Below are 115,343 nucleotides of genomic sequence, written 5' to 3'. Positions count from 1 at the left end.
TGCTCACCTATGCCGGCAACAGGCTGAATCTGGCCGATCTTGAGGAAAACGAATCTCGCTACACCTTTGTTCAGGGAGACATCCGGGACCGGGAACTGGTTCTGGACCTGCTGGACTCCAGCGTGGATGCCGTGGTCAATTTTGCGGCCGAGTCCCATGTGGACCGCTCCATCAACGACCCGTCCCCGTTTGTGGACACCAACGTGGGCGGCGCACAGAACATGATGGAATGCGCCCGGCAGCGCAGGATCGGCCGCTTTGTCCACGTTTCCACCGACGAGGTGTACGGTACGCTGGGCCGAGACGGAAAATTCACGGAACGAACGCCTCTGGCCCCAAACAGCCCCTATTCCGCAAGCAAGGCCGGAGCCGACCTCATGGCCCGCGCCTATTTCGAAACCTATGGTTTCCCCGTGGTCGTGACCCGGTGTTCCAACAACTACGGCCCGTACCAGTTCCCGGAAAAACTGATCCCCCTCATGTTTCTCAATGCCTGCGCGGACAAGCCGCTGCCCGTGTACGGCAACGGCATGAACGTTCGCGACTGGATTTACGTGGATGACCACTGCACGGGCGTGGAACTTGCCCTGACAAAGGGACTGGAAGGCGACGTGTACAACTTCGGCGGCGATGCGGAAAAGACCAATCTGGAAGTGGTCAAAACCGTGCTCGCCCAGTTGGGCAAACCCGAATCCCTGATTTCCTTTGTCAAGGATCGACCCGGCCACGATCTGCGCTATGCCATGGACTTTTCCCATGCGCGCCGCGAACTCGGCTTTGCTCCCTCTCTGGACTTCACCCATGGAATGCAGAGAACCATCCAGTGGTATCAGGACAATCCAGAATGGCTGAAAAAAGTGCAAAGCGGCGAATACCGCACCTTCATGACATCCTGGTACGAGGAACGCTGATGGAACCGGCAGGCAAAACCATCCTGATCTTCGGTGGCAGGACCGGACTGCTCGGACAGGCGCTGACCAAGACCTTTGCCAAGGCAGGAGCCAACGTGATCGCCCTGTCCAGCAAGGATGGGGACGTGATCGACCAGATACAGGTGCAGAAACTGCTGGTCGAGCATTCTCCGGACGTCGTGATCAATGCCACGGCCTATACGCAAGTTGATCTGGCCGAGGATCAGGAAGAACTCGCATTTACACTCAATGCCACGGTGCCGCCACTGCTGGCTGCACAAGCCGCGAGAATCGGCGCCCTGTTCATCCATTACTCCACGGATTTCGTCTTCCGGGGAGACAAGACCGAGCCCTATACGGAAAATGACGCCCCCGGCGCGATGTCCGTCTACGGAATCAGCAAAAACGACGGCGAACAGGGACTCCTCAAGCTTGGATACCCCGACACCCTGATCATCCGCATCTCGTGGCTGTTCGGCCCGGGCAAAATCAATTTCGTGGAAAAAATCCTGTCGCTGGCCGCTGAACGCGACAGACTCACCGTAGTGAACGACCAGACCGGGTCACCGTCATATGCGCCGGACGTGGCCGACGGCACGTTGGAACTGATTCGCAACGATGCCCGAGGCCTTTTCCATCTCAGCAATTCCGGTCAGACAACATGGCACGGTCTGGCCTCGGCTGCCGTTGAACTGGCCGGACTGAATTGCGAGGTGGCCCCTGTTCCCACATCGGCCTATCCCACCAAGGCAATACGCCCCAAATACTCGGTTCTCGACCTGTCCCGATATCGGACCGCCACAAACGCGAACCCCCGGCCGTGGGAGGAAGCGCTTCGGGAATATGTGCAAAATGAACTGGGCTACAACGCCTCGAACTGAAAGAACAAACGCCAAATGCAAGCGGGCCGGATCAGTCTCTGATCCGGCCCGCTTTTTTTTCAGACAACTAGACCATGAGGTCGCGTATCTTGATGTTGGCGGCTCCCAGCCGCTCGGAAAGCATGTTGACCAGAAAACGGTTGATGCTGGTAACCAGCACGGGTGCACGCTTTTCCACGGCATCAAGCTTTTCCCGCGTCATCTTGTACACGACGCATTTTTCCGCGGCGCGAATCGTGGCCGACCTCGGCGCATCCGTGTAAATGCCCATCTCTCCGAACACGGCTCCGGGACCGACCTTCTTGATGCGCAGAATCTTTCCGCCCTCAAGTTCAAGCTCCACATCCAGCCTGCCGGACTCCACGAAATACATGGCATCGGACGCGTCGCCCTGACGAAAGACCACATCGCCCTTTTTCACGTATTCCTTCCTGAGCAGCTTCATGAGCACCGGAATGTATCTGGGTTCGGGAAAAACCGGCTCCAACAGCTTGGTCAGGGACAAATGCTGCATGTCCCGCAGGTTTTCCCGGTCCAGCACTTCGTTTTCGCACCATTCCATGGCGAAATCCAGATTGTGAAAGACCTTGAAGCCCCCCTCATCACCGGTGTAGCCGCTCTTTTCCAGATGTTCCTCCAGCTCCAGCGGAGCGCTGGTGATGATCACCTCGAAGCCGAAGGTTTCGGCAAGCGTCCTGAGCTTGGCAAACCCGATGCCCGCAGCCGAAGCCAATCCCGTGACCAGCCGGAAATCCAGAATCAGATATTCCACGGGAAGCAGATTTCGGTTCTCCAACCGACTTCCGATGTCCTGAAGCAGACGCTGCATGGACCCCAGAAACAGAAACCCCTGCAAGCGCAGGATGAAGATATGATCCCCGTATTCCGCAAGAATGCGCTGCTGCGCCGGAGCCCTGTCCACATTGCTGTGATGATTCACGCCGGAAAGCACGTTCCGGACAACCCCGCCCCTGCTGTAGCGACGAACCGTGGCGAGCATAGCCAGAGCGATTCCGAACCCAATGCCTTCGAGAATTCCGAAAAACACGGTAAACAGAAAAGTGATCCACAGCATGGCCGTATCGTCACTTCGGGTAAACGCGCTCCTCGTCTGGAACAACCAGTTGCGCAGAATCTCCAGGCCGATGTATACGATGAATCCTTCAGGTACGAATCGTGGCAGATACAACAGGATGTCGTCGGCAAACCAGAACAGTGCACCGCAGACAAATGCCGCCACCAATCCGGAAACCGCGCCGCGCGCCCCCACGAGGTAGTTGCCCGCGCTCTGGCTGTAAAGCAGGGAAACAGGACCGCCGCCAGTCAATCCGGAAAACAGATTGGCAAGTCCCAGCGACGAATACTCGCGACTCAGGTCGATTTCCCTTTCCTGAAGCATTTCCAGCTTGGTGATGCGATACATGGTCGTGAGCACGGCAAGGATGGATATGGCGCCGAGATACGGGCTGTTCGACTTGAGCACTCCCCACTGGATGCTGTCCAGAAAATTGGCATCCACGCCGAGCAGCACGCTACGGACCGACGCGCCCTCGGGCAATGGCAGCACTGCAGCCAGAGATCGGACGTCCTCGGTTTCCCCCCATATGCCTGCGGAAAAGCCGGCAGCGGCCCCCGCGACAATGAGCAGCAGGACCAGCAGGGAATTTCCAGACCTGCCCAGACAAAGGAATACCAACAGGCCGAACACGACTCCGGGCCCCATGCTGAACAGGAAATAGCTCAGCTTGAGATGCATCATGCTGTTCACAAACGCGCTGACGGGACTCGTCCAGTCGATGTCCAGCCCGCTCATGGAATCAAGCGCACCGAGCAGCACGAAAATGCCGACCCCGCCGATGACCCCGCCGATGATCTGCACGGGAATGTACCGCACCATTTCTCCGACGCGGAAACGCCCCATCAGGTACAGTGCCAATCCGGCGCACAAGGCGGCAACGGTCAGTCCGGCCACCATCGTTGCGAACAGATGGCCTTCGGGATACAGCCCCTCCATGCTGCGCTGGATCGAACCAAGAAACAGGAACAGGACAGCGGAAATCACGGCCTCGGGACCGGCAAGGGCAAACGGAATCCCGGCACGGGAGGCATACACGAACCCGCCAACCACCGAGGCGGTCAGCGCCATTGCCAGCACCTGCGGCAGGAATTCCCGAACCCCGGGCTGGGATGTGGCGAGCAGGGCAAAGGCCAAGGCCACCACAAAACAGACAAGTCCGGACACGACCCCGGAATAGATGTTGAGAATCAGACTGCCCTGAAAAAATCTGCCGTTCTGCCCTACCGGCCTGTCGACGCCCGGAGACGCAACGGCATCGCCCCCCTGAAACGCGGCATCCCAGACAGGATTTTCCGCATCCTCGGCCAGATCGCTCAGGTCCAAGTCCTCTTCGGATGGTTCGGGAATCTCCTCGGCAGGCAGCACCGGCCTGCCGCAATTCGGACATGTGTCCACACCGTCGCCCATCACATGGCCGCACTCGCTGCAAACCGAATCCTCGCCGGACTCCTCCGGTTCTTCCGCCTCGACAGCATCGGCAGCCTCCACAATTTCCACAGCCACGCCGCATTCCGGGCACTTGGCCTTTCTACCGGCAAGCTTGTCGGGAACTTTGCGTTCGTATCCACATTGTCCGCATTTGAAAATCGCCACGGTTCACCACCAGAGGTCACAAAATATCCGTTTCCGGGCCATGAAATACAACCATCCCGACAGTACACGTCTTTTTACGAAACATACGTGAAGGATGCAGCCTGTGCAAGCCGGGACCTGAGCCGGCGCGCAAGAAAAAAATCCAATGCCCTAAAGAATTCGATTAATCCGCCGATAAAACGACTACGAAGGGCCGGAATAGTGCACACGGATCGTGCCATCCCCCCTTTTCACGAGACCGAATCCCAAGGAAGGGCTGCACATGAACCGCAACACGTTGCTATCGGTCATATTCGCTATGACGGAAAACACGGCCGGACCGCCCAGACTGCTCGCCTCCCTGGCAAGACAATCCGAAGGGCGAAGCCGGACCGAAGTGGTTGCGGTATCCTCGACAGCATTCCCGCGATTCACGTCTTCCCTGTGGCAGGAGATTTCCGGCTGTCGAAACGTCACTCTGGTGGAAACCGAGCAAACGGCTTCGGTCTCGGAACAACTGAATCTGGGCGGTATGCAGGCGTCCAGCCAATACCTTCTTTTTCTTGCTCCCGAGACCCGTCTCGACCCCAAGTTTCTGACATCGATTCTGCCGGTTTTCGATGAGAATCCGGAAATTGATGCTGTATATTCCGACTATATCCGCCTTGTTCGTGATGCATCGTCAGCGGAATCGGGATTCGTGCAGCTGCCGGGTTTCTCGGTGTCGGCATTGCAATCCCGCAACATTCTCGGCCCGGCAGTCTGCTATCGCCGAACGGTATGGGAGCAGGACATCCGATTTCGCGCCAACACCACATACCGCGAATGGGACTACCACGTGCAGGTGACACTGACCGGAGCCTCCTTTTTCCACATCCCCTATCCTCTTGTCACCGCCGAACAGGGCAAGCCGTCGTTCAAGGCTCGGGCCGAAGACGGACGAAACAAGGCACTGCTCGTCATCAACAACCAGAGCTTCTTTCACCCCCACACCGTGCGCTGGGCCCTGTGCCACCTTCGTGGCGAAACCTGGGCAACACCGCATGCGCTGGGGGTGATCCCCGGGCCCCTGGATGTGACCAGACAGTTCAACGACCACATTCTTCACAGAATCGGGGCACACCGCACAACGCAAAATGCCATTCGGCAGTTCGAATCCTCCGTCGCGCACCTCTGAACGAAAAAAGCCGCCTCGAATGAGGCGGCCCAAAAGAGTCTGCGCCAAAAGAACGCACTACAAGGGCAGCCCGTTCTCCTCCAGATCCCTGATCAACAATTCGCGGATGCGTTTGGCCACCGGGCCGGGACGCACATCGTGAATGGGAATTCCGTTGAAGCGGACAACCGAAATGGCGTCACCGCTGGTTCCCACGAGAATCACTTCCTTTGCATCCAGAATTTCATCCTCGGAAATGCCGCGGAAAATGATGGGAATCTCGTGCTTGATCAGGTCCACGGCCCGCATGAGCGTGGTCCCGGCAAGGGCATTGGTGAATTCCGGGATATGGAGCTTGTCGTCCTGATCCACGATGCACACATTCTCGGTTGCGCCTTCGGCCAGCAGACCGTGCTTGTCAAAGCAGAACGGAAAATCGTGTCCCTTTTCCACGGCCTCGCGCTTCATGAGCACGTTGGGCAGGTAGTCGATGGACTTGATGGTCGCAAGATACGCCTGCTTGGCCGGAATGGACGTCTTGAATGCGCTTGCGCCCTCGGTGTAAAAACGCTCGGGCTTGGGATGGAAGTTGTAGGCGACCACATAAAGACTCGCTTCCGGGCATTCCCGGGCATCGATGCCGAAACTGCCGGGACCGCGTCCCATGAGCACGCGCACCAGTCCGTCCTTCTGCCCACCGGCCCGACACACGTCCTGAATGACTTCCCGGATATGATCCCAGGAACACGGCGGCTTGAGGTAGATGGCCTCACTGGAACGCTGGAGGCGTTCCATGTGCGGCTCGAGCTGATACAGCTTGCCGCCGATGAATTTCATGGTTTCGAACACGCCGTCCCCGCGATGCACGAGGTGGTCGTCCCAGGGCATGAGCATCATTCCGGGGTCGGTGCAGATCAAGCCCACACGGTGTTCGTAAAATGCCTGAATCTCCGAGATGCCGGGCCGTTTGGCCTCAAGCATGGCCTTGAGGTAAGCCTCGCCGTCCGCTGTCTTCACCATGTTCTTTCCTTGTGTTTCGGCAATCGGGCTGTATTGGATAAAAAAATCCGGCAGGGGCCGAGCCGCCTGCCGGACACAATTGCTTCCGTGCCTAGGGAACCCGCAGCAGGTCGCGTTCCATCAATGTCTCGGCGATCTGCACGGTGTTCAGGGCCGCTCCCTTGCGGATGTTGTCGGACACCACCCACAGATTCAGGCCATTTTCAATGGTTTCATCCTCGCGGATGCGGCCGACAAAGGTGTCGTCCAGACCGGCCGCGTCCACAGGCATGGGATAGGCCAGCTTTTCCGGGTAATCCACCACGGTAATGCCGGGGGACCTCGCCAGCAGGGCGCGGCAGTCGTCACCAGTGAGCTTGAGTTCGGTCTCGATGTTCACGGACTCGGAATGGCCGTAGAACACGGGCACACGCACGCAGGTGGCCGTGACCTTGATGGACTCGTCGCCCATGATCTTGATGGTTTCGTTGACCATCTTCATTTCTTCCTTGGTGTAACCGTTCTCCTCGAACACATCGATATGCGGCAGGCAGTTGAACGCGATCTGATGCGGATACACGTCCGCGACCACGGGCTGACCGCTCATGAGACGACGCACCTGATTTTCCAGCTCCACGATGGCCTTCTGCCCGGTGCCGGACACGGCCTGATAGGTGGAAACCACCACGCGCTTGATCCGGGCCTCGTCATGAATGGGCTTGAGAGCCACCATCATCTGGATGGTGGAACAGTTGGGGTTGGCGATGATGCCCTTGTGCCAGTCCAGATCATGCGGATTCACTTCCGGCACGACCAGCGGACACTCGGGGTCCATGCGCCATGCGCTGGAATTGTCCACCACAACGCAGCCAGCCTTGGCAGCGAACGGAGCAAAATGCCGGGAAGTGCCACCGCCAGCGGAAAAAAGTGCCAGATCGATTCCCTCGAAGGAATCCTCCTTCATCTCGACAACGGTCAGTTCCTGATCCCGAAACGGAACCCTGGTTCCGGCGGACCGGCTGGAGGCCATGGGGATGACCTCGCTGCACGGGAAATCGCGCTGTTCGAGGACCTTCAACATCTCGCGGCCCACGGCGCCGGTTGCGCCGCACACAGCCACTCTGGGATTCTTCTTGCTCATGTTATCTTCCCCCAAACGATCTAGATCTTGAGTTTGCCGCCGATTTCCAGGCAGGCTTCGGCCCGGTTCAGCGTATAGAGGTGCACGCCCGGAGCGCCACCGTCGACAAGTTCCTGTGCCTGCCTCACGGCATAGTCCATGCCGAGTTCGTAGACGGCATCGTCCCCACCCTTCTCATGCGCCTTTTCCAGTGCGCTGAGGAATTTGCCGGGAATCGCGGCCCCGCACAGGGACAGAATGAATTTCGCGGATTTCAGGCTCATGATGGGAAGCACGCCCGGAATCACCGGCACGTCGCTGCCCATGGCCTTGAGCCGAGCCACATAGTCGAAATAGAGCCTGTTGTCGAAAAAGAGCTGGGTCACGAGAAACTCGGCTCCTTCCCTGACCTTGAGCCCCACCATGTCCAGATCGGCCTGAATGGAGGGGGATTCGGGATGCGGCTCGGGATAGGCGGCTCCGCCCACGCACATGTCCGGAAAACGTTTTCTGATGAAGGAAATCAGATCCGTGGCATGCTGGAATTCCTGGGAGCCGAAATCGAAATTGTCGCAACCGCGAGGCGGATCGCCACGCAGGGCGAGCACGTTTTCAATCTCCGCATCCTGAAGGCTGGACAGAAAATTCTCCAGTTTTTCCGAGGAGGCTCCCACGCTGGTGAGATGCGTCAACGGTTCCAGACCGTGGTCGCGCTTGATGCGCGTGGCGATTTCCAATGTATTATCCTGCGTGCCGCCGCCAGCTCCGTAGGTCACGGAAGCGAACAGGGGGTCGAGCGACTTGAGCTTGTCCACGACGTCAAAAAACGCAGGCCACGCCTCCTGTTCCTTGGGAGGAAAGAATTCCAAGGAAATAAAGGGGGATTTGCTCCTGATCAGTTCACTGATGCGCAATGACTCTCTCCTTTCTCTCTACATTCGCGCCCGCCCCCGCAAAACGGGCAAGTTCCAACATATACTCCGTATCTCCGCGTCCTTCAATCCCGAATTTCCCTGAACGTCCGCGCCAGTCAGCGTCAGCCAAGGGTCCGCAGATCATCGACGATACGAATGTCCGCGGGCAGAAATTTCACGCCCTCGGGATGCGCCGGGTCCACCCAGACCATGTCCTGCCCTTCGCACGCAGTCAGCGTGCCGGTAAAATCCCGGACATGATAAAAACGCAGACGGACAAAAAAGTCTTCATATTCATGGACAAGCTCACGCCAGAACTCGCAGTCCACGGCCGTCACACCCAACTCTTCCTGAAGTTCCCGCACCACGGCCTGCTCCGGGGTTTCTCCGGGATCGACCTTGCCACCGGGAAACTCCCACCAGCCGGCCATGCGCATGCCCTCGGGCCGCTCCACGGCCAGATACCAGCCGTTGCGCCAGATGATGCCCGCCACTACGTCCAGAGTTGGTTTCATTCGTCCTCCCCAAGCAGTTCGGACTTGCGCCTGTTCACGGCTTCGATGGACTCCTCCAATTCGGCCATGCGTTCCATGAGATGCTCGGCCCACTCCGAGACCTCGCGATAGGCGTTGTTCAGCTTCAGGGCCTGATCCGGCTTTTCATACAGGGTCGGGTCATTGAGCTGTTCCTCAAGGGAACTCTGTTCCTCAAGGGATTTTTCCAGATCAACCTCGAGCTTGTCATATTCCTTTTTCAGGGGACGAAGTTCCTTGTACAGCTCGTTGCGAATCTCGGCCTGCCGCCGCTTTTCCTCCCGGGTCAACTTGCGCTTCTGAGGCACGACTTCGGCAGGGCGCTCGGCCTCGAGCGCGGCCTGCTTCTCCTTGGCATGGTACTCCTTGAACCCGCCCATGTACTGGGACAGGCCGTTCTCGTTCAGGGTCCACACCTCTTCGGCGACCTCGTTGAGCAGGTAGCGGTCATGCGCCACGAAGAACAGCGTACCTTCGTAATCCTTGAGCGCACTGACCAGCCCTTCCCGTGTCTCGATGTCCAGATGGTTGGTAGGTTCGTCGAGAATGAGGAAGTTGGCCCGCGCCAGAAAAAGCGTGGCAAGCAGCAGACGGCTCTTTTCACCGCCGGAAAGCCCCTTGACCCTGCGCTCGAAGAACGGTTCGCCCAACAGGAACAGACCGAGCACGCTCATGAGCTGTTCCTCGGTCAGATTGGGATCGGACAGCCTGCGGATTTCACCGATGACCGAGCCTTCGAGATTCAGAATTTCGGCCTGATGCTGGCTGAAATAGCCAATCCGAGTATTGGTGCCCACGGAGACATGCCCGTGCGAAGGCGCAAGCTGACCCACAATCAGCTTGAGCAAGGTGGTCTTGCCTGCACCATTGGGCGCGGCCAGAGCAATCTTCTTGCCGCGAAACACCTGAAAATTCAGCCGAGGCCACACGGACTTTCCGTTGTAGGCAAACTCCAGATCAACAGCGGACAGCGCGACCTTGTCCCCGCGATGCGGCTCGGGCAGGCTGAAGCTCAGGCTCCGCCCCCGCCGGGTGGTCATTTGCGACTGTTTGAGGCGGGAAAGCTCGGTTTCCAGCTTTTCCACCTTCCTCAGCTTGCTCTGCGCCTGAGCCGCCTTGCGTGCCTTGACGCGAAACCGACGGATATAGCTGTATTCATTTTCTATTTTAGCAGAGAGCTTGGCTGCTTCCTTTTCTCGGAGCCGGGCATTTTCCGCGTCCCAATCCAGAAATTCGTCAAAGGTTCCCTTGCGAAGAACAGGCTTGCCCCCGCCCAGAAACAGCACATGCGTACCCACGCGATTCAGAAAGATGCGATCATGCGCCACGAATGCAAGCGCACCCTTGTAGTTAAGCAGGTAGTCTTCAAGCCATTCCACGGCCTCAAGATCGAGATGGTTGGTGGGTTCGTCCAGAAGCAGCACGTCCGCGCCCTGAAAAAGCACGCGCGCCAGCTTGGCCCTTTCCCGCCAGCCGCCGGAAAGGCCGGAGAGGTTCTTGTGGAAATCCTCCTCGGAAAATCCGAGACCGGAAAGAATGGCACGGGCCTTGTGATCAGGGTTGTATCCGAACTTCTGCTCGAATTCGGCCTGTCTGTGCGAAAGCCGCTCGATCCGGGCCTGATCCCGATCGGCAACGGCCTTTTCCCACTCCTCCCAGAACTCGTTCCATGAAGGCAGGGCCGAAAGCACCCATGCCAGAAGCTGGGTCTCCAAATCCCGATCCCCGAATTCCTGTGCCACATAACCGACCTGCGCCCCTCTGGTCACGCTGACCTGTCCGGCATCGGGTTCGGTGACTTCGGCCAGAATCTTGAGCAGCGTACTCTTGCCGCAACCGTTCGGCCCGGTAAAGGCCAGACGCATGCCCGGACCGATTTCAAAGGAGAGGTCGGTGAACACGGCGTCACCGCCATAGGATTTTTCCAGTGATTGAACAGTTATTCTCGACATATCATGTATCTGCTTGACCTGACGGCCGAAATCCGGCCACAAGTAGTTTTTTTTCGATGGACAGCCAAGGGTGATATATGCGGAAAGCTCGAAACGCAAGGAAAGAGGCCGATTTCAACCCCGGAGACCACAAATCGTGACCCCCAAAAAGGACTGGTATGTCTACCTGCTCCGCTGCGCGGACGAAACGCTCTACTGCGGCGTGACAGTCGACCCGGACCGCAGGCTCTCCCAGCACAACGCCGGAACCGCATCCAAATACACACGCTCCAGACGCCCCGTCGTCATGGCCGCATGCGCCCGAGTGGCCGACAAAAGCACGGCCCTTCGCATGGAGGCAGCCATCAAGAAGCTCCCGCGCCGGGAAAAGCTGGCCCGGCTTGCAATGCTGGCAGACACGAACGGTTGAATCGGGAACGGCATCCGCATCCCTTGCCAAGGCGCACTTCCCAAGGTAGACTTGCGGGGTTCCGTATTTCGGCACCCTCAACCCACGGCAAACCATGGATACAAGCACACTCTATCTGCTTCTCGCCATGCTCAGCTTCGTGCTGGTGGCAGTTCTGCTCATCCATCACTACAACTGCAGCGAGGAAGTCAAACGCAGACAACGTCAGGTTGCAGGCAAGGAAGCTCTCCTGAACAAGAAGAACGACGTACTTGAACAGGAAAATGCAGCCCTTGAGGTCAAGCTGGACGAAATCGATGCGGAAATAGAGTCATACAGGAACTGATCCATGTGGTTGCCGCTCACGCTCATACTCATACTCTTCATCGCATTCTGCCTGCTTTACCGTGTCGTGTCCCAAAGCCGGAATATCGAGCTGTCGACTCTGGATAAACGCGAAAGGAACATAGAGGAAAAGTACCGTTTCCTCGCATCGCGAAAACGCAGTCTGGGAGCGGAAATCAGGGAAAAGGAAAACAGACTCCAAACCCTGCAGAACAGTCAGGAAGGCATCAGAACCATCTCGGCCGGGGATTTGGGCGCCACCGACGACGAGGAAGACGCCAACGACAAGATAAGCCGCTATCTCATCCAGCAGGGGAAGATCACGCTGGAACAGCATCAGAAGGTGCTGGACAAGATGTCTGTCCTGCAAATGGACTACATCGGCGTTTCCCTGACCCTGGGCTTCATCGACCTGAAAACAGCCAAGCAGACACTCAAGGCCAACAAGGTCGCCCAGCATTCCCTGTCCGTCTCGAAATAGTTTTCAGCACCGAAGGAAGGCCGCGGATTTTTTGCATCCCGCGGCCTTCCTTTCGTTGAGTCCGACTAGATATTGTCCAGCACGGCCTGCCCCATGGCCCTGCAACCGACCAGACGGGCTCCCCCCTGCATGATGTCCCCGGTGCGGAATCCCTGCTCCAGAGTGGCCGCGACCGCCCTGTCGATGCAATCTGCCTCCTCTGTCATGTCGAAGGAGTGGCGCAGCATCATGGAAATGGAGAGAATCGTTGCCAGCGGATTGGCCTTGTCCTGTCCAGCAATATCCGGAGCTGAGCCGTGAATGGGCTCGTACAGTCCGGGATTGCCTTCCCCGAGGGACGCGGACGGCAGCATGCCGATCGATCCCGTGATTGCCGCTGCCTCGTCCGAAAGAATGTCGCCGAACAGGTTGCCGGTCACGATCACATCGAACTGGGACGGATCACGCACAAGCTGCATGGCTGCATTGTCCACGTACAGATGTGTCAGCTCGACATCGGAATAGCCGGATTGATGCTCGTCGATCACGATCTCGCGCCAGACGCGGGACACGTCGAGCACGTTGGCCTTGTCCACGGAACAGACCCGGCCGGAACGCTTGCGCGCGGCCTCGAACGCAACCCGGGCAATGCGCCGGATTTCATGCTCGTAATAGACCATGGTATTGAAGCCGTAGCGCTCACCATTGCTTTCCCCGTCTTCGCGCGGCTCGCCGAAATAGATGCCGCCGGTCAGTTCCCGCACCACCATGACATCCAGCCCTCCGGCCACGATGTCCGGCCGCAGATAGCAGGAATGGGCAAGCTGGGGAAACAGGGTTGCGGGCCGCACATTGGCGAACAGGCCCAAGGCCTTGCGAATGCCGAGCAGCCCCTTTTCCGGACGAATGGCCGGATCGATGGTATCCCATTTGGGCCCGCCCACGGCACCAAGCAGCACCGCGTCCGAAGCCTTGCATTTCTCCACGGTTTCCTCGGGCAGGGGAACGCCGTCCGTATCAATGGCAATGCCGCCGATACGTGCTTCAACCGTGTCGAACTTCCTGCCGAACCGGTCGCCCACGGCCTCCAGCACCCGAAGAGCCTGTTCCACGATTTCGGTACCGATCCCGTCGCCGGGAATGACACATATTTTCATACTCTCTCCGATCAAGAATTCGTTATTCCATGAAGTTGCAGCCAGTCCCGGTCAATCAGGCAAGTTTGCGCTTGGCGTATTCGACCAGACCGCCCGCATCCAGAATCTCCTGCATGAACGGCGGGACTGGCGCACATTGCATCCTGTCCCCGGTGGTCCTGTTGACGATCAGGCCGGAAGCGGTATCCACCTCCAACTCGTCACCGTCATGAATCTTTTCGATATCATCGCCCACTTCCATGAGCACCAGCCCCATGTTGTAGCTGTTGCGATAGAAGATGCGAGCAAAACTCCGGGCAATGACAACAGGAATTCCCGCACCGAGAATGGAAATGGGGGCATGCTCGCGGGAAGACCCGCAGCCGAAGTTCTCCCCGGCAACCATGATGTCGTTCGGCTTGACACGCCTGATCCATCCGGCTTCCAATCCTTCCATGCAGTTGGCCCCCAACTCGGCCGGGTCCGTGGTCACCAGAAAACGGGCCGGAATGATGGCATCGGTGTCTATGTGATCACCCACTTTGTGGGAGGTTCCGGTCACTTTCATGTCGAACTCCTTGAAAATTACGGTTCTTCCGGACTACAGGTCCGCCGGATGCACGATTTCCCCGGCAATGGCACTGGCTGCGGCAACAGCCGGATTGGACAGGTAGACTTCACTTTCCAGACTGCCCATGCGGCCCTTGAAATTGCGGTTGGTCGTGGCAATGGCCCGTTCCCCGCCGGCAAGAATGCCCATGTGCCCGCCCAGACACGGCCCGCAGGTCGGCGGTCCAACGATGCAGCCCGCATCCATGAACACTTCCATGAGCCCTTCGGCAAGCGCCTGTTTCCAGATGGACGGCGTGGCAGGCAGCACGATGCAGCGCACCCGGGAATCAACCTTGCGCCCCCTGAGCACGGCAGCGGCCTCACGCATGTCCTCGATGCGGCCATTGGTGCAGGAACCGATCACGGCCTGATGCACCTGAAGTCCGGCCACCTCGTTCACGGGCTTCACGTTGTCCGGCAGATGCGGGCATGCGATCTGCGGAGCCATGCCGGTCACGTCGATGGTCACGACGCGCTCGTATTCCGCTCCCAGATCCGGCTCCATCCGGGCATCTCCGCTTCGCCCGGCGGCAGCAGTGTACGTCAGGGTCTTTTCGTCCACCGCAAACAGGCCGACCTTGCCCCCGGCCTCGATTGCCATGTTCGCCATGGTCATGCGGCCTTCCACGCTCAGCGCGTCCACTGCCGAACCACCGAATTCCAAGGCCTTGTACAAGGCTCCGGCCACGCCGATCCTGCCGATGAGGTTGAGCATGTAGTCCTTGGCTCCGACATGCGCCTCGGGCGTACCCGATATATCCACCCGAATGGTGGGCGGCACCTTGAACCATGTTTCGCCAAGGGCCATGGCCGCGCCCACGTCCGTGGACCCCATGCCCGTGGCAAATGCGCCAAGTCCGCCGTAGGTGCAGGTATGGCTGTCCGCGCCGATGACCACATCCCCGGGACCGACCAGCCCCCTTTCCGGCAGCAGCGCGTGTTCCACGCCGACCTCGCCCCCTTCGTAGTAATGGGTCACCCCCATTTCTCGGGCAAAATCCCGGACCACCTTGACCTGCTCCGCAGAATCGATGTCCTTGTTCGGGGTGAAATGATCGCACACAAGGGCAACCCGATCCCGATCAAAGACCTTTTCCGCGCCCATGGCCCGAAACGACTTGATGGCAAGAGGCGCAGTGATGTCGTTCGCCAGCACCAGGGATACCCGGCACTGCACGATCTGTCCGGGACCGGCAACCTCCTGGTCCGTGTGCCTCTGCAAGATTTTCTCAGCTAAGGTCTGGGCCATGCGTCATTTCTCCTCTCTGGTTTTTTCCAAACGGTTCAGGGCATTGATCATGGCAAGCGCGCTGGCCCGAACCACGTCGGCATCGGTTGCGCGGCCCACGGCCTTGATCCCTTCATGCTCGATGCGAACGGCGACACTGCCCAAAGCGTCCGATCCCTGAGTCACGGCGTTGACCGAGTATCTTTCCAGTTTGGCGGGAACGCCGACCAGCCCGTAAATGGCCTTGAACACGGCATCGATGGACCCTTCCCCAAAGGAACTGATCCGACGAATGTCCACTTCCCCGCCCAGACTGCCGAATTCCATGACCACGGCGGCATGCGGCGGCACGTCGCCGGTTCCGGAAAACACGCTCATGTCCACCAGCCGGAACTTGTCGCGGCGACGGTAGACCTTTTCCAGAATCATGGCTTCCACGTCCTCATCGTAAATCTGTTCCTTCTTGTCGGCCAGTTCCTTGACCGCACTGAACAGCATTGCCAGATGTTCATCATCCAGCTCGTACCCGAGTTCCTCGGCCTTCTTCTTCACGGCATGGCTGCCGGAATGCTTGCCGATGACAATGTCGGTACCGGTCCTGCCAATGGAAGCCGGAGTCATGATCTCGTAGGTCAACCGATTCTTGATCACGCCGTCCTGATGCACGCCGGATTCATGGGCGAATGCATTCGTGCCCACGATGGCCTTGTACGGCGGAATGGGCTGACCAATGATCTGGGACAACCTGCGGCAGGACGGATAAATCTGCTCGGTGTCGATCCGGGTCTCCACGTTGTACAATTCCTTGCGCGTATTGATGGCCATGACCACTTCTTCCAAAGCGGCATTGCCTGCACGCTCGCCAATGCCGGAGACCGTGCATTCCACCTGCCTTGCCCCGGCCTGAATCGCAGCCAGACTGTTGGCCACGGCCAGCCCCAGATCATTATGGCAATGCACGCTGAAGATGGCTTTCCCGGCATTGGGTATGTTCCCCAGCAGGTACTGAATCATTTCGTAATATTCAAAAGGCTGGGTATAGCCCACGGTATCCGGCACATTGCAGGTGGTGGCTCCGGCCGCAATGGCGGTCTCGAAGACCTTGACCAGAAAATCCCAGTCGGAACGGGACGCATCCTCTGCGGAGAACTCCACATTGGACGTGTATTGCGCAGCATGGCTCACGGCCTTGGCCGCCATGTCCAGCACCTGTTCCGGACTTTTGTTCAGCTTGTACTTCATGTGGATGTCGCTGGTGGCGACAAAGGTGTGAATCCGCGGATTGCGCGCTTCCTTCACGGCCTGCCAGCATCGATCGATGTCCTTGATCACGGTCCGGCACAGCCCGGCGACCTGCACATCGCCCACGGCCTTGCAAATCGCCTGCACGGCCTCGAAATCGCCCTGACTGGCAATGGGGAATCCGGCCTCGATAATGTCCACGCCAAGCGTTTCCAGTTGCCGGGCCATACGGATTTTTTCATCCAGATTCATGGTGGCGCCGGGGGACTGTTCTCCGTCACGCAGGGTGGTGTCGAAAACAAATACGCGGTCAGACATGGTTTCCTCCAAGGAGTCCTTGAGTCTTGTGTATACGGTAATACTATACAACGAAGCAACCGGACGCATTTGCGTTCGGCTGCAGGCCAGGGACGGTCGCTCGACTCTGAGCGGGATGAGATGTGTCGGGGGGAGGAGCTAGCTTAGCTCTTCTTTATTCTTATCCCTTAGCAGTCGGCTTCCTCGACGGGATAGAATAAATAGGGTGTAGATCGGGCCGGAAATCAGGTAGCCCAGAAAAAAGACGAAACCAAGGAGCTTGGGCCGGGAGGCCACCAGCACGAACACAAGAATGACGGTCACCATGGAGCTGAAGGGATGCGCCTTGAACGTGCTGAATTCCTTGAAGGAGTAGAAACGAATGGTGCTGACCAGGAAAAAGGACAGCACATAGACCAGTACCAGAGTCGCCACAGGCAACAGCGACTCCATGGACTGGGGAATATACTCGTGGAACAGAACCAGTGTGGCAAGGGTGCACGCACCCGCAGGAATCGGCAAGCCCACGAAATGCTTCTTGGAGCTGGAGGCCGCCTGCACATTGAACCGGGCGAGCCGAAGCGCACCGCAGGCAATGAACAGGAACGCGGCCATCATGCCGAGCCTGCCGAAGCTTTCGAGCTGCCAGAGATAGACCATGGTGGCGGGCACCACGCCGAAAGCCACGAGATCGGCCAGCGAGTCGAGTTGCACCCCGAACTCGCTGGTGGTCCGGGTAAGCCGGGCCACCTTGCCGTCCAAACCATCGAAAACGCAGCTGACCAGAATGCACAGGGCGCAGGTGACGAAATCGCCTCCAATAGCCGACAGCAAGCCCACGAAGCCCGTGAACAGGCTTGCGGTGGTAAGCAGATTCGGCAGTATGTATACGCTCTTGTGCGGGGGCAGCTTTTTTTCCATGACCTGATATCTTCTTTGTTTTCGAATGCGTTACTTGCGCTTCACGGCAAGTGTGGTCTCACCGGCCACGACTTCCTGGCCCATGAAGACGTTCGGAGCATATCCATCCGGCAGGTAAAGGTCAACTCGCGAGCCGAACTTAATAAGACCAAACCGGTCGGCCCTCTTGAGCTTGTCGCCGGGCTCGGCCCAGCACACGATGCGACGAGCGATGAGCCCCGCAATCTGCACCACGGTGAACCGCTGGTTGCCCTTGCCCACGATTTCCAGCAGGCAACGCTCGTTGTCCTTGCTGGCCTTGTCCAGGGAAGCATTGAAGAATTTGCCCGGAATGTAACGGATACGTTCGACCTTGCCGGAAACCGGCATCCGGTTCACATGCACGTTGAACACGTTCATGAACACGCACACGACCTGACGGGTTTCGCCGGTCAGGGGGTCCTCCTCGCGGGCGATCTTGCAAATCTTGCCATCGGCCGGGGAAACCACGGCTTCGGCATCCTCGGGAGCCACGCGCTCGGGATCACGAAAGAAATGACCGATGAACGCTGTGGCACACAGGCCGACAAGGGCCATGAACCAGCAGTCAAGCACAGCGAAAATCAGGGTGGTGAACGCAGCAATGACGATATAAGGCAGGCCCTCAAGAGACACGCCGACGGACGGAGTACGCATGTTCCGAATCTCCTTCTTTTTTAATGGTCTGTACCCGGACACAGGCCAAACCGCAAGTTTTGTTTTTACATTTACCATTGATGATCGTATACGGAATATCATGGACCCTGTCACACATCTCGCTTCCGGAATACTTGGTGCACAGGCGGCCCGTCGATGGTTTTCACGGGAACCGCTGTTGTATGCATTCTGCATTGCGGCAGCTCTGCTTCCAGATGCGGACGTACTGTTCACCAATTCGAACCCGGAACACAATCTGCTCTACCACCGGGGCGTATCCACATCGCTTTTCGGATGGCCCATCATGGCCATGATACTGTCCGCCCTGTACAAGCCGTTCACCCGCAGCGCATCCTACGGCAAAATACTGGTTCTGGCCCTGTTCGTCATCCTGCTGCACATCTGGCTGGACCTGATCACTTCATACGGCACCCAGCTTCTCGCGCCGTTTTCCACCCAGCGCTTCACTCTGGACGGCGTATTCATCATTGACCCCTTTTATACGGGAGTCATGCTGCTCTGCATCATTGTCGGAGCATTCTGGCAGACGAACCGGAAGATTCTGGGCATGCTCGGCCTGATCTGGATCGTGGCCTATCCGCTCTGGAACATGGCCACGGCGGAACGCATCCACAAACGACTGAGTCGGGAACTGGCATGGCACGGCGAAACCTATGACAGGTTGCATGTACTGCCGGATGCACTTTCCCCGATCTACTGGAAGATCATCCGGGAAAACGGTGACGGCTACAGCCTCACCACCCTGAACCTGCTGGACGAGGATCGCGAATATCCGGACATGCATTTCAACCGGGCATCCAGCGAGGAACTTGAACATCTCGGCAAGCAGGAATCCATGTTCAACACATTTGCCTGGTTTGCCCGCTGGCCTTTTCGCGACCAGCAGCCCCGGAACGAGAACACGCTTGTCACTTTCGGGGACGTCCGCTTCATCAGCACGAACCCCGTGCTGGCCCGGCTCATGGAAAACCGGAAGCCCCCCTTCACTCTGGAGGCCGTCATCGCGCCGGACGGCACCCTGCTCGAATGGCACTTTCATCGTTCGCGCAGCACGTTCAGCCGCAGGATCGGCGACCTGCCGTGAACTGGTTCCTGCTTTCCCTGTACACGGCTTTCGCACTGGCAACGGAAGCCGCCCTGCTCAAACGCTGGTTCTCGGACCTCGGTCCCTGGGACATGTGTGCCATTCCCTTTTTCTATTCCCTGCCCTTTTACGCCATCGGCCTTGCTTTCGTGGAAATCCCGGTGCTTCAGCCCGGCTACTGGCCCATCTTCGCATGGGTTTTACCGCTCACCATGATTGCCGTGGTCTTTCATTTCCGGGCCATCTACAGCTCCCCTCTGTCCCTGACCATGCCGTTTCTCGCATTCACCCCGGTCTTCGTGATCATCACCGGGCATGTGCTTCTCGGAGAAACCCTCGGCATTCAGGGCATCGGCGGCATTCTGCTGGTCATGGCCGGCGGCTACGTGCTCAATCTGGACAGCACTTCAAGTGGCTGGCTCGCCCCGATAAAGGCCATCGGCAACGAACCCGGCTCCCTGTACATGCTCGTTGCCGCCAGCCTGTACGGCCTGTGCGCCGTGGGCGGGAAAATGCTGATTCTCCGCTCCTCGCCCTGGTTTGCGGGCATCTTCTTTTTCCTGATCTTCGACATTGCGCTTGTCGGCATGCTCCTCCTGACACGCAGAACAACCTTGAAACAACTCTGCCGCAAACCGGCCAAGGGCATTGTCGCCGGAGTCGTGGTGGTCACGGAAATCATCGCGCATCATCTGGCGATCTCCCTTGTCCATGCCGCCTACATGGTTGCCATCAAGCGGCTGGCCGGCATCTTCGCGGTAGGCTATGGCTGGCTCTGGTTCCGGGAGGCAAACATCCGCTGCCGCCTGCTCGGCACGGCAATCATGACGGCCGGGGCAATGTGCATTGCTGCCTTCGGATAACCCGATCATCCTACCCTTTTGCGGAAATTTGACGTACCGTTCCAAAAACGAGGATTCCCCAATGAAAGAATATGACGTGGTTGTGATCGGCGCAGGCCCGGCGGGCGGCGCGGTAGCCAGTCCTCTGGCCGAAGCCGGGAAAAAAGTCGCCATGATCGAAGCAGACGGGTTCGGGGGCGTATGTCCGCTCCGAGGATGCAACCCCAAGAAAGTACTGCTTGCGGCGGCCGAAACCGTGGCCAGGGCAAGGCACATGGTCGGCAACGGCGTGACCGGAATTCCCGACATCGACTGGTCGGCACTGGCCGCATTCCGGGACGGTTTTGTCCTTCCGGTTCCCGAACGCGCGGAACAGGCATACCGATCCGAAGGCATTGACACGTATCACGGCTTTGCCCGTTTCACTTCTCCGGATACGGTTGAAGCCGGCGGCGAAACATTCACGGCCGAACACTTCTGCATTTGCGTGGGACAGACCCCCCATCCCCTGCAGATTCCGGGCGCGGAACTGCTGTCCACCAGTGACGATTTCCTTGCGCTCGACACCCTGCCGAACCGCATCGCCTTCATAGGCGGCGGCTACATCGCTCTGGAACTGGCGCACATTGCGGTGCGAGCCGGTACGGACGTGACCCTGCTCAACAGATCGGAACGCGTGCTCCGCTCGTTCGATCCGGTCCTGACCGGCATGCTTGTCGACGCGACCCGCGAGGCCGGAATCGACGTTCGACTGAACACTTCACCGCAATCCGTGGAACGAATTCATGAGGGGCTGCGCCTGCATCTGTCCTCGGGCAGATCACTCGACGCCGACATGGTGGTGAACTGCACAGGCAGAAAGCCCGCGCTGGAAGGGTTGGGGTTGTCCCGGGCCGAAGTGGACCACACACCGAGAGGAATCACGGTCAACCATCAGATGCAGTCCGTAACCAACCCCAAAGTCTATGCCATCGGAGACGTGGCGGAAACGCCCTATCCGCTCACGCCCACGGCCAGCCATGAAGGTGCGGTCGCCGCAGCCAACATTCTTTCCCCGCGCAGCGCCCATGCGAACTACACGGGCATCCCCAGAGTGGCGTTTACCATCCCGCCGATTGCCGCAGTGGGACTCGGCATTGAAGAGGCCGAGGAAAAAGGAATTCCCTTCACTCTCAAGGAATATGATCTGGACAAGGGATTTCCGTGGAAACGACTGGGAGAAAAATTCGGATACAGCCGCGTCCTGCTGAACGAAAAGGAAGACCGTGTGCTGGGCGCGCACATCCTTGGGCACCATGCCGAGGAAATCGCCAACCAGTTTGCCCTGATCATCCGGCAGATCGTGCCGCTTTCCGCAGTGCGGGACACTCTTTGGGCCTATCCCACCAGCGGCTACTATCTGAAATTCATGGTACAGGGAGAATAAAGGCGAACCGTCCGGCAGATTACTGCAGACGTTCCTCGACCTCGGGGTCAAGCACGGCCAGCACGGTCCCGGCCACCTTGTCCACGGCAACCTGTCCGTGATCATAACCCTTGACCTTGCGTACGTCCTTGACCAGGGCGAACATGATTTCGGCCTTGCCGTCGTCGCGGCGAAAACTCTTGAGCCCGCACAAGGTTGCAGCCTCGCGCAAGGTCTGCTCCGGCACATCCTGCCCCGGATGGTCGCGCTTGAGAATCACATGCGAGCTCGGCCCGTCCGAAACGTGAAACCAGTAGTCGAACGGACTGGCCGCCTTGCTGAGCATCTCGTGATTGGCCTTTTTGCTCCTGCCCCGAATGATGGTGAAACCGTCGGATGACCGAAACAGGGAAACCGCAAGCCCCTTGTAGCGTTTGGGCATGACCGGACCTGCTGGCGAAAAAGCCGGAGAATGCTCCTCATATCCGGACAATTCGCCGTTTTCAACGCGTTCGAGACGCTCCCGCATTTCCTCGCGTCGGCGTTCGATATGCGGCCTGCCGCGCTCTGCCTTGTCAGCCAGCTTGAAATACTTTTCCATGTTTTCCGTCATGGAAAGCAGCGGATTCAAGGGCACGGTCATCAGATCGCCATTCGGATGTTCCACGTCCACGGTTTCCAGACCATCCAATTTCTTCAATCGGTACAGATTGGCCTGAAGCGCCTCGGCAAGCATCTTGTTGGCGGAGAACCTGTCCAGCCGTTCCTCTTCCTGATCAAGCCGCTGCAAATTGCGAAGTATCTTCCTGCGCTCGCGCTTTCGCTGAATCTGCTCGGGACGTTCCTCCTCCATCTCCAGCAAAGGGAAGAGAGTCCGTTCGCCATAGGCATTGGCTGCGTCCACGGCAGAAGAGAAGACTTCCCCGGGGTTGTGCCCCAAAGGCCATGCCAACGGTGGCTTCCACGCATTCCCGGCACACGCGAGGTAAAACGCGTCGGCCATGCCCCCGACCACATTCAGATACAGGGAATGCGAGTCTTTCCCGGGAAGCGAAGCAAGCGCCTTTCGCAACGGCGGAGATATGTGCGGATACTCGCGCCACACCTCGGGATCATGCACGGCGTCTTCAAACGCGGGCCATTCCACGCTGGCCAAAAACTCCGGTTCAAGCTCATCGCAAAGGAACAGGCCGTTGCGAACGTCGAACACGAGATACGCACCGCTGTCCTTGGGATCGGAGCGGGGAGAAAGTTCAAAGGCCAGCCGAAGATTCGGCCAATCCACGAAATGACGGAAAAGGAGTCGCCCCTGAAGCCGCTTGCGAAACCACATGGCGCGGGCCGGGGCATTGGCGGGGTTGGCAGGCTTGGCTGCGGACAAAAAAAGATGGCCCGCCGACTTGGCGGGCCTGAACAACACATGCAACGGCGCGCCCGTGTTCCGGACCTTCAAGGTCCAGACATCGGGTGCCGGACTGAAGACCTTGTCCACCCGGCGGCCGGAAAGGAACTCTCCCAATTCCGAGGCCAGGAAGCGAAAGAAATTGGCTTCCATTGCTTGAAGACCTCGACGCTAGTCGCCGCGAACGGCTTCGTCCTCTTCCTGCTTGCTCTTGCACTCGATGCAGAGCGTGGTCATGGGACGGGCCTTGAGTCGAGCCACGCCGATCTCTTCGCCACAATCCTGGCAAAGACCGAAATCGCCATCCTCGATGCGCGTGATGGCATTCTGAATCTTCTTGATGAGCTTGCGCTCCCTGTCGCGAAGCCGCAGCGTGAACGCACGGTCGGATTCGGCGGTCGCTCTGTCCGCAGGATCGGCATACACCTCTCCCGATTCGGTCATGTCCTCGATGGTCTCATCGCTCTTCTGCAGGACATCATCAAGCATCCCGTTGAGAAGTTCCCGAAAGTACTGAAGATCCTTTGCTTCCATATGGTGCCTCCACGATGGGTAAGGTGTCGTTGTGGAAGTTGTGACCGGATTCGCATGTCCAAAACCAGAACGCGTTGATATACCAAAACCCCACGAAAAGTAAACCCTCACCCATTGCTTATAGATTACAACAGGTTCAAAATCGCCGCAACGGGCATTTTTTTCATACTTTCTGCTTGACACCTTCAGGGCACCCGGCTAAACAGTTTCTCGCCTTGAGGGCAGGAAATCTGTCCGTCCGCACCTTCGGAATGGAAACGCGGCGACAAAATTGAATCTCGACGAATTTTCGGGGTTTACATCTCTCCTCAAGCGGGTTAGATACATATTTCGTTTTCGAGCGGGAATAACTCAGTGGTAGAGTGCAACCTTGCCAAGGTTGAAGTCGCGGGTTCAAATCCCGTTTCCCGCTCCAAGACACGGCGACATAGCCAAGTGGTAAGGCAGAGGTCTGCAAAACCTCCATTCCCCGGTTCAAATCCGGGTGTCGCCTCCACGCGGGAATAACTCAGTGGTAGAGTGCAACCTTGCCAAGGTTGAAGTCGCGGGTTCAAATCCCGTTTCCCGCTCCAGAGAGCATCGGCCGACCTTCGGGTCGGCCATTTACATAGCCCCATATATTGCGGGAATAACTCAGTGGTAGAGTGCAACCTTGCCAAGGTTGAAGTCGCGGGTTCAAATCCCGTTTCCCGCTCCATACGGAAATAAAGCCGGTCCGAAAGGATCGGCTTCTTTTTTTGTCTTTTTTCCTCTGCATCCCCTCTTCCCGGAACAGTCCGTGCAATAAGCTTGCGAACGGCAATGATTTCCCAACCCATGCCGTCCCGAACATCATGAAAAAACACATGCAGTTTTCTCCACCTTCGGACACGGGCATCCCGCCGCATCCCGCAAGTCACTGGTCGGCCATCGCCTCGGCAGGCATGCAGGCCCGAAACTTTGCGGGCGGGTATGTCGCCAGAACAGCGGCGATCGCTCCGGATTTCTATTCGCAGACCAGCCTGATCAAGGACATTGCCAGACTCTGCGACCCGGACGAACCCATTTCCGACCAGACATTGCTCAACGTGGCCGTAAAGTACTTTTTTGCCTATGTTCATGACGGCGCTCAGGCGGATGAAATCCCCTTCCCGGAAATTTCCGCCCTGTTCGAGCTCTTTGGCAGGCACCAGAGTCTGAACGAGCCGGACGACGACATCGAAACAATGCACCGCCTCAGGCAATGGTCGCCGGTTCTCCGCATTCTGGCTGACGCGCCCCGGGCAGCGCACGTCATGCGCGCGGTAATCAACCAGAAGGCCATCCGCCCTTGCCTCGATGATCCCTACATGGGAGTGGACATCGGAGCCGGAACCGGAATCATGCTTCTGGCCCAGCAGATACAGGCCAGACGGCTCGGCTATGAAGACGTGTTCACATGGGGGTATCAGGATGATCCCGTGTGCGGGGAACGCACGCACGATCTGGTGCGGGCTCTCGGCGCGGGCAGCGTACTTCTGGCCGATCCCGGCCGGGCTTCCGCGTCCAACCTTCTTCAGGGACGCAAGCTGACCTATGTTGCCAACGAAGTGGTTGCCGGAATTCAGCAATCCTACGGGGCAATCAATTTCTTCCGGAAATACGAAACCTTTTTCGAAGTGGCAGGACCGGGGCTCGCCAGAACCGCCTTTTTCCCGGACGGACTCATCGTGTACAGCCGCGATGTGGGCGTTTCCCTGATTCTTTCGCGGGAAAACCGCTTTCAACCGCCGCCCGAATACTGGGACGCAACATTCACCCCGCAAGGCCTCATCCTCGAAGGCCGCGTCACGCCCATGCACAAGCTCGGAGCGGATTTCTACCAGTATATCGAGTAGGAAAAACTTCCGGCGATCCCTTCGGAAGAACCAGAGTGCAGCCCTAACACTGCCAAAGGAACGATGTCTTCCGGGAGGCTGCGGAAACCGTTCCTGTTCTACACGAGCCGGTTCACGGACGTATCGCGGAACATGGCAAGTGCAAGGTTCTGTTCCCGGTCAAGACGATTGGCTACCGCATTGCGCACACGCTCGGTAGAGGAACCGAACTGTCCCTTGCGGGTCTGGTACACGCCCTTGATCAGGTCCTCGCTGAATTCGGCTTTCTGCTCGCCGCCCAGAAAGGTATCCACGACCTTGTTGAAAATCCGGGCCGCGCCTGTCGGGCCGTGCTGCACCGATGTGCTCCACAGCACCTCGCGCAGAGCCGGGGGCGCATTCTCGAAATCGAGACCGGTCTGTTCAAGAATCATGTCGCGGGCTGGCAGATAGTTTTCCTTGCGAACAAAGGCATGCTGCAATTCCTCGAACCGCTCGGGATTTTCCGAAGCGATCTTCTTCCAGACCTCGGGCATGGCCCCCTGCTTCGATCCGGTGTCGGCAGGTCCGGCATTGCGAAGCCGCCCTGCCCATGCCGGGGCCTTTTCATCGAGAAAATCGAGAAAACGGTCCATGGTGCCAACATTGGACGCGATCTGATAGGTGCCGTAGGAGGTTCCGCCCACGCGGTCGTACCCGATGGCAGACGTGCCGCTCCGGCCGGATTCGAACTGAGCGGACAAGGCGCCCACGGCCTGATAGGCCTTGGCAGCGGCTGCGGCTGCGGCTTTCGGGGATGCCATGGCAGGGACATTGGCGGATTGCCGAGACATGGGAGCACGAGGCAGACCGGCTTCGGACCGCATGAGCCGATTGATGGTGGACAAGGCATCCATCATCAGGGCGTCGGTCATGAGCGATGAATCAAACCCGCCGAGCTTGCCCTTTTGCCCGGGATCGCTGTTCCCGCCAAGTACGGATCGGGCCATGCGCATCTGAACGTCAAAAACCTTGCGAAGCTGCTCGGCCCGGGCCGGGTCAGCCTTGCCCGATTCCTTGGCCTGCAAGACCAGACCGGCATTCAATTCCGAAAGTTTGTCCAACGACATGACGCACTGCTCCCGTGTCAGATTTTTGGCCAATACAGGCCTCCGTCACGGAACAAGCAAATGGCGGACCAACCACGACAACAGTCTGAAATACAGACGAATCAGCTTTTCGAAAGCCAGTCCTGAAACCGCATGTCCCGGCGCAGCAGGTCCATGATCCTGCGATGACCGGAAGGAAAGGCGTATCCGCCAAATTCAGAGGGAGGCACGAATTTGCCATCCACTGCGGCACGAAAATCCGGTGCAGGTTCCCCGTCATGAACAGGCAGACAGAAATATCCGTGCATGGTAACGCGATATTTGGTGTATCCGTACCGAACCACACCAATCTTCTCCACGGGCCGGACTTCCAGCCCGGTTTCCTCGCGATATTCACGGACAACCGCCAGTTCCGGGGTTTCCCCGTCTTCCAGCACACCACCCGGGAACTCCCAAAGACCGGGCCAGACATCATCGGGCCGTCGCTTCTGAATCAGGATTCGCCCGCCATGCATAAGCAGACCGGTGGCCATCTCGATTCGAATGTATTCCCTGGGGGCGGCAGGAAGCGGCCGTTGCGCAACGGTTCCGGCAGCAAGCGAAACGCAATGCCCGCGCACAGGGCATGCATCGCAATCCGGCTTGCGGGAACAGACCAATGCGCCGAACTCCATGAGTGCCTGATTGAAATCTCCGGGAGACCCCACGGGGATCAACGACAGGACCTTGTCGTACACCGTCTTTTTGACGTCCTGAAGCGTTACCGGCCTGTCGAGGTTCAAAAGCCGTGCGAACACGCGCAACACATTGGCGTCCACAGCCGGGACAGCCTGTCCGAAGGCAATGCTGGCAATGGCTCCGGCCGTATAAGGGCCGATGCCGGGAAGTGACCGGATGGCATCGGGATCGGACGGAAAAACACCGTTCATTTCCCCGAGCACCAGTGCAGCGGCCTTGCGCAGGTTGCGGGCGCGGGTGTAGTAGCCCAGCCCTTCCCATGCCTTGAGCACCTGTTCCTCGGGCGCCCGGGCAAGGGATTCAATGTCCGGAAACGCCTGCATCCAGCGCTCGAAATACGGCACCACACGATCCATCTGGGTCTGCTGGGCCATGATCTCGGAAATCCAGACCTTGTACGGAGCCGGGTCGCTTCGCCACGGCAAATCACGCTGACTGGACCGATACCAGGCAAGCAGTTCGTCAACAAATGCCTTGTCATTCATGAGGCAGGGATTACCCGCCCTTGGCCTGATTGGCAACAGCCCGAGCCGCCTTGGCCACGGCCTCGGGATCACCCAGATAGTAATGCCGAATCGGAGCAAGCTCCCTGTCCAGTTCGTACACAAGGGGCACGCCTGTCGGGATATTGAGCCTGGTAATCTCGTCCTCGGTCATGCCGTCCAGATGCTTGACCAGACCGCGCAGGGAGTTGCCGTGAGCCACGATGAGCACACGCCTGCCTTCCCGAATCTGCGGAGCAATGGTCTCGAACCAGTATGGAAGGGTTCTCCCGATGGTATCCTTGAGACTCTCGCACAGAGGCAGCTCCTCGGCGGAAAGATCGGCATATCGCGAATCAAGTCCGGGAAAACGGGAGTCCCCCTTTTCAAGAGCGGGAGGCGGGGTGTCGAAACTGCGCCGCCAGATGAACACCTGCTCGTCGCCGTATTTCCCGGCGGTCTCGGCCTTGTTCAATCCCTGAAGCGCACCGTAATGCCGCTCGTTGAGCCGCCATGTCTTCATGACCGGCAGCCAGAGCATGTCCATGTGATCCTGAACGATCCACAGTGTCCGAATGGCGCGCTTGAGCACCGAGGTATGGGCAAGATCGAAGGTGAAGCCCTCTTCCCGCAGCAGACGCGCACCTTCCAGAGCTTCCTCCGCGCCCTGCCTGGTCAGGTCCACATCGGTCCACCCCGTGAATCGGTTCTCCAGATTCCAGACGCTCTGGCCGTGACGGATAAGTACCAGCTTGTGCATTCCAACCTCCGAAATGAATCAAAATCATCAAGGGTCGGAATCAGGGTACAGCAGAACCCTCAAAAAGGAAAAGACGCAAAAGGGACTTATAACCTAGTAGCGCCGAGGAGCCACGGAACGCATTTCCTCGTCCAGCTGTTCAAAGAGTTCACGCTTTCGCTTCTCGAATCCCAATCCGCTCTTGATGGCGGCTCCGGCAAGGCAAAGCACGCTCAGGATGATGACCAGCCCCTTTGTGAACTCCCATTGCTGACTTCGGATGGATTCCACGATCCAATGCCCCTGCACGTCCCGGGTGAAGTAAATGAATGCGGGCAGGCCGACCAGAGCCAATCCCAGACCGATCAGTTCGAACCAGATGAAATTGCGACCGAGCATGAGTACGAACAACGTGCTGTCACGGACAATCCGCAAGGTCACGAGCCGACCTTGCAGGGTATCGATATGTTCTTCGATTTCATCGAGAAAACGCATGGACTTGCGAAAGATGTCCGCCTGACGCAAGGGTTGGGTCTTGATCCAGTTGATCTTGTCCACGCAAAAATTGAAGTCCTTGTTGAACTCGAGAAGCAGCTTGGGAAACGGAAACCATGCCGCCTCACGCTGAATCTCCCTGATCCTGTCGGACAGATATTCAACGTTGGCGTTGATGCGCTTGACCTCTCTGGCAACCTCGTTGTCCAGTCGGGAGGAAAACTTGTCCTTGCCGCGAAGCAGCATGCGAAACGAGACATAGTTGTCCACTTCGCCGTATCGTCGCAGACGCTCGAGTTCTTCGTTGGCAACTTCGAAAAAATGATGGTTTTCATCGAACCGCTCGGTGATGTCGCCAAACAGCTTCTTCACGTCCTCGCGCACCTGCTTGACACGGTCTTCGGCATCCGCCCACCATTCCCACATGGCACTCATGATCTGCACGCGGCCCCGGTCCAGCTCCGGGTCCACCAGTATCCGATTGAACATGTCCGGATCACGTGAAACCAGATCGCGGAAGACATCCAGAGCCTGGCCCGTGAATCCCATCTTCACCATGCACACGCCCTGACGATAGACCGGCTCCAGCCATGTCGGGGAAAAGGAATTGGCCCGCTTGTAATTGGTCACGGCCTCCTTGAGGCTGCCCTCCACCTCCATGAGCCGTCCCTGCAGAAAGGAAAAATACCCCTGCTGCATGGGCGTATAGCTCATGCGCTCGGCCTCCTGCCAATGAAACAGGGCCTGATTCGGGTCCCCGCGATCCAGAAACAGGAAACCACTCAGGGAATGCGGCTGGTAACTGCGCTGATATTTGAGCGTTGCCTGCTTGATGAGCTCCTCGGCCTCGTCATAGGAGCGTTCCTGAAGCTTGTGCAGTGCATCCCAGATGTATTCGCCCTCGGGCGGCGCCAGGGACTTCATGGCATCGGCCCATTCCTTTGCCCGACTGCGCCACATGATGTTCAAGGTGCGAAGCTGGCAAGGCACATTGATCTCGAAAATCGCACGGGCAAGAACGCCTTCGATGTTCTTCTTGTCGGCCACAAGGTCAAGCATGTCCTCGAAATTCTCCACGCTGACCTTGCTGTCGATGTTGTTCATGCCCTTGCCGATTTCCTCCAGATTATACTGGGCCAACTGTTTCCAGACATTGGAATACAGCTTGCTGATCCGCTTGGTCGGACAATCGCCCGGCGCATGATTCTTCTGCCCGCAGTAGAAGCATTCGGCACCTTCCATGTCCACGAGCACATTGGGCAAAGCCACCTGAATCGTGCCGTGCCTGTCTTGCTCCCCGCCGTCCTTCAGACTGATGTTGACCCAACTGTCGAGGGAAATCTGTTCCGTACCGTATCGCGCTTCATTGATATGAAAGGAATCCGAAAGCAGGAAGCCGTCCGCAATGCGCACATGGGGAAAATCCGGAGCAAGACGGTTCCAGTCCAGCCCCACCTTTTTCGGCATTTCCTCGGAAAAGGGAAGACGGCCCTGCGGCACGGCGGCCATGACGATCGGCCAGTACTGCCTCTCCTCATCATCCTTCACGTCGCGAATGAGGCTCAGGATTTCGCTGCAAAACGTCTTGAGCAGCCGAAAGCTGTCCAGGGGGAAGAACAGAAAGCCTTCATTGACGTCGGATATGTACTTGAGGCCGAGACGCTTGATGAGCTCGGTAATTTCCCCGGAAAAATCCCGCCAGCCGACAATGCTCTCCTTGTCCGTCATCCTGCCCAGCGGCTTGATGATGAAATACCAGCGCAAGGTGGACTCGTAGTCCAGGGACTGGTCCACATTCAGGGCAAGCCAATCCACGGGAGCCAGCCCTTCGAGCTGCCCCCATTCCCGGGTGCTGAGCCCAGGCACTCCGGCCACTGCATCCTTGAGCTTGGGATGAATCCATACCTCGAACTCCGAAGGCGTCTTGGCTGTCTGGCGATCCAGTTCCGCAGCCAGCGACATGGAAAACTCCATGCTGTATCCCACCAGCATGGTCATGGGGAATATCTGGCAGAACACCTTGAGATTGTTGACCTTGGCCCAGATCTGAAGCCGGGCCACGGCCCGAAACACCTCGACGGTATTGCAGAACCAGAGGGCCTGATCCTCCTCGCGCACAACCTCGATAACCCCGTATTCCCGAAGGGTGCCGCCAATGGCGGCATTCATCTTGCCGGACCAGACCATCCATACGCCGTAGCCCGAGGCAACAAGCCGTGATTGCGTGATTTCAGGAAGTTGATCAGCGAGCTTGGCAATGGTCGGCATGGCAATCCTTTCCCGCGGCCTTTCCTTCGTCATCGGCCCGGAGATGCTGAGGTTGTGCTAACGCAATGAATTCAGGGGAATTTCCTTCCCCTCCAGCGCTTTGCAAATCAGGTTCCAAACCCGATCCGCTTCATGCTTTTTTCCCCTTTTTTCAGCGCCTTGTACATATATTTCCGCCTTGCGACGCAATTCGTCAAGAGCGGCCCGCCGGTCCTCACCGTCAATTTTTCCGCTTTGCAGCATCTTTACGATGGCTCGCATCCGGTAGATATCCAGACAGGGAACCGCATTGGAAAGCTGATCCGGTCGCCCTCCCCTTTTGACGGTCAGCGCCTCGCGCAACAGCCCCACGGGATATTCCCATGCCCGAAGCCAGAGGTCGTAATCCTCGCAGGCAGGCATTTCCTCGTCGAACGGTCCGACATCATTCCAGAATTCTCTGGAAAACATGACACAGGACGGACTCACCAGACACATTTTCAGAGACTCCCGAAAAAAGACCCCCTCAGGCTTGGCGTGTTTCCTCTTCTGATTTACCCGCCTACCTCCCCGGTACCATATTTCCTCGGTCTGGCTGATATGATGCCCGTTCGCAAGCATGTGCGCCACATGCCGCGTCAATTTTTCCGGCAGCCAGTAATCATCCGAATCCAGCAGTGCGATGACATCACCGGACGAGACCGCAATTCCCGCGTTTCTGGCTGCGGAAACCCCGCGATTCGTCCGGGACAGGACCCGAATCCGGGAATCCTCGAACATCTGCAATCGCTGGACCGTGTCGTCCGTGGACCCGTCGTCGATCACAATGCATTCCCAACGGGAATATGTTTGACCAAGCACCGAGTCCACGGCTTCCACAACAAAATCCGCTCGATCAAACGTCGGAATGATAACACTCACCAAAGGGCTTCGCATCCGGCAACTCCTTGCCAATCCCAACCGGAACTGTCATGCTCCGGCTATACGTTTCCATGAGGTCGAATTCATGAAGATATTTCAGGTCATCAATGTCAGATGGTTCAACGCAACAGCATGGTACGCCCTGTACCTGAGCAAGCTGCTCTCCGATGACGGACACGATGTGACCGTCGTGGTCCAGCCCGGCACCCTGCCCGAGGCAAAGGCTCGGGAAATGGGGCTCGATACCGTGGCCGTGGACTTGAATTCCACCCATCCGGTCACCTTTGCCAAATCCACGTCCCAGGTCGTGAATCTGCTCCGCGAACGCCAGCCCGACATAGTGAACTGCCACAGAGGCGACGGCTTCTTTCTCTGGGCCGCACTCAAATACATGGGCCGAGGCTACAAGCTCGTACGCACTCGCGGCGACCAGCGCGCTCCCAGACGGGATTTCGTCAACCGTTTCATGCACGCCAGCGTGGCTGATGCCGTCGTGGTCACACATCGACGCATGGCCGACTATTTCCTGAAAAAGATGCGCACCCCGGCAGACGGACTCTGGCTGATTCACGGCGGAGTCGACACCTCGACCTTCCACTTCGACGCAGAAGGCCGCGACCGGGTACGTCGGGAATTCGATTTTTCCGACGACCATACCGTGGTGGGCTTACTGGGCCGTTTCGACCGGGTCAAGGGCCAGAAGGAACTGATCAAGACCATTGCCCGCCTGCGCGCCCAGGGCAGGGAAGACATCCGCCTTTTCCTCGTGGGTTTCGACACGGCCATGCGCGAGGAACAGATTCAGGAATGGCTCACGGAATACGACCTCCGGGACATCACGCGCATCAGCGGACGCCGTTCGGATATTGCCGCATGCATTTCCGCCATGGACATCGGCGTGATCGCCTCGCTCTGGTCCGAGGCCATTGCCCGGGCCGCCCTTGAAATCATGGCCTGCAACATCCCTCTGGCAACCACCAGCGTGGGCGTCATGCCCGATCTGGCTGCCCCGGGAACCATTGTCCCTCCCTGCGATCCGGAAGCGCTGGCAAAACCCGTTGCACGACTCATGGACGAACCCGAGTTCCGCTCCAAGGTACTGGAAGCCCAGCAGCGCACCATGTCCCAATTGTCGGGCAACGATTTTCTGCGGCGCACACTGAGCCTGTATCAAACCCTGCTCGACAAGTAACCCACTCATCCAAGCAGAGTCGAAACGCCCGTTGCGAACACGTGTTCGCAACGGGCGTTTCGACTGGGGCTTCCAAGCTGTTCATCCCCCGAAAAAATCCGCCGTGCCTTGCAGCTTGTCGGCCACAGCCAGTATGGTCATGGCATAGCTTTCGGAGTGATTGTAGCGATACAGCACCTTGAGCCGGGCCGCCCGGTCCAGATTCCGTTTCCAGCCGTGCCGCTTGAGAAAATTCGCCATGCTGTGAATGGCGTCCTCGGAATGAAACAGGTCCACGCGACCGTCGCCGTTGCCGTCAACCCCGTAGTGCAGCGCGCTCGTGGGCATGAACTGGCACAGCCCGATCGCCCCGTACGGAGAGCAGGGAATCGTGTACGGGTCCTGAAGATTGCCTCTGGCATATTCGATGAGAGCCTGCAACTCCCTATAGGCCCAATCACCCTTCTGACGAGTCCTGCGCACCAGCCAGTCCCGAATCTCGGGATCGATTCCATCCGTGTCCACAAGATGCTCAATACGATCGAAATCCCCGCCGAGCGCCATGCTGGCCAGAATCTTCAGGCCATTGTCACTCCCCACCTGCAAGCCAAGCTTGGTTTCCACAATAAGCAGAGCTACCAGTACGGTGCGGGGAACGTCATACTTTTTTTCCGCGGCAAGCAACGTGCTCCGATGCTCCCGAAGATAGGCGTATCCCCCGGCTATGAGCATGGGGTTGAGATATCGATCCATGACCTCGGGCTCCGGCCCGGGGCCGGGTTGGACCGATGCGAGCTTGACGCGCAGCAACACGTTCATCTTTCGGGCCATGATGTCCGGGGCGAACGTGATGCCCCTGCGGGAAAACAGGCTCTCCGCGTACGGCTTTTCCAACCCGTCGGCCACAAGCCGATCGACCAGCGGCCTCCAAACACCGACGTCCCGCGCCTTTGCAGGACACGGGACGTTGATAATCATGATCATGGCGGCAAGGATGCCGAAGAAAAGGCGGAATCCCGCCCGAAACGCGACAGGCTCGGAACTGCTAGATCCTGTCCATGGGAACAAAAGCCATCTCCTCTTCAAAGGCCTGGTCCATTTTCCCGGCATACTTGCCAAGATCAAAGACCTTGCCGCAGGAAGGGCAGCGCAATGACACTTCGCGGCATCCCCGATGCGCATCCAGTTTCCTGCCACACTTGTCGCAGCGCATGGCTGCGGCCTGCCAGGTTCGTTTCCCCCTGAAGAGCATGGCTAGTTGGAAGTAACCAGAGCCGGGTTCTTTTCACCCATGGCCACGTACAGGGACGAAACCGCCGTGCCGTGGTCGGATAGTGCCTGCGACAGCAGAGCCTCAGCCTCGGTCAGACGGGCCTGAGCGTTCAGCACGTCCGTGTTGGTACCGACCTGAGCCTGATACCGGGCCACGGCCATGCGGTAGGCTTCGGCTGCGGCTTCCACGGATTTCTTGGCCACATTGATGCGGTCCGAAGCGGCCCTGATGTTCAACAGGGACTGCTTGACCTCGAATCCGGCATTCAGACGAAGATTGTCCAGTTCGGCCTCAAGCTGGGTTATGGTTTCGGCAACCCGCTTGTAGTCGTAGTAATCGGAACCCCATTCGAACACCTTCATGTTCATGTTCACGCCGAGGCTCCAGTATTCCTTGGCAGCGTGGGAATAGTGCTTCCCGCCGTCCAGCGAGGCGTCGTCGCCCTTCTTGTAGTAGTCGTAGTCGAAGCTCACGTCCGGATAGAAACTGCTGGCCGCAATCTTGGCGTCCTTTCTGGCAATGTCCACGGACTTTTCACCAATCATGAGATCGGGCCGGGCGGCATAGGCGCGGCGCAGGCATTCCTTGAGGTCCAGGCCGAAGGGAAACTGCTTGAGTTCGCCGACATAATCGACTTCGGCTTCCACGGGAATGTTCAGCAGCGTGTTGAGCTGGGCTTCCTGAATGGAGACATTGTTCTGCGCGATGAGCTGGGTCTGCTTGGCGTTGGCCAGATCGACCTCGGCATCCAGCACTTCGGCCTTGGGCTTCAGGCCCACTTCATAGAATGCGGAGATGACCTTGACCTGCGAATCCAGACGGGTAACCGAGTCCTCGGCGCTCTTCACATCCATGCGCGCCTTGAGCAACTGGAAGAAGGTGGACTGCACGTCCTTGATGACGGTCAGTTCCACATTGGTCAGTTTGGCTGCACTCTGGTCCTTGGTCAGTGCGGACTTCTGATAATCCGACAACAGGCTGAAGCCCTTGAAGATGGGCTGGGATACATTGACATGACCGGTCCACTGGTCGCGGTCATTCAGGTTGGTTATCTTGCGGTCATACTTCATGTATCCGTAATCACCGCTCACCGAAGGCAGAAAGGTTCCCACCTTGGATTTTTCACCAAAATCCGCCCCCTGCAACTGGGAACGGGCGGAAAGAATGGTCGGGTTGGCGTCCAGTGCGCGCGTGACGCACCGCTCCAGATCGAAACTTCCGCCATACCCGGCCTCGCCGGTTTCAGGGGAGGCCTCTTCCTGCGCCTGAGCGGCGAAGGAAAAACCGGCCACGACGAACAGTGCCAGCACAACAGCGACAAGCCGTTTCATCTGCATATTTCAGTTACCTCGAATCCTTGGCACGTTAAGTTGCACACGCAACGTTCAATCAGCCCTAATTAGCAGGAGACTCGGGACTCCGCAACCCCCAAAAAGGGTAAATCATTCATGAAGCAAGGCGCAATCCGAAGGATCGCCCTGCAACTTCTCCAATGTATGTTTCAACGTCGGCAGCAAAGGTTCCAGACATTCCCGCACGGCCTTGGGACTGCCCGGCATGTTGACAACGAGCGCATTGCCAAGGGTCCCGGCCACGGCCCGGGAAATCGCGCCATGCGGCGTCTTGGCCAGACTCGCGTTGGTCATGGCCCGTTCGTATCCGGGAAGGCGCTTTTCAATGACTGCCAATGTGGCTTCAGGGGTAATGTCTCTCGGTCCCACGCCGGTTCCGCCCGTGGTCATGATGATGTCGAATCCCTGTTCAAGCGCGAGTTCCACGAGCAATCCCTTGAGGCGGACCGGGTCGTCGGGCAGGATGTAGCCCTGCACGAGACTCAGCGGAAGCCGTTCGCGAACCAGTTCGCCGATGAGCGGTCCGGATTCGTCGGTACGCTTTCCGGCCGCGCCCTTGTCGCTCAGGGTGATCCAGGCCAATGCCGGCCCCTTGCGCAGCACCGGGGATCGATATTCTCCGGGCGCCACCTCCTGAAAGACTTCCGCGAGATACACGCGGACGGAAGCGGCTCCGCTTTCTCCGGGCCACCATTGGCGGGAAAGAATCCGCAGCACGCCCGGTTCCGAGGCTGCAAAACGCTGCCCGGGAAGCAGTTCCGGCGCATCATCCAAAAGGGTCACGCTCCCGGCCGGGCCCTTTGCCCGCTCCGGAAAAAGCCAGACGCGATCTCCATGGGAAAGAGGCTCATCAACACGAAAATGCAGTTCGCGATCCGTCATCAGAAAAACTCCTTGAAAAATCAGGCCAGAATCACGGCCAGAATTCCGGCGACAAACACGCCGCCGAACGTTCCTGCTCCGCCAATGGAAACAATCGGAGCAACGAGGGAATTGCGCCGTCCCGGCATGAGCAGAGGAATGACATTGCCGCCCAGCAGCGTCCCCATGGTACCGGCCACATAGGCAGTCACCGGACGCAGCGGTTCGGGCACGAAAACGGCCACGGTCAGCAGGGTAATGAGTGCGGGCACGACCAGCGGCACGCGAAAGCCGGTCAGGGGATCGGGGCGGGACACGGCAAAACATCCCCCGGCCACCAGCACGGCGGCAAACCCGATCCAGCCTCCCATGGCGACCAGACTGGTGCCGGTTTCGCCGGAAAGATGCAGTTTGAGCACAAAGGACAGGCTGAGCAGCAGAGGCATGACCATTCCGCCGAGATTCACGGCAAACATCTGCTTCCGAAGTTCGTTGGCAGGCTCCTGATCAAATCGGGGCTGCCCGAACTCGTTCATGCGCAACTGGAAGGTCGGCATTCTGGGGACCATGACCAGCCTTTCACTGGTGTACACCGGAATGTTCACGGTTCGTCCGAGCAGAATGGCTATGAATATGAGAATGCCCTGCCCCGGGGTCAGTCCGAGCCGTCCGAACGCTTCGGTCACGATGCTGACCGGGAGAAAAACAAAAAGGAAAAACATGGCGGCGAGAAACAGGATTGCCGCCAGGGTTCCGCCGGTGAAACTGAAATACGGTTGTCGCATCATTCCTCTCATAACGCCGGGAACTGTTGCCATTTCTCCGCAAACAGCCCTATACTGCCCACGGCTCACGTTGAAGTCGATAGCCCAAGGCGGCTTTGAAGTAAATCAGATAACGATTGAGGACTCAATGAAAGGCATCATTCTGGCTGGCGGTTCCGGCACGCGGCTGCATCCCCTGACCCTTGCCGTCAGCAAGCAGCTCCTGCCCGTGTACGACAAGCCCATGATATACTACCCCCTGTCCACGCTCATGCTGGCCGGCATTCGGGACATTCTGCTCATCTCCACTCCCACGGACCTGCCCCGCTTTCAACAGCTTCTCGGCGACGGTTCCCAGTTCGGCATTTCCCTGAACTACGCGGAGCAACCAAGTCCGGACGGTCTGGCACAGGCCTTTCTCATCGGCGAGGAATTCATCGGCACCGACACTGTCAGCCTGATCCTCGGGGACAACATCTACTATGGACACGGTCTGGGTCCCATGCTCAGGGAAGCCGCGGCCCTGAAAAAAGGCGGCAGGGTCTTCGCCTATGCGGTCAAGGACCCGGAGCGGTACGGCGTCGTGGAATTCGACAAGGACATGCGCGTGCTGTCCATCGAGGAGAAACCGGAAAAGCCCAAGTCGAAATATGCGGTCACCGGCTTGTATTTCTATGACAACGACGTGGTGGAAATTGCGCGCTCCATCAAGCCTTCCGCGCGCGGAGAGCTGGAGATCACGGACGTGAACAAGGCCTACCTGCAACGCGGCGATCTGGAAGTGCAGCTCATGTACCGGGGCTACGCTTGGCTGGACATGGGCACCCACGAATCCCTGCACGGGGCGGCAAGCTTTGTCCAATCCGTTCAGGAAAGACAGGGGAATGCCATCGCCTGTCTGGAGGAAGTGGCCTACCGCATGGGATACATCGACGCGACCCAGGTCCGCAAACTGGCCGCCCCTCTGAGCAAGAACAACTACGGCAAGTATCTGCTGAGCCTGATCGAGGAAGAATCCGCTTAGCAGGATAATGAAAAGGGGCCTTTCTCCGAAGAGAAAGGCCCCTTTTCAAAAAAAATGGCTCCACCGGAAAATGCACCACGTTCTAGTGGTGATCCTCCTGCATGGCCTCCCGAACCCGGATAAGACCGATGGTGATGATCCAGGCAAGGTAAATGAAAATAAGGGAAACGCCGACAAAACCGGCACCAGTGCTGTGCGCCATGCCGGAAAGCAGTTCACCAATCATGTTGTCCTCCTCGCTCATCCCGCTTTTGGGCTTCAAAAGATTTTTGCTTTTCTCCTCAAAACAGCAAAAAGTCAAGCCCCTTGACAGGAAAAGCCGACTCGAAAGTCCGCCCCGCGCTTGCCAACAGGGGAACTTCTGGCATATCAGTTCTTGCACAAACACCTTTGATTTCACCAACCCGGGGCAAAGCATGGGACTTTTCGACATCTTCAAAAAAATCTTTTCAAAATCCCAGAAAAAACATCCTGACACGCGGGCTTCCGGCAATGCCTCCGCCAAATCCGGAAAGAAAACGGCAAAACATTCCGGCAAAGGCAGAAAGAAGTCTCAGGAAATTTCGCTTGCCCCGACCGACAGCAAACACCGCAGGAAAAGCACTCGGATCAAGGCCGACCCCATTGATGAAAAGGCTCTGGGATTTTCCATTTCCCTCAAGGCCGAAGACGAACACGCCATCAAGCGCAATGCCATCAGGATACGAGTCAAGGGATTGCGCGTCCGGGTTCCGCGCCTGAAGGCCGTGTTTCCCGTGGCCGACATCAGCGCGACCGGGCTGGGCTTCAAATTCGAAAAGCCGAGAATCAAGAGCGGCGTCACACTGAAAATGGATTTGGCCGTGGGCAAGGAAATCCGAGCCAAAGGCGTGCTCTGCAAGGTACGCCGACACGAACGCGGCGTGGTGGGATGCGTATTCATGGATTTGGATAGAGCCCAGGATGATGCCGTGCACGCCATAGTGCTGCTCGGCCAGAAACAGCAGGCGGCCCGGCGGGCCAAACGCAGGGACGAGGAATTCAAACTGCCGGATTGATCATTCCGACTTCAGGCGACGGACCTCGCCGATGAAAACTTCCAGATCATTGGGTTGCCCGAGCTTGTGGTCTTCGGGATACAGCAAGGCACTCATGTAGAAGACGCTGCCCAGAGACAGCGCTGTCGAAGCGCTTGCGGAAAAATCTTCCAGCCGACGGCGAATGTCCTCACCAGACGCTTTTGAAACGGCATCGACAAGTCGCCCTGCGGAGCGAGGCAGACTCCTGAGCAATCCGGCCTTGCTCCGCATTGCCTTTTCGTACTTCTCCTGCCCTTCCGGGCCGTTGAGGAATTGTTCCCCCTCCTTCTCCAGATCACGAATCCTGCCAGCCTGCACTTCCAGAAATTCGACAAGATCGTCCAAGGCTTCCCTTGCCATGAGAACCTCCACATTTTGTGGACCACCATACCCGCCACAGAACTTTTTCGCAACAAAATCCAAGGCTCATCACCCATCCCCCACTAAAGGGAACCGCAGAGCCGGGCAAAGGTGCTGCACTCGTCGCGATTGACAAATGGACATGGTTCGCGACGAAACCACTGTCTCCGGGGACACCAGAAGACATCCTTGAACGGTTCGTTGCATCCGTTCCGGGTCAGCATTCTGCGCTTTCTGTCGCCAAACCGAATTTCGCCCTTCCGGATTTCGACTTTCCAAACCGACATGACGCCCCCCTTTGTCAATCATGTTGTCAGCACACCGTCATTTTCTCCTTTTTGTCAAAAATCGGGACTTCTCCCGTGTATTACACAATACTACAAGATATATGCCACGCAACCGCATTAGAAGAGCGACTCCGCTAAATTTTCTGGACATGCGGACAGATTGATTCTACCCAATGGCCTGCGACAAAAACTCATGTGACCACGGAGGATCGGGAAGTGAGTATCCTTTCCGCCAGCCTGGGGCTGACCCGGTATAGAATCATCGAGGACGTCCCTAGGGACTTATTGCAGGAAATACCTGAAAAACTGAAACAATTCAGCTTCATGGACATCGATGCCACTGCGGATGAACGCTCGTTCGGATGGACCAGCATCGACGACATGCTGGATACGCAATGGCTGCAGGCGCCGCCGGAAAAAGGCGAATTTTTCGCGTTTTCCCTGCGTCTGGACACTCGGCGCGTGCCCCCGGCCGTGCTCAAGAAGCACTACACCATTGCAGTGAATGCCGAAATGGCCCGCAACAAGGAGCAGGGCAAGGATTTCGTATCCCGGGACAGAAAACGGGAACTCAAGGAGCAGACCATGCTCAAGCTCCGGGCACGCACCTGGCCCATTCCCGCAGTCTTCGACGTGGTCTGGAACCCCGGGCAGAACCGCATCTACCTTTCCACAACCAACTCCAAGGTCCAGGCCCTGTTCGAAGACCACTTTTCCCTGACCTTCGACCTGAAGCTGGAACCTCTGACCCCGTTCTTTTTGGCCATGGACACGCTGGGAGAAGACGCGGCAGGCAGACTGGAAAATCTCGACCCCACGATTTTCGTATAAGGACGCATCATGGATTTGCAACTCGTTGAACGTGAAAACGTCCTGCTCGGCCAGGATTTCCTGACCTGGCTCTGGTACAAGACCGAAAGCGAAAACGCCCTGTTCGAAATCAAGGACAAACGCACCTTTTCCGTGAACATGGAGCAGCGCGTTTCTGTGCAGGGCGGTGATGGTGAAGGCGTGGAAACCGCCACGGTTTCCAGTCCGCGCGGCGAACTGACCGAAGCCAAGACCGGACTCAAGACCGGCAAGAAAGTCAACAAGGCCCAACTCCGTTTCGCGATGGATCAGGACGAATGGCTGATGCAGGTCAAGGCGGACGACTTCGGCCTGAGCGGCTTCAAGACTCCGAAAATCAACACCAAGGACGACGACGGCGACGATCCGGACTCCAAATTTCTGGAAAAGCTGTTCCTGCTCGAACGCGGTCTGGAAATGCTGGATGCGGTCTTCACCCGGTTTCTCGTGCTCAGGCTGAGCAGGGAGTGGACCGAAGAATCCGCAGCCGTAAAGCTCTGGATCAACGGCTAACCTAGCATGGCCACGCCCCTGCGAATAGCGTGTTTCGGCGACAGCCTGACGGAAGGGTACGGCCTGAATCCGGGTCAGGCCCTTCCGGCCGTGCTGGAACGCATGCTGAACGAACAGGGCGTTGCTGCTCGCTGTCTGAATTTCGGCGTATCCGGGGATACGGCCGGGGACGGCCTGCTCAGGTTGAACCGGGTTCTGTCCGCATCCCCGGACGCGGCCATCGTGGCCTTCGGAGCAAACGACTGTTTCGTACACGATCCGATTTCAGAAATCCGTAACAATCTCGACGCCATTCTCGATGCCTTTGCCAAACGCAATATTCCCGTGCTGCTGGTGGGCATCAAGGCCCTGACAGACGTTGGCCGGGAATACAAGCAGACATTCGACCGCATATTCGAGGAACTGGCCGATCAATACGCTGTCCCGCTTTTCCCGGACATCCTGTCACCCTACTTCGGCAATCCCCTGCTCAAGCTCATTGACGGCACGCATCCCAACGCGGCCGGAGTGGAAGCTCTGGCCCGCGCGCTTCTGCCTCACGTGTCCGAACTGACCCGCCAAGTTTCATCCTCTGCAAAAAACTGATCCCCCTCTCCCGGCTATACCGGTTCATCCCGAAAAAAACGATGCATCCAGACCGCAACACCGCCAACCACGACCAAAGCTCCGACAAACAGCAGCACAATCTCCCACGACACTCTGCCTTTTGCCAGCCCGGTCCAGAGCACATGCCCGCCTGAGGAAAGAAAAAAGCACTCCGGCACCATGGCAAGTACGGTCACGACCATGTACGTGGAAAAACGAACTGGAGTCAGCCCCAGCAGGGAACTGGCCAACGAATAGTGGACTACGGACATGAGCCGACTCACGGCCACGACCTTTGCGGGATGCTGCCCACTCAGTTGCATCATCCGGTCGTACACGGGGAAATCTCGAAACCGAAGCTCCAGCCGCTCGCGCAAGACATACCGGGCCAGAAGAAACGATCCGGCCCCACCAAGCGTCAGCCCGACAAGACAGTATACAGCCCCCCACAACCAACCGAACAGCACACCACATACGATCATGAACGGCGTCTGCGGCAGGAGCAGAACGCATGACAGCGCCGTGGCCGCAATGTACACGACCGGACCAAGCATGCCCTGATCCCGCACGAACGCCACCAGATCCGACGCCGCACCCTTCCCGTAATGTTCCAGACACCAGACCGCCACACCGACAGCGATCAACGCCGCAATGCCGAAAAACACCTTGCGCCACGTCGCGCGCCTGACACTTTCGCGCACCATGAATCCGCTCCCGATTGCATGCCGGGCTTGAACAAACCCGCTTTATACCCTAGCGTACCACTCGGATTTTCATACAGGTCCACTCTGTTCTTTTACGGTGATCAGACGAAAATTTGAAGGGAATTCCCCGCAGACCAAAGGAACGTTTCACGCATGCGCTACAAACTGCAACTCATGGACACGAATTTCGGCGTGGGCATGTTTGCGGCCGATCCGGCCCCGAACCTCAGCTTCAACGAGATGATCGACCACCTTCGCCAGCATCCCTTCGATACCTACATGCACGAATTCGTGCTGCGGAAATTCGGCGACTTCCGCACCCGCAAGCTGGCCAAACTCATCAAGGACGTCATGCGTGACAACTGCGAGTCCGATCCGATTCTGGGCGCCATCCTGTACGAAGCCGTGATCAGCCACCAGCGCCATGCGGAACTGCTCCCCCTGTTCGACGGCGTGGACCCGAATTTTCTGGCCGAGCACACCCCCACCATCCACATCAGGTCGCGCATGGTCGATGGGCAGAGCCTGCATCGCCAATGGACCCGAATCTTCGCCGACAATCTGTTCGACCATGCTCCCCTGCCCGCCCCGGACCAGACCGGGCTTGCCCCGCTCTTCGCGGAAAAGGAATTGGACAGCCTGGCTCCGGTGACCGCTGCGGACGTGCTTGCCCGGCTCAAGGACAAGCTCCCTGCCCCCAATCCCCGCCGTCCGCTTCAGGAAACCATTTCCCACGCTACCGAAGTGCTGGAAAAGGCGGACGCCTTTCTCGGACCGGCCATGGAGCATCGGGCTTCCCTGTCGCCCGTTGCCCGGCTTCGCCACTGGATGGTCAAAACCCGAGTGGACAACGGCAATCTTTCCAATTCCCTCGAAGGACTGCAAACCTGCTATGGGCGAGGACTGGATTCGGACACGGCCGAGGCATCCTATCTCATGGAACTGGCGGAACGCTTTTCCTCATATGCCAGCGTGGGAAACAAGGGTATCCTGAACCGCACACGCGAATATCCCCTGACTCTGGCCGCCCATGGCGAACTCGAACAGGAAGCGGTAAATCCTGCCGACATCCGGCTGGAGGTTCCCTATGCAGGCCAGCGCATCCACTGGTTCGAAGGCCACGGCCCGGATCAGGACGGCAATATCCGCCCCATCCTTGTCCCGGCACAATTCGTGTTCCTGTTCTGCAATCTGGACGAACCTTCCCTGTTCTCGGCTCTGGGTTCCACCGGCCTTGCCTCGGGCAACACTCTTGCCGAAGCCAAGGTCTCCGGCCTGACCGAAGTCATGGAACGCGACTGCGACGCCACGATTCCGTTCGACCCGACCCGCTGCTTCACGGTGACCACGGACGATCCGACCATCAACAAGCTGATGTTCAACTACCACATGCAGAACATCCATGCCTGGTTTCAGGACATGACCCCGGAATACGGTGTCCCCTGCTACAAGGCATTCGTAACCGGCCCGCACGGCGACGTGAACAAGGGCACAGGCTGCGACCTGAACGGCAAACGCGCCCTGATTTCAGCCATGACCGAAACCGCGTATCCGTGCCCCGGACCGCCCAGCGCACCTGTCCCCGAGGGCCTGCCCATCCGCCGTCTCGAAGACCTCCCCGATCTATCCGCAGGCAGCGCGGAAGGCGACCTCATGATTCTGGAACACACGCTTCTCGCCAACAACCTTTCCCCGGCCTACGCAGACCTGACCCGCCGCGACCTGAACATCCCGGTTGTCCGCGCCATGGTCCCGGGGCTGGAACTCATTGCAGATTTCGACCAGTATTCCCGGGTCAGCCCAAGACTGTTCCGCAATTACCTGAACATGTTCCGAGAATGACACCCCACACACAAACCCGTTGACGTGCCGCCAAGTTGCACGATACTGAAGGCACACCCCAAGCCCGGATGGCGGAACTGGTAGACGCAAGGGACTTAAAATCCCTCGGACTTCGGTCTGTGCGGGTTCGATTCCCGCTCCGGGTACCAAGGAAAAACAGGCACTTGCAGGATATTTCTGCAAGTGCCTTTTTCTTTGATTTTTGCCGTTCCCCACAATCTTCCCCATAATTTTCCTGAACGTGAAAAAAGTTGTAGAAAAGCTGATCACGTCAATCTCATACTCATGCGGGGAAAGCTCATGTCGAATTCGTCCGGAAAGTTGCGTGTGCCGTTCAATGTGAATCTCCGATTGAAAATAACCGCAAACGAGTGGAGCTTTATAGTTCTGATGGCACTCCTCTGGCTGTCCCTTGTGGGGGCTGTCTGCCTCGGGGAAAAAGCGTTTGTCAGTCCTGTTGCCAAAAAGGAGTTCCTATGGTTGCTGGTTGGTTCAGGGATATTGGTGGGAATTCTCACAGGAGCAGGCTGGCTTGTCTGTTTCGAAAGTTGCCTGAAGAAGGTGGACCAGCCGGACAGGCCCATTGGCGGGCTGGAATTGAAACAGCGGTGGCGTCACTTGAATGATCACGAAATCGGGCTGTTGATGCTGGGAGCGCGGTTCACTCTGTTCCTGCGTTGTCCCGGGACAAAAGTCGTTCGGAACGCCTCGAAATATTACAACGGGTCCATGTCCTTTGCCCGAATTTCGAAAATCCTGATTCAGGACCGCTACTTTTTCGATCTGGATGAAATCGAGACCTTTGAAAACGAATCCGGATTCTTCAGTCAGGCGGATCCCAAAAGGAATGTCGATCAGACCACGATTTCAAACCTGAAGCGAAACGTGGAAGAACTCAAGCAGTGGCCGATTCACACCGCGTATCTGCTCCTCAAAATGGTGACGGACCCAACCCCGAAGGAACGGTTTTCCCATAGAAAGCTGGAAGCCTGTTTCAAGGAGCTCCAGCAGGAACGGGAAATGACGTCCTTCCTCAAGGGCGGATTGTCCGCATCATATTTGAAGGACACATGGATAAAAGGTTTGCCCGAGGAATTTCGGGGACAGAGAAACATGGAAAAATGATGGGGATCACAGCCTGAAATCCGATTTTGTCGCTGTCCGCCGTTGTCGTATCGTGCAATCGTCAACTTGCTGAAAATATGTGTTTTTTGTTGCCCGGCTCCGTTTTGGCAAACGGAGCCGGGCATTTTTATGCGTAACGGATCAGTCAGGTGTCCTTGCTGACTCCGTCAAGCTCGCTACGGTTCCATGAAAACAAACCAAAGGAGATTGCTTTCATGGAAAGACTATTGGACACGAAGGAAGCTGCCGAGGTCTTGCGGGTAAGTGCCGGAACTCTGGAAGTGTGGCGATGCATCGGCAGGGGGCCGCGCTATTTCAAGATCGGGCGCAGGGTTCTGTACAAGCAGCATGACCTTGAGGAGTACGTCAATTCGTGCGGGGTGCGGCCTCTGGAATCCGAGATTCAGCAGGCCATGAAATCCGGAAACGGGCGGTAGGTCATGAAGCTGCTTCAGTTCAACGGGCGCAGCCTGCCCCTGGCTGCGGTCTTTTATGCAACCCACGGCATTCCGGTTTTCCCGTGTGCCGGGAAACGTCCGCTCACGCCTCACGGGTTCAAGGACGCGACAGCCGATCTCGGGCAGGTCCGAACGTGGTGGAAACAGCATCCGGAAGCCAACATGGGCACGCCCACGGGGCTGCACAGCTTCGTGCTGGACGTGGACCTGCCGGACGGCCCGGTTTCCCTTGCCCGGCTGGAAAAGGAATTCGGGCCGCTGCCCGACACATTGGAGCAAAGGACCGGCAGCGGCGGGCGGCACCTGTTTCTTGCCCTTCCGCAGGGAATCGACGTGCGCAACTCGGCCGGGAAACTCGGGCCGGGATTGGATATCCGGGGAAACGGCGGGTACGTCATCCTGCCTCCGTCCATTCATCCGAACGGCACTGCCTATGAATGGGTAAACGAGCTGGCCCCAGCTCCCGCGCCCGACTGGCTGATTCAAGCCATGACAACCAAGGCCGAATTGCCTTCGGACGGTCCGAATCCAAATCTGGGGCCGAAAGGCGCACGGAACGACACCCTGAATCGGCTCGCCTTTTCCTTTGGGCAGCAGGTTGCCAAGGGCGACATGCCGGACAAGGCCGCGCGACAGATTTTGAGCCAGAGCGCATGCAGCGCAGGCTTGGGAACCCGGGAGACCGAATCCACGATTCGCAGCGGTTTGGAGGCCGGACTCAAGGCAGCGAACCGGGAGGAGCGAAACAACCCCTTCAACAGTCTGGACGTGCACGGCTGGCCGACACCGCATCCGGCCATGTTTCACGGCTTTGCCGGGGAGTTCGCCCGGTTCGCCACCGTGCATTCCGAGGCCGATCCCGTGGCCGTGCTGGCAACCCTGCTTTGCCGGTTCGGCATCGAGGTGGGCCGCAAGCCGCACATGCTGGCCGGGGAGCCGCAATGCGCCCGGTTGAATGCGGTGCTTGTCGGCCAGAGTTCCAAGGCCAGAAAAGGCACGTCCGCGCGACCTGTCCGGGAACTGTTCCGCTTTCCGGAAACGGAATGGCTCACCTGCCGTTTTTCACCCGGTCCGCTTTCCAGCGGCGAGGGGCTTGTCTATGCGGTCCGCGATCCGCAGCAGGAATACATCATCGACAAACGCAACGGCAATGGCCGGGAAATGATGGTTGATCCGGGCGTGGACGACAAACGCCTTTTCGTTCTGGATCAGGAATTTGCCAGTGCGCTTTCCTGCACCCGGCGCGAGGGCAACACCCTGTCCACGATCATCCGCGCCCTGTTCGACGGGGACAAGATCGAGCCGTTGACCAAGACCAGCAAGCTCACCGCGACCGATCCGCATGTCGGCATTGTCACGCACGTCACCCTGCACGAGCTGCATCGGAAGCTGGACGCGACCGAGGCGCTGAACGGCTTTGCCAACCGGTTCCTCTGGCTGTGCGTTCGACGTCCCAAGCTGGTGGCGTTTCCGGAAGAGCTGTCGCAGGAAAAACTGCACCGATTCCGGACGCGGCTTCTCGGGTATCTGCAAACAGCACGGGATCGGGCGAGGCTGCGGTTCGACGATGCGGCCCGGAATCTGTGGGCCGAGATGTATCCGCAGGTTGCCACGGACCGGCCCGCGCTTCTGGGGTCCATCCTGAACCGGGCCGAAGTGTACGTGCGCAGACTGGCCCTGACCTATGCGCTTCTGGACGGTTCGGCCTGCGTGACTCTGGAACATCTGCGGGCCGCGCTGGATTTCTGGCGGTTCAACGAGGATTCCGCTGCCTTCATCTTTGGTGGTTTCGAATCCGATCCCGTGGAGCAGCGCATTGTGAACGCCCTTGCCGAGGCCGGCGGCTCGCTGGACACGACCGGCCTGTACAAGGTTTTTGGCAACCATCTTCCCAAGGCGCAACTGACCGTTGCCATGAACACCCTTTCCGCAGCCGGTAAAATCCGCATCGAGGAACGCAAGCCCGTCGGAGGGGGACGACCTGCAAGAATATTTCACCTAAGCGAAAATTGCGAAGAAACGAATTTACTCCCTTCGCCCGAATCCGAGTAAATTCGTAAATTCGCAAAATTCGCCTAGGTGAAGAGAAAAGGACAGGGACACGCATACGGCCAAAGGACTTGGAGAAATATACACCATAATGGTTCCAGCCAGCCTACCCTTCGTGACACATCCTGTTGAAACAGGATGGCACTCGGGGGCTGGCGAGGGAGGAGACCTCCCTTCGAACCTTCCTGAAACGCCATGAAGAATGAAACCGCACAGCTTCGCACCTGTTGGGTGAACCTGCGGGTGACGCCCGAGGAAAAACGCACCATTGCCCGGCTCGCCAGCGAATCCGGAATGAGCGTCGGCGACCTGCTCCGGACTCGGCTGGGACAGCACCGTGTCCGCTCCACCAAGGTCGAACGGGAAAAGGTGCTTCAGCTCGCCCGCATCGGCAACAACCTGAATCAGCTTGCCCGATGGGCCAACACCCATAAACGGACCGCCGAGGCTGCCGCAGTCATCGCGCGACTCGCAGTCATCGAGGACGACCTGAAATGTATATGAAGGTCTTTGCCCACGGCACCGGGCGCGGCTCCAAAGTGGTCAATTATGTGGTGGACCCGTTGCGCAAGGGCCGCAGGCAGAGTCCGCCGCAGGTCCTGCGCGGCGATCCCGGCATGATCCGGCGGCTGATCGACAGCACGGAACGAAAATGGAAATACACATCCGGCGTTCTGTCATGGGCGCCGGAAGACCCGGTTTCGCCCGAACGGGAACAGGACATCATGGACAGTTTCGAATCCGTGGCCTTTGCCGGTCTGGAGCCGGACCGCTACGCCATTCTCTGGGTCCGGCACAGCCACGCCGGGCACCATGAACTGCATTTCGTGATTCCGCGCACAGAGCTGTATCAGGGCAAGGCGCTGAATCCATGTCCGCCCGGATGGCAGAAGCAATACGATGTCTGGCGCGACCTGTGGAACGAGCGCATGGGCTGGGCGCGTCCGGATGATCCTGCCCGCGCCCGGGTCATGCAGCCGGGCAAGGCCATCCAGTTCGGCAGGGACAGGGCCGCATCCAGACAGGCCATCACGGACGCCCTGACTCAGGCCATTGGCGCAGGACAGATCACGGACAGGGGCGGAATTGTCGAGGCGCTGATTCAGGCCGGATTTTCCGTTCCCCGGAAAGGCAGGGACTACATCACGGTTCAGGCCGGACAGGACGGGCAGCGAGTGCGCCTGAAAGGAGGAATCTATGCAGAAGCTTGGCGAGCTGACCGAGAATCTGAAAACGCAGGTCGAGGAACGGAATGCCGAAGCCGAGAGGAGCTTTCACGAAACATTGACGCGCTTGAACGCGAGCTTGACGCAATCCGTGCACGACGAGCTGCGTACCATCACCAGCGCCATGGCCCGGGACATGGACCGACTCAGAGCCAGACAGCTGGACGCTCTCGACCGGAGCTGGCACCGGGCTGCGCTCCTGAGCCTGATCATTCTGGCCGTGCTGGCGCTGACCAGCTTTGCCCTCGGCTTCGGAGCGAGCCTCATCCTGAACGGCAGACAGCAAAGGATTCGGGAATACTCCCGCCAGATCGAACAGCAGAAGCAGACGCTCGAAACCGCCAAGAGCTGGGGCATACAACTGCATCAGGACAGCAACGGCCGTTTCATCGTCCTGCCGAAAGGAATAACGCCGAACACCCGCTGGAGTTGGGACGGACGCCCGGCCATCAAACTGGAGGAATGACCCATGACCGAACTGCAACGCCTGCTCACGGAAACACTCCGCAAACTGGACAAGGACACCACCACCCGCTTCCAACAGCTCGAAGCCCGCATCCAAAACCTCGAAGCCGAACTCCAAGCCTGCCAAGCCTTGCAAAACGACTTGGAACAGCTTTTGGCCAAGCTCTCCAACTGGTCAGGCGGATGCGGGAAAAGGTGATGGGGGTGGAGAGGTAGGTGGGGAAAAGAGGTGTTTTTCAACGGGTTGAAAGGCTCTACTTTTCAGGTTCCTTGGGAATGGAGGGATTGCCGGGGTTGCCTCCTTCATAGGCACTTTGTTAGAAATCTCTACTTTTCGCTGGGACTATTTTACGGGAAGGCTACAAGTGAAGGTTGAGGTGGTTAAAATAAGTATTGTGTTCCCAGATTCCGGGAGAATCATTCTATTAAGTATCGTTCGCCAAAGGTTAGACGATTTTTTAGAACAACTTTGTAGCAGTTGGAGAGAGGATGAGTAGGTGCAATGAGACTAATCAAAAACAGAGATTTGAACGGTGTAGTATGGAAAAGACTAGCCTATTTTCTGCCATATCAATTAAGTCAACTCGTAGCGCAGTTCTCTTTTCTTGAAAGCAGTTTCGCCACCCTCAAGGATTCTACACACTTCTTTTCTTATTTCAGGGCATTCAAGAGAGCCAGATACATATGAGATTTCTTCATCGTTGTTGCTGGCAATGATGATCTGCTCAGCATCGGAGTTCACAACCAGGTTGGCGTTGTGGGTGACAATAATTACCTGGCGGTGTTTTTTGATCTTCCTAAAAATTGGCTCAAGCTCTTCGACAATGAATGCGTTATCCAAATCATCTTCAGGCTGGTCGAACACGAAAGGCGTGAGAAAAGCTGACGTGGCAAGTTTTAAACAAATATAGAATGTTCCACGCTGCCCCACTGACAGCTGTTGCGGGTCTTTTCCGAAATACTTAATGCTTGGAACTACCTGTAAATATCTTCTGCGAGAATCCTCTGAGTAAAGATAGTTGTAGAACTCGTATATATTTTTTCTCAAGAACCAATCTGTATCCAAAGAGAACTCGGTGAGACTTTGATACTTATCCTGTATCACATTCAAAACCGGGGCATTCAGGATGAGTGAAAAATAGTCGTCGGCTGATGAAATCGAGAAGACATCTTTCAGCGTTTCCTTTCGAATCCTCCGTCCGTCGAAGAACTCATTCAACCCTTCTAAGAACTGGTCTTGGTCAAAAAGCAACTCCCCCCTAATTTCAATATTCTTGAGCAAATCTTGGAGAATTTCTTTGTGTTCGTCAGTCATTCCTGGACGGCCTTCGACAATCTCAGCGAACTTTCTCTCAAAGGACTCTAACTCTTCTTCTATGGAAACAACCACATCTTGGGCGAGAGAGACCCGCTGTTGACATTTGGATTTCAGTTTATCTTTTGAGGCGGCTATTTCTTCAAGCATTGAGTCGCAATCCTCAATTCCTTGCTGGTACTCGTTCACCTTGTCGAGAAGCCCGGAGATGTCACCTTTGATGCCTTTAGCCAAAAGCTCTTCTGAAATCTTCAAATTGCTTTTTTCAAGGCTCTTAGTTTTGTTTTCAACCTCATCACAGTATTGCTTCAATTGATCTTGGAGCATAGAAAAATCAACTTCGTTGATACGTGTCTCCATTCCAATGTCCTTGGCATTCAAAGACGATATCTGTTGGTTCAATCGAAGTTCAGCAGCCTTCAACTCATCACTGATAAAACTTGATTCGGTCTTAGCCTTGTTGAGCTTTCCGATTAAGCTGGAATTGCTACTGAACGAAGAAATCCTTTCTTTGATTTCTTCGGTGGTAATAGTATCTTTCAAGTTTTGAAGACCGACTTTCCGCTTCGTCTGATATTCTTCAGAATTAACGAGCTGACCTTCAGCGTTTTCCTTCTCAAGCCAGGCTTGAAGTTCATCATGGTCTCGATTGAGGGATGAAATATTCTTACTCAAAGAAGAGCGTGAATCGTTTTGAATAAAGCCTAGCAGTCTTTTAATTGCTTCCCCAAGCTCCCTTTTATTCTCAGCAACATCCTTAACTTCACCTTGTCTGACATGCAGGTAATCGAAGGCAAAAATTTCATCTCCTTTACTGAATAAGCTTTCCTCGCCATCGCTTTTGGTCAAGACAATATCAAAATCGGGATTGCCGATGCGCGAGAGACGTTCCTGAGACATCCCACCTGAAGCTGAAGGTTCATGGAATGTGCGATGGATTACATCCAGAAGCAAACTTTTTCCCGTTCCTCGGCCACCTATCAGAGTCACCAAATTATGATTGAGAGGAATTGATGAATTCTTGAAACAGGGCTTGTCATCCGCAAAAATATTCCCACAGGCCCGAATAGAGCTAAAGTGAGCTTTGGGGTATTCAAGGGCAGGAGATTCTTTTTGGATTCTCACGCGGTCTTCAGGTTCGAAGAGAATTTGCTTCAATCCATCGAAGGTTGGATCGGCTTTGATCCATGTAAATCTGTCTTCATCAGGAACACAGATTTTCTCCAGGGAATGAGCATCAGAACCGTGAATGCACGGCTTTAGTGCACCATAATTTTGAATTATGTTTTCGCAAGAATCAGGCCCCTTACCTAGGAAGTATTCCCTGTCTTTGGGGTTTGAAGAAAAAATACAATCAGCCAATCGGTAAAGCTCCTCTCTGAGAGCTTTCAAGTTTCCCTCGCGCAGTCCTGAATTTCCATCCCTGTGGCTGTTTGGGACAACGATCAAATATTTGCCCAAGAAATCGGTGTTTGTTGTTAATACTTTTCTCAGATCATCGACACTCACCTTGAACTGATTTGCCCCTTGCTTAAAAGCGGCGGGTTCCTCTAGGGTTTGATTCCCGGTGTATGTTCTACCGAGACGAATTAAATCAGCCCTAGTGCAGCTGAACTCATTTCCCCGGTAGGTAAATTTTAAGTTCGGGAAGAATACATCCGTCAGGAGAACTAATACCTCTGGGTGAAAAATGACATGGATGTTTATTGCATTCCCTTCCCTAGTGTTGTGATCAAGACGAAGCTCGACATTGGGAAGGAGCATTTCGACATTGTTAAGACGGCCAGCATTCTTGAATTCTTGAGCCTTGCTGTAGCCTTGGGCTGAAAAATAATCTGTAATACCCAAGACGGCTATGTCTTCGAGCTGTTCCAAGCATTCAAGATATTTTTCCCACTTCTCTTCAGGTGTAGCCCCTTCGTACTCATTTGCAAAAGCAGACTCAGGAGAGTGGACATGCAAATCCCACTTTCTCCACTCTGATCCTTTTGGATAGCTCATGGCGATTTCCTTAATTTCGTATGCTCAAACGTTTTTGCTTGTTACGTACAAAGGTCTATGGCTTGCCGAAATTACACAATTAGACCGAATGTCAAATTTTAGAACCCTATATATTCCCATAAAAGTATGTCGTCAAACGCCTTGAAATTGGGATGAAATTGAGAGACACAATACTATTTTATCCAAGCCCCCCTCAATATACACACCGGCACTCCTAGGGCATCCCCTTGTCCTAATTTATATACCAAGGCGTATACCAAGGCACGAAAAAAGCGCTTATGATCACTCATAAGCGCTTGATTCCGTTGGAGCCAGGAATCGGAATTGAACCCCTGACCTACTGATTACAAATCAAAATTGCCCACTCGGCACCATCGAATTCGGCCCCAAAATCAACCAGCCAATTTCCGTTTTTTAATTTTATTCCCACAACGCCCCCAGCGGTACGGCGTACAGCCTGTCGCCGAAGGGGACGACTTCCGTGCCGGTGTAGAGGACAACGCCGATTTGGAAGCGGTTGTTCAGATCGTCACGGAGGGACTTGAGGCCCCGGAAGTGTTTGGCGGCGACTTGGGCGGAGTGCTTGATTTCGATGCACGCGAGCTGGCCCGAGGGGCGTTCAAGGACGAGGTCCACTTCTAGGCCCGCATGGGTGCGGAAGTGGTACGGGGTTGCCATGACTCGACTCCAAGTCAGGTGCTTGAGCACTTCGTTGACCACGAACGTTTCCAGAAGCTGCCCTGCGATTTCCGGCGAGGAGGTCAGGCGGTCGGCATCCGCTTCCATGAGATGGGCGGCAAGGCCGCAATCCACCATGTAGAGCTTGGGAGCCTTGACCAGTCGTTTGCCCAGATTGGCGGACCATGCCGGAAGGAAGTGGATCAGGAACACCTTTTCCAGCAGATTCATGTACCGCCCCAGAGAGGCGTTCGGCACCTGTATGGTTCGCGACAGCTCCGACTGATTGAGCTGGTTGGCCGTGCGCGTTGCCAGCAGCCGCAACAGGCGCAGCATGGTGGTTGTCTCCTGTATGCGGGCAATATCCCGAATGTCCCGCTCCACAATGGACGTCAGATAGGCGTCGAACCATCCTGCCCGCCGTTTGGCGGACTTTTTCGATACGGATTCGGGATAGCCGCCGACAGTGAGCATGGAAGGCAGATCATACGGCTCATCCGATTTGAAATCCGCAATGCTTCCGCTGAACAGCGCATGCACGAAATCCGTTTTCCGCCCCACCTGTTCGGCGTGAGACAACGGCCACAAGGTCTGAATCTCCATTCGTCCGGCCAGAGACTCGTTCACCATGGGCAGGGTCAGCAGGTTGGCCGATCCCGTCAGCAGGAATTGGCCGGGACGCCGATTGTTGTCCACGTCCTCCTTGATTGCCAACAGCAGTTCCGGAACGCGCTGCACCTCATCTATGATCAATGGCCGAGGCTGGCCCGCAATGAATCCCGTGGGGTCGCTCGTCGCCGCAGCCAAGGCCGTCGCGTTGTCCAGACTGACATACTTGGCCGGGAATCTGTCCGCCAGCAATTCCTTGGCCAACGTGCTCTTGCCCACCTGCCGTGCTCCACGCAGGAACAGAACCGGCGAATCTTCAAGGGCTTCCAGCAACTCCGGGGTGATATTTCGTGCGTACATGGTAAAATATTTATCACGTTGTGGTAAAATTTCAAGATAAAATCGAATCAGTTCTTCCGCTTCATCAGGTCGCCTATGGACTCGGAAGCAGCAATGAGAGCTTCATCCCGCAAATGGGCGTAACGCTGAACCATTTGCGGACTCTTGTGGGTAAGCAGCTTTTGCAGGGTGTACATGTCCACCTTGCCGGAACTGGCAAGAGTCGAGGCAAACACATGCCGCAACCCGTGCATCGGACGGAAATCCTTGGGCAACCCCGCCTTGTCGCAAATATTCCGAAATGGAATCCGCATGTCCCGGATAGGTTTGCAAGTGCGTCCATAGAAAACGTACTCGTTCCGGCGAACTTCAAGTTGCTCAAGCAGAACCTCACGGGCAGAGGAATTCATGGGGATATGCTGATCCACCATTCCCTTCGGGTCCTTGATGAAAATGAATCCTCGCTCGAAGTCCACATGCTCCCATTCAAGCCGGAATATCTCCCCTCTTCGCATCCCGGTGAACAAGGCCAAAAGCATGATGTTGGCGGGCGTCCGGTCCGGCTCATGGTGCAACACATCAAGCAGCCGCTCCAACTGCTCTTCGGACAAATCCTCTGTCCGAATATTGTTGACCTTTGGCATATCGAAATAAATCCGGGCCACATCCACAGGCGTACACAGCCCACGCTTGGCCCCGAAATTGAGCACACGCTTCAACAGGACAAGAGCCTGCTTTACCGTTGCAGGAGCAAGCCCCCGCGCTTCCAGTTTCTTGCGGATGGCATCGACATCAGAAGTCGTCACCTCTTCCGGCAACTTGTCTCCAACATCCTCCCGCAAGTGCCTGTTCCAACGATAGCGGTCACTCCTGATGCTCTTGTTGCTTTGCTTGTAGTCAAAAAAGGCTTCCCATATCCGATTCAGGGTAAGTCTTTCACGCTTCTTTCTCAGCTTGTCCCGTCGTTCATTGTTGGAGTCCATCTTTCCGGAAAGCCGAAGCACACGAATCCGACTTGCCTTTGCTGGAGTCATGTTGTCCTTATGTTGGCGTCCAGCTTTCTCCTCGACAGACTTTCCTTTCTTGTAGTATCTAATGTAGTAGATACGCTCCGGCTTGCCTGTTGCAGATTCTGACGACTCAATGAAAAACACTCCCGGATATTGCGTCTTGTGACGTTTGACGGCTGCCACGACCGACCTCCCAAGGAAAGACTTGATCATGTGGGGAGAACTCCATTCCCCATGCTATTCCCCATAAACAACCTTCGAATATCCCAATTATGGGGAATGTCAAATAAGCTTCATTAAAGAAGTAACTTCAACTTTTTAAGTCTATTACAAGAATATTAAATTCAATTAAAAGACAAAAATCGACACTTAAAATCCCTCGGACTTCGGTCTGTGCGGGTTCGATTCCCGCTCCGGGTACCAAGGACACGAAAGCCCCTTTTCCATGTGAAAAGGGGCTTCTTTTTTCCGACTTCGCAATATTGCTGTTGACCGAAGAACGTCTTCGGCATAGAGCCTCGCCAGAGTCGTTCCTGGGCATTGCAGGTCTTGATTCCGCAATGCCCTCGCATCAACATGAAGAATGAGGCAAACGCATGTTTCTGTCGATTTCTGCCGTTTTGTGCGGTCTTTGGCTCCTGCTATGGAGCGCGGACAAATTCGTTGACGGGGCAGCAGGCACGGCCAGACATTTCGGCATGCCGCCGCTTCTGATCGGCATGGTTGTCGTGGGATTCGGGACCTCGGCTCCGGAGATCGTGGTTTCGACGCTGGCCTCGCTGCAAGGCAATCCGGGCATAGCCTTGGGCAATGCCTATGGTTCCAACATCACCAACATTGCCCTGATTCTCGGCATCACGGCGATAGTAAGCCCCATTGCCGTACAGTCGCGTATTCTGCGCACGGAACTTCCCGTTCTTTCCGCTGTTTCACTGCTTGCCATCTGGATGCTCCGGGACGGAAACCTGTCCCGTATGGACGCCGCCATGCTGCTTCTCGTTTTCGGAGGGTTGCTGATCTGGACAATCCGTAGCGGATTGCGAGACAGAAACGACGCGTTCGGCAACGAAATGGAACAAAGCCTCGACGCACGTCCAGCTCCAATTCGAAAGGCCCTGTTCCGACTTTGCATCGGCCTGATTCTGCTGATTGTCAGTTCCCGAATTCTGGTATGGGGAGCCGTGACAATCGCCCATGCATTCGGAGCAGGCGATCTGGTCATCGGGCTGACCATCGTCGCAATCGGAACGTCATTGCCGGAGCTGGCGTCATCCATCATTGCCGCGCGCAAGGGCGAACACGACATATGTCTCGGCAACGTGATCGGTTCGAACCTGTTCAACACACTGGCCGTCGTGGGGATTGCGGGATTGATCCACCCCACGCCTGTTGAACGTGAAATCGTCCATCGGGACATGCTGTTCATGACGGCATTGACGATTTCACTTTTCATCATTGGCTACGGATTCGGACGGCAAGGTCGAATCAATCGCATTGAAGGCGCCGTGCTGCTGTTCTGTTATGGAGGCTACCTGACCTACCTGCTCGTTGCGCTCTTTCAAACAGCCACGGCATAGCCATCAAAATCCCCGAGAGCCTCATGAAGCCCTTTCCAACTCAGGCCTCTCCCCCGAGAGGGAGGGAGCAGAACCCGAATTTTCGTGGGCAACCGTTTGGCCTTCATGAAATTCTGGATGCGAATAAGCGCGGTTTCCGTCAATTCCGTGCCTTCCGCCATCAGATGCACCTCGTCAACGCTCCACAGGGGGTCATCCAGAATCATGCCCGGACGCAATTCGGCAAGCGCAAGCTCACGCCGCACGAAACCATCCTCCCCGGCGGTGCCCCGCTCCAGTACGTCCACAATCTTGAGATCGTACACTCCTTCCCGACGCCGCAAGACATCTATGGCGTCACGCTTGTTAAGCCCCCTTTGCCGCAGGCTGTCGTAATCCAGACATATTTTCAGGATTCTGGCTTCCACCGGCATGGTGGGGTTGTCGACCAGGGCATCGTCCTGCTGCTGAATGATCCGGGAAATCCGCTCCATGCGGGGGATATTTGCCAACATGTCGGCTGTTATGGCGGGATGCATCCTGAACATCTTTTCCTCCTCAGGAGACATGACATCCCCCCGATACGCCTTGTGCAGGACAGTATCCGTCAGGGTCACGCACCCCAGTTGGCAAAGCATGGCTGCCAAATCAAGAAAGAGCCCATGTTTCAGATGCAGATGCTGCGCAACATACCCGGCATAACGACGCACACGTTCACTTCTTCCGAACGCCTCGGGATTGACCAGACTCAAAATATCGGTGAGCACCTTGATGCATCCTCTCAAGGTACCGCGAAGCAATTCGCGCTCGGCCACCACCAAGGAATACTGCCCGACAGCGCTTTCCAGGGTGCGAATCATTTCGTCCAGAGGTATCGGTTTTGTCAGAAAACGAAAAACAGCCCCTTCGTTGACCGCAGAAATCGCGGAACCGAGATCGGCATGTCCAGTGAGCATCACCCGCACCGTGTCCGGAGCAACATCCTGCACCTTGCGCAAAAAGGTGATGCCATCCATGCCGGGCATCTTGAGATCGGAAACCACGACGGCATAAGGGCCGCTTTCCCGCACTTTTTCCAGCCCCAAATTGGGGCCAGGGGCGACGTCGACAACAAAACGTTTTCTCAAGGAAGAGCGGTAGGTATCCAGAATGTTCTGCTCGTCATCCACGAAAAGAATCCGTTGCCCTTTTCTCACATCGACTCTCCATACCTTATGCAGGCTTCCCGCCACTTTTCCAGCTTGTCGCCAGTATTCGCGGCTTCCAGCCAATCGGAATGCACCTGTTCAAACACATAGCCGGAATTCGCCGGGCCAAGTTCATGCTGCAGTGCGTTGGCGACATGCACGACCAGAGCCTCTGTCAACGATCCCCTGTCCTGAATGGCGCCGTGGTGTCCGAAGACACCTTCAACAACGCTTTGCTTGAACCCCCACAACCCCAGAAGATAGGCTCCCACCTCGGCATGGCTGACACCAAGCCTGCGTCGTTCATGTACGACCACAGGGCCACCCTCCTGTCGCACGGACTCCACCACGGGTTTGTAGAAACCGTCCATCTGGGTCACGAGCACCAGTTTCCCCACATCGTGCAGGATACCGGCGATGAAGCAATCCTCGACGAATTGCCTGTCCCGCCCTTCTCCCGAAGCAATGGTCTTGGCAAAATACCCGGTCTGCAGGCAGTGCTCCCACAGCTTTTCAACGGAATATCCCTTGAATGAGGACGTATCCAGCTTGCTCAGCAGGTGAGCCCCCAGCACAAGCCCCTTGAGTGCGTCAATTCCTAGCAAAGTCACGGCATGAGCCGGGTCCTTGATCTTCCGGTAAAAACCGAAAAAGGAGGAATTCACGACCTTCATCAGCGTGGCGGTCATGCCGACATCGCGCTGTACCAACTCGGCAATGCGTTTCAAGTCCGGCTCCGGACGTTCCAGTTCCTGGGTGATCCTGATGTACAAATCCGGAATGACGGGCAAGGCATTGAGCCCGGTGACGATGGACCGTACAGCCTCGTTGTTCAGAATCGGACTCAACCCCGTCACACGTCGAATCGCGCTGATCAGTTTTTCGGAACTGCACGGCTTGCTCAGAAACTGGTGAGCGTGACGCGCGGACTTCAGCAGAAGCTGCATGTCGGAATAACCGGAAAGAATCATGCGGATGGTTGCGGGCTGAAGCCTTTCCACTTCCTTGAGAAAATCGGCCCCGTCCATTCCCGGCATGCGCATGTCCGCAATCACCACGTCGAACGGAGCTTCCCGGATCATTGACAGCCCCTGCTCCCCGCTCAGGGCGAAAGCGCACCTCCATTCCCGTCTCTGGGAATGCAGCATGACCCTGAACCCGTCCAGCACACTCTGTTCATCATCCACAAACAGTATTCTTCGCTTCATGATTCGCCACCCCGATTTTCGCCCATGACAGGCAGCCTGATGATGAACGCTGTTCCCTTTCCCACTTCGGTTTCCAAGTCGAGAGTTCCGCCATGACGCTCCACGACAATGTCGTGGGCAATGGCCAACCCCTGCCCCGATCCCTTGCCCACCTCCTTGGTGGTGAAAAACGGATCAAAGACCTTGGTCCGATTCTCCGGCGCGATACCGGTACCCGTGTCACGTATGCCCACCACGACATCATCTCCGTCCACTCGCGTGGATATCGTTATTTTTCCCTTTTTCACCGGAATTGCCCACCACGTCCTCAATGGCATGAGCCGCGTTGACCAGAATGTTCAGAAACACCTGATTCACATCCCCCGCCAGACAGGTCACCAGAGGGAGATCGCCAAAATCCTTCTCGATTTCTGCAACATATTTCCATTCGTTCTTGGCCACGAGGATCGTGTTTTCCAGTGCCTGATTGATGTCCACGGCCTTCCTGCCCCCATCCCCGGGATGTGCGAAATTCTTCAGGGCCCGGACAATGGTGGCGACCCTGTCCGTTCCTTCCAGGGCCCTGCCACAGGCCTTGGGGACTTCGGTCATGATGAATTCCAGATCGGCCTCCTCGGCAAGCGAAGCGATTTTCGTCAGGGAAGTCTGACAGACCTCGTCCTTCACGCATTCACGGACAAGGGAATCATAGGCTTTCATGATGCCCAGCACGTCCTCGAACGCCTCCTCGACAAAACGCACGCTGTCGCCGACGTACTGAATGGGGGTATTGATCTCGTGTGCGACGCCCGAGGCCAGCTCTCCAAGCGATTCAAGCTTCTGGGCTATGCCGAGCCTGCGCTCGAGGTTCTTCCGTTCCGTAATATCCAGCAGCAGAATTCCCCAATGAGGTTTTTCCTGTATCTCCATGGGCACGAGGTATCTGGCAACGGAAAAGCTGTGCCCATCCACATGCCGGGCCGAACTTTCCGAATACCTTTCTTCAATGCAGTTGGGGCAAAACAAGTCACTCTCCATGTCAAGCTGATCGGCATAGACATGAATGTCACTATCCCCCGGCAGATCATTGGGAGAAATGCCGAACATGTTCCTGACAACGCTGTTGGAACGTACGATTTTCCCTTGATGGGGCTCAACTATGAAAAAGGCGGCGCCAATGCCCTCGAGAAGAGCAGAGAGCAGTTGCCCGGTTTCCCGCGCCAGAAGTTCCGCATCACGGCGGTCCTGAATTTCCAGAGACAACTGTTGCGTTTTTTCCTGCAAGTCCGCAGTGCGTATTTGCACTTCCCTTTCCAGCTCATCCGTCAGGGTCTGAAGCCGGGCATGCGGAATCAGAAAGAACTTCCTGCTCACAAGATGAATGCCGAGCATGAACAGGGCAGCCCCCACCACCAGAGCCACTATCAACGCGCCCAGCAGATAGGAAAGACGCTTTTCCACCTTGCTTCTGCTGACCTCCTGAACCAGGGAAATCCCCGGATACCCGGTTTCGGCCCGCAACCGTATGACCGGCGGGGACACGACTCCGACCGAGACGACTTCCCGTTCCTGCCCGAGAATGGCGAGTCGCTGGTCCTGATTGTCTTCGGCAAGAAAGGGGGCCAGCGTCACCCTGACAAAGGCGGAAAGGACACCTTCGGGCATGCCCTGATATTTCACGGGCACGCTGAACCGCCAGAACGCCTGTTCCTGCCCGCCTTGTTCCACCTGAACCATGCTGACAAGGGACTCCATATCCCCTTCGATCAGAGATGCCAGCTCCGGCCCTTCGGGAAGATGCAACATGGGAACGCCAAGTGAAGCATGGATCGAAACCCCGGCAAAATCCTGCAGACAGAACAGCGCCGATTCATCCAGAAAGGAAAGGTTCTCCATGAAATCAACGGTACTGGCCATATTTGCCGCTGGCTGCATGCTTCCCGCCACAAGGGCAGGCATCGCGGCATAATCCCTGAGCAGCAGCAGCCGGTCGCGCACATAATTTTCCAGAGAGACCTGATGGCTGCGCAACTGGCTCTGCACATGCCCCATGAGCATGGCGGACATTTCCCCGCCAATGAAATGCGTGATGACGAAGATTCCGATTGCCATCTGAAGCACGAAAAGCAGGGCCAGAAATCCCATGAAAAGTCGGGAAATCGAGGTCTGCTTTGCCTCATGTCGCATTTTTGCCGCTCCCGAGGCTCCGTTGCTATCGAACAAGGATGATCTCACCGCGTTCCCCGTATTTTCCAAAGGTCAAATTCTCGCTCCCCAAGGCCTCATGCGCATCGGGATCAACTTCGGAATAAGGCCGGAAAGGCCGTTCATACGTTTTGACAAGCCCCTGCACAGGAGGATCGAGATTGGCCAGCGCCTGCCGAATCCGCGCACGAATCGAAGCCGCATCCCCTTCCGGTCCGGCCAGTTGGGCGGCGGCCATGAGAATCCGGGTCAGATCATAGGCGTGCACAAATCCCGCTGGCGCATCGATATCTTCCGGAGCCTGCCAGTCCGGGAACAATGCCGAGGCCTCCCTGAACACCTTGTTGGGAAATTCCCTGCTTCCCATGTCCAGAAAGGAGAATCGGGTTTGCAGAAACTCCAGATCAAGCTTCTTTCGCATAAACGGCCCGACAACCTCGGGAAAATCTCCACCGGTTATTCCCCAGTGACTGATGATGGGCAACCGTTCGGCCAACGGCAGATCCTGCATGGCCGTGCAGAAGACCTTGCCCTCCGAAGCATTGGCCACCAGCAGAATCACGTCCGCACCGGCCCTGACAATGTCCCGAAGCATGATTCTCGCACCAGCCTCGCGAATTCCCCAGTCAAACAGAATGACGGTTGCGGCTTCGAGTCCCCGCTTCTCAAGGCTGGTGGTCATGGTCCCTCGATTGGCCTTTCCCCATCCCGTGTTCTCCAGAAGCAGGGCAGGACGTTTGAATTCCCGTTGATCAACCGCCCTGCTCACCATGACTTCGCCCGCCTTGGAATCGTCCACGGACAGGCGGAATATCCAGTTTTCCCCGCTGGCTGGACGCGTAATCGGCCCGGCGGCAGCCCAGGGATCAAGAACCAGAATCCTGTTCCTGTTGATGAAATCCCTGTGCGCCAGCAGGGGAGGCGAATGCAGCCCGGCAAAAACGGCCAAGGCCCGAGGATCGGCAAGCACCTTTTTCAGATTTGCCAGACTTCGGGCCGAATTGCCTCGATGATTCAGGGGGATGACCTGAACAGGCTGGCCAAGCATCCTGTTCCCCTCCTGAGCCAGAGCAGTACGTATTCCGCGCTCAATGGCGAGAGCGGAAGCGGCGGCTCTGGAAAAATCCGCATCAATGTAGATGTGAAAGGATTTCGCGTGCGCCGAAATCGAGAACAGCCCAACCAGAGTCCCGAGCAGTACAAGCCGCACCATTCGACGAAAAAGCAGCATGGATTCTCCTTTCCGGCCCAGCATGCCCGATCGAAACCGTTTCCGATTGCCTGCATCGGTACACGCCATCCACCCTCCGGATTCATGCAGCATCCCACCAGATCCGGATCATCATTGGTCATGCATAAGATGTCAGAACAAACGGACATCGGAAAAAACGCCAACAACAGAAACCAGTTCCACCCTACCACTGTTTTTGAGAAAGTACAGACAGCAAATCGGCAAGTAGTTATCCCACCTACCAATCCAAGCTTTCGAAGACAGACATCTGCCATCCAAACAACTGCGGGCAGCGATATGCAATCCCTGCCCGCACCTTCAAGACGTCAACAGTCGGAACCATCGTTCCGTCAGTCTTCCGTTCCCAGAACCACGGCTCCGCCTCCGTTTCGCTTGGCCCGATACATGGCGGAATCCGCAACCGTCAGTACGGCTTGAATCGTATGGCCATCATCAGGGAAAATCCCCACGCCAATGCTTGCACTCACCGCGAGAGTTCCTCCATTCCACTCCACAGGTTGCAGGACCAGTTCGAGAAGCTCGCGGGCAACTGTCGCGGCCCCCGCCCTTCCCGAAACCTCCGGCAGAATAATGACGAACTCGTCTCCCCCGTAGCGGGCCACGGTATCGTTGCCACGCATTCGACCTTGCAAACGACAGCCAATTTCAACAAGCACCCGATCTCCGGCCTGATGCCCGTACTGGTCGTTGATGGGCTTGAACCCATCAAAATCCAGAAACAGCACCCCAACCTTGCCCTTGTTGCGAATGGCCCCGGCTACGGCCTGCTTCAGCCTGTCCATGAACAGGCTGCGATTCGGCAATTCCGTCAACGCATCCAGATTGCATGCAGCCTTTGCCTGTTCCTCGCCCAAAAGCCGCTCATGCTCCTCAAGGGCCAGCATCACGATTTCCCGCATCTCGTCCACTTTCACGGGTTTGGTCACGAAACGGAACACCCGGCACCTGTTGATGGCGGACATGGCGATATCCAGATCACCATGCCCGGTGAGCATGACCCGGGCAGTGGTCGGTGCCTCATGCACGGCGGCACCAAGCAGTTCCACCCCATTCATTCCCGGCATGAGCATGTCCGAAACAATCACGGCGTAATCCCCATTTCGCAGCCGCTCCAGAGCCTGATGCGGATCGGCCTCGGTCTCCACCTCGAATTTGCGGAGAGTCAGGGCAAGGGAATCAAGCAGTTTGCGGTCATCATCCACCAGCAATATCTTCCGGCTCATGCATCCTCCATCGACCTCGAAGAACAGACGGTTGTGCGCATTCCCATCACGCAACGACCGCGATTGCACCGTCTTGATCCATTCACCATACCTCCCCCACCAGCATGCGTTCCCGGCGGGAAGGGTTATTTTCCACCATGCCGGATGGACATCCCGAGTGCATACCGATTACCACGAATCATTATCAGGCAAGTGTTATTTTTTTGAACGGACATGCCGTCGGACACAGGACCGCCATGGCAAACAGGCGCCAGCCGTGGAATACCGCGGAGATTGCAGCAACGCCGAACGCAAGCCCGCCAAGAAATACCGACCAAATTTTCTCCACAAGCGGGAGCACGTGTCCATATTCAACATTTAAACATTTATTCCAAATAGATATACAATCGAACAACCAGGAATCCATACGGTTTTACGACTTGACCGCACCATGGAATTGAGACAAATTTCTCTTTTTTCTTTTGGCTCATATTCCATGATACATCACTAAAACGGGAGAGGAAAAATGAAACGTTTGGTGACTCTGTGCCTGCTGGCCATGCTGTGCATGGTGCTGGCGGCTCCCGGCTGCTGCCTTCGCCCAGAAGAAGATCAAGGCGGGCTTTGCCCTGCTCTGGACCATCGACGACCGGGGCTGGACCACGGCGCACTACAATGCCATCCAGTACCTCAAGGAGAAACTCGGCGACAAGGTCGAGATCGTGTACAAGGAAAAGGGTACTCGGCCCTGACGCCGAACGCGTGTTCCGCGAATTTGCCGAGGACGGCTGCGACATCATTTTCGGCACCTGCTTCGATCACATGGATCCCATGTACCGCGTGGCAAAGGACTACCCGAACATCAAGTTCGAGCACTGCTCCGGCTACAAGACCCTGCCCAACATGCGCACCTACATGGGCCGCATCTATCAGGCCGACTACATTTGCGGCTATCTGGCAGGTCTGATGGGCTTCACCAACGTGGGCACCGTGGGAACCCATCCCATTCCGGAACCCGTGCGCGGCGTGAACGCCTTCACTCTGGGCCAGCTTCGCGGCCTTGCGGAAAGCGGCGTGAAGCACGGCGAAACCGTGAACACGGTCGCATGGCTGAACTCCTGGGCCGACCCGGTCAAGGAAACCACGCTGGCCGAGACCCTGGTCGCCAGGAAGCATGACCTGATCCGCCAGATGGCCGACACCCCGGACAGCTCCCTTGCTGCCTGTGCCGCAGGCGTGCCCGCTCTGGGCTACGGCACGGACGCGGCCTCCTGGGGCGCGGAATGTGCCCTGACCAGTTCCCTGCTGAACTGGGGCCCCTACTACGTGAAGGCCATCAACGACATGCTGAACGACACCTGGAAGGTGGAACGCTACTGGAAGGGCTTCGAGGCCGACGCCGTGAAACTCGCCGACTTCAACGCCAAGGTGCCCCAGGATGTCCGCGACAAGGTCATGGCCGCAATACAGCAGCTCAAGGACGGCAAGGACGACATCTTTGCCGGTCCCCTCTACGACCAGAACGGCAACGAAGTTCTGCCCGCGGGCAAGAAGTTCGACGACGGCCAGCTCCTGTCCATGCAGATGCTCGTGAAGGGCGTGCAGGGCAAGCTCGCAAAATAGTTTACAAACCATCAATCAGGGCGCTCCCGGACACCACGGGAGCGCCCGCAGCTTTTTTTCGGAGACACACATGAACGTGCTCGGCGCACGCGAGTCCGGCGAAAAATTCCGCCTCGCGGTCAAGGACCTGCCTTACGAAATCGAGATTCCCTTTGTCACCATGCCCTCCAAGGACGGCGGCGTGAAGATCGCCTCCTTCAATCTGGTGGGTCAGATTCGGCTGAACCAGGATCTGGGCAAGCTCATGGCCGCCCAAATCCGCGAAGCCATCGGCGACATGGAGGGCGTGGCCATCCTGACCGTGGTGGAAAAGGCCCTGCAGATCACTCAGGTGGTCGCCACCGACCTCGGTCTGGACGCGGTTGCCGTGGCCTACAACCGGGTCAAGCCGCACATGGAGGCGGAAAGCCGCCCCGTGATTCAGGTAGGCTCGGACTCCATCACCAGCGGCAGCAAATTTCTGGCCGTATACGAACGCGACCTCAACCTGCTGGCCGAAGCGCGCGGCGTGATCCTCATCGACGACGTGGTGTCGTCCGGCGGCACCATTCTCGGTCTGGCCGACCTGATGCATGAAATCGGACGGCAGCGCGGCAAGGAAGCCCCGGAAATTCTCGGCATCTTCTGCGTGGCGCAGGAAGGCGACAAGCATCCGTACCTGCCTGCCCCGCTCCATTCGCTGGCAACGCTTCCCAAGCCCGTACGGCAGACGAAATGACGGATTCGGTCCCCCTGCTCTCCTGCCGGGGAGTGACGAAACGCTTCGGCAAGGTGGTGGCCAACAAGGACATCACGCTGGAAGTCCGCGCCGGACAGGTTCAGGCTCTGCTTGGCGAAAACGGCGCGGGCAAATCCACGCTCATGTCCGTGCTGGCAGGCCGCTACCGCCCGGATGCCGGGGAAATCCGCATCAAGGGGCAGAAGGTCACCTTCACCTGCCCGGCAGACGCCATGCGCATGGGCATCGGCATGGTCTACCAGCGCTTCATGCTCGTGGAACGGCTGACCGTGGGCGAAAACATCCGGCTGTCGGCTCAGGCGTGCGGCATAGCCCCGCGCGAGGCCGACAGGCGCATGGTCGAACTCTCGGAACGCTATGGCCTCAACCTCGACCCGTCTCGCACCGTGGCCTCTCTGGCCATGGGCGAGCGCCAGCGCGCGGAAATCCTCAAGCTGCTGGTGCAGGACGCCGAGGTGCTCATTTTCGACGAGCCCACGGCCGTACTGAGCCAGCCCGAGGCCAAGGGACTCTTCGAAATCTTCGACCGCCTGCGCGAAAACAGGCGCGGCGTGGTGTTCATCACCCACAAGATGGACGAGGTCGAAGCCGCAGCCGACTACATCTCCATTCTCCGGCGAGGGGAAATCATTGCCGGACTGGCCCCTTCCGAAATCGACAGCCGACGGGAACTCGCCCGCCTCATGGTGGGGCGGGAATTCGTGCTGGCCGTGGACAAGCCCGACATCAAGCTCGGCGAAACCGTGCTGAAAGTCGACGGTTTCGGTGGCACGGGCCGTTCGGGCAAGGCCGGATTCGCCGACGTGAGTCTGGAAGTGCGACGCGGAGAAATTCTGGCCGTGATCGGCGTTGCAGGCAACGGACAGTCCGCCCTTGCCTCGGCCATCACCGGCACCTCGGACGCAGGCACCCCGACATCGGGCACCGTGACCTTCATGGGCAATACCGTTGATGCAAACCGCTGGCGCGGTGCGCCCACCATCGCCCATGTTCCGGAAGACAGACACCGCACAGGCAGCATCCACGACATGACACTGGCTGAAAACTTCGCCCTGACCCGGCTGGCCGAAGCAGGTCCCGGCCCCTGGCTGGATCAGGAAAAGGTGCGCAAGGAAACCGCGCAGGCGATCAGGGATTTTTCCATCCGCGCCACAGGCCCGGACGACAAGGCGGGCAGCCTGTCCGGCGGCAACCTCCAGAAACTGATTCTGGCCCGCGAGCTGGCCGGAAACCCCGATCTCTTTGTTGCGGAACAGCCCACTCAGGGACTGGACATCGCCGCCATCGAGGAAATCTGGGCTTCCATCGTCAAGCAGCGCGAGAAATCCGCCATCCTGCTGGTTTCCGGCGATCTCAAGGAAGTGCTTTCCCTTGCCGACCGCATTGCGGTCATCTTCCGGGGACGCATTCTGGACATCGTGGAAGCGCTGGACGCGGACAGCGTGGCCCGCATCGGCCTGCTCATGGCCGGAGGGGGTGACGCATGAGCCTTCGCATCCGCCAACGCACGGAACCCATCAGGCGCAAGGGACTGGTCACCGCACTGCTGGCCGTGGGCTTTGCCCTGCTGGCCGGAGCACTGGTCTTCATCAGTCAGGGCGTGGCTCCCGTGCACGCCTATCAGGTCATGATCTCGGGTGCGCTGGGCAGCATGAACGGTCTGGCCGAAGTGGGCGTGAAAATGATCCCCCTGACCCTGACCGGCCTGTCCGTGGCATTGGCCGCGACCATGCTGCTCTGGAACATCGGAGCAGAAGGCCAGTTCGTCTGGGGCGCGATCGGCGCGGGCTGGGGAGCTCTGTATCTGTCCCCGCACCTGCCGACTTCTCTGGTGCTTCCGGCCTGTCTGCTCCTCGGAGCGGCAGCCGGAGCCATGTGGGCCATGATCCCGGCCGCGCTCAAGGTGCAGTACGGCGTCAGTGAAATCCTGACCACCCTGCTGCTCAACTACGTGGCCATCATCTTCATGGAACATCTCTACTTCGGGCCGTGGCGCGATCCCATGGGCTTCGGCTTTCCGGGCACGCCCATCTTCCCGGACGCGGCATGGCTGCCCAGACTGGGCAGAACCCGCCTGCACATGGGCGCCCTCGTGGCCGTGCTCGCCACGGTCTGTCTGCACTATCTCCTGTCCAAGACCAAATGGGGCTACGGCATCCGGGTCACCGGTCACAGCCCCCGGGCCGCGCGATACGGTGGCATCAACGCCACGCGCCAGACCTTCACGGTCATGGCGCTGGCCGGTGCGCTGGCCGGACTCGCGGGCATGGGCGAAGTCTGCGGCATCCATTACGTGATCCGCGAGGGCATCAACCCGGGCTACGGATACGATGGCATCATCGTTGCCTGCCTTGCCGGATTGCGTCCGGCTCTGGTTCCGGCCTACGCCGCCGTGCTCGGCACTTTCCTGATCGGCGCGGACCGGCTCCAGTCGGTAATGCAACTCCCCTCGTCCATCGGACTGGTGCTGGAAGGCTCGCTCCTGCTGGGACTGCTCGCAGCCGAGGCCGTAACCCGCTACACCATCAGTTTCGGCAAGGAGGACGACCATGCTTGATTCTCTGGCATTCATCGCCACCATCGCCATCAAGTCGTCCATAGCCGTCCTGTTCGCCGCCGTGGGTGAAGTGTTTGCGGAACGTAGCGGCGTGCTCAATCTGGGCGTGGAAGGCATGATGCTCTTCGGTGCCATGGTCGGCGCGGCCGCCGGAGTGGCCTGGGGCGATCCGTGGATCGCAGCCGGTTGCGGCATGCTGGCCGGTGCGGCCCTTGCCGCAGTGCACGGCTTCTTCTCCATCACGCTCAAGGCGGACCAGACCCTTTCCGGCCTTGCCATCACCATTCTCGGCGGCGGACTTGCCGGATTTCTGGGCCGATCCATCATCGGCGTACGCGGCGTGCGTTTCGGCATAACTCCGATTCCCGGCCTGTCCGACATCCCGGTCATCGGCGACATTCTTTTCCGGCAGAACGAACTGGCCTACGTGGCCTATCTGCTGGTCCCGGCCGCCTCCTGGCTGCTCTTCCGCACCTCTCTCGGCCTGAAAATCCGGGCCGTGGGCGAAGACGCGGCCGCTGCAGACGCCATGGGCGTGAACGTGCTCCTGCTCCGCTGGGCATGCGTGCTCTTCGGTGGCATGCTGGCCGGACTGGGCGGCTGCTACCTCTCGCTCGCCTATACCCCGGGCTGGAAGGACGGCATGACCATGGGACAGGGCTGGATCGCCATAGCCATGGTCATCTTCTCGGGCTGGCGTCCCGGTCGGGCTGCGCTCGGCGCACTGCTCTTCGGCGCACTGGCCGCCCTGCAATGGAACGTGGAAGCCGGAGGATCGGAACTCGTGCCCTCCTGGGTGCTCAAGATGCTCCCCTATGTCCTGACCATCGCGGTACTCGTGCTGGTCAAGAAATTCGCGGCCTCAAGTCGCGGCGGAGCTCCAGCCGCACTGGGAACGCCCTTTCACAGAATGTAATCTAATCCCCCGACGGTCCGCCCGCCGGGGGATTTTTCCGTCCTCCATCCAATCTCGACTTCTTCAAGAAAAATACGAAAATTACGTCAGTCTACTGGAATATTCAGCGGAACCAACCAATTCCGGGACTTGCCCACATCCCCCGGTCTGGGCTACACAGAGGCATCGGCATTGACCTTATTCATTCAAGGAAGGAACCATGGCACTGATTTTCGGTTCTCCGAAAAAACAGAATTCCCGGGGCGATGACATGAAACAGGACCATAGGCTCAAGCTGGCCAAGGACCTGTACATGGCAGGCAAGATCAAGATCATGACCACGGAGACCGTGCCGGGCCGTGACATCCACTCGGCCTTCGGTCTCATCGTCTGCCGCAGCTACATCTTCGACAACGCGTTCTACGGTCTCATGGCCCAGGCTCTGGACGTCAATGCCGACGCCATCGTGGGATATCGCGAATCCGTGTCCTTCCACCCGGAAGGCGACAAGTACTATTCCTGCTATGGCACGGCCGTGCGCCTGAAAAAAACCAAAAAATAGACTCTTCACACCTTTTCGCACAAAAAAGGAAGTGATTGCAACAGCGACGCTGCAACCACTTCCTTTCATTTGTCATCGATCAATCTATCGCTTGATTTCCACTCCAAGAGTCTGATCTTCGCGCCAGATGGCCCCGGCATCGTCGCCCCAATTCTTTTTCGCCAGCCTGTGGCCGAGATTGAAGGCCTTGGTGTTGATCTCCCTGATCCTGGCAGGCAACACTTCCTCCAGACTCTTGCGCATGGCCCGCTGCTGCACGAACGGCAACAGATGACTGAGCGCTCCGAGCACAATGGTGTTCATGGCCTGAGGAATGCCGATCCTGTCCTTGGCCAGAGCCGTGAACGGCAGGCCCAGAAACTTGTTGGTCGGCACCTGCCGAACCAGATCGGATTCCACAACCAGTGCCCCGCCCTGCTTGAGATAGGGATAGTAGGAGTTGCACGCTTCCTGCGAAAGAGCCACGAGCAAATCCAGATTCTCGGCCTTGGGATAGCTGATGCCGTCGGAACTGATCACGAGATCGCACTTGCTGGAACCGCCACGCGCCTCAGGACCGTAGCTCTGGGTCTGGGTAACGCTGTACCCATGGCCAAGAGCAAGCCCCTGCCCCATTATCTTGCCGAGCGTGATGATGCCCTGACCGCCCAGTCCGGAAAACCGGATTTCGAACCGATTGAGATATTGCGGCTGCTTCATGCCTACCTGCCTCCCTGCGACGTCTTGCGGAACGACTCCCTCAGCTTGGCATAGCGTTCCTCAAGACCGTCACGCTCGCGCTCCACGAACACGCCGATGGGAATGCGGCCCTCGCGCTTGTCCTCTGGCAATTCGTCATACCGCTCCTTGTCGATGGCGGCCTTCTTGAGCCATTTGTACATTTCGACAGGACTCTTGTACTTGTTCTTGCGTCCGAACTGGGTGTGACAGGGAGTCAGGGTCTCCACAAGATTGAACCCGGGTCGCCGAATGGCCTCGATCATGATGTTTTCCAGCTTCTTGACATGAAACACCGTACCTCGGGCCACGAAGTTCGCGCCCGCGCCTCTGGCGAGTTCCACGGTGTCGAAGCTTTTTTCGAGCTGCCCGAACGGCGAAGTCATGGACTTGGCGCCAAGCGGCGTTGCCGGGGAACTCTGGCCGCCGGTCATGCCGTAAATGTTGTTGTTCAGAATCAGAGCCGTGATGCCCACGTTGCGCCGGGCCGCGTGGATCAAATGGTTGCCGCCGATGGACAATGCGTCGCCATCCCCCATGAGGCAGATCACCTTGAGCTGGGGATTCGCCATCTTGATGCCCGTGGCAAAGGTCAAAGCGCGACCATGCGTGGTATGGATGGTGTTGAAATCCACATACACGGCCAGTCGGCCGGAACAGCCGATGCCCGCCACGATGACCACGTCGTCCTTGGGCAGCCCCAGATCGTGAATGCTCCGAATCAGGGTTCCCAGCACGATGCCGTGGCCGCAGCCCGCGCAAAGCACATGAGGAAACCGCTTGTTGTGCCGCAGATACTGATGAATGATTTCGTTTCCGGTGAACTCGCTCATGACTACCCCTGCATGATGACCTTGAGGATTTCCGAGGGAGTGACGATCTGGCCGTCAACGCGATTGATGGTGCGCACCGTGGCGCGGCCCATGTTCACGCGTTTCACCTCGCGGGAGATCTGTCCCATGTTCATTTCCGGCACGACAACGGTCTTGGCGTGCGCCAGCACCTTGTCGGTATGCCGCCGGGGATACGGGAACAGGGTCTTGAGCTTGAGCAGTCCGGCCTTGATGCCGGATTCCCGGGCCTGCTGCACCGCGTATTCCGCGGAACGGGCCACGGAACCGTAGGCAATGACCACGATATCCGCACCGTCGGTGTCCACCTCGTCCACGAGCTGGATATCATAAAAGAACTGGTCGATCTTGCGGTGCAGGCGCTCGGTCAGGTCCACGACCTCGTCGGGCCGGGACGTGGGAAAACCGTTGCGGTCATGGGTCAAGCCAGTGGTGTGGAACCGATATCCCGCCCCCAGAGGCGGCATGGGCGGCACTCCGCGCACGGTTTCCTCGAAGGGCTTGTACCATTCCGGCGGCATGTTCGGCACGATACGCGAAAACACCTCGTATTCATCGGCATGGGGAATCTCGATCTTTTCCCGGGTATGCGCGGTGACTTCGTCCAAAAGCAGAATGACCGGAGTGCGATACTTCTCGGCCATGTTGAAGGCCGTGATGGTCATCTCCAGACATTCCTGCACATTGGATGCAGACAGAACAATGATGGGATGATCGCCGTGCGTGCCCCATCTGGCCTGTTGCACATCGCCCTGAGCCGGGCTGGTGGGCAACCCGGTGGACGGACCGCCGCGCATCACGTTCACCACGACCAGCGGAGTCTCGGCCATGACGGCGTAACCGATGTGTTCCTGCATCAGGGAAAATCCCGGCCCGGACGTGGCGGTCATGACCTTGCGCCCGGCCATGGATGCGCCTATGGCCGCGCCCATGCTCGCGATCTCGTCTTCCATCTGCATGAAAACACCGTCCTCCAGATGAGGCAGTCTGGCGGCCATGATTTCCATGATCTCGGACGAGGGCGTGATGGGATATCCCGCATAGAACGAGCACCCGGCAAGCAGCGCGCCTTCAACCACTGCCTCATTGCCGAGCGCGAAAATTTCCTTGTGTTTCTTGCGTCTCGCCATGGGCCCCTACGCCTTTTTTTTGGAAGCGTTGTTATTGTTGTTCCCGGTATCCGGGTCCTTGTCCGTGACCACGATGGCGAAATCCGGACAGTGCAATTCGCAGAAACCGCATCGAATGCAGTCATCCTCGCGAACCACCGTGGACTTGCCATCCTCGTTCAACTCCAGGACCTTCCCCGGACAGAACTCCACACAGACCCCGCAGCCCTTGCACCAGCCTGGATAGACGGTGACCTTGCTCTTACCCTTGTCTTTTTTGGCCATAACCCTTTCCAGAAAACGTTAATGATACGTGTCGGATTCCAACCCGACGCATAATCAACGCCCGTAGCATTGCGCGGGAGGTATGACAACCTCATGAGAAGTAAAATGCGTGAATTTTATTCCGAGGAAAGCGCCATTTCCGCTATGGCGTTCACCACGCAGGCTGCCAGAGCGGAGCCGCCCTTGCGCCCCTGAATGGCAATGTAGGGAAGTTCGCTCTGAATAAGCAAATCCTTGGATTCCGCAGCATTGACGAATCCAACGGGCATTCCGACCACAAGGGCCGGAGCAATGTCTCCGGCTTCGAAACGCTCCAGAAGGCGAAGCAGAGCCGTGGGCGCATTGCCGATAACGAAAATCTCGGGCCGCAGTTCGTCCACGGCCACGTCCACGGCAGCAAAAGCCCGGGTGGTTCCCTGTTCCCCGGCTCTGGCAACCACGCGCTCGTCATTCATCAGACAATGCACGGTGCAGCCGAGCGGATCCATGCGACGAACCGGAATGCCCCGGCGCGCCATTTCCGTATCCGTGACAATGTCACAGCCACGTTTCAGGGCATCGCGCCCGGACTCGACAGCGCCCGGATGAAATCGTACCAGATCAAGCATCTCGAAATCCGCAGTGGTATGAATCATGCGCCGCACGATCTCCCACTGAGGCCCCTGATACGGTCTGGGGTCCGGTACCTCGGAGTCAATGATGCGAAAGGACTCCGCCTCGATGCCGCGAGGCGTGAAGAACTGCTGCAAACGGGTATGGGTCATGCTTCCGGCTCCGTCACGATGGCAACGGAAGCGGAAGCTCCGATGCGGCTGGCTCCGGCCTCGATCATGGCAACGGCCTCCTCGAAGGTCCGGATCCCGCCACTGGCCTTGACCCCGACATCCGGGCCGACGATCTCGCGCATGAGCCGGACATGCTCCACAGTTGCCCCGCCCGGGCCGAATCCCGTGCTCGTCTTGACAAAGGCAGCTCCGGCATCAACGCAAATCCCGCAGGCTTCCACGATTTCCGCATCGGAAAGCAGCCCGGTCTCCAGAATGACCTTGACCGGACGATCCTGAACAGCTTCAACCACGGTCCGTATGTCCTTGGCCACGGCCCGAAAATCCTGAGCCTTGAACGCCCCGATATTCATGACCATGTCGATTTCCTGCGCTCCCCGGCACACGGCCTCGCGCGCTTCGCACATCTTGACCTCGGGCAGGGTCGCGCCCAGAGGAAAGCCGACCACGGCCACGGGCACGGGCGTCCTGTCCCGCAGCAGCCAACTCGCCAGCGAGATCAGGGACGGGTTCACGCACACGCCGAAAAAACCGTGTCGCACGGCCTCGGCGCATGTTTTTTCCAAATCCGCTGCCGTGGCGTCGGGTCGAAGCAGGGTGTGGTCGATATGTCCGGCAATATCCTGCGGAGTCAGTTCCATTTAGCGGTTCCTCGCCTGATAGCGCGACAGTTGCTTTTCCAGCCTGCGGCTGAACGAAGTCAGCACGAAACAGATCAGAAAATACATGGCCGCAATGGTTATCCAGATTTCAAAAGACGCGATCATGTCGCGATTGTCCACCTGCACAGCGGTCCGTGTCAACTCGTTCACGCCGATAATTGCGGCCAGCGAGGTATCTTTGGTCAAGGAAACGAACTGGTTCACGAATGACGGAATCATGTTTCTGAGCGCCTGCGGCAGGATGACAAGGCGCATGGCCTGCACATGGGACAACCCGGTTCCCCGCGCCGCTTCCATCTGCCCCGAAGGCAGGGCAAGCACGCCGGCACGGACGATTTCCGCCACATAGGCTCCGGTGAACACGATGAAACAGATCAGCGTGGTGTGGAACGCGGGCAAGGCTTGTCCCAACAGAACAGGAGCCAGAAAAAAGAACCAGAAGATCAACAGCAGCAACGGAACGCCGCGAATCATTTCAATATAGACGAGTCCCGGCAACTTGACCCACCACCGCTTGGACAGACGCATGAGTCCTGCCCCGATGCCGAGCCAGAAGGCACCGAAAATGCCGAAGAATGCCAGAATCACACCGGCGGCGAGTCCGCCCACGTTGTGGATGAAGGGGAACGCGCTGTCGATTCTGGCCGCGCCCCACAGGAAATAGTCGAAATTATCCCAAACGATTTCCCAATGCATTCCGCCCTCCTAGTACCGCACCTGAATCATGAAATGCTTGTTGTACATGTTGATGCACAGCGAAACAAAGAGCGAAATCACCAGATAAATCAGCAATACCGCGGAAAAGGCCTCAAACGGCGCACCATAGTAGGACTCGACCTGACTGGCCATGAACATGAGTTCGGTCACGCCAATGACCATGCACAGGGACGAATTCTTTATCAGGTTCAGAGCCTGGGAAATAAGCGGCGGAATCACGATCCGCAACGCCTGCGGCAGAATCACGAACCGGTATGCCTGCAGAAAGGACAGGCCCACGGCCCGGGACGCCTCAAGCTGGTTCTTGGGAATGGAAAAGATGCCCGCGCGGATTTCCTCGGCAATGAAGGCCGAAGTGTACACGGTCAGGGCAATGACCCCGGTGATGAATTCCACGTTGAACAGGATCCATTCGCCCTGAAACGAATGGCCGAACATGGTGAAGGGGCCGGGGAACCAGTAATACAGATCGTTGAGCCAGGTGCGAATCGCCTCCGGCATGATGTAGTGGGAACCATTGTACCAGAAGAAAATCTGGACCAGCAGCGGCGTATTCCGAAAGAACTCGGTATATGCCAGACTGAACCATTGCAGGGGCCGAACAGGTGTCATGCGAAGAACGCAAATGAGAATTCCGAGAGCCAGTGCCGCAATCAGGGCAAAGGCGGAAATCTGAATGGTGGTCAGAAAACCTTCGAATATCCACTGCGCCGGTTCACCGGAAAACAGAACATTCCAATTGAACTGGTAAGTCAAATCGCCATCCGTGGGTTGGGGTTTTGCGACGGAAAAAAACGGGAGCGCCGTGCGGCGCTCCCGAAAACCTCAACTCGAACTACATGGGCCACAATTCCATGGTCCACCCTTCGGGGACCTCGTAACCCATCCATTTTCTGAACGTCTTGTGATAGGTGCCATCGAGCCACATCTGATTGAGGCACTTGTTCACGAAATCACGGAAAGCGGAATCATCCTGAGGAACACCGAGCCCATAGGGTTCGGAGGCAATGAACGGACCCACGATATCCCACATCTCGGGATTGTCGTCGCCCGCCTTGAGTCCGGCCAGAATGCCGGAGTCGGTGGTCACGGCCTTGACCTTGCCCTGCTTCAAGGCCATGAAGGCCTGCGGGTACTCGTCATAGGAAATGACGCGGGCCTTGGGCTGCGCATTCTTGATGTTTTTCTCGGAAGTGGAGCCCTTCACCGTGCCGACCTTCTTGTTGGCCAGATCCGCGGCGGACTGAATTCCCGAGCCCTTCTTCACGAGCAGCTTCTGGCCGTCCATGAAGTAGGTGATGGAAAAATCGATCTTCTCGTCACGAGAGAACTTGTGAGTCATGGTGGCGGCCAGCATGTCCACGGAACCCTGGACCAGCATGGGAATCCGGTTCTTGGAGGTCACGACCTTGAACTCGACCGGAACGCCCAGCTTGTCAGCGATGTACTTGCATACATCGATGTCCAGACCGACCAGTTCCTTGGAGTCGGGATCAACAAAGCCGAACAGGTTCACGGAGTCCTTGACCCCGCAGATCAGCTTGTTGCGTTCCTTGATCTCCTCCAGTTTGCCCGCGTGAGCCGCGGTGATGCCGAATGCGAACGCCAGGATCAACGTAAGAACGACTGCCAGTCTTTTCATACATCCTCCTCTCTATGGGTTTGTGCGCTCTAAAGGATTTCCTTCAGGAACGCCTTGGTGCGCTCATGTTTGGGGTTGCGGAAAAACTCGTCCGGCGGAGCCTGTTCCACGACAACGCCTCCGTCCATGAAGATGACCCGGTCCGCGACCTCTCTGGCAAAGCCCATTTCGTGCGTCACGCACAGCATGGTCATGCCTTCGCGGGCAAGGTCCTTCATGACGTTCAGAACTTCATTGATCATTTCCGGGTCCAGCGCCGAGGTGGGCTCGTCGAAAAGCATGACCTTGGGCTTCATGGCCAGAGCGCGGGCAATGGCCACGCGCTGCTGCTGACCGCCGGAAAGTTCCGCAGGATACTTGTGGGCCTGATCATGGATGCCCACACGCTCCAGCAGGGACAGGGCAATGGATTCGGCCTCGTCCTTGGGCATGTTGCGAACCTTGATCGGCGCCAGCGTCACGTTCTTGAGCACGCTCAGATGCGGATACAGGTTGAACTGCTGAAACACGATGCCGATCTCGGACCGCAGTTCATTGACGTTCACATCCTTGTCATGAATGTCCCTGCCATCGAACAGGATGGTGCCCTTCTGATAATCCTCCAGCCGATTGATGCAACGGATGAAGGTGGACTTGCCGGAGCCTGAAGGGCCGCAGATGACCAGCACCTCGCCCTTGTTCACGGACTCCGAAATCCCTTGGAGCACATGAAAATCACCATACCACTTGTGCAGTTTCTGCACTTCTATCATTGCCATGTGAAACTCTCTCCAAAACGAAAATTGGCAAAAAAAAGAACCCTGAGCAGCCGCTTGAAATCACTCCCAGGCGGCCAGGCCCGGGCATTCGAACTTGCCTGAACCTTGTTATCCAAAACAGCAAAAAAGTCAAGGTTGGCGACAGCCAGCGCGACCATTTTGCCCCTGGTTTGGCATTATTGTCATCCGCAGAAGTCAACGTCCCTTGATCGATCACGAGAGAATGAAAAAAGGCCGGGAACGATCCCGGCCGACATGTCCTGTTCAGGCAGGCACATGGAATTCCCCAAGCAAATTTCCCCTGCCCCGCAGTTGGCGAAACAGACGCACATGCATCCGCCCGTCAACCTCTTCCGTCTCCACATACGTCGCAGCCTTGCCGTTCACCCACGTGCCCGTATTGGCATAGATGTACTCCTGCGGACGAGTCGCGTCGCCCTTGTACGTCAAATCGAACGGACGCGCCCACAGCCGTGCGGTATGCGTATGGCCGAAGATCACCACGGATGCGGTCCCCGGTCCAAAGTATTCCGCAGCGGCCGAATCCCTGAGGCGCCCGATTTCCCCGTCCAGCGCCTGCCCGGCATCAACACGAACATCCTTGTCCCCGGGCCAGACATCGAACCAGCCAGCAAATGCGTCGGCAACGTCCGCCACGGTATGCGCGATTCCCGCATTCAACACGATTTCCCTGTCCGTGGCATAGTCAACGCCATCCGCAGCAGCCCGGACCATGGTGCCCACGATCCTGTCGCTGTTCAGGCCTCGACGCAAAGCCAGAGCCAGCGCCTCCAGATAGTTCACCCCATCTCCCTCGAATTCGCCATACGCGGCCAGACGGGAAATGTAATATCCGGCCGGATGGACAAACTCGCCCTGTTCGTTCCGAAACGGGGAATTCACCAGACAGTATGCGCACCCGTGTTCCGCCGCGATCACGCCGTCCCGGTACACGGCTGTCCCGGGTCCCTGTCCATCCCTGTCCGGAACGAAGACAATGCCCGGGATCAATTGCTGCAACATGTCTTCGCTCAGGAACATGTCGTGATTGCCGTGGACATAGACGAGTTCCTTGCCCGCTTCGAGAATGGCGGAAAAACCGTCCATGACTGGCCTGTTCTGAGAGGCGCGTGCAATGCTTTGAAACATGTCCGGTTCCGGCTCCATGGAAGCCGGGACAACCCAGTCGTCGAACAGATCTCCCAGAATGACCACTGAGCCGACATCGTCCCGCCGTGCCACATCGGCCAGAAAATCGCCAAGCATTCGCGCCCGATCCTCTCTGAGCCAGCACCACGGCGAACCGCTTTCCGGGTACAGGCTGTTTTGCGTTCCCATGTGAATGTCACTGATGAAAATGGTCTTGCCCTCTGCCATGACCAAACCTCCTGCAAATGATTATGCCACGCCCACCCATATTGACGATTGCATACAGAAAGGCTTGTGTACAGTTTTATGACCTCCGGTGGCCCCTTCGGGGAGACCAGGGCGCTGCCCTGGACCCGCCAAGGAGCGAAGCCCCTTGGATCCCCATGGGTTTGGCAAAGGGAAAGGGAATTTTCATCGTCCTGTTTGGATAACACTGCGCTGAAACTCCGAGATAAGCCTCGAAAAACCTTTTCGTTCTCCAGCAGAACAAGCCGAATTTAAAAAATGAAGATCGCTGCAGACAAAAAAAGCGCCCGACCTGAGTCGGGCGCTTTCATAGTAGCTAGTCTGCCTGTCGGCGATTATTCACCGGTCTGGTAGTTCAGCTTGGTTTCCTGCGGAAAGACCGGCAGGTAACGGTAGCTGAGGCTGATGACCAGAACGCCGTAAGCCACGATCATGGCACAGGAGGCCCACTCGACCCAGTTCGGGTAGTACACGTACCACTTGTCGAACGGCATGGCCGGGAAGGCAATGGTTTGAACGGTGAAGACGTAACGGTTGATGGTCACGCCCACGCAGTCCAGAATGGCCGCGGTATACAGCAGGCCCGGGCGATTGCGGATGGCAGGCACCACCAGCATGATGGCCGGGACAAGGCCGCACAGCACGAGTTCGGTGAAGAACATCCACTTGCCGTAGGCAACACCGTAGAACATCTGGTCGAAGGTCAGGCCAACGGAAGGCAGGTAGCCTTCGGCCCAGGCCCAGGTGTCAAGAATCTTGAAGAACATGTACACGCAGAGCATGGTGCCCGCGATCTTGCCCATCAGAGCCTTGACCTTGAACTCGACCAGTTTCTTGCCGGTGATCTTCTCCATCAGGGTGCAGACCAGAACCGTGAAGACCGGACCGGACCCCACAGCGGACAGCACAAAGAGGAAGAAGGTCCAGGGCCAGATGAAGAACCCTTCGCGGAACGCGTAGGGACGGCCGATCAGCACGCCGTACATGCCGCCAAGGGAACCCTGGTGGAATGTGGACAGGAACGCGCCGATACCCGCGAACAACGCCATGTTGATGTGCATGTTGTGCGCAAGGGCGTGGATGAACGGAATCTTGTTCAACTGCTTCTGCTCGAGGACCAGCGGAACGAACTCGATGATCAGAACGGTGCAGTAGCAGGTGATGCAGAAGATAACTTCCGTCAGCATGGAATGGACATTCGGATGCCAGTAGCCGAACCACGAACGGGCGGGCTGGCCGATATCCAGACAAAGGACCATCATGGCCCCGGAATAGCAGATGAAGCCGACGATAACCGTCAGGTTGATGATCTTTTCCAACTGCTTGATTTTCAGGATGTACTTGAGCAGACCGGTGAAAAACGCACCAGCGCCCAAGGCGATGACCGCAAGGTCAAAGGTGATCCACAGGCCGAACCCGAAGTAGTTGTCCAGCCCGGTGGTGCCGATGCCGTTGTACAGTACCAGAACCGCGGCGTAGAGCCCCCAGCCGAACACGGCCAGGACGGCCAGCGTCCAGATCATGAACTGGCCGAAGGAACACCGCTGTACGCCTTCAGGGAACAGTTTGCTATCCATGATTGCCTCCTCTCCCTAGTGGCCTTGGGTGCCGTGAGCGTCATCGCCGGCAATGTAATTGTCGCCCTGCTTGCGGACCCATTCGCGCTTGCTCATGTAGTAGACCTGAGGAGCCAGACCGAGCTTTTCGAGCAGACGGAAGGAGTTGTCGCCATGAGCGAGTTTATGGACTTCATGTTCGGGATTGTTGAGATCACCGAACGTGATCGCCTTGGTCGGGCAGATGTCCACGCAGGCAGGCACGTAAGCGCCCTCGGGCAGATTGTCGGGATCCTCGCCGTTGATGCGGGCTTCTTCCTTGGCCTTCATGAAACGGCCATGGCAGAAATTGCACTTTTCAACAACGCCGCGGGGACGCACGGACACGCTCGGGCTCAGGCCCTTGTCCATGCCTTCCGGCCAAAGGGGATCCCACCAGTTGAAGTACCGGGCATGGTAGGGGCAAGCCGCCATGCAGTACCGGCAGCCGATGCAGCGGGGATAAATCTGGCTGACAATGCCGCCCTCTTCATTCTTGTCCGTGGCAACAACCGGGCACACGGGCACGCATGCGGGATTGCCGCACTGCATGCAGGGGCGAGGCAGATAGGCGACCTCGTGATCCGGGAACGCCTTGCCGTTGGACAGTTCGTACACGTTCATCCAGGTCAGCGTCTTCAGCTTGTTGGAAGCGTCGTCGCGATCCTTGGTCAGGGACTGGACGTAGTTGTACGGGTCCTTCTTGGTCATGGGAGCGATATTGTTCTCCACCTGACAGGCAACCATGCAGGCGCCGCAACCGGTGCACTTGTCAATATCGATCACCATGCCCCATTTGATCTTGAATTCTTTTGTTTGCATGATGAATCTCCCTAGATTTTGGCGACGTTCACAGTGGAACCGGCCCAGGTGGAAGCACCCGTGGCGGCTTCGGAACTCACGGTGAGGATCTTGTAGATGTTATCGCCCTTGCCCTTCGAGAACTCGTCGCCCACGGTGTGGCCCATGTTCAGCGGAGCCGCAACCGTTCCGGGCAGCACGCCCTCGAATATCCTGACCTGAGCTTCGCACTCTCCGGCGCCGCCGGACAGCTTGACCTTGGCACCCTCGGCAAGACCGAGCTTGCCGGCAGTGGCGGAGGCCATCATCACAACCAGGGTGTCGCCCACCAACTGGCTGTTGGAGATCACGCACGGTGCGTTCGGAGTGGTCGCCTGATTCGGCGTTCCCACGGTGAGCAGGGAATACGGAGCAAGGGAGACGGCTCCGGTACCCTTGACAGGCACGGCGGCCTTGCCAAGAACGTTGGCGGCAAACCGTACGCCGGAGACTTCCGCGGCTTCCTCGGAAACCCAGGCAGCGCCTTCGGCCAGTTCGTCCCAATCCGCGCCAATGGCTTCAACCTTGGCCTGAAGAACTTCCTCGAACGTCTCCACTCCGAGATCGACACCGGCCTTGCTCGCAATGGCCAGAACCGCGTCGGCAGGAGCCTTCACATCCAGATCGGCCTTGCAGACCGGAGTACCCAGGCTGTAGGTGGCCTTGGCCACGCCATAGGGGCTCTGGAGGTCGTCGAAGCGTTCAAAGGAATGAGCCACGGGCAGAACCAGATCGGCCGCGGCAGTGGTTTCGGAATTGTACAGGCTGAAGGCAACGGTGAATCCGGCCTTGATCTGCTCGGGCAGAACAAAGGAAGGATTGGCTTCGTTGACCAGCAGCACGTCGGCATTCACGCCCTTGAGCACGTCCTTCTTCAGCATTTCGCTGCGGGACATGGCGTTCTCCACAACCGTGGGGAATTCGGGCAGAATGTTCATGGCGCCGCCCAGAAGCAGGTTCAGGGCATAGGCCGCGGCGTGCGCCGCAACCGAAGAACCGCCGGGAACCACAACGGGATTGCCAGCGCTCAGAAGCTGTCTGGCAAGTTTCGCCATCACGTCGCCCTTGACGCCGATGGCCGCCTCGACCTTGGCCGGGGAGTATCCACTGGTCACCATGGACTTGAACTGGGCGAAATCGGCAGCAGGCACGGACTTGCCAGCCTGCAGCACATGATAGGCGAGGCCCAGGGTGAAGGCGGCCATGCCTTCGGCCGGGACCGGCACCCATTTGGAGGAAACCGCGGCAGTGCGGGTCTGCACCGGGCCGGCAAAGACATAGGTCGCCTTTCCGTTCTCGGTGAATGCCTTCATGTTGGCAACCGTGGGGCCCCAGGATTCCAGGGCATCGGCACCGGCAAACAGCACGAAATCCGCACCTTCCAGATCATAACCGACCTGACCGGAACCGCCCATCAGACCGGTCCACGCCCTGTCGGAAGCCTGCATGTCGCACGGCATCATGTAGAAGTTGTCGCTGCCCAAGCCATTGAGCAGTGCAGAGAAGACCTCGTTCACGGTACCGGTCTGATCGCCGGAAATGACGGCGGTCCGGGCACCTGCGGCCTTGACCTTGCCAGCCACCATGTCGATGGCCTCATCCCAGGAGATGGTCTTGCCGCCCTTGAGGGTCGGCGCCTTCACCCGGTTGGGGCTGTTCTTCACCTGCACGCTGTTGGCGCACATGGGACAGATGCCGCCGCCGGAAAGCACGTTGGCTTCGTTGCCCTCGGTGCCGAAGGCCTCTCCGGCCACGGTACGCACCTTCACCGCACACCCGGAGGCGCACAGTTTGGAGACGGTCGGTTTATCGGCGATTTCGCCGTATTTCAGTGTCGGAATCCACGACCAATTCTGCGTCCAGATGGACGCATCATCAAGCAGTTTCCAGGGCACCGGCGTGAAAAGGATGCCGACGGTGCCACCAAGACTCAGCTGGATAAATGCTCTGCGTCCTACGCTCATTGCAGCACCCCTTTATTACTTGTGGCAGACGTAGCAGGCGTTGCTCTGACCCTTCAGAGCATGGCACCGTTCACATTTCCACATTTTCATCGTCGTCTTGCTGTAACCGGTAAGGATGTTGCGCTTGAACGCCGGCGGGACATTATTCTTGTCAATGTCCTTGAGATGGCAAAGATTGCAATTGGTCTCCGCGGGTTCGTCAAAAACATCGCCGGGAACAACGCTGCTCAGGTCATCCTTGATGGATGCAAGCTCAGCGATGTCCAGATTCTTGTGCGCAGCATGCGAAAAAAACACGTTGTCGGGCTGATACTGGTAGTTGAGCCAGGGAACTTCCTCACCCTGAATCAGATACTTGACCACGTATTCGCGCTCCGCAGCCCTTGCCTCTTCGGACTCGGAAGCCAGATTGTCCTCGATCGCCTCGAGTTCGGCCTTCATGACCGCTTCCGTGTCCTTGGGATCAATGCCAGCGTCCATGATCGCCTCGATCGCCTCTTCAGGATCGACGGCATGACACTCGGCACAGACCTCGTTGGTTGGAAATCCGGCGTAAGAGCCGTCTTCACGAAAATAGTGGCAGCTCTCACAGTCCATTCCCTGATCTTCCACGTGAATCTTGTGGCTGAACCATATCGGCTGTTCGACATCGTCGAAGAACAGTCCGGGGATCCACGCCCATCCGATTACGCAGGCAACCAGGAAGCCGATGATGAAGGGAATAGCCCCCCCACACCGTTTCGTTGATTTCTTTTCCTCCATAACCTCGCCCCATCACTCTAGAGTTAATGTGAAAATCACACCTAAAGAACTATGTTCCCATACGGTATGGCCGCTTTTTGTGTCAAGAGAATATGAAAATATTCACGAAGTGCGTTAAAAACAAATAAGTCTTTATTCCAAAATGTTAGACAACAAAAACACGAAATGGACTAATTCTTGACCCGACCGTAGACATCGTCGAACCGCACAATATCATCCTCTTCCAGGTATGGGCCGCTCTGTATCTCGATGATTTCCAGCGGCACCTTTCCCGGGTTGCCGAGCCGATGCTTTGCAGTCTTGGGAATGTCCACGGACTGGTTCTCGACCAGGGTACGTTCCACGTCATCCACCTCGACAACAGCCGTTCCATCCACCACGACCCAATGTTCGCTGCGATGATGATGCATCTGTGCGGAAAGCCGCGCTCCGGGGATGACTTCGATCCGCTTGATCTTGTAGTGCGGTCCTTCCTCCAGAACGCAGTAGCTGCCCCAGGGCCGCTTGACCGTGGGATGGCTCTCGACCAGTGAACTGCCTTCGGCCTTGAGTTCGTCCACGACCTCCTTGACCCGCTGAACATGCGACATGGGACACGCCAACGTGGCGTCACGGGTCTGCACCATGATCATGTCCTCCAGTCCAACGGCCGCAAGCTTTCCTCCCTCGGAAATGAGCAGGGAATTCCTGCAGTCCATGACCAGCACATCGCCCTGCACCACATTGCCCTGCCCGTCCTTGTCCCCAAGGCGGTACATGGCCTCCCAGCTTCCCAGATCATCCCAGTCGAATCCGCCGCACACCACGGCAATGTTGTCGAGATGCTCGACCACACCATAGTCGACCGAAATATTGGGAATGTCGCGATACCCGTCCACGAGCGGTCGATCTTCCCGCGCCAGCCACCAATCCCAGAGTTCAGGCTGGTGCTCGGCCACAGCCTTGAGAAAATCCCGGGCACGAAACAGAAACATGCCACTGTTCCACAAATGGCTTCCGTCCCGGACAAAGGCTTCGGCAGTGGACATGTCCGGCTTTTCCACGAATCCGTCCGCCTCGCGAACGTTTTTTCCGATTTCCCTGCCAAGGGCGATGTAGCCGTATCCGGTTTCCGCGCTGCGAGGAGTCACCCCGAAGGTGACGAACCGTCCATCCGCAGCAAGCTCGGCCGCCAGAGACACGGCACCGGCCCATCCGGCCTCGTCCTTGATGAGATGGTCCGAAGGAAACACGGCCACCGTGGCGTCATCCCCTTCCCCGGAAATATGTTCAAGGCCGAGCATGATGGCCGGAAGCGTGTTGCGGCCCATGGGCTCGGTAAGGACCTGACTGCCCAGTCCCTCGTGCAGCACGGCTATCTGCTTGCGAACCTCGAAGACATGCTCCTCGTTGGTCACGACCCAGATGTTTGCGGGGGCAAATGCGGAAAGCACTCTGGCCACGGTCTGCTGCAGCAGCGTCCTTTCCCCGTCCAGAGCCAGAAGCTGCTTGGGGAAGAGATTGCGCGACAGGGGCCACAGGCGCGTGCCGGACCCGCCAGCCAGAATGATGGCATGACGACCGGCTCCGGGGCTTTCCTTGGGATGCTGTTCCTTGGACATGGCTACTCCTCGTAGATGAACGGCGACTCGAAATCTGCAAAAGCAGGCTGCGCACGATCCTTTTCCGAAAGAATCGGACTCCGTCCCGACAACAGGCTCTCCCAATCCATGCCGATGTCCGGGTCATTCCAGGCAATGCCGGAATCGCACTCCGGCGTATACGGAGCATCCACCTTGTACATGAATTCCGTATCGGGAACCAGAGTAACGTAGGCGTGTCCGAACCCTTTCGGGATGAACATGCGGGTGAAGTTTTCCGGCCTCAATTCGATCCCGTAGGTCCTGCCGAACGTGGGAGAGCCCTTTCGCAGATCGATGACAACGTCGAGCACGGCCCCGGCAGTCACCCAGACCAGCTTGGCCTGAGCCGCAGGCGGCCTTTGAAAATGAAATCCGCGCAATACGCCGGCCTCACGCGAAAAGGCATGATTGTCCTGCACGAACTCGCAGGAAATTCCGGCTTCGGCAAAAGCGCGCTTGCTGTAGGTTTCAAGAAAAAAGCCCCGCTCATCCCGGAAAACCCGTGGTTCCAGAACGAGGAGGCCGGGAAAATCGGTCTGTTTGACCTGCATCTGCATCCTCCTTGTCTCGCTGCCCGAAACAATTAGCCGAGATACGACTCCAAGACAAGGCCGACATGGCGCAACTCATGTGCTCCCCGGAGAAAAATACTGCACATGGTTCACTTTTGACCGCCTCTTTGATAATCCCCTTGCGTGGAGAGAATCGGCAAATTCCAACAGGACCACAATGAACTTTCTAGACATCATACTCATCTGCGTCGCCGGACTTTTTCTGATCCGGGGCTTTTTCCGCGGACTTGTGCGGGAAATACTTTCGCTCACTGCGGTCATTCTCGGCGTGGTGCTGGCTTCCAGATACAACTCGATCCTTGCGCCGCATCTGGAGCTGTACATCAGCAATCAGATGACTGTCGCCGCGCTGTCCTATGTTCTGGTCTTCGCGGGAACGGTGCTGGCCTTCTGGCTACTGGCCAAAGGCATTCAGACCATCCTGAACATAGCCCTGCTCGGATGGCTGGACAGGCTCATGGGCGGCATTCTCGGCCTTGCGGAAGGCGCTCTGGTCAGCATGATCGTGCTCATGCTCGTCCAGTCCTTTGCCCCGGATTCCGAGACAGTGAAAACCTCGCTGGTGGCGCAGCATTCCCGCCATGTCATGGAGGTTCTCGGAGACATGACCCCGGAATCCATGCGTGACGCCCTGAAATCCAAGGGCATAGACCTTCCCTCGCCGCAGGAGGCCATCAACGGCGCAAAGACGGCCATCGGCATGGACTCCCCGGAAACGGGCGACGAAGAATAAATCATCCGCGACACAAACAGGAGGCGCTCCATGAGCGATTCCCTTCCCCATGCCCCGGCTCTGGCCGAGGTGCTTGACGTCATTGACGCCCTCATCGGCCCGAACGGCTGCCCCTGGGACAAGAAGCAGACCCCGGAAACCCTGTGCGACTATCTGGCCGAGGAAACCTTCGAGCTGATCGAAGGCATCCGTGCGGGCAATGCGTCCGACGCCCGGGAAGAGCTCGGCGACGTGCTGTTCATCCTGCTTTTCCTGAGCGTGCTATATCAGAAGGATGGCTCTTTCACGCTTTCCGACGCCCTGCGCCACAACGCGGCAAAGATGATCCGCCGTCATCCTCATGTTTTCGGCGACCGCCACTTCGACAATCTGGACCAGCTCTGGGACAATTGGGAAAAGACCAAGCGGGAGGAAAACAGGGGAACCGACCGCAAGCGGGTGTTCGATTCCCTGCCCAAGGGACTGCCTCCGCTGCTCAAGGCCTACCGGATCAATGCCAAGGCAGCACGCAACCACTTCACCTGGGAATCGGATCGGGATGTGGAGGCACAGTTTGCGGACGAATGGCGGGAGTGGCAGGAAGCGCTCGAATCCGGAGACGAGCAGGCCAGCGAACGCGAATTCGGGGATTGCCTGTTCACGCTGGTGGAGCTCGGACGCAGAAAAGGGATCAAGGCCAATGCAGCCCTTGATTTCGCCAATCAGAAATTCCTGAACAGGTTCAATGCAATGGAGGAACTTGCCCAACAGCGTGGGCAAAGCGTTGCCGACATGGACCTTGAGGCCATGAATGCCCTGTGGGACGAGGTCAAGGCCTCGCAACAGGACGAATCAGCTTAAGGCCGTCAAAAGAAGATACACGGCGATACCCGCGCCGAGCGTACTGAAGATCAGCCGTCAGGGCGGGCACTGGCCCCGACTTTTCCAGACGACAAGCCCGCCCGTGACCAGGCCCGCGACAATGGCTGTTCCGACAATGAATATGGTACTCATAGGTAGAAAATACCTTCACTCGCCACAAATGTCGAGCTTCAGGGCCATCCGGTTCTTCCCGGTCCAAGAGCAACCCATAGTATGTAATATACGGCCCCCCCGGCACCAACAGCGCCAAAGATTATCCTGACGCCCCGCCGCACTCCCGACACATTACCCCGACTCTGCCGAAACATCACCACCCCGAACAGCACTCCTGCCACCACGGCAGCGCCGAGACTCAAAAGCTGCTTGTCCATACCCTTCCCCCTGTCCCGAACGGACGCTTGATCGCTCCGCTCGAGCGACAACCCTACACGCAATATAGATTCTGATCTAAAGATATCATATTTACCGCCGATATGTCTGATAGGCGCTTTTTCCGGCCTTTGACCGGGAGGGTAGACCATGAGCATGAGCATCGGCGGGGTCGGAGGCCCCATGCCGTTCGATCGGCAGACGTTCGGCGCGGCGGTTGTCTCCGAGACCCTCGACTACATGAACCAAAGCGGCAGCGGTTCGGGCATGGCCCCGGTGGACAAGTCTTCCGCTGAAGGCATGCTCGTGTCCAAGACACTGGACTACATGAACCCCGGGTCGTCGGACCCGTCCGGCATGACCCAGAGTTACAACTTCCAGAAAGACGTTCTCGGCGGTTATGCCAAGGGCGTTGTTGTGGACGCCATGATCTGAAGAACGCCGGAAAATACGCGCCGTCCCCTCCGTCTTCTCATGGCGGAAGGCGGAGGGAACCCTCCCCGCACAAGGCCTCGGAATCCATCCGGGGCCTTGTCGCTTCCACCGACCACCTCCCTTTTGGCAATTTTCGACAAGCCGAGCTCAGCAAAACACGGCAATCTCTTCGGAACGAATGCCCGGAAATGGCCTTGACAGATTTCTCCCTCGCGTCTAAACAACGATTCAAACAACGTTTTAAAAGATGTTTCAATACCAGCACGGAGGAAACATGGAAGACGGCGATACACGCGCAAGAATACTGGAAGCGGCCAGCCAGGTGTTCTGCGAAAAAGGGTTCAAGAAAACAACGGTCCGCGAAATCTGTATGAAAGCCAAAGCCAACGTAGCCGCGGTCAACTATCATTTCGGCGACAAGAAGAAGCTCTATCGAGCCGTGCTGACCAAATGGGTTGATGACGGTTCCCGGGAGGTTTTCACCCGAATATCCGAAGCCCTGACCGCAGTGACTTCCGCCAAGGAAACCCTGCGGATATACATTACGGCGCAACTCCGTTTCCTCTGCCTTTTCGAAAGGAAAAGTCGTCAGGAGTTCAACCGGACCCGACTGCTGCTCAGGGAATGCCTGGCCGACGATTCCGATCCGACCATCTTCGACAGCCACATGAAAATGGAGCTGCGACTGCTGACTCCGGTAATCAGGGAGATTGTCGGCTCGGACATGCCCGAGCACCGGATGGAAAGCGTCACGATCGGCGCGACCGGCATCCTCACGCACTATTTCGTCATGGCGGCCCACGACCCGAGCAAGGGAATCACCTCGCAGGAGGAATTGGACAGCCTGACCGAATTTCTCACGACATTCATTTACGGCGGTCTTTGTGCCGTCAGGGAGACTGTACATGCATAAAACAGGATTTTTTCCCGCCTTGCTGCTCTGCCTGCTGATCCTGACAGCCGCCGGGTGCGGCGACAAGGCTTCCCAGGCCAACTCCGAAGTGCGGGAAAAAGCCGTGGAAGTGGTGATATCACCAACCGCACTCCAAGGCATGGAGGACCGCATCACCCTGCCCGGGGAAACCGAGCCGGACAAGGATGTCTGCGTGTCCTCGGAAAGCACGGGCACCGTGATCTGGCTTGGCGTGTCCGAAGGCGACCGGGTGGAACGCGGCGCCCTGCTCGCCCGACTTGACGTGGCATCCGAGGGCGCACGTTTCGACAAGGCCAAGGCCGAACGCAAGCTCGCAGCCGAACAGCTCCGCCGTCGGCAGGAACTGCTGGCCAAGGGCGTGCTGGCCAAGGAGGAATTCGACCGCATGGAAGCGGAACTGGCCAAGAGCGAGGCATCCCTCAAGGAAATGCAGGTGAATTTCGAATACGGCGTGGTGCGCGCGCCCGTCAGCGGCATCGTGAACCACCGCTATGTGGATCGGGGTGAACATCTGACAGCAGGTGGCAACGTGGCCGACATCGTGGACCCGTCCGTGATCCGCATTCATGTCAATGTTCCGGAAATGGACATCCCCTACATCCGCAAGGGGCAGAAGGCGACCGTGACCGTGGACGCCCTTCCCGGCGCGAAATGGGAAGGCACCGTGGATTTCGTATCCTTCAAGGCGGACAAGGCTTCCAAGACCTTTCGGGTCCGGGTGCTGGTGGACAACCGCGACAACCGCATCCGGGCAGGCATGCTGGCCCGGGTCTCCCTGCTCCGCCGCCAGATTCGGGACGCCGTGGTGGTTCCGCTCTTTTCCATCATCAATCAGGGCGGGGAACGCATCCTGTATGTGGAGGAAAACGGCACGGCCCGCTCCCGCACCGTGCGTCTGGGCGTGATCGAAGGCGACAGGGCGCAGGTTCTCGAAGGCCTTGAGCCCGGAGAAAACCTGATCGTGGCCGGGCACACACTGGTTGAAGACGGCATGAAAGTGGTGGTGAAATGATCGTCAACCGCACCGCCCTGAAACGGCAGTCCACGGTCATGGTGCTCTTCCTGTTCATCGTGATTGCGGGCATGGCCAGCTATGTCTCGCTTCCGCGCGAAAGCGACCCGGACGTGAAGATTCCCTACATCTTCGTGACGACCGCATTCGAAGGCGTGGCTCCCGAGGACATGGAAACGCTGGTGACCATGCCCATCGAGCGCAAGCTCAAGGGACTCTCCGGCACCAAGGAAATATCCTCGGTATCGGACGACGGCATTTCCATGATCACGGTGGAGTTCTCTCCGGACGTGGACATCGACGACGCGCTCCAGAAGGTGCGCGACAAGGTGGATCAGGCCAAGCCGGACCTGCCTCCGGACCTGCCGGACGATCCGATCATCGAGGAAATCAACCTTTCCGAAGCCCCCATCCTCAACGTGGTGCTGTCCGGCCCGTTCTCCCTGAAACGCCTCAAGGTGTTTGCCGAGGAACTCGAAGACCGGATCGAGGCCGTGCCCGGCGTGCTGGATGCCAAGATCATCGGCGGACTGGAGCGGGAAATCCATGTGGAATTCGACATGGACCGCGTGGCATTCTACCACATCCCGCTTTCCGGCCTGCTCGGCTCCCTGCAGAACGCCAACGTGAACACCCCGGGTGGGTCCGTGGAGATTGGCCGGGGCAAATATCTGGTACGCGTTCCCGCGGATTTCCAGCACCCGGACGAAATCAGCCGGATCATTGTCCACCAGCAGGACGGCAGACCCGTGTACCTGCGAGACATCGCCACCATCCGCGACCATTACAAGGCCCCCACGTCCCGCAGCCGGATCAACGGCATCCAAAGCGTCACCATTCAAGTGAAAAAACGGGCCGGTGAAAACGTCATCGAGATCAACGACGCGGTCAAGACGCTGGTGCGGGAGGCGCAGGAAACCCTGCCTCCGACCCTGAAGGTGCACCTGACCTCGGACCAGTCCAAGGACATCCGGCTCATGGTCAACGACCTCCAGAACAACATCATCACGGGCCTGCTTCTGGTGCTGGTCGTGGTGTTCGCGTTCATCGGCGGACGTTCGGCCGCATTCGTGTCGCTGGCCATTCCGGTGTCCATGCTCATCACCTTCACAGTGCTGGACATCATGTCCTACACCCTGAACATGGTCATCATGTTCTCGCTGATCCTCGCTCTGGGCATGCTCGTGGACAACGGCATCGTGGTGGTGGAGAACATCTACCGGCACATGCACATGGGCAAATCCCGGTATCAGGCCGCACTGGAGGCCACGGACGAAGTGGCATGGCCGGTCATTGCCTCCACCCTGACCACCATCGGCGCATTCTTTCCCATGATATTCTGGCCCGGCATAATGGGCGAATTCATGAGCTACCTGCCCATTACCGTGGTCATCGCCCTGCTGGCCTCCCTGTTCGTGGCGCTGGTCATCAATCCGGTGCTGTCCGCCAAGTTTCAGGACGTTCCCTCGGACGACGGACGGAAGAAGCCCAAGCTGGTCGACCGCATGATGGATCGTCTGCGTTCCCTGTATCGTCCGATACTGGAATGGTCGCTGGACAACCGACTCAAGGTGATAGGTCTGTCCTTCGGCTTCCTGATCCTTTCCGTCGTGGGCTTCGGCCTGTTCGGCAAGGGCGTTGAATTCCTGCCCAAGACCGACCCCAAGCGCACGGACGTGAAGATCAAATCCCCGGTGGGCACCAATCTGGACGCGTCCGACAGGCTGACACGAATCGTGGAACGCGTGGCCACGGAATATCCCGACGTGGAGTACTTCATTGCGAATGTGGGCGAATCCGGCCGCAGCAGCGAGATTGGCACACACTATTCCCTGACCACACTGGATTTTCTGGACAAGCAGGACCGCTCCCGCTCCTCCACGGAAATCACGGACGAGCTGCGCGCCCGGTTGCAAAAGGCCATTCAGGGCGCGGAAGTTCAGGTCGAGCCCGCAAAGATGGGACCGCCCACGGGCAGTGCCGTGAATCTGGAAGTCTACGGCGAGGAACTGCGCGATCTCGGCAGGCTTGCTGCAACGATCAAACGCGCAATCAAAAACGTTCCCGGCCTTGTGGACCTCAAGGACAACTATGTCTCGGCCAAACCGGAAATCCGGGTGGATGTGGACAAGGAAAAGGCCGCACTCCTTGGCGTGGACGCGTTCACCGTGGCCCGGGCCGTGAAGACGGCAATCAACGGTTTCAAGGTTGGCGTGTACCGCGAGGGCAAGGACGAATACGACATCATCGCCCGACTGCCGGAAAAGAATCGCGACTCCCTGGACGACATCGAACGCATCACCATTTCCGGACCGAACGGGGAATCCATCCCCATCACCAGCGTGGCGAGCATCTCCCTCGGCGGCGGACTGGGCGGCATCAACCGCATTGACCAGAAACGCGTGATCACCCTGTCCGCGGATGTTTCCGGCCGACTGGCGCAGGACGTGATCAACGACATCCAGACCATCCTCAAGGACATGAAGCTGCCGCGCGGCTACAGCTACAAGTTCACCGGCGAACAGGAGGAACAGGCGGAAGCGTCCGCATTCCTGACCAAGGCATTCGTGTCCGCCCTGTTCCTGATCTTCCTCGTGCTGGTGACCCAGTTCAACTCCATGACCACGCCGTTCATCATCCTGACCTCGGTCATCCTGTCGCTGGGCGGGGTCATGATCGGCCTGCTGGTCACGGGAACCCCTTCTTCGGCGTGATCATGACCGGCGTGGGTGTGCTCAGTCTGGCTGGCGTGGTGGTAAACAACGCCATCGTACTCATCGACTACTACGAGCAGCTCAAGGAACAGGGGGCCAGCGTGCGCGATGCACTGATCGAAGCCGGACTGACCCGATTCCGGCCGGTGCTGCTCACGGCCATCACCACGGTCCTCGGCCTCGTGCCCATGGCCACGGGCGTGAGCTTCGACTTCATGCACATGCGTCTGGACACGGGCAGCGAATCCTCGCAATGGTGGGGTCCCATGGCCGTGGCCGTGATATTCGGTCTGGCCATCGCCACGATCCTGACTCTGGTCGTGGTTCCGGTCCTCTGCTCGCTTCAGGCCAGCATGAAGGAACGCGCCGCCATCAGAAAGGCAGCCAAGGCCGAAACAGCCAAGGTGTAACCACCTTTCCAAAAGACAGAAGGCCCGGCATCCACTGATGCCGGGCCTTTTCCCATTCGAACTTTTCCCAGGAAATCAGCGACGGCTTTCCACCATCCGAACGCACCCGTCACAGGACACCCCTTCGGCCTCGAAATGCAATTCATCCGCTGTTCCGGTCAGGACCACGCACTCGCCATGCGCCGGGGAAAAACAAAAAAGGTCATTCAAGGGCAATTCGTGAAAATGGCAGAGCAACGTTCGCAATACGCCGGCATGGGTTACTCCGAGACAGGGACGCGGCCCGGCAGCCAGCTCGCGGCAGGCAACCAGAGCTCGTTGCTGCACCTGAAAAAAAGGATTCTCCCCCCGAAATGCGAAACCCGGAGAAATCCTGTCCGCGCGCCTCGTATTCCGCCGAGTGCCTTGCCCGAATGTCGGCAAAGGCGCACCCGTCCCAGTCGCCCATGTCTATTTCGGAAAGCCCCTCATGCTTTCGACAGGCAAGCCCGAGCCGCTCGCACACGGGCGCGGCAGTATCCCATGCCCGGGAAAGCGGACTGGACCAGACAGCCTGAAAATCCGCCACGCCAAAGGAATCCGCCAGAACGCGCGCCTGTTCCCTTCCCTGTTCGGACAGGGGAATATCGGTCCGACCGATGCAATGCCCCTTTCCACCAAGGGCATGCCCATGCCGAACCAGCACGATCACCGCAGCACCTCGCGAGCCAGCGAATCCAGAGGCACATTCGCCAGATTTTCGAATTCGGACAGAACCCGCCGGGCCCGTTCACGGCGGGCGTGAATCGCGGCCCGCACCTTGGGGTCCGCGCCAAAATATTCCACCTTTGCGGCATATCGGGCTTCCAGAGGCACCACCTGACTCCCGCTCACCACCTTGTCAGCGAGGAACACGGCTTCCCGTTCCCCGAATCCCGCAGCAGGATCGAATGCAAGGTCCGAATGCACCGCGACAATGGGGGCCACGGCATGGAATCCATGCTCCGCAAGCCAATCCGCCCCCACCTGATCATGCCCCTTGCATCCCTTGGCAATATCATGAACCATTCCGGCGCTGAATGCGAAATCCGGATCAAGACGCTCCACGCGAGCGGTTCTGTTCATGGCCCGGCACATGGCGCGCGCAATCCTGCCCACGGCGCGGCAATGATCGCGGACATCGGAAGACACGCCACAGATGTCCCACAGGGCCAGACACTCGTCCTCAAGGGGATAGTCCCTGCCGATCCGCTCCAGCGCCACAAGATAGTCAGTGCCGTAATCAAGGTCCTGCACCGTTCCGGAATCCGCCACGGAGACATCGAACGCACGATCTTCCCAGTTTTCCAGAACACGCCGCAGGCCGCCCTGCCCGTCGTGACGCAAAATGTCGGGAATGAGTTCCCGGCCTATCAGGGGAGGATGCCCGCGTTCGCCCCGGAACACCGGATAGACCAGCGGCGCCCTGCGTTCCTCCCACGCCCGGGCAAGTCGGGCCACGGTTTCCGGCCGGACAAGGGGAATATCCACGGGCAGGACGAAAAACGCTTCGACGTCATCAGGCAAAGCGCGAATCCCGGTCAGAATCGAGGAAAACATGCCCTGCTCGTAATCGACGTTCAATACGGGCAGAGCCTTTTCGGAACGAACCAGAACCGAAGTTTCCTCCGCCCGGAATCCCGTGACCACGCACACGTCGTCAAGGCCGTTGCGCGTGAACGCATGCACGCATCGTCCGAGCACCGTGTCCGGCCCCAAGGGCAGAAGCGGCTTGAACCGCCCCATGCGCGAGGAAAACCCCGCAGCCGGAATCACGGCGCCCAGCCGGGTCATGCCAGCTTCCCCGCTCTAGCGGCCACGAGTTCCGCGCCGATGCTGATGGCGATCTCCTCGGGAGTCTGCGCCCCGATCTTCAGGCCGATGGGACAATGGCAACGCGCAATGGCCTCGTCCGAAGTCCCGTTTTTGCGCAGGGCATCGTAAATGGCGTCACGCTTCCTTTTGCTGCCGATCATGCCCACGTATCGGGCCGGGGTCGCCAAGGCCTGCGCCAGAACATCCCGATCATGCACATGGCCTCGGGTGACAATGATCAGAAAGGCATCATCGCCCACTTCCAATCCGCCGAAAGCATCCCTGAACGAAGGGAGAACGCGCACCTCGTCGGCCTCGGGAAACCGCTCCGCATTGGCAAAATCCTCGCGATCGTCCAGCACCACCACACGAAATCCGGCCAATGCCGCAACCCGGGCCGTGGAGCGGGACACGTGCCCGGCTCCGAAGATGTACAGAGGTGCAGGCGGCACGAACGGTTCCGCCAGCAGCTTGCCGGTCTCGTCATCAAGAAACCGCGTCATCCGCACGTCCCAAGCCTCGCCGCACTGCGCAGGCATGACCGAATCTTCCGTGAACACAACATGTTCCACGGCCCTGTCGTCCCGGACAGTGGTCAGAAGCATCCCGGATTTTCCGGCCCTGAGCAGATCATCCATTTCCCGGAACCGCTCCGCTCCGCTTCCCTTGGGGGACACGGTCTCCAGCATGATGGTCAGATTGCCGCCGCAGATCATGTCGGAATTGGCCGCCAGATCCTGAGTCAGCTCCATCTTCGCCAGCTTCACGGTCCCCTCGGGCAGGTCCAGCATGGCTGCGCCGTCGCGGCAGGCCATGGCCTCCATGATTCCGCCGCCCACAGTGCCTATGATGGATCCGCCCCGCCTCACCGCCATCTTGGCACCGGACGACCGGGGCGTGGATCCGGAGCTGTCCACCACGGTGGCGAGCACAAGAGTTTCTCCACCATCAAGCAATTCCCGAAACGACCGAACAAATGCCTTCATATCCATGACTCTTCATCATCTCCCTATGCGTATGCGCCGCTTGGCCAGCCCGGGCACGGCCGGACCGTCCTCGTGACGGACCTCGACCGACACGTTCGCGTCCGGCCCAAGATTCGTCAGCGCTTCCAGTTCGTTTCGAACCAAATTCCCCAGTCGCGAGGAATGGCCGAATGCCGTCACTTCCAGCAACGACTCGCCCGGATGCCATGCGGCATGAAAATCAATCAATTCCGGTATGGCATACAAGACCTCGTCCAATTGCGCCAGAGTCAATCTTCCATACCCGGTTTCCACGCCCTCGGCCATGCGTCGCACCTGCGAATCCAGTCGGCGAAGCGGACTGCCGCAGGCACAGATTCCCGGCAGAATGCGCCCCCTGTCTCCGGTCCGGTAGCGGACAAGTGGCATGCCCCAGCGAAAAAGCATGGTAGTCACGATTTCCCCGGCTTCACCGTCCGGCAGCAATTCCCCGGAAACCGGATCAATGATTTCCAGAAGCACGTCCGCCTCGCGAATATGCATGCCCGATCCCGGAGCACACTCCACAGCTCCACCAAGCCCGGTCTCCATCATGCCCCAATGCCGAAAGACCTTGCAGCCCAAGGCCCGGGTCACATGCCCGACAACCGCGTCGGGAATCGCATCCCAGCACAGCAGCACGGAATGCACATGTCCGGGCGGCAGCCCCCGCCGTTCCCAGACCGAAGCCAGCGCGTTCACCTGCGCAGGCGAGCCCACCACACATTGGGCATCCGAGGCAAGCAGATGGTCCACGGCTTCAGCGCCATTGTCCGCCGAACCATGTGCCACGCCACCCGCCCCCATGCGTTCGAGCGAATCCATCAGCAATCGGCCCACTCCGCCGGGTCTGTCCGCAGGCAGAAGCAGCAATGCGGTCTCTCCCGGCCGGAGCATGTTGGCCATGCCATGACTGAAGAAATCCCTGATCCGCTCCTGATCTCCCTCGGTATTGAAAATCCGTTTCGGCGTCCCGGTGGTGCCGGAGCTGTTCAACGTCACCACCCGGGCGATCTCGTCGCGGGACACGCACAGCATGGCATCCGGATTGTCCCGCAGATGTTCGGGCCGCGTCATGGGAATCCGGGCCAGATCACGCAGGGAACGAATCGAATCCGCATCCACTCCAGCCAGCCGCTCGGCGTAAAACGGACTGTTTTTCCGGGCATGCACGAGAAGCTCCCGCAGCCGGGCAAGCTGCCACAGCCGGACATCCCGGGCCGAGGGAAGCACCTGCACGCCCATGCGCCGGGCCATCCAGCGATCAAGATACGGCATGTGCACGACAGTGCCCCCGATAAAGCGTTTCTCCACTCGCGGAAGTCAGGTTGTAGGCACAGAACGGAATCAGCCTCCCATCCGGTGACACCTCATGGATGCAGCACCCCCGCAGCCGTTCCAGATCCAATGTCCATGCATCCTGAAACGCCATGCCGGACACGGCCAGCGTGTGGGTGGCAGCCCGGGCAATGAACCGATCCAGATCATCCGGAGGCCGCAGTTCGTCCACGGCCGAATTCGACGCATCCTGTCCGCTCCATTGTCTGCGCACGAATGCCTTGGCCTTGTCCGCCCCGGCCTCGGCGCGTTGTGCCGTGCATCCGCACCCGGAAGAGGACAGCCGCTTCAGCTCCCCCTGCTCCGTAACCATGTAGTTTGCATGAAACGAACAATGGGCATGTTCACATCCCGGGGGCAGAAAATCCGTTGTCCGCACTTCGCCGCCGGTCTGTTCCTCCAGCAGTCGCATGACCTCGGGCAGCGTGATGCGCTGGTCATCCCGGGGCGGTTCGGGATAGCGTCCAAAATAGCTCACGGGCTGAAAATGCACGCCGCGCACACCCGGGGAATGTTCGGCGGCAAAACGCAGGATCGCACCAAGACCGTGTTCGTTCACGCCCGGCACGACCGTGGGCACCAGCACCACGCCGATTCCGGCCCGGGCCAGATTATCCACGGCTGCCAGCTTGATTTCCAGCAACGGCCGCCCGCGAAGCACCGTGTAAATGCCGTCCTCCAGTCCGTCGAATTGCAGAAACACGGAATCCAGCCCGGCCTGCGCCAGTTCCTGCGCATAGTCCGGTTCCAGCCCCAGTCGCAGGCCGTTGGTGTTGAGCTGGATGAACGGAAACCCGTGCGACTTGGCCAGACGGATCACGTCGCCCAGATCACGGCGCACCGTGGGCTCACCGCCGGAGAGCTGAATGTTGCAGAACCCGGAAGCCAGTTCCACGCGATCCAGCAGCCCGCCGATTTCCTCCAAAGTCAGATCGGGCGGCGCTTCCCTGCCGGACGAGGCAAAGCAGACAGGGCATCCGAGATTGCATCGCCACGTGATTTCCATGACCGCAGTACAGGTATGCTGCCGATGCTCCGGACACAGACCGCAATCAAAGGGACACCCCTGGTCGACAGCCGTGAACGGTGTCCGTGGCTGCGAGGGAATCTTGGGCCGCGCCCACTCGTCGAAGTCCGGGGAACCACGCCAGACCACGGTGCGAAACTCGCCGTGTTCCGGACACGTCTTGACCAGCCGGGTCACGTGATTTTCGGTTTCATGGTGCCCCGGAATGGCACGCAGGCAGATGGGGCAAACGCTTCTGGCTATCGACATTACGCCTCCCGTCCTTCCGAGGGATCAATGCCGTTTTCGACCAGAATCTCGCGCACCCTTGCATAGGCATCCGCAACCAGCCCGCCGCATCGCTCGGGATTGGGACCGCCGCATTCCCCTTCCAGAATGTCGGCACAGGCCACCCCGCCGAACTGTCCGGCGACCTGATCCGTGAACCACGTACGCAACTGTTCCAGCATCAGAGGCAGACGGTCGTCCGACTCCTCGAAATCCGTGCCTTTGGCTCCATGCAATGCCAACAGGCAGGCGGCTCCGGTGAGCACGCCGCATGGCCCGGAGCAATCTCCGATTCCATTGCACAGCCCAGCCGAAGCCCGCACCAGATCGGGATTTTCCCGTCCCATCTCGTCAAGGGCAAGGAGCATCAGTATCTGGCTGCAACAATATCCCCTGCCGCCCAGTTCCATCATGCGAAGACCGACATCATCCAGCATGGGCCACTCCGTTTTTTTGCGCGATCATCAGGAAATACCCAAGCCCGGAATGCGAAACACAAGCACCGGATTCACCGGCAAGAAGCAGCCTTGCAGCCAGATCGCGAAGCATCCGGGAATGATCCTCCAACAGGGAAACGGAAAATCCGTTCTCCTCCAGAAAAATCCGCACGGTTTCAACCGGAAGCGGCCGATCTGCGCAACCTCCGGAGGGACAGGATGCCTGAGGTACGCCGCACAGATCGGAAACCGCGAGCCAGCCGCCCGGGACAAGCACCCGGCCCAACTCGTTCAGCCCGATTCGCCAATCCGGAAACAGGGAAAGCACACACTCGCACAGTACCATGCGAAACACGCCGCCCGCAAAGGGCAACGCGTGTCCGGTTCCCTGCACGAACCACGGCGAATGTCCGGCCCGGGACATCTGACTGGCGGACATCTCCACGCCATAGGCAGCCGCCCCGTACCGGGAACGCAGCCGACGCACCGTGGCTCCAAGGCCGCTGCCCACGTCCAGCACGCGCCAGCCCGGGACAAGCCCGGCATGTTCCGCAGCCCGATCCGTGAGTGCAAATCCGCCCGGACGCAAGGTCTGTCCGGCGACCTGCCGGAGTCCGGCGCGTTCCCACAGCGGTGCATCCGGCACGGTCACTTGTCCTCCAGCAACCGTTCCACCTGCGCCATCCTGCCAAGAGCAAGGTCCTCGGGAATGAACACCATGCCGCATTCGGGGCACGCAGGCAGTTCCACGTTGAACCGGCTGTCCAGATACTCCAGTTCCACGGCGCAGGGTCTCAGCGCCACGCCACAGACCGCACATTCCCAGCCCGAGGAGTCGGCCTCGGGAACCTTGATCACGCTCATGCATCACCTCCGGGCAAGCGCATCCGATGGCACCATGTCCGATGCACCAGATACCCGGTTTCCAGTTCCTCATACTCCACCCAGTACGTCACGGCCACGGGCCGGTGAAACGCGAGAAAACGTCCTGTCTTTCGATTCCGGAACCGCTTTCCGCTCCTCCCGGTCGCCAGCAGCACCTTCTGCACGTCGCTCTGCAATATCCGTCGTTCCTCCATCAGACGCGAGACCTCGGGCGTGAAGGCAACCACCACGTCCTCGAAAGGTTCACGCTCCCGGGCCGATCCGCCCCACAGCTCCATGAGCAGGGATTCCCGCAAGCGCGCCCGGTTCTCCCTGCGCGCGGAATAGCCCGGAGCCGGACGTTGCGCGGAATCGTCCCCGCACGGGTACAGCAGATCGTACACATGCATGGCCCGCTTGCCCGCCCGGGCGAACATGTCCCGGCACATGGCGCAATAGGTCACGAAATCCTGCGACGCGGCCCGGGAACGATGCTCGGCCGCAGCCATGCCCAGCTCGGGATTCGCCTCGGCAAGCAGTCCCCCGTAGCCGCAACATTCGGTCATTTCGCCGGTCAACGCAGGGTCCACGGTCTCCACGCCCAACTGCTCCAGCACGGCGCGCACGTCCTCGCGCTGCGGAGCATCATGACGCGCAGCGCAGGGATCGTTCACGGCCAGCGACACGGAACACCTGTCCGCACCACGTGGCGGCCCCAGTACGCGCAGGATGGCCCAATGCGACTGAATCTCGGCCTCGGGCAGATTATCCCGAAGCATTTGCAGACATGTGGGACAGGCCGCAATGATCACGGGCCTGCCCAAAAAATCCCAGTCATGCCGCAATGCATCCATGGACTCCCGGAAAAGCGATTCCCTGCCAGCCCAGTGAGCCGGCGCGTTGCAGCAGCGAAGCATCAACCCCACCTTCCCCAACCGGGATCGCAGGTCGTCATAGGCAGCACGCACCGATCCCGGATCGGACGCGGTGAGCTGGCATCCCGGGAAATACACGTACTCGCTGGAATCGTGCCCGGGCGCATGCCGGGCGAGCGCACATTTTTCTCCATTGGCAAACGCCATGTCCCGCAGGGCGAATTCATGGGCCGACGCAGGCATCCTGCCCCGGTCCACCATGCTGCGTCGCGCTTCAAGGCAGACCTCGGCCATGGAGAAATCCTCGGGGCACACGGTCTCGCACAGACCGCACAGCATGCAGGAATTGATCATGGTGTTGGCTTGCCGCGTGCCCATGACAATGGATTCGTTGTTGTAGATGCGGCGGACATAGACCTTGGGATAGGACTTGAAATTCTGCAGAAACACGCAATGCTTCACACATTCCATGCATTCGCACCGAATGCAGCGCGCGCCTTCCTTCCGAGCCGACGCCTCGTCCGTTACCGGGACCGGTGCCGCCTCGGCCACCCCCTCCAGACTGGTGTAAAGCCGGGACGGATACGGGCCTTCATGATCCCGGCCCGCAGTCATGGACACGCCCTGCGTGAACCGTTCAATGGAGTTGGCTGCCCTGCGACCGAATGCAGCCTGAAGGATGAAGGAGGATTCTCCCGGAAGGCCCATGAACACGCCGGAGAATTCGGTCCCGAGGGTCAGATCATCCGGCATTCCGCAGCCAAGCTCGTCCGGGGACAGGCTTTCCGGATCAACAAACACGGCGTCATGCGTGTCGCGCAACTCCCGGACCAATTCCGCATTCGCAGTCAGGCCGGCATGCACTTCCACCTTGAGTCTGCGCAGATTCTCCAGCTCGACATCAAGCGCGCCGTACGGAATCCGGTCCTCGGGCAGGGACAGGAGCGCGCCGCCGGGCACATCGCAATGCAGGGAAACGGCAAAGCCCCGACGGGCCAGTTCCCATGCCGCAGCCAATCCGGCCATGCTGGCGCCCACCACGGCCACGGATTTGCCACGGGAAGGAAGCGGACGCGGTGGCGAAACAGGCTTGGCGACTCCGGCGCAGAACCGTTCCAGCGCAGGCATGTCCACGGCCCCGCCAGCATCCCTGCGTACGCATTCGGCACGGCACGGGCCTTCGCACAGTCGAGCAAGCACGCCGGGCAGCGGCAGGGTCCTTGCCAGAACGGACCACGCCTTGTCCCAGCGTCCCTTTTCCGCAAGACCGCAAAAGGTCCGGGCATCCACATGCAGCGGACATGCCGCCGCGCAGCGCGGGGTTTCCTCCTGCACGCAACGTCGTTCCCATTCCCTGAGTTCCGCCTGTTCCATGTCCTCCCCCGAAATACATGCGGGCGGCGGCGCGTGGAACCGCAACCGCCGCCCGGTATTTACCGTATTCGCATTATCCCTTGAGTCCGGCCAGCACCTTTTCGGGCCGTGCGGGCAGTTCGCGGATGCGCACGCCGCAGGCATTGTAGATGGCGTTGATCACGGCAGCATGGGGGGCCGAAAGCGGCATTTCGCCCACGCCGGAAGCACCGAACGGTCCGTCGGGACGCGGCGTTTCCACGTACATGATCTCCATGTCGTCGGGAATCTGCTTGATGTACGGGAATCCGGCACCCACCATGGTGGAGTGCTTCCTGATGTCCTCGTAATCCTCGGACAGGGCCAGACCGATGCCCTGAGCAACACCGCCGTATATCTGGCCGTCCACCAGCAGGAAGTTGTTGACCTTGCCGATGTCCGCCACGATGGTCATGGCCTCGACCGTGGTCCTGCCAGTGGCGACTTCCACAGCCACCTCGGACATGAACACGCCATACATGTAGCAGCAGAAGGGATTGCCCTGACCGTTCTCGTCGCAATCGTTGGCCGGAGCGGTCCACTTGCCGTTGTAGCGCAGCGGCAGCTTCTCGGCGACCATTTCATCATAGGTGCGCAACGTGCCGTCCGGCCTGGTCATGGCCTTGACCAGCTGCTGGCAGGCATTGACGATGGCCTGTCCTGCAAGCACCTGCGACCGGCTGCCACCGGCAGGGCCGGAGTTCGGAGCCAGACTGGTATCGTTCATGACCAGCCTGATCTGATCCGGGGTCAGATTCAGGGCGCGCAAGGCTTCGTGGGCCGTGCCAAGGGAGCCCATGTCCGCGCCCTGACCGTGATCCTCCCAGCAATTGTAGATGGTCACGGTGCCGTCGGCATTGAGCTCGGCGTCGGCTTCGGCAGTATCCGGACCATCCAGCCCCGAACCGTACACACCGATGCTGATGCCCACGCCGCGCCTGATCTCGGCCGTGGAATTGGCGGCGGCACGCTTCCTGGCCTCTTCATACTTGGGCCGCAGCTTGTCCATCATCTCGGGCAGGCTGTAGACTTCCGGGTCCTGCCCCGTGGGAGTGGTGGACCCCTTGCGGTACACGTTCGCATAGCGCAGATCAAAGGGGTCCATGCCCAGTTTTTCAGCCAGCTCGTCCATCAGCACTTCGGACGGGAATTCGCTTTCCGGCGCCCCGTAACCGCGGAAGGCTGCGCCCCACGCATGGTTGGTGCAAACGGTGCGGCCCTCGCCCCGGATGTTGGGAATGTCGTAGCCCGCGCCGATGTACTGTGCGCCGCGCAGGGTCAGCAGGTCGCCGAACTCGGAATACGGGCCGTGATCCACGGTCCAGTCGGTTTCCATGCCGAGCAGCTTGCCGTCCCTGCTGGCAGCCATGCGCAGCCACGTGATGAACGGGGAGCGCTTTCCGGTGTAGGTCTGCTGCTGGTACCAGTCATAGTTGAGGAATACCGGGCGCCCCGTGGCCAAGGCGGCCGCGCCAACCAGGGCTTCCATGGTCGGGCTGAACTTGTAGCCGAAGGTGCCACCCGTGGGATTCTGGACCAGAGCCATGTTTTCCGGCTCCACGCCCAGCCCCGGGGCGATCATGAACAGATGCAGATGCAGGCCGATGGATTTCGAATGGATGAAGAGCTTGCCGTTCTCATCCTGATACGCAAACCCCACATCCGGCTCGATGGGCATGTGCGGCTGACGCTGCGTGTAGTAGTCGCCCTCGGCGATGACCACGTCGTCCCTGTCGAAAATGGGCCTGGTGTCCTCGCCCTTGGCGACTTTCTGAATGTAATAGACATTGGGCGTGCCCGGATGAATCTCCATGGCGTCGTCGGCCATGGCCGCAGGCGCGCTCATGTACTCGGGCAACTGTTCCAGTTCGACCTTGACCTTTTTGGCCGCTTCCTGCGCATGCCTGTCCGAATCCGCGCAGACAATGGCTATGGCGTCACCGTACTGGAACACCTTGTCATCACAAAGGATGGGCCGATCCCAGCCGTCACCCTTGTTGGTGGGGAAGGTGATCAGGCCGGTGATGCGGTTCCTGCCCTTCACGTCCTTGTGGGTCACGACCTTGAACACGCCGGGCATGGCCTCGGCTTCACTGGTGTCGATGGACAGAATGTTGGCATGGGAAACCTCGGCCTGCACCAGAGCGCAATGCAGAGTGCCCTGTGGCAGCTTGAGGCCCAGATCCGCACCGAAGTCCCATGTTCCGGTAACCTTGGCAATGGCCGAAGGACGCGGGTAGCGGGTACCCCAGATGCGACCGTCCTCGGGAATCCTGAATTGCAGGTCTTCCATGGTCATTTCGCCACGCATGACCCGGGCGGCGTCCATGACCGCATCGACAAGGGGCTTGTACCCGGTGCAGCGGCAGGCATTGCGATGCTTCTGGAACCAGTCGCGCACCTCTTCACGCGTGGGAGACGGATTTTCCGCCAGCAGAGCGACGGAGGAAACAATGAAGCCCGGCGAGCAGAAACCGCACTGGGCGCCACCATGCGCAATCCAGGCCATCTGCACGGGATGCAGGTTGCCCGGAGTGCCAATGCCTTCCAGAGTGGTAATCTGCGCGCCATCCTTGAGCTTGGCCCATTTGCGCGTGCAGGAACGGATCAGCTTGCCGTCCAGAATTATGCTGCAACTGCCGCACTGGCCCTGCGCGCATCCGACCTTGACGCTGGTGAGACCGAGATTCTCGCGCAGCACCAATGCCAGCGAAGTATCCGGCTCGGCAAGAACCATGCGGTCGATGCCGTTTACCTTGAGAGTCCTCTTGATCATTCCGAAGTCCTCCTTGGTCGTTGAACCATTCGAGTATGAATCGTCCCCGAAGACGGGGAACTGCAATCCCTTCCCGGACTAGCCGTTCTTGCCGAAGGGACAAATGGGATAGCGGCAGGAATCGCACCCGGCGCAGAATCCTCCGTGGCACATGTCCACAATGTCGTCCCGCGTGACCCGTTCGCCGGCCAGAATGCGGGGCACCACCAGATCGAACACGCTGGCCCGGTAGTACATGACGCATCCCGGCAGCCCCACGATGGGTACGCCGTCCTTGTAGGCGAGCATGAACATCACGCCCGGAAAGGTTGGGGAACCATAGGTAATGACGTCCGCGCCCGTGGCCCGGATCGCCGTGGGTGTCTGGTCGTCCGGATCAACGGACATGCCGCCCGTGACCACGACCATTTCCGCTCCCTCCGCAATGAACGCCAGAATGGCATCCCGGGTCAGGGACGGATCATCCGCCACCAGCCGCTGCTCCATGACCGAGGAGCCCAGCTCCTTGATCTTCTTGCGAATGACCGGGCCGAACTTGTCCCGGATGCGGCCGTGAAACACCTCGCTGCCCGTGGTGACCACGCCGACCTTGTGATGCAGGAACGGCTTCACTTCCACGATCGGCCCGGATTCGGCGCAGATTTCCTCGACGCGAGCGATCTTTGTCTCGTCAATGACCAAGGGAACCACGCGGGTTCCGGCCACCGGACGCGGGGAAGTGACCTGCTGGCCGTTGTGCATGGTGGCGAGCACCACCTCTTCAATGGCGTTGATGCGCCGAAGCGCCTCCACATTGATGCGAAGCAGGCCGGGAAAGGCCAGAAAATTCACCCTGCCCTCGCTCACTTCGGAAAGCGCGATACCCGGTCCGGCCGCAGCTCGGGAAATGCGTTCCGCCGCCTCGTTTTCGTGAATCACGCCTTTTTCCAGATTGAGCACATAGACATGCTCCTTCCCGATCTCGAGCAAAGCGGGGATATCCTCTACCGCGATGACATGCCCCTTGCGAAAGGCAGGGCCCTTGCACTCGCCCGGCACGATTCTGGTCATATCGTGACATAGAACCATGCCCACGGCGTCCTGTACGGGAACGGTCTTCATCATGAGACTGAACTCCTGAACGAATACGAATTTCTGTGTTCGCCGCCCTCAGGCGGCTCGGCAATGTGCGATTCAGCGATCCGTCGTCATATCCGCACGAGAAACTATGTCCAATCAGGCATAATTCCGTATGGAGGCCTCCGATGCGACACGACTTTCTGCCCGCCAATCAGGCTCCACCATCAGGCTCCCATCCCGGGAACAGACAACTATGCCAAGCAAGACATAATAAACAAACACCAATGCGATATTTTTTTCAACCGTTAATACAGGAATAGACACAATAAATTCATTATCAACACAACAAACAAGTACGCCGATATCCGACACCAACTTCCGACAAGGAAGCAAACTCGTAAGCCCATCCGGTATGCATCCACTGGACCACGATATGGGTCTTTCCGGTTTTCTTCACATGTGCCTTATGCAACATGCCTGAAATTTTATACATATTATTTTATTCCACCCATGAAGGTATGGATACTTCCACTATCAGTTACAGAAAATCGCAAAAACCGGTTGACTAATCTTTTTGCGTGATGCATGTGACCTTCACGGACTTTTAGAACGCCGTTCTACTGAGTGGAACGAAATAAGATGATCAACTGAAAAGCCTTTTTTACACATTATCAAATGCGGCTCGGCAACTATCATTCATGAAAAAAAGGAATTTCATCCATGATGCAGAATCGCAGTAGCAATAGTATTCAAACACTATGAATCCATTCAAAAGATTCAAAATCATCAGGGAGGCGGATTTGAGCATTTCCACGGCATCCTCCAACTGTCATCCAGTCGAATGTGAAAAAAGTTCAATCAATCATACGATTTTCTGGATTCCATTTTCACTCATTGCCTCATCGATCATCATCGGCATGGCAATGCCGGAGCTTTTTGAATCCATAGTGAAGCATGGTCAAGCATTCATACTTGACAATTTCAGCTGGCTTTTTTCTTCCACTGGATTTCTGTGTCTCATTGTCATAACCGTGGCGTTCTTCTCGAAATTCGGCAACGTGGTCATCGGTGGCAAAAAGGCGAAGCCAGTACTGAGCAAATGGCAATGGTTCGCCGTCACTCTTTGTACAACCATAGCCATCAACATCCTTTTCTGGCCCATTGTCGAGCCGTTGCAGGACATGCTGGCACCGCCGCAAAGTTTTGGGTTCGCACCAAACAGCTACAATGCAGCAAAATTCTCGCTGGCATCCATGTACATGAACTGGGGTCTGGTGCCCTACTCCATCAATGCATTGCCCGCGCTGGTATTCGCTGTCTGCTACTATAATTTGAAAAGGCCGTTCAGCCTTGGCTCCATCCTGTTCCCGATCTTCGGCAAACGCGCCAATCAGGGCGTGGGCAAGGTCGTGGACATCATTTCCCTGTACGCTCTGGCCCTCGGCATGGGGACATCGCTGGGAACCGGCGTCCTCATGCTCTCCCGCGGCATTTCCCGCTTCTTCCCCTCGATCCAGAGCTCCCCGCAGGTGTGGGGCATGATCATCACCATGGTCATCATCGTCTGTCTCATCTCCTCCATCAGCGGGCTGCTCAAGGGCATGCGCATCCTTTCGGAATTCAACACCAAGCTGTTTTTCATCCTCATCATCGCTGCCTTCATCCTCGGCCCCACGGTCTTCATTCTGGACTTCAGCGTGGAATCCTTCGGTTCGTTTGCCAACAACTTCTTTTCCCGCTGCCTGTTCACGGATGCCTTCCGCATTGATTCCTGGCCGCAGAAATGGACCGTGTTCTCCTTTGCCAACTACATGATCTGGGCACCGATCTCCGCCCTGTTTCTGGGACGCATCTCCAAGGGATACACGGTCAGGGAATTCATCTCCATCAACGTGATCCTTCCCGTGGTCTTCGTCTTCATCCATTCGTCGGTGTTCAGCAGCACGGCCATCTGGCAGCAGATATTCGGCGGCGTGGACCTTCAGGCCAGCATCGCGACCGGTGTTGACGAGGCCGTCTACATCCTTCTGGAAAACATGGATCTCGCGGCTGTCATCGTGCCCGTGTTCCTGTTCATCGTATTCATTTCCTTCATCACGGCCGCGGATTCGACCACGAATGCCATGGCTTCCCTGACCACCAAGCATCTGTCCGAAAAGGATCAGGAAGCGCCCGTGGTTCTCAAGGTGGCCTGGGGCCTGATCATCGGAACGCTGGCGTTCATCATGCTTGCGTCCTCGGGGCTGGAAGGCATGAAGACCCTGACCTATCTCGGTGGTACCCCCATCACGCTGGTCATCATCGGGGCAGTGTTCTCGCTCATCAAACTCATCAAGACCAGGGAAAGACTCAACGAAGTCTAGGCAACCAGTTGAACAGAACAGGCGGTTCAAGAATGACGGAATGCAAGGCATGCAAAGCGCTCAAGACCGACGCACACAGGCAATGCGCCAAGGTTCGAACGCATCGAGGCAGCGCAGCGGATTACCGTTTTTCAACAGTCTGCAAGGAAACAACAAAGGGGCAGTAACAACAATGTCTGACATCATCAGTTCAGTGGCAAGGGCTCTTGATGTGCTTCTGTACATCAACGGCAGGGAGGAACCGGTCGGCATCTCGACCATCAGCAAGGACATGGGCGTGTACAAGAGCACGATCTTCCGCACACTGGCCACGCTGGAGAGCCGGAAATTCGTGCAGCAGGACCCGGAATCCGGGAAATACACTCTCGGTGTGGGCCTGTTCTCCATGGCCAACAAGATCAAGCTGTACGACGTGTTCAAGCCGTTCGCCAAAACCCTGTGCGAGGAATTCGGCGAAGCGGTCAACGTCTCGGTTCTGGATGGCTCGAACTCAGGTCCCTACAAGAGCGTGATCGTGGTCAAGGAGGAAAAGAAGAACAGCGTGCTTTCGGTCAGCCCGAAAATCGGCACCAGCATGGACTGCTACTGCTCTTCCGTAGGCAAATGCCTGCTCGCCTTTTCCAACGACATCGAACGGGACACGCTCCGGCAATACGAATTCGTCCAGTTCACGCCCAAGACCATTCAGGGCGTCGAGGCTCTGCTGGAGCAGATGGCGACCATTCGTCGCGACGGCTACGCACTGGACGACGAGGAACAGGAAATCGGCCTGACCTGCGTAGGCGTGCCCATTCTGGACAGGGACGGCCACGCCATCGCGGCCATGAGCATCTCCGGTCCGACCCAACGCATCCGAAGCCACAACGTCGAAACCATCGTCAACAGGCTGAAAGAGGTCTCCCGGGAAATATCCGCGCTGGTCTAGGCGGATTCTCCCGGCCAACCATCAACCACACAGACTCATGAAGCGGCTGACGGCCCGGAAGGGATTCCCTCTTCCGGGACCGCCATCCGGCAGGAAACAGGAATGAAGATACTTGTTGTCAATCCCGGCGGAACTTCGACCAAGATCGCAGTGTTCGAAGACGGCGAACAGCTGTTCGGCGAAAACATCCAGCACGATCAGGACGAAGTGAATCATTTCCCCACGGTCTTCGAGCAGTTCCGCTTTCGCAAGGACGTAATTGTCCGGACTCTGGCCGAGAACGGCCACATGCTGGAGGATTTCGACTGCGTGGTGGGACGCGGCGGTCTGCTCAAGCCTCTGGCGGGCGGCACCTACGAGGTGAGCCCGACCATGATCGAGGACCTGCGCAACGCCATCAATGGCGAACATCCCTCGAATCTGGGGCCGGTCATTGCGAAGGACATTGCAGACTCGTTCGACATCCCCGCGTTCACCGTGGACCCGGTGTCCGTGGACGAATTTCTGGGCATCGCCAAGATATCGGGCATTTCCGAGCTGGAACGGCCGAGCTGGATGCATGCCCTGAACCAGAAGGCCGTGTGCCGGGAAACCGCGGCCCGACTCGGCGGCGAATACGCGGACTTCAATTTCATCGTGGCACATCTCGGCTCCGGCATTTCCATTGCCGCGCATCTGAAGGGCGTGATGATCGACGGAAGCGGAGGTCGCTGCAACGGCCCCTTTTCCCCGGAACGCTGCGGAGGACTGCCCAGCTTTCCTCTGGTCGAGCTCTGCTACAGCGGCAAATACACGCTGCGGGAAATGGTTTCCAAGATCAGCACCCGCGCAGGCATGTTCGACCACCTCGGCACCAAGGACATGCTGGAGATCGAAAACCGCTATCTGGCCGGAGACCCGGACGCAATGCGCGTGCTCAACGCGTTCATCTACCAGACCGCCAAGGAAATCGCGGCGTACGGCGCATCCCTGTGCGGCGAGGTGGACAGGATCATCATCACCGGGGGCATCGCCCACTCGCAGCTTATTGTGGACAAATTGAAAGAACATGTGAGTTATCTCGCCGAATTCGAGGTGATTCCCGGCGAAATGGAGATGAAGGCGCTGGCCCTCGGCGCGCTGCGTGTCATGAGCGGCAGCGAAGACGTGAAGACCTATTAAACCTGTTGGGAGAACGAATCGTGCTTTCCAATTTCGATGAATTGATCACCAGGGTGCGCTCCGGTCGGCAATACCGGGTGTGCGTGGCCGCGGCTCAGGACGAGGAGCTGCTGTCCGCCGTGAAACTCGCTTCGGACATGGGCTTCCTGTTCCCGGTTCTCGTCGGTCCCGAAGACGAAATCAGGGATCTGACCGAAAAGGTAGGCCTCGACGAATGCGAAATCATTGCCTGCGACGAAACCGAAACCTGTGCCGGAAAGGCAGTTGAAATCGTGAGATCGGGCAAGGCCGACGTGCTCATGAAGGGCGTGATCAACACCGCCATCTACATGCGTGCCATCCTGAACCGGCAAAAGGGTCTGCGCAACGGCAGCCTGATCAGCGCGCTCGCAGCCTATGACCTCAAGGAATACCACAAGCTGATCTTTTGCAGCGACAGCGGCATCAACACCAGCCCGGACCTGGAGCAGAAGAGGCAGATTCTCGTCAATGCGCTGGGAGCCATGAAGCGGCTGGGCATGGATTGCCCGAACGTGGCCGCGCTCACGGCCAATGAAATGGTCCATCCGAAGATTCAGGCCACAGTGGACGCGGACGCGCTGGTGACCATGTCCCGCAACCGCGAACTCCCGGACTGCGTGATCGAGGGCCCCATCGCCTTTGACGTGGCCTTCGACCGCCACGCGGCCGAGCACAAGGGCATCGACAGCCGCATCAGCGGCGAGGTGGACCTGATTCTTGCCCCCAACATCGAAACCGGGAATGCCCTCGGCAAATCCTGGTTGACCCTCAGCAAAGCGAAATGGGCTGGCGTGGTGCTCGGAACCACCCACCCCGTGGTGCTCGGTTCGCGTTCCGACACCGCGGAAGTGAAGATCAACTCCATCGCCCTCGCCTGCCTGCTGGCCCAGTCCTAGTCGGTACTCACATTTAACCGGAGGAGCAATTGTATGCGGGAAGAAAGAGGATTCAGCGTCAAGACGTTCGTGGCCCTGTTTTTCATAGGCATGGCCTACGCCATCACCTATGCGGTGCCGTTCGTCCAGTACGTGTTCTACGACACCACCCTGCACGCGCTGGGCGCCACGAATGCGCAGCTCGGCACGCTTGTCGCCATCTTCGGCATCGGCAACATTGCGGGCGCGCCCATCGGGGGCATTCTCTCGGACAAGTACAACCACAAACTCCTGTATCTGGGCGGCCTGCTCGGCACGTCCCTGCTTTCCCTGATCTGGGCGTACAATCTGAACTACCAGTTCTCGCTTCTGGTGTATGCAGGTCTGGCCATAACCGGCCTGTTTCTGCTGTTTCCCGCACATATCAAGATCGTTCGCTCTCTTGTGGATGAATCCAGACAGGGCAAGGTGTTCGGTTTCGCGGAATCCTTCGCTGGCATCGGCAGCACCATTGTCAATGCCATCGCCCTGAGCGTCTTCGCCAAGTATGCCAATGAAATCTACGGATTCAAGGCCGTCCTGATCTTCTTTGCCGCCTGCGGCGTAATTTGCACGGCCATCCTGTACTTCCTGATCGACGGCCCGGACAAGAAGACGGAAGAGAAGACCGAAGAGAAGAAAGCCAAGGACAAGATCACGATCAAGGACTTCTTCATCGTGCTCAAGTGCCCCGGCACCTGGTTTTCGGGCATTGCGGTGTTCGCCACCTACACCCTGTACTGCTCCCTGTCCTACTTCACCCCGTACTTTACCAATGTCCTCGGCGTGTCCGTGGTGTTTTCCGGCGCACTCGCCATCATCAGGACGTACGGCCTCCGATTCGTACTCTGTCCCGTGGGCGGTTTTCTGGGCGACAAGTTCAACTCCGTGACCAAGGTGCTCATGGTTTCCTGGATCGGCGCAGCCGCAACCCTGCTGACCATCATGTTCCTGCCCGAAGGCACGGCCATCCCCATTGCCATCGCCCTGATGCTGGTGTTCGGGGTGTTCGTGTTCAGCGCCCGCGGCTCCATGTTCGCCGTGCCCTCGGAAGTGGGAATCCCCGTGAAGTACGCGGCCATCACCGGCGGCATCGTGTGTGCCATCGGCTACTCCCCGGACCTGTTCCAGTTCATCCTGTTCGGCAACTGGATCGATACCTACGGCAACGCGGCCTACACCATGATCTTCACCTACAACATCGTGGTCTGCTCCCTCGGCGTGATCAGTGCGCTGCTCACATTCCGGTATAAGAGGAAGCTCCGCGAAGGCTTGCAGCAAGGCAACTAGCATCCGCTATTGCGTGGAATGAAAAACATAAAGGTTAGAGGCTATTATGGACGTTATCATAGTCAAGGAAGAAAGATGCAAACAGTGCGGACTGTGCATCGAGCACTGTCCCAAGGGAGCCATTTCCTTTGCGGACCACTTCAACAGCGCGGGAATGACTCCCGTGCAGGTCGATGACGAAAAGTGCATCAAGTGCGGCATGTGCTACACCATGTGCCCGGACGGCGTGTACGAGATCTCGAACAACGGCCAGGGAGGGAAATAACATGGGCGACATGATGAAAGGCAACATCGCCATCGCGGAAGCCGCTGTGCGGGCGGGCGTCAAGCTGTACGCCGGGTACCCGATCACGCCTTCCACGGAAATCATGGAATACCTGTCCAAGCGGCTGCCCGAGGTGGGTGCCAGCTTCATCCAGGCCGAAAGCGAACTCGCGGGCATCAACATGGTCATGGGCGCAGCCTCCTGCGGCGTGCGCGCGCTGACCGCATCCTCGGGCCCGGGCATCAGCCTGAAGCAGGAAGGCATTTCCTGCATCTCGGACGAGGAGCTTACCTGCGTGGTCATCAACGTGGTGCGCTACGGCAACGGTCTGGGCACCCTGTACTCCGCCCAGTGCGACTACCACCGCGAAACGCGTGGCGGCGGCAACGGCGACTATCGCTGCATCGTGCTCAGCCCGGGCAGCATTCAGGAAGCCGTGGACCTCATGGCAACGGCCTACGAACTGGCCGAGAAGTACCGCATCGTCACGGTGATGATGACCGAAGGCGCGCTGGGCCAGATGATGGAGCCGTGCGACCTGCCCGACTTCATCGAACCCGAAAAACTGCCCTGGGGAATGGACGGCAAGTATTCCTACAAGAAGATAGGCATCTTCGACCGCAACTCCATGACCGAAGCAGTGGACCTGAAC

The 115,343-nt window shown here is 58.0% G+C and carries 110 protein-coding genes, 5 tRNA genes and 2 pseudogenes (2 of these 117 only partly in view); 50 read left to right on the top strand and 67 right to left on the bottom strand.

Going from position 1 to position 115,343, the window contains the following annotated elements; all coding sequences use genetic code 11:
- Together rfbB and rfbD are read left to right on the top strand one after the other, a co-directional pair.
- Positions 1–911, top strand: the 3' portion of a protein-coding gene (rfbB, locus tag MPN23_RS02260) for a dTDP-glucose 4,6-dehydratase (protein WP_243545841.1). The gene continues 100 nt to the left of window position 1, outside the view; only the last 911 of its 1,011 coding nucleotides appear in the window; its start codon lies off the left edge, out of view; the stop codon is at positions 909–911.
- Positions 911–1,792 (top strand): dTDP-4-dehydrorhamnose reductase, encoded by an 882-nt coding sequence (rfbD, locus tag MPN23_RS02255; RefSeq protein WP_243545840.1) that lies wholly within the window; start codon positions 911–913, stop codon positions 1,790–1,792. Before rfbB ends, rfbD begins: the two co-directional genes overlap by 1 nt.
- 67 nt (positions 1,793–1,859) lie before the next feature.
- Here the strand turns inward: rfbD and MPN23_RS02250 are convergent, their stop codons facing one another.
- On the bottom strand, positions 1,860–4,373 hold the full coding sequence (locus tag MPN23_RS02250) for a SulP family inorganic anion transporter (RefSeq protein ID WP_243545839.1): 2,514 nt from the start codon (positions 4,371–4,373) through the stop codon (positions 1,860–1,862).
- A 388-nt stretch (positions 4,374–4,761) separates the two neighbouring features.
- Here MPN23_RS02250 and MPN23_RS02245 point away from each other — a divergent pair, with 388 nt between their 5' ends.
- Positions 4,762–5,619 (top strand): glycosyltransferase family protein, encoded by an 858-nt coding sequence (locus MPN23_RS02245; protein ID WP_243545838.1) that lies wholly within the window; start codon positions 4,762–4,764, stop codon positions 5,617–5,619.
- 57 nt (positions 5,620–5,676) lie between these two features.
- On the opposite strand, the gene MPN23_RS02240 is transcribed toward MPN23_RS02245, so the two are convergent.
- From MPN23_RS02240 to MPN23_RS02220, 5 genes are all read right to left on the bottom strand, one after another.
- Positions 5,677–6,618 (bottom strand): aminotransferase class IV, encoded by a 942-nt coding sequence (locus MPN23_RS02240; protein WP_243545837.1) that lies wholly within the window; start codon positions 6,616–6,618, stop codon positions 5,677–5,679.
- Positions 6,619–6,709: 91 nt separating this feature from the next.
- Positions 6,710–7,738 (bottom strand): aspartate-semialdehyde dehydrogenase, encoded by a 1,029-nt coding sequence (locus MPN23_RS02235; RefSeq protein WP_243545836.1) that lies wholly within the window; start codon positions 7,736–7,738, stop codon positions 6,710–6,712.
- A 20-nt stretch (positions 7,739–7,758) separates the two neighbouring features.
- Positions 7,759–8,631 carry a methylenetetrahydrofolate reductase gene (locus MPN23_RS02230; protein WP_243545835.1) on the bottom strand — a complete coding sequence of 291 codons (873 nt, stop codon included), beginning with the start codon at positions 8,629–8,631 and terminating at the stop codon, positions 7,759–7,761.
- Between the two features lie 122 nt (positions 8,632–8,753).
- Positions 8,754–9,146, bottom strand: coding sequence for a (deoxy)nucleoside triphosphate pyrophosphohydrolase (locus MPN23_RS02225; protein WP_243545834.1), 393 nt, complete (start codon positions 9,144–9,146; stop codon positions 8,754–8,756).
- Entirely contained in the window at positions 9,143–11,116 is a 1,974-nt protein-coding gene (locus MPN23_RS02220; RefSeq protein ID WP_243545833.1) for an ABC-F family ATP-binding cassette domain-containing protein, read from the bottom strand. Before MPN23_RS02220 ends, MPN23_RS02225 begins: the two co-directional genes overlap by 4 nt.
- 136 nt (positions 11,117–11,252) lie before the next feature.
- On the opposite strand from MPN23_RS02220, the gene MPN23_RS02215 reads away from it, so the two are divergent.
- The 3 genes from MPN23_RS02215 to MPN23_RS02205 all read left to right on the top strand — a co-directional run bounded on the left by MPN23_RS02215 (position 11,253) and on the right by MPN23_RS02205 (position 12,330).
- Positions 11,253–11,525: a GIY-YIG nuclease family protein gene (locus tag MPN23_RS02215; RefSeq protein WP_243545832.1), complete on the top strand. Its 273-nt coding sequence runs from the start codon at positions 11,253–11,255 to the stop codon at positions 11,523–11,525.
- A gap of 94 nt (positions 11,526–11,619) precedes the next feature.
- Positions 11,620–11,850 (top strand): hypothetical protein, encoded by a 231-nt coding sequence (locus tag MPN23_RS02210; RefSeq protein WP_243545831.1) that lies wholly within the window; start codon positions 11,620–11,622, stop codon positions 11,848–11,850.
- A 3-nt stretch (positions 11,851–11,853) separates the two neighbouring features.
- A complete protein-coding gene (locus tag MPN23_RS02205) occupies positions 11,854–12,330 on the top strand; it encodes a hypothetical protein (protein WP_243545830.1) in 477 nt (158 codons plus the stop codon).
- 65 nt (positions 12,331–12,395) lie between these two features.
- Here MPN23_RS02205 and leuB read toward each other — a convergent pair whose 3' ends face one another.
- The 6 genes from leuB to MPN23_RS02175 all read right to left on the bottom strand — a co-directional run bounded on the left by leuB (position 12,396) and on the right by MPN23_RS02175 (position 18,420).
- On the bottom strand, positions 12,396–13,466 hold the full coding sequence (gene leuB, locus MPN23_RS02200) for a 3-isopropylmalate dehydrogenase (RefSeq protein ID WP_243545829.1): 1,071 nt from the start codon (positions 13,464–13,466) through the stop codon (positions 12,396–12,398).
- 55 nt (positions 13,467–13,521) lie between these two features.
- On the bottom strand, positions 13,522–14,013 hold the full coding sequence (locus MPN23_RS02195; RefSeq protein ID WP_243545828.1) for a 3-isopropylmalate dehydratase small subunit: 492 nt from the start codon (positions 14,011–14,013) through the stop codon (positions 13,522–13,524).
- 33 nt (positions 14,014–14,046) lie between these two features.
- Complete coding sequence (gene leuC / locus MPN23_RS02190; RefSeq protein WP_243545827.1) at positions 14,047–15,306, bottom strand: 3-isopropylmalate dehydratase large subunit; 1,260 nt, start codon at positions 15,304–15,306, stop codon at positions 14,047–14,049.
- A gap of 3 nt (positions 15,307–15,309) precedes the next feature.
- On the bottom strand, positions 15,310–16,845 hold the full coding sequence (locus MPN23_RS02185; protein ID WP_243545826.1) for a 2-isopropylmalate synthase: 1,536 nt from the start codon (positions 16,843–16,845) through the stop codon (positions 15,310–15,312).
- 138 nt (positions 16,846–16,983) lie between these two features.
- The gene (gene pssA, locus MPN23_RS02180; RefSeq protein WP_243545825.1) at positions 16,984–17,745 is read right to left on the bottom strand and encodes a CDP-diacylglycerol--serine O-phosphatidyltransferase; all 762 of its coding nucleotides are present in this window, start codon (positions 17,743–17,745) and stop codon (positions 16,984–16,986) included.
- Positions 17,746–17,775: 30 nt separating this feature from the next.
- The gene (locus MPN23_RS02175; RefSeq protein ID WP_243545824.1) at positions 17,776–18,420 is read right to left on the bottom strand and encodes a phosphatidylserine decarboxylase family protein; all 645 of its coding nucleotides are present in this window, start codon (positions 18,418–18,420) and stop codon (positions 17,776–17,778) included.
- Positions 18,421–18,520: 100 nt separating this feature from the next.
- Between MPN23_RS02175 and MPN23_RS02170 the strand changes: the two genes are divergently transcribed.
- The 3 genes from MPN23_RS02170 (at position 18,521) to MPN23_RS02160 (ending at position 21,793) form a co-directional block, all read left to right on the top strand.
- Positions 18,521–19,525 (top strand): metal-dependent hydrolase, encoded by a 1,005-nt coding sequence (locus MPN23_RS02170; protein WP_243545823.1) that lies wholly within the window; start codon positions 18,521–18,523, stop codon positions 19,523–19,525.
- Positions 19,522–20,388, top strand: coding sequence for a DMT family transporter (locus tag MPN23_RS02165; RefSeq protein WP_243545822.1), 867 nt, complete (start codon positions 19,522–19,524; stop codon positions 20,386–20,388). The genes MPN23_RS02170 and MPN23_RS02165 overlap by 4 nt, the downstream gene beginning before the upstream one ends.
- 61 nt (positions 20,389–20,449) lie before the next feature.
- On the top strand, positions 20,450–21,793 hold the full coding sequence (locus tag MPN23_RS02160) for a dihydrolipoyl dehydrogenase family protein (protein WP_243545821.1): 1,344 nt from the start codon (positions 20,450–20,452) through the stop codon (positions 21,791–21,793).
- A 19-nt stretch (positions 21,794–21,812) separates the two neighbouring features.
- Here MPN23_RS02160 and MPN23_RS02155 read toward each other — a convergent pair whose 3' ends face one another.
- Both MPN23_RS02155 and dksA read right to left on the bottom strand, forming a co-directional pair.
- Positions 21,813–23,327 (bottom strand): NFACT RNA binding domain-containing protein, encoded by a 1,515-nt coding sequence (locus MPN23_RS02155; RefSeq protein ID WP_243545820.1) that lies wholly within the window; start codon positions 23,325–23,327, stop codon positions 21,813–21,815.
- Positions 23,328–23,345: 18 nt separating this feature from the next.
- Positions 23,346–23,708, bottom strand: a complete 363-nt coding sequence (gene dksA, locus MPN23_RS02150; protein ID WP_243545819.1) for an RNA polymerase-binding protein DksA — start codon at positions 23,706–23,708, stop codon at positions 23,346–23,348.
- Between the two features lie 340 nt (positions 23,709–24,048).
- On the opposite strand from dksA, the gene MPN23_RS02145 reads away from it, so the two are divergent.
- From MPN23_RS02145 to MPN23_RS02125, 5 genes are all read left to right on the top strand, one after another.
- Positions 24,049–24,123 (top strand) — tRNA-Gly (locus tag MPN23_RS02145).
- A gap of 6 nt (positions 24,124–24,129) precedes the next feature.
- A tRNA-Cys gene (locus tag MPN23_RS02140) sits at positions 24,130–24,204 on the top strand.
- A 1-nt stretch (position 24,205) separates the two neighbouring features.
- Positions 24,206–24,280, top strand: a tRNA-Gly gene (locus tag MPN23_RS02135).
- A 50-nt stretch (positions 24,281–24,330) separates the two neighbouring features.
- Positions 24,331–24,405 (top strand) — tRNA-Gly (locus MPN23_RS02130).
- Between the two features lie 148 nt (positions 24,406–24,553).
- Complete coding sequence (locus MPN23_RS02125) at positions 24,554–25,564, top strand: hypothetical protein (RefSeq protein WP_243545818.1); 1,011 nt, start codon at positions 24,554–24,556, stop codon at positions 25,562–25,564.
- A gap of 98 nt (positions 25,565–25,662) precedes the next feature.
- On the opposite strand, the gene MPN23_RS02120 is transcribed toward MPN23_RS02125, so the two are convergent.
- The 5 genes from MPN23_RS02120 to MPN23_RS02100 all read right to left on the bottom strand — a co-directional run bounded on the left by MPN23_RS02120 (position 25,663) and on the right by MPN23_RS02100 (position 32,268).
- Positions 25,663–26,652 (bottom strand): VgrG-related protein, encoded by a 990-nt coding sequence (locus tag MPN23_RS02120; protein ID WP_243545817.1) that lies wholly within the window; start codon positions 26,650–26,652, stop codon positions 25,663–25,665.
- A 101-nt stretch (positions 26,653–26,753) separates the two neighbouring features.
- A complete protein-coding gene (mutY, locus tag MPN23_RS02115; RefSeq protein ID WP_243545816.1) occupies positions 26,754–27,854 on the bottom strand; it encodes an A/G-specific adenine glycosylase in 1,101 nt (366 codons plus the stop codon).
- Between the two features lie 10 nt (positions 27,855–27,864).
- Positions 27,865–28,611, bottom strand: a complete 747-nt coding sequence (gpmA, locus tag MPN23_RS02110; protein ID WP_243545815.1) for a 2,3-diphosphoglycerate-dependent phosphoglycerate mutase — start codon at positions 28,609–28,611, stop codon at positions 27,865–27,867.
- 93 nt (positions 28,612–28,704) lie between these two features.
- A complete protein-coding gene (locus MPN23_RS02105; RefSeq protein WP_243545814.1) occupies positions 28,705–31,353 on the bottom strand; it encodes a tetratricopeptide repeat protein in 2,649 nt (882 codons plus the stop codon).
- A gap of 57 nt (positions 31,354–31,410) precedes the next feature.
- Positions 31,411–32,268 (bottom strand): glycosyltransferase family 2 protein, encoded by an 858-nt coding sequence (locus tag MPN23_RS02100; protein WP_243545813.1) that lies wholly within the window; start codon positions 32,266–32,268, stop codon positions 31,411–31,413.
- Positions 32,269–32,338: 70 nt separating this feature from the next.
- Here MPN23_RS02100 and MPN23_RS02095 point away from each other — a divergent pair, with 70 nt between their 5' ends.
- Entirely contained in the window at positions 32,339–33,445 is a 1,107-nt protein-coding gene (locus tag MPN23_RS02095; RefSeq protein WP_243545812.1) for a glycosyltransferase family 4 protein, read from the top strand.
- An 81-nt stretch (positions 33,446–33,526) separates the two neighbouring features.
- Here MPN23_RS02095 and MPN23_RS02090 read toward each other — a convergent pair whose 3' ends face one another.
- The 5 genes from MPN23_RS02090 to MPN23_RS02070 form a co-directional block, all read right to left on the bottom strand.
- Positions 33,527–34,408: a lytic murein transglycosylase gene (locus tag MPN23_RS02090; protein WP_243545811.1), complete on the bottom strand. Its 882-nt coding sequence runs from the start codon at positions 34,406–34,408 to the stop codon at positions 33,527–33,529.
- Between the two features lie 61 nt (positions 34,409–34,469).
- The gene (locus MPN23_RS02085) at positions 34,470–34,676 is read right to left on the bottom strand and encodes a dual CXXC motif small (seleno)protein (RefSeq protein ID WP_279388690.1); all 207 of its coding nucleotides are present in this window, start codon (positions 34,674–34,676) and stop codon (positions 34,470–34,472) included.
- A gap of 2 nt (positions 34,677–34,678) precedes the next feature.
- A complete protein-coding gene (locus tag MPN23_RS02080; protein ID WP_243545809.1) occupies positions 34,679–36,034 on the bottom strand; it encodes a TolC family protein in 1,356 nt (451 codons plus the stop codon).
- Positions 36,035–36,139: 105 nt separating this feature from the next.
- The gene (locus MPN23_RS02075) at positions 36,140–36,931 is read right to left on the bottom strand and encodes a MogA/MoaB family molybdenum cofactor biosynthesis protein (RefSeq protein WP_243545808.1); all 792 of its coding nucleotides are present in this window, start codon (positions 36,929–36,931) and stop codon (positions 36,140–36,142) included.
- A gap of 20 nt (positions 36,932–36,951) precedes the next feature.
- On the bottom strand, positions 36,952–37,698 hold the full coding sequence (locus tag MPN23_RS02070) for a DUF1614 domain-containing protein (RefSeq protein WP_243545807.1): 747 nt from the start codon (positions 37,696–37,698) through the stop codon (positions 36,952–36,954).
- Between the two features lie 124 nt (positions 37,699–37,822).
- Between MPN23_RS02070 and rfbA the strand changes: the two genes are divergently transcribed.
- Entirely contained in the window at positions 37,823–38,698 is an 876-nt protein-coding gene (gene rfbA / locus MPN23_RS02065; protein ID WP_243545806.1) for a glucose-1-phosphate thymidylyltransferase RfbA, read from the top strand.
- 82 nt (positions 38,699–38,780) lie between these two features.
- On the opposite strand, the gene MPN23_RS02060 is transcribed toward rfbA, so the two are convergent.
- Positions 38,781–38,924, bottom strand: coding sequence for a hypothetical protein (locus tag MPN23_RS02060; RefSeq protein WP_243545805.1), 144 nt, complete (start codon positions 38,922–38,924; stop codon positions 38,781–38,783).
- A gap of 190 nt (positions 38,925–39,114) precedes the next feature.
- On the opposite strand from MPN23_RS02060, the gene MPN23_RS02055 reads away from it, so the two are divergent.
- Positions 39,115–39,735, top strand: a complete 621-nt coding sequence (locus tag MPN23_RS02055; RefSeq protein ID WP_243545804.1) for a PilZ domain-containing protein — start codon at positions 39,115–39,117, stop codon at positions 39,733–39,735.
- Here the strand turns inward: MPN23_RS02055 and MPN23_RS02050 are convergent, their stop codons facing one another.
- Together MPN23_RS02050 and MPN23_RS02045 are read right to left on the bottom strand one after the other, a co-directional pair.
- Complete coding sequence (locus MPN23_RS02050) at positions 39,736–40,116, bottom strand: hypothetical protein (protein WP_243545803.1); 381 nt, start codon at positions 40,114–40,116, stop codon at positions 39,736–39,738.
- A gap of 83 nt (positions 40,117–40,199) precedes the next feature.
- Positions 40,200–40,403 carry a hypothetical protein gene (locus tag MPN23_RS02045; protein ID WP_243545802.1) on the bottom strand — a complete coding sequence of 68 codons (204 nt, stop codon included), beginning with the start codon at positions 40,401–40,403 and terminating at the stop codon, positions 40,200–40,202.
- Positions 40,404–40,619: 216 nt separating this feature from the next.
- Between MPN23_RS02045 and rdgC the strand changes: the two genes are divergently transcribed.
- From rdgC to MPN23_RS02030, 3 genes are read left to right on the top strand one after another with little or no spacing between them, the layout of a single operon-like run.
- Positions 40,620–41,234, top strand: coding sequence for a recombination-associated protein RdgC (rdgC, locus tag MPN23_RS02040; protein ID WP_243545801.1), 615 nt, complete (start codon positions 40,620–40,622; stop codon positions 41,232–41,234).
- Between the two features lie 9 nt (positions 41,235–41,243).
- The gene (locus tag MPN23_RS02035) at positions 41,244–41,765 is read left to right on the top strand and encodes a hypothetical protein (protein WP_243545800.1); all 522 of its coding nucleotides are present in this window, start codon (positions 41,244–41,246) and stop codon (positions 41,763–41,765) included.
- Between the two features lie 6 nt (positions 41,766–41,771).
- Positions 41,772–42,350: an arylesterase gene (locus MPN23_RS02030; RefSeq protein WP_243545799.1), complete on the top strand. Its 579-nt coding sequence runs from the start codon at positions 41,772–41,774 to the stop codon at positions 42,348–42,350.
- Between the two features lie 14 nt (positions 42,351–42,364).
- Here MPN23_RS02030 and MPN23_RS02025 read toward each other — a convergent pair whose 3' ends face one another.
- The gene (locus MPN23_RS02025) at positions 42,365–43,054 is read right to left on the bottom strand and encodes a TVP38/TMEM64 family protein (RefSeq protein ID WP_243545798.1); all 690 of its coding nucleotides are present in this window, start codon (positions 43,052–43,054) and stop codon (positions 42,365–42,367) included.
- A gap of 153 nt (positions 43,055–43,207) precedes the next feature.
- On the opposite strand from MPN23_RS02025, the gene MPN23_RS02020 reads away from it, so the two are divergent.
- From MPN23_RS02020 to MPN23_RS17165, 7 genes and pseudogenes are all read left to right on the top strand, one after another.
- Positions 43,208–44,896 carry a YcaO-like family protein gene (locus tag MPN23_RS02020; protein ID WP_243545797.1) on the top strand — a complete coding sequence of 563 codons (1,689 nt, stop codon included), beginning with the start codon at positions 43,208–43,210 and terminating at the stop codon, positions 44,894–44,896.
- Between the two features lie 62 nt (positions 44,897–44,958).
- Positions 44,959–45,045, top strand: a tRNA-Leu gene (locus tag MPN23_RS02015).
- Between the two features lie 355 nt (positions 45,046–45,400).
- Positions 45,401–46,021, top strand: a complete 621-nt coding sequence (locus tag MPN23_RS02010) for a hypothetical protein (protein ID WP_243545796.1) — start codon at positions 45,401–45,403, stop codon at positions 46,019–46,021.
- Between the two features lie 215 nt (positions 46,022–46,236).
- Positions 46,237–46,458, top strand: a complete 222-nt coding sequence (locus tag MPN23_RS02005) for a helix-turn-helix transcriptional regulator (protein ID WP_243545795.1) — start codon at positions 46,237–46,239, stop codon at positions 46,456–46,458.
- A gap of 3 nt (positions 46,459–46,461) precedes the next feature.
- Entirely contained in the window at positions 46,462–48,531 is a 2,070-nt protein-coding gene (locus MPN23_RS02000) for a bifunctional DNA primase/polymerase (RefSeq protein ID WP_243545794.1), read from the top strand.
- A 192-nt stretch (positions 48,532–48,723) separates the two neighbouring features.
- On the top strand, positions 48,724–49,032 hold the full coding sequence (locus MPN23_RS01995; RefSeq protein WP_243545793.1) for a plasmid mobilization protein: 309 nt from the start codon (positions 48,724–48,726) through the stop codon (positions 49,030–49,032).
- Positions 49,023–49,367 (top strand): annotated as a pseudogene (locus MPN23_RS17165) (relaxase/mobilization nuclease domain-containing protein); the annotation flags it as partial. The gene MPN23_RS01995 and the pseudogene MPN23_RS17165, both read left to right, overlap by 10 nt.
- 11 nt (positions 49,368–49,378) lie before the next feature.
- Here the strand turns inward: MPN23_RS17165 and MPN23_RS17160 are convergent.
- Positions 49,379–49,558 carry a hypothetical protein gene (locus MPN23_RS17160; protein WP_424450083.1) on the bottom strand — a complete coding sequence of 60 codons (180 nt, stop codon included), beginning with the start codon at positions 49,556–49,558 and terminating at the stop codon, positions 49,379–49,381.
- Positions 49,559–49,725: 167 nt separating this feature from the next.
- Here MPN23_RS17160 and MPN23_RS01985 point away from each other — a divergent pair, with 167 nt between their 5' ends.
- On the top strand, positions 49,726–50,220 hold the full coding sequence (locus tag MPN23_RS01985) for a hypothetical protein (protein ID WP_243547429.1): 495 nt from the start codon (positions 49,726–49,728) through the stop codon (positions 50,218–50,220).
- Between the two features lie 3 nt (positions 50,221–50,223).
- Entirely contained in the window at positions 50,224–50,418 is a 195-nt protein-coding gene (locus tag MPN23_RS01980) for a hypothetical protein (RefSeq protein ID WP_243547428.1), read from the top strand.
- A 375-nt stretch (positions 50,419–50,793) separates the two neighbouring features.
- Here MPN23_RS01980 and MPN23_RS01975 read toward each other — a convergent pair whose 3' ends face one another.
- The 3 genes from MPN23_RS01975 to MPN23_RS01965 form a co-directional block, all read right to left on the bottom strand.
- Positions 50,794–53,535: a TrlF family AAA-like ATPase gene (locus tag MPN23_RS01975; RefSeq protein WP_243545792.1), complete on the bottom strand. Its 2,742-nt coding sequence runs from the start codon at positions 53,533–53,535 to the stop codon at positions 50,794–50,796.
- Positions 53,536–53,955: 420 nt separating this feature from the next.
- Positions 53,956–55,182 (bottom strand): ATP-binding protein, encoded by a 1,227-nt coding sequence (locus MPN23_RS01970; RefSeq protein WP_243545791.1) that lies wholly within the window; start codon positions 55,180–55,182, stop codon positions 53,956–53,958.
- Between the two features lie 47 nt (positions 55,183–55,229).
- Positions 55,230–56,354: a tyrosine-type recombinase/integrase gene (locus tag MPN23_RS01965; RefSeq protein WP_243545790.1), complete on the bottom strand. Its 1,125-nt coding sequence runs from the start codon at positions 56,352–56,354 to the stop codon at positions 55,230–55,232.
- 413 nt (positions 56,355–56,767) lie between these two features.
- Here MPN23_RS01965 and MPN23_RS01960 point away from each other — a divergent pair, with 413 nt between their 5' ends.
- On the top strand, positions 56,768–57,748 hold the full coding sequence (locus MPN23_RS01960) for a calcium/sodium antiporter (protein ID WP_243545789.1): 981 nt from the start codon (positions 56,768–56,770) through the stop codon (positions 57,746–57,748).
- Here the strand turns inward: MPN23_RS01960 and MPN23_RS01955 are convergent.
- From MPN23_RS01955 to MPN23_RS01930, 6 genes are all read right to left on the bottom strand, one after another.
- Positions 57,730–58,923: an HD domain-containing phosphohydrolase gene (locus tag MPN23_RS01955; protein WP_243545788.1), complete on the bottom strand. Its 1,194-nt coding sequence runs from the start codon at positions 58,921–58,923 to the stop codon at positions 57,730–57,732. The genes MPN23_RS01960 and MPN23_RS01955 overlap by 19 nt on opposite strands.
- The gene (locus MPN23_RS01950; protein WP_243545787.1) at positions 58,920–60,122 is read right to left on the bottom strand and encodes a response regulator; all 1,203 of its coding nucleotides are present in this window, start codon (positions 60,120–60,122) and stop codon (positions 58,920–58,922) included. Before MPN23_RS01950 ends, MPN23_RS01955 begins: the two co-directional genes overlap by 4 nt.
- Positions 60,119–60,358, bottom strand: coding sequence for a sensor histidine kinase (locus MPN23_RS01945; protein WP_243545786.1), 240 nt, complete (start codon positions 60,356–60,358; stop codon positions 60,119–60,121). Before MPN23_RS01945 ends, MPN23_RS01950 begins: the two co-directional genes overlap by 4 nt.
- A gap of 4 nt (positions 60,359–60,362) precedes the next feature.
- Complete coding sequence (locus MPN23_RS01940) at positions 60,363–62,288, bottom strand: PAS domain S-box protein (protein ID WP_243545785.1); 1,926 nt, start codon at positions 62,286–62,288, stop codon at positions 60,363–60,365.
- Between the two features lie 25 nt (positions 62,289–62,313).
- Complete coding sequence (locus tag MPN23_RS01935) at positions 62,314–63,537, bottom strand: ABC transporter substrate-binding protein (RefSeq protein ID WP_243545784.1); 1,224 nt, start codon at positions 63,535–63,537, stop codon at positions 62,314–62,316.
- A 350-nt stretch (positions 63,538–63,887) separates the two neighbouring features.
- Entirely contained in the window at positions 63,888–64,781 is an 894-nt protein-coding gene (locus MPN23_RS01930) for a diguanylate cyclase domain-containing protein (RefSeq protein WP_243545783.1), read from the bottom strand.
- 741 nt (positions 64,782–65,522) lie between these two features.
- Between MPN23_RS01930 and MPN23_RS01925 the strand changes: the two genes are divergently transcribed.
- The 6 genes from MPN23_RS01925 (at position 65,523) to MPN23_RS01900 (ending at position 71,136) form a co-directional block, all read left to right on the top strand.
- Positions 65,523–66,383 carry a BMP family ABC transporter substrate-binding protein gene (locus tag MPN23_RS01925; protein WP_243545782.1) on the top strand — a complete coding sequence of 287 codons (861 nt, stop codon included), beginning with the start codon at positions 65,523–65,525 and terminating at the stop codon, positions 66,381–66,383.
- Between the two features lie 70 nt (positions 66,384–66,453).
- Positions 66,454–67,101 carry a phosphoribosyltransferase family protein gene (locus tag MPN23_RS01920; RefSeq protein WP_243545781.1) on the top strand — a complete coding sequence of 216 codons (648 nt, stop codon included), beginning with the start codon at positions 66,454–66,456 and terminating at the stop codon, positions 67,099–67,101.
- The gene (locus MPN23_RS01915; RefSeq protein WP_243545780.1) at positions 67,098–68,609 is read left to right on the top strand and encodes an ABC transporter ATP-binding protein; all 1,512 of its coding nucleotides are present in this window, start codon (positions 67,098–67,100) and stop codon (positions 68,607–68,609) included. Before MPN23_RS01920 ends, MPN23_RS01915 begins: the two co-directional genes overlap by 4 nt.
- Positions 68,606–69,679 carry an ABC transporter permease gene (locus MPN23_RS01910; RefSeq protein WP_243545779.1) on the top strand — a complete coding sequence of 358 codons (1,074 nt, stop codon included), beginning with the start codon at positions 68,606–68,608 and terminating at the stop codon, positions 69,677–69,679. The genes MPN23_RS01915 and MPN23_RS01910 overlap by 4 nt, the downstream gene beginning before the upstream one ends.
- Positions 69,672–70,595: an ABC transporter permease gene (locus MPN23_RS01905; protein ID WP_243545778.1), complete on the top strand. Its 924-nt coding sequence runs from the start codon at positions 69,672–69,674 to the stop codon at positions 70,593–70,595. The genes MPN23_RS01910 and MPN23_RS01905 overlap by 8 nt, the downstream gene beginning before the upstream one ends.
- Before the next feature lie 199 nt (positions 70,596–70,794).
- Complete coding sequence (locus MPN23_RS01900) at positions 70,795–71,136, top strand: hypothetical protein (RefSeq protein WP_243545777.1); 342 nt, start codon at positions 70,795–70,797, stop codon at positions 71,134–71,136.
- Positions 71,137–71,220: 84 nt separating this feature from the next.
- On the opposite strand, the gene MPN23_RS01895 is transcribed toward MPN23_RS01900, so the two are convergent.
- From MPN23_RS01895 to rfbC, 17 genes are all read right to left on the bottom strand, one after another.
- Entirely contained in the window at positions 71,221–71,835 is a 615-nt protein-coding gene (locus MPN23_RS01895) for a 2-oxoacid:acceptor oxidoreductase family protein (RefSeq protein WP_243545776.1), read from the bottom strand.
- Between the two features lie 2 nt (positions 71,836–71,837).
- Positions 71,838–72,686, bottom strand: a complete 849-nt coding sequence (locus tag MPN23_RS01890; RefSeq protein ID WP_243545775.1) for a 2-oxoacid:ferredoxin oxidoreductase subunit beta — start codon at positions 72,684–72,686, stop codon at positions 71,838–71,840.
- A 2-nt stretch (positions 72,687–72,688) separates the two neighbouring features.
- Complete coding sequence (locus MPN23_RS01885; RefSeq protein WP_243545774.1) at positions 72,689–73,834, bottom strand: 2-oxoacid:acceptor oxidoreductase subunit alpha; 1,146 nt, start codon at positions 73,832–73,834, stop codon at positions 72,689–72,691.
- 6 nt (positions 73,835–73,840) lie between these two features.
- A complete protein-coding gene (locus MPN23_RS01880; protein WP_243545773.1) occupies positions 73,841–74,098 on the bottom strand; it encodes a 4Fe-4S dicluster domain-containing protein in 258 nt (85 codons plus the stop codon).
- A 116-nt stretch (positions 74,099–74,214) separates the two neighbouring features.
- Positions 74,215–74,862 carry a precorrin-8X methylmutase gene (locus MPN23_RS01875; protein WP_243545772.1) on the bottom strand — a complete coding sequence of 216 codons (648 nt, stop codon included), beginning with the start codon at positions 74,860–74,862 and terminating at the stop codon, positions 74,215–74,217.
- The gene (deoC, locus tag MPN23_RS01870; RefSeq protein ID WP_243545771.1) at positions 74,859–75,524 is read right to left on the bottom strand and encodes a deoxyribose-phosphate aldolase; all 666 of its coding nucleotides are present in this window, start codon (positions 75,522–75,524) and stop codon (positions 74,859–74,861) included. The genes MPN23_RS01875 and deoC overlap by 4 nt, the downstream gene beginning before the upstream one ends.
- Positions 75,525–76,241 (bottom strand): amino acid ABC transporter permease, encoded by a 717-nt coding sequence (locus MPN23_RS01865; RefSeq protein ID WP_243545770.1) that lies wholly within the window; start codon positions 76,239–76,241, stop codon positions 75,525–75,527.
- 9 nt (positions 76,242–76,250) lie between these two features.
- Positions 76,251–77,018, bottom strand: a complete 768-nt coding sequence (locus MPN23_RS01860) for an amino acid ABC transporter permease (RefSeq protein WP_243545769.1) — start codon at positions 77,016–77,018, stop codon at positions 76,251–76,253.
- A 79-nt stretch (positions 77,019–77,097) separates the two neighbouring features.
- A complete protein-coding gene (locus MPN23_RS01855) occupies positions 77,098–77,904 on the bottom strand; it encodes an ABC transporter substrate-binding protein (protein ID WP_243545768.1) in 807 nt (268 codons plus the stop codon).
- Between the two features lie 29 nt (positions 77,905–77,933).
- The gene (locus MPN23_RS01850; protein ID WP_279388689.1) at positions 77,934–78,662 is read right to left on the bottom strand and encodes an amino acid ABC transporter ATP-binding protein; all 729 of its coding nucleotides are present in this window, start codon (positions 78,660–78,662) and stop codon (positions 77,934–77,936) included.
- Positions 78,663–78,926: 264 nt separating this feature from the next.
- On the bottom strand, positions 78,927–80,039 hold the full coding sequence (locus tag MPN23_RS01845; protein ID WP_243545767.1) for a metallophosphoesterase: 1,113 nt from the start codon (positions 80,037–80,039) through the stop codon (positions 78,927–78,929).
- A 353-nt stretch (positions 80,040–80,392) separates the two neighbouring features.
- A complete protein-coding gene (qrcD, locus tag MPN23_RS01840) occupies positions 80,393–81,634 on the bottom strand; it encodes a menaquinone reductase integral membrane subunit QrcD (RefSeq protein WP_243545766.1) in 1,242 nt (413 codons plus the stop codon).
- A 15-nt stretch (positions 81,635–81,649) separates the two neighbouring features.
- Complete coding sequence (gene qrcC / locus MPN23_RS01835) at positions 81,650–82,474, bottom strand: menaquinone reductase iron-sulfur cluster-binding subunit QrcC (RefSeq protein WP_243545765.1); 825 nt, start codon at positions 82,472–82,474, stop codon at positions 81,650–81,652.
- 11 nt (positions 82,475–82,485) lie between these two features.
- Positions 82,486–84,456, bottom strand: a complete 1,971-nt coding sequence (qrcB, locus tag MPN23_RS01830) for a menaquinone reductase molybdopterin-binding-like subunit QrcB (RefSeq protein ID WP_243545764.1) — start codon at positions 84,454–84,456, stop codon at positions 82,486–82,488.
- Positions 84,457–84,471: 15 nt separating this feature from the next.
- The gene (locus tag MPN23_RS01825) at positions 84,472–85,218 is read right to left on the bottom strand and encodes a cytochrome c3 family protein (RefSeq protein WP_243545763.1); all 747 of its coding nucleotides are present in this window, start codon (positions 85,216–85,218) and stop codon (positions 84,472–84,474) included.
- Positions 85,219–85,388: 170 nt separating this feature from the next.
- On the bottom strand, positions 85,389–86,819 hold the full coding sequence (locus tag MPN23_RS01820; RefSeq protein ID WP_243545762.1) for a mannose-1-phosphate guanylyltransferase/mannose-6-phosphate isomerase: 1,431 nt from the start codon (positions 86,817–86,819) through the stop codon (positions 85,389–85,391).
- Between the two features lie 2 nt (positions 86,820–86,821).
- Complete coding sequence (gene rfbC, locus MPN23_RS01815) at positions 86,822–87,391, bottom strand: dTDP-4-dehydrorhamnose 3,5-epimerase (RefSeq protein WP_243545761.1); 570 nt, start codon at positions 87,389–87,391, stop codon at positions 86,822–86,824.
- 178 nt (positions 87,392–87,569) lie between these two features.
- On the opposite strand from rfbC, the gene MPN23_RS01810 reads away from it, so the two are divergent.
- From MPN23_RS01810 to MPN23_RS17010, 7 genes are all read left to right on the top strand, one after another.
- Positions 87,570–88,145 (top strand): CvpA family protein, encoded by a 576-nt coding sequence (locus tag MPN23_RS01810; protein ID WP_243545760.1) that lies wholly within the window; start codon positions 87,570–87,572, stop codon positions 88,143–88,145.
- 30 nt (positions 88,146–88,175) lie between these two features.
- Positions 88,176–88,985, top strand: coding sequence for a nucleoside triphosphate pyrophosphohydrolase (gene mazG, locus MPN23_RS01805; RefSeq protein WP_243545759.1), 810 nt, complete (start codon positions 88,176–88,178; stop codon positions 88,983–88,985).
- Positions 88,986–89,525: 540 nt separating this feature from the next.
- Positions 89,526–89,810 carry a hypothetical protein gene (locus MPN23_RS01800; RefSeq protein ID WP_243545758.1) on the top strand — a complete coding sequence of 95 codons (285 nt, stop codon included), beginning with the start codon at positions 89,526–89,528 and terminating at the stop codon, positions 89,808–89,810.
- A 274-nt stretch (positions 89,811–90,084) separates the two neighbouring features.
- Positions 90,085–90,723, top strand: a complete 639-nt coding sequence (locus tag MPN23_RS01795) for a TetR/AcrR family transcriptional regulator (protein WP_243545757.1) — start codon at positions 90,085–90,087, stop codon at positions 90,721–90,723.
- A complete protein-coding gene (locus MPN23_RS01790) occupies positions 90,716–91,756 on the top strand; it encodes an efflux RND transporter periplasmic adaptor subunit (protein ID WP_243545756.1) in 1,041 nt (346 codons plus the stop codon). Before MPN23_RS01795 ends, MPN23_RS01790 begins: the two co-directional genes overlap by 8 nt.
- Complete coding sequence (locus MPN23_RS01785) at positions 91,753–94,470, top strand: efflux RND transporter permease subunit (protein WP_279388688.1); 2,718 nt, start codon at positions 91,753–91,755, stop codon at positions 94,468–94,470. The genes MPN23_RS01790 and MPN23_RS01785 overlap by 4 nt, the downstream gene beginning before the upstream one ends.
- Before the next feature lie 2 nt (positions 94,471–94,472).
- A complete protein-coding gene (locus MPN23_RS17010) occupies positions 94,473–94,880 on the top strand; it encodes an efflux RND transporter permease subunit (RefSeq protein ID WP_279388687.1) in 408 nt (135 codons plus the stop codon).
- A 75-nt stretch (positions 94,881–94,955) separates the two neighbouring features.
- On the opposite strand, the gene MPN23_RS17155 is transcribed toward MPN23_RS17010, so the two are convergent.
- From MPN23_RS17155 to MPN23_RS01730, 12 genes and pseudogenes are all read right to left on the bottom strand, one after another.
- A complete protein-coding gene (locus tag MPN23_RS17155; protein ID WP_424450061.1) occupies positions 94,956–95,207 on the bottom strand; it encodes a histidine phosphatase family protein in 252 nt (83 codons plus the stop codon).
- Positions 95,208–95,277: 70 nt separating this feature from the next.
- Positions 95,278–95,565, bottom strand: a pseudogene (locus tag MPN23_RS17150) (histidine phosphatase family protein); the annotation flags it as partial.
- Between the two features lie 2 nt (positions 95,566–95,567).
- Positions 95,568–96,692 carry a DVU_1551 family NTP transferase gene (locus MPN23_RS01775; protein ID WP_243545754.1) on the bottom strand — a complete coding sequence of 375 codons (1,125 nt, stop codon included), beginning with the start codon at positions 96,690–96,692 and terminating at the stop codon, positions 95,568–95,570.
- A complete protein-coding gene (locus tag MPN23_RS01770) occupies positions 96,689–97,705 on the bottom strand; it encodes an XdhC family aldehyde oxidoreductase maturation factor (RefSeq protein ID WP_341540091.1) in 1,017 nt (338 codons plus the stop codon). The genes MPN23_RS01775 and MPN23_RS01770 overlap by 4 nt, the downstream gene beginning before the upstream one ends.
- A 9-nt stretch (positions 97,706–97,714) precedes the next feature.
- Positions 97,715–98,995 carry a DVU_1553 family AMP-dependent CoA ligase gene (locus MPN23_RS01765; protein WP_243547420.1) on the bottom strand — a complete coding sequence of 427 codons (1,281 nt, stop codon included), beginning with the start codon at positions 98,993–98,995 and terminating at the stop codon, positions 97,715–97,717.
- Complete coding sequence (trsS, locus tag MPN23_RS01760; RefSeq protein WP_243545753.1) at positions 98,982–100,331, bottom strand: radical SAM (seleno)protein TrsS; 1,350 nt, start codon at positions 100,329–100,331, stop codon at positions 98,982–98,984. The genes MPN23_RS01765 and trsS overlap by 14 nt, the downstream gene beginning before the upstream one ends.
- Entirely contained in the window at positions 100,331–100,786 is a 456-nt protein-coding gene (locus MPN23_RS01755) for a DVU_1555 family C-GCAxxG-C-C protein (RefSeq protein WP_243545752.1), read from the bottom strand. The genes trsS and MPN23_RS01755 overlap by 1 nt, the downstream gene beginning before the upstream one ends.
- Positions 100,776–101,438 carry a DVU_1556 family methyltransferase gene (gene trsM / locus MPN23_RS01750; RefSeq protein WP_243545751.1) on the bottom strand — a complete coding sequence of 221 codons (663 nt, stop codon included), beginning with the start codon at positions 101,436–101,438 and terminating at the stop codon, positions 100,776–100,778. Before trsM ends, MPN23_RS01755 begins: the two co-directional genes overlap by 11 nt.
- The gene (locus MPN23_RS01745; RefSeq protein WP_243545750.1) at positions 101,435–101,650 is read right to left on the bottom strand and encodes a DVU_1557 family redox protein; all 216 of its coding nucleotides are present in this window, start codon (positions 101,648–101,650) and stop codon (positions 101,435–101,437) included. Before MPN23_RS01745 ends, trsM begins: the two co-directional genes overlap by 4 nt.
- Positions 101,647–103,899 carry a pyridine nucleotide-disulfide oxidoreductase/dicluster-binding protein gene (locus tag MPN23_RS01740; RefSeq protein WP_243545749.1) on the bottom strand — a complete coding sequence of 751 codons (2,253 nt, stop codon included), beginning with the start codon at positions 103,897–103,899 and terminating at the stop codon, positions 101,647–101,649. The genes MPN23_RS01745 and MPN23_RS01740 overlap by 4 nt, the downstream gene beginning before the upstream one ends.
- 73 nt (positions 103,900–103,972) lie before the next feature.
- Complete coding sequence (locus tag MPN23_RS01735) at positions 103,973–106,693, bottom strand: molybdopterin-dependent aldehyde oxidoreductase (RefSeq protein ID WP_243545748.1); 2,721 nt, start codon at positions 106,691–106,693, stop codon at positions 103,973–103,975.
- 78 nt (positions 106,694–106,771) lie between these two features.
- A complete protein-coding gene (locus MPN23_RS01730) occupies positions 106,772–107,794 on the bottom strand; it encodes a molybdopterin-binding protein (RefSeq protein WP_243547419.1) in 1,023 nt (340 codons plus the stop codon).
- 716 nt (positions 107,795–108,510) lie between these two features.
- Here MPN23_RS01730 and MPN23_RS01725 point away from each other — a divergent pair.
- The 7 genes from MPN23_RS01725 to MPN23_RS01695 form a co-directional block, all read left to right on the top strand.
- The gene (locus MPN23_RS01725; protein ID WP_279388686.1) at positions 108,511–110,115 is read left to right on the top strand and encodes a BCCT family transporter; all 1,605 of its coding nucleotides are present in this window, start codon (positions 108,511–108,513) and stop codon (positions 110,113–110,115) included.
- Positions 110,116–110,287: 172 nt separating this feature from the next.
- Positions 110,288–111,040, top strand: a complete 753-nt coding sequence (locus MPN23_RS01720; RefSeq protein ID WP_243545746.1) for an IclR family transcriptional regulator — start codon at positions 110,288–110,290, stop codon at positions 111,038–111,040.
- 102 nt (positions 111,041–111,142) lie between these two features.
- Positions 111,143–112,201 carry a butyrate kinase gene (gene buk / locus MPN23_RS01715; RefSeq protein WP_243545745.1) on the top strand — a complete coding sequence of 353 codons (1,059 nt, stop codon included), beginning with the start codon at positions 111,143–111,145 and terminating at the stop codon, positions 112,199–112,201.
- 20 nt (positions 112,202–112,221) lie between these two features.
- Positions 112,222–113,118, top strand: coding sequence for a phosphate acyltransferase (locus tag MPN23_RS01710; RefSeq protein WP_243545744.1), 897 nt, complete (start codon positions 112,222–112,224; stop codon positions 113,116–113,118).
- A gap of 33 nt (positions 113,119–113,151) precedes the next feature.
- Positions 113,152–114,426 carry an MFS transporter gene (locus tag MPN23_RS01705; RefSeq protein ID WP_243545743.1) on the top strand — a complete coding sequence of 425 codons (1,275 nt, stop codon included), beginning with the start codon at positions 113,152–113,154 and terminating at the stop codon, positions 114,424–114,426.
- A 46-nt stretch (positions 114,427–114,472) separates the two neighbouring features.
- A complete protein-coding gene (locus tag MPN23_RS01700; protein WP_243545742.1) occupies positions 114,473–114,691 on the top strand; it encodes a 4Fe-4S binding protein in 219 nt (72 codons plus the stop codon).
- A 1-nt stretch (position 114,692) separates the two neighbouring features.
- Positions 114,693–115,343, top strand: partial view of a 3-methyl-2-oxobutanoate dehydrogenase subunit beta gene (locus MPN23_RS01695; protein ID WP_243545741.1) — the 5' portion only. 411 nt of this gene lie beyond the right edge of the window; 651 of the gene's 1,062 nt are visible here — the first part of the coding sequence; its start codon is at positions 114,693–114,695; the stop codon falls past the right edge of the window.

Origin of the sequence: Pseudodesulfovibrio tunisiensis (genome assembly GCF_022809775.1) — a bacterium.
GTDB lineage: Bacteria > Desulfobacterota > Desulfovibrionia > Desulfovibrionales > Desulfovibrionaceae > Pseudodesulfovibrio > Pseudodesulfovibrio tunisiensis.
This window is presented reverse-complemented; position numbering and strand designations above follow the sequence as displayed.

Coding starts and splice junctions, on each gene's coding strand:
- MPN23_RS02240 (WP_243545837.1), bottom strand. CDS start 6,618: ATGGTGAAGACAGCGGACGGCGAGGCTTACCTCAAGGCCATGCTTGAG.
- MPN23_RS02175 (WP_243545824.1), bottom strand. CDS start 18,420: ATGCGTACTCCGTCCGTCGGCGTGTCTCTTGAGGGCCTGCCTTATATC.
- MPN23_RS02105 (WP_243545814.1), bottom strand. CDS start 31,353: ATGCCGACCATTGCCAAGCTCGCTGATCAACTTCCTGAAATCACGCAA.
- MPN23_RS01995 (WP_243545793.1), top strand. CDS start 48,724: ATGAAGAATGAAACCGCACAGCTTCGCACCTGTTGGGTGAACCTGCGG.
- MPN23_RS01970 (WP_243545791.1), bottom strand. CDS start 55,182: ATGTACGCACGAAATATCACCCCGGAGTTGCTGGAAGCCCTTGAAGAT.
- qrcC (WP_243545765.1), bottom strand. CDS start 82,474: ATGCAAACAAAAGAATTCAAGATCAAATGGGGCATGGTGATCGATATT.
- MPN23_RS02050 (WP_243545803.1), bottom strand. CDS start 40,116: ATGGCAAGGGAAGCCTTGGACGATCTTGTCGAATTTCTGGAAGTGCAG.
- buk (WP_243545745.1), top strand. CDS start 111,143: ATGAAGATACTTGTTGTCAATCCCGGCGGAACTTCGACCAAGATCGCA.
- MPN23_RS17010 (WP_279388687.1), top strand. CDS start 94,473: ATGACCGGCGTGGGTGTGCTCAGTCTGGCTGGCGTGGTGGTAAACAAC.
- MPN23_RS02185 (WP_243545826.1), bottom strand. CDS start 16,845: ATGTCTGACCGCGTATTTGTTTTCGACACCACCCTGCGTGACGGAGAA.
- MPN23_RS01790 (WP_243545756.1), top strand. CDS start 90,716: ATGCATAAAACAGGATTTTTTCCCGCCTTGCTGCTCTGCCTGCTGATC.
- MPN23_RS02205 (WP_243545830.1), top strand. CDS start 11,854: ATGTGGTTGCCGCTCACGCTCATACTCATACTCTTCATCGCATTCTGC.
- MPN23_RS02075 (WP_243545808.1), bottom strand. CDS start 36,931: ATGACGGATCGCGAACTGCATTTTCGTGTTGATGAGCCTCTTTCCCAT.
- MPN23_RS01700 (WP_243545742.1), top strand. CDS start 114,473: ATGGACGTTATCATAGTCAAGGAAGAAAGATGCAAACAGTGCGGACTG.
- MPN23_RS01845 (WP_243545767.1), bottom strand. CDS start 80,039: ATGGCAGAGGGCAAGACCATTTTCATCAGTGACATTCACATGGGAACG.
- MPN23_RS01930 (WP_243545783.1), bottom strand. CDS start 64,781: ATGAGCCGGAAGATATTGCTGGTGGATGATGACCGCAAACTGCTTGAT.
- MPN23_RS01865 (WP_243545770.1), bottom strand. CDS start 76,241: ATGCATTGGGAAATCGTTTGGGATAATTTCGACTATTTCCTGTGGGGC.
- rfbA (WP_243545806.1), top strand. CDS start 37,823: ATGAAAGGCATCATTCTGGCTGGCGGTTCCGGCACGCGGCTGCATCCC.
- pssA (WP_243545825.1), bottom strand. CDS start 17,745: ATGGAAAAAAAGCTGCCCCCGCACAAGAGCGTATACATACTGCCGAAT.
- MPN23_RS02245 (WP_243545838.1), top strand. CDS start 4,762: ATGACGGAAAACACGGCCGGACCGCCCAGACTGCTCGCCTCCCTGGCA.
- trsS (WP_243545753.1), bottom strand. CDS start 100,331: ATGTCGATAGCCAGAAGCGTTTGCCCCATCTGCCTGCGTGCCATTCCG.
- MPN23_RS01720 (WP_243545746.1), top strand. CDS start 110,288: ATGTCTGACATCATCAGTTCAGTGGCAAGGGCTCTTGATGTGCTTCTG.
- dksA (WP_243545819.1), bottom strand. CDS start 23,708: ATGGAAGCAAAGGATCTTCAGTACTTTCGGGAACTTCTCAACGGGATG.
- MPN23_RS02080 (WP_243545809.1), bottom strand. CDS start 36,034: ATGCAGATGAAACGGCTTGTCGCTGTTGTGCTGGCACTGTTCGTCGTG.
- qrcB (WP_243545764.1), bottom strand. CDS start 84,456: ATGAGCGTAGGACGCAGAGCATTTATCCAGCTGAGTCTTGGTGGCACC.
- MPN23_RS02035 (WP_243545800.1), top strand. CDS start 41,244: ATGGATTTGCAACTCGTTGAACGTGAAAACGTCCTGCTCGGCCAGGAT.
- MPN23_RS02055 (WP_243545804.1), top strand. CDS start 39,115: ATGGGACTTTTCGACATCTTCAAAAAAATCTTTTCAAAATCCCAGAAA.
- deoC (WP_243545771.1), bottom strand. CDS start 75,524: ATGGAACTGACTCCGCAGGATATTGCCGGACATATCGACCACACCCTG.
- MPN23_RS01770 (WP_341540091.1), bottom strand. CDS start 97,705: ATGGATATGAAGGCATTTGTTCGGTCGTTTCGGGAATTGCTTGATGGT.
- MPN23_RS02025 (WP_243545798.1), bottom strand. CDS start 43,054: ATGGTGCGCGAAAGTGTCAGGCGCGCGACGTGGCGCAAGGTGTTTTTC.
- MPN23_RS02030 (WP_243545799.1), top strand. CDS start 41,772: ATGGCCACGCCCCTGCGAATAGCGTGTTTCGGCGACAGCCTGACGGAA.
- MPN23_RS17160 (WP_424450083.1), bottom strand. CDS start 49,558: ATGGCCTGTCTGGATGCGGCCCTGTCCCTGCCGAACTGGATGGCCTTG.
- leuB (WP_243545829.1), bottom strand. CDS start 13,466: ATGAAAATATGTGTCATTCCCGGCGACGGGATCGGTACCGAAATCGTG.
- MPN23_RS02160 (WP_243545821.1), top strand. CDS start 20,450: ATGAAAGAATATGACGTGGTTGTGATCGGCGCAGGCCCGGCGGGCGGC.
- mutY (WP_243545816.1), bottom strand. CDS start 27,854: ATGAATGACAAGGCATTTGTTGACGAACTGCTTGCCTGGTATCGGTCC.
- MPN23_RS01795 (WP_243545757.1), top strand. CDS start 90,085: ATGGAAGACGGCGATACACGCGCAAGAATACTGGAAGCGGCCAGCCAG.
- MPN23_RS02125 (WP_243545818.1), top strand. CDS start 24,554: ATGCAGTTTTCTCCACCTTCGGACACGGGCATCCCGCCGCATCCCGCA.
- MPN23_RS02095 (WP_243545812.1), top strand. CDS start 32,339: ATGAAGATATTTCAGGTCATCAATGTCAGATGGTTCAACGCAACAGCA.
- MPN23_RS01745 (WP_243545750.1), bottom strand. CDS start 101,650: ATGAGCGTGATCAAGGTTCCCGAGGCCGACTCCTCGGGCTGGGAATGT.
- MPN23_RS02045 (WP_243545802.1), bottom strand. CDS start 40,403: ATGTCGGTTTGGAAAGTCGAAATCCGGAAGGGCGAAATTCGGTTTGGC.
- MPN23_RS01765 (WP_243547420.1), bottom strand. CDS start 98,995: ATGCCGTATCTTGATCGCTGGATGGCCCGGCGCATGGGCGTGCAGGTG.
- MPN23_RS02100 (WP_243545813.1), bottom strand. CDS start 32,268: ATGCGAAGCCCTTTGGTGAGTGTTATCATTCCGACGTTTGATCGAGCG.
- MPN23_RS01905 (WP_243545778.1), top strand. CDS start 69,672: ATGCTTGATTCTCTGGCATTCATCGCCACCATCGCCATCAAGTCGTCC.
- MPN23_RS01950 (WP_243545787.1), bottom strand. CDS start 60,122: ATGAAGCGAAGAATACTGTTTGTGGATGATGAACAGAGTGTGCTGGAC.
- MPN23_RS02235 (WP_243545836.1), bottom strand. CDS start 7,738: ATGAGCAAGAAGAATCCCAGAGTGGCTGTGTGCGGCGCAACCGGCGCC.
- MPN23_RS02020 (WP_243545797.1), top strand. CDS start 43,208: ATGCGCTACAAACTGCAACTCATGGACACGAATTTCGGCGTGGGCATG.
- MPN23_RS02000 (WP_243545794.1), top strand. CDS start 46,462: ATGAAGCTGCTTCAGTTCAACGGGCGCAGCCTGCCCCTGGCTGCGGTC.
- MPN23_RS01850 (WP_279388689.1), bottom strand. CDS start 78,662: ATGGCAATGATAGAAGTGCAGAAACTGCACAAGTGGTATGGTGATTTT.
- MPN23_RS01895 (WP_243545776.1), bottom strand. CDS start 71,835: ATGAAGCAGCCGCAATATCTCAATCGGTTCGAAATCCGGTTTTCCGGA.
- rfbD (WP_243545840.1), top strand. CDS start 911: ATGGAACCGGCAGGCAAAACCATCCTGATCTTCGGTGGCAGGACCGGA.
- MPN23_RS01980 (WP_243547428.1), top strand. CDS start 50,224: ATGACCGAACTGCAACGCCTGCTCACGGAAACACTCCGCAAACTGGAC.
- leuC (WP_243545827.1), bottom strand. CDS start 15,306: ATGGCCCAGACCTTAGCTGAGAAAATCTTGCAGAGGCACACGGACCAG.
- MPN23_RS02060 (WP_243545805.1), bottom strand. CDS start 38,924: ATGATTGGTGAACTGCTTTCCGGCATGGCGCACAGCACTGGTGCCGGT.
- MPN23_RS01725 (WP_279388686.1), top strand. CDS start 108,511: ATGAATCCATTCAAAAGATTCAAAATCATCAGGGAGGCGGATTTGAGC.
- MPN23_RS02195 (WP_243545828.1), bottom strand. CDS start 14,013: ATGAAAGTGACCGGAACCTCCCACAAAGTGGGTGATCACATAGACACC.
- mazG (WP_243545759.1), top strand. CDS start 88,176: ATGAGCGATTCCCTTCCCCATGCCCCGGCTCTGGCCGAGGTGCTTGAC.
- MPN23_RS01755 (WP_243545752.1), bottom strand. CDS start 100,786: ATGCTGGATGATGTCGGTCTTCGCATGATGGAACTGGGCGGCAGGGGA.
- MPN23_RS02005 (WP_243545795.1), top strand. CDS start 46,237: ATGGAAAGACTATTGGACACGAAGGAAGCTGCCGAGGTCTTGCGGGTA.
- MPN23_RS01975 (WP_243545792.1), bottom strand. CDS start 53,535: ATGAGCTATCCAAAAGGATCAGAGTGGAGAAAGTGGGATTTGCATGTC.
- MPN23_RS01940 (WP_243545785.1), bottom strand. CDS start 62,288: ATGCGACATGAGGCAAAGCAGACCTCGATTTCCCGACTTTTCATGGGA.
- MPN23_RS01890 (WP_243545775.1), bottom strand. CDS start 72,686: ATGAGCGAGTTCACCGGAAACGAAATCATTCATCAGTATCTGCGGCAC.
- MPN23_RS01920 (WP_243545781.1), top strand. CDS start 66,454: ATGAACGTGCTCGGCGCACGCGAGTCCGGCGAAAAATTCCGCCTCGCG.
- MPN23_RS01960 (WP_243545789.1), top strand. CDS start 56,768: ATGTTTCTGTCGATTTCTGCCGTTTTGTGCGGTCTTTGGCTCCTGCTA.
- rfbC (WP_243545761.1), bottom strand. CDS start 87,391: ATGCAGGTCAAACAGACCGATTTTCCCGGCCTCCTCGTTCTGGAACCA.
- MPN23_RS01935 (WP_243545784.1), bottom strand. CDS start 63,537: ATGCTGCTTTTTCGTCGAATGGTGCGGCTTGTACTGCTCGGGACTCTG.
- MPN23_RS02155 (WP_243545820.1), bottom strand. CDS start 23,327: ATGGAAGCCAATTTCTTTCGCTTCCTGGCCTCGGAATTGGGAGAGTTC.
- MPN23_RS01810 (WP_243545760.1), top strand. CDS start 87,570: ATGAACTTTCTAGACATCATACTCATCTGCGTCGCCGGACTTTTTCTG.
- MPN23_RS01885 (WP_243545774.1), bottom strand. CDS start 73,834: ATGGCGAGACGCAAGAAACACAAGGAAATTTTCGCGCTCGGCAATGAG.
- MPN23_RS01825 (WP_243545763.1), bottom strand. CDS start 85,218: ATGGAGGAAAAGAAATCAACGAAACGGTGTGGGGGGGCTATTCCCTTC.
- MPN23_RS01735 (WP_243545748.1), bottom strand. CDS start 106,693: ATGATCAAGAGGACTCTCAAGGTAAACGGCATCGACCGCATGGTTCTT.
- MPN23_RS01900 (WP_243545777.1), top strand. CDS start 70,795: ATGGCACTGATTTTCGGTTCTCCGAAAAAACAGAATTCCCGGGGCGAT.
- MPN23_RS01875 (WP_243545772.1), bottom strand. CDS start 74,862: ATGACCCATACCCGTTTGCAGCAGTTCTTCACGCCTCGCGGCATCGAG.
- MPN23_RS01985 (WP_243547429.1), top strand. CDS start 49,726: ATGCAGAAGCTTGGCGAGCTGACCGAGAATCTGAAAACGCAGGTCGAG.
- MPN23_RS02220 (WP_243545833.1), bottom strand. CDS start 11,116: ATGTCGAGAATAACTGTTCAATCACTGGAAAAATCCTATGGCGGTGAC.
- MPN23_RS01705 (WP_243545743.1), top strand. CDS start 113,152: ATGCGGGAAGAAAGAGGATTCAGCGTCAAGACGTTCGTGGCCCTGTTT.
- MPN23_RS01910 (WP_243545779.1), top strand. CDS start 68,606: ATGAGCCTTCGCATCCGCCAACGCACGGAACCCATCAGGCGCAAGGGA.
- MPN23_RS02090 (WP_243545811.1), bottom strand. CDS start 34,408: ATGATCATGATTATCAACGTCCCGTGTCCTGCAAAGGCGCGGGACGTC.
- MPN23_RS01915 (WP_243545780.1), top strand. CDS start 67,098: ATGACGGATTCGGTCCCCCTGCTCTCCTGCCGGGGAGTGACGAAACGC.
- MPN23_RS01820 (WP_243545762.1), bottom strand. CDS start 86,819: ATGTCCAAGGAACAGCATCCCAAGGAAAGCCCCGGAGCCGGTCGTCAT.
- MPN23_RS02085 (WP_279388690.1), bottom strand. CDS start 34,676: ATGCTCTTCAGGGGGAAACGAACCTGGCAGGCCGCAGCCATGCGCTGC.
- MPN23_RS01730 (WP_243547419.1), bottom strand. CDS start 107,794: ATGAAGACCGTTCCCGTACAGGACGCCGTGGGCATGGTTCTATGTCAC.
- MPN23_RS02210 (WP_243545831.1), top strand. CDS start 11,620: ATGGATACAAGCACACTCTATCTGCTTCTCGCCATGCTCAGCTTCGTG.
- MPN23_RS02120 (WP_243545817.1), bottom strand. CDS start 26,652: ATGTCGTTGGACAAACTTTCGGAATTGAATGCCGGTCTGGTCTTGCAG.
- MPN23_RS02225 (WP_243545834.1), bottom strand. CDS start 9,146: ATGAAACCAACTCTGGACGTAGTGGCGGGCATCATCTGGCGCAACGGC.
- MPN23_RS01785 (WP_279388688.1), top strand. CDS start 91,753: ATGATCGTCAACCGCACCGCCCTGAAACGGCAGTCCACGGTCATGGTG.
- MPN23_RS01800 (WP_243545758.1), top strand. CDS start 89,526: ATGAGCATGAGCATCGGCGGGGTCGGAGGCCCCATGCCGTTCGATCGG.
- MPN23_RS01855 (WP_243545768.1), bottom strand. CDS start 77,904: ATGAAAAGACTGGCAGTCGTTCTTACGTTGATCCTGGCGTTCGCATTC.
- gpmA (WP_243545815.1), bottom strand. CDS start 28,611: ATGCACAAGCTGGTACTTATCCGTCACGGCCAGAGCGTCTGGAATCTG.
- MPN23_RS01880 (WP_243545773.1), bottom strand. CDS start 74,098: ATGGCCAAAAAAGACAAGGGTAAGAGCAAGGTCACCGTCTATCCAGGC.
- MPN23_RS01740 (WP_243545749.1), bottom strand. CDS start 103,899: ATGGAACAGGCGGAACTCAGGGAATGGGAACGACGTTGCGTGCAGGAG.
- qrcD (WP_243545766.1), bottom strand. CDS start 81,634: ATGGATAGCAAACTGTTCCCTGAAGGCGTACAGCGGTGTTCCTTCGGC.
- MPN23_RS01775 (WP_243545754.1), bottom strand. CDS start 96,692: ATGACCCGGCTGGGCGCCGTGATTCCGGCTGCGGGGTTTTCCTCGCGC.
- MPN23_RS02070 (WP_243545807.1), bottom strand. CDS start 37,698: ATGATGCGACAACCGTATTTCAGTTTCACCGGCGGAACCCTGGCGGCA.
- MPN23_RS02170 (WP_243545823.1), top strand. CDS start 18,521: ATGGACCCTGTCACACATCTCGCTTCCGGAATACTTGGTGCACAGGCG.